The organism is Nocardia sp. NPDC058058, assembly GCF_042885355.1.
Lineage (GTDB): Bacteria > Actinomycetota > Actinomycetes > Mycobacteriales > Mycobacteriaceae > Nocardia.
This window is the reverse complement of record NZ_JBHVSA010000006.1, coordinates 1-113,728: the sequence shown is the minus strand read 5'-3', so window position 1 is coordinate 113,728 and position 113,728 is coordinate 1. Positions and strand designations below refer to the sequence as shown.

The 113,728-nt window shown below is 67.4% G+C and carries 99 protein-coding genes, 3 tRNA genes and 2 pseudogenes (1 of these 104 cut by a window edge); 45 read left to right on the top strand and 59 right to left on the bottom strand.

The features are described from left to right. Positions 1-8,863, top strand: the 3' portion of a protein-coding gene (locus tag ACFVUS_RS41405; RefSeq protein ID WP_387780196.1) for a fatty acid synthase subunit beta domain-containing protein. Its footprint begins 452 nt before the window's first position; 8,863 of the gene's 9,315 nt are visible here — the last part of the coding sequence; its start codon lies beyond the left edge, outside the window; the stop codon is at positions 8,861-8,863. 122 nt (positions 8,864-8,985) lie between these two features. Then, positions 8,986-9,408, top strand: a complete 423-nt coding sequence (locus tag ACFVUS_RS41400) for a holo-ACP synthase (RefSeq protein WP_309231616.1) — start codon at positions 8,986-8,988, stop codon at positions 9,406-9,408. Here ACFVUS_RS41400 and ACFVUS_RS41395 read toward each other — a convergent pair. Beyond that, positions 9,385-10,032, bottom strand: a complete 648-nt coding sequence (locus tag ACFVUS_RS41395) for a TetR family transcriptional regulator (protein WP_387780780.1) — start codon at positions 10,030-10,032, stop codon at positions 9,385-9,387. The genes ACFVUS_RS41400 and ACFVUS_RS41395 overlap by 24 nt on opposite strands. Positions 10,033-10,342: 310 nt before the next feature. Here ACFVUS_RS41395 and ACFVUS_RS41390 point away from each other — a divergent pair, with 310 nt between their 5' ends. Next, positions 10,343-11,668, top strand: a complete 1,326-nt coding sequence (locus ACFVUS_RS41390) for a hypothetical protein (protein WP_387780193.1) — start codon at positions 10,343-10,345, stop codon at positions 11,666-11,668. Between the two features lie 97 nt (positions 11,669-11,765). Here ACFVUS_RS41390 and bcp read toward each other — a convergent pair whose 3' ends face one another. Beyond that, complete coding sequence (gene bcp, locus ACFVUS_RS41385; protein ID WP_387780190.1) at positions 11,766-12,239, bottom strand: thioredoxin-dependent thiol peroxidase; 474 nt, start codon at positions 12,237-12,239, stop codon at positions 11,766-11,768. Between the two features lie 130 nt (positions 12,240-12,369). Here bcp and ACFVUS_RS41380 point away from each other — a divergent pair, with 130 nt between their 5' ends. Further along, entirely contained in the window at positions 12,370-12,591 is a 222-nt protein-coding gene (locus tag ACFVUS_RS41380) for a DUF3618 domain-containing protein (RefSeq protein ID WP_067574554.1), read from the top strand. Positions 12,592-12,664: 73 nt separating this feature from the next. Here ACFVUS_RS41380 and ACFVUS_RS41375 read toward each other — a convergent pair whose 3' ends face one another. Further along, entirely contained in the window at positions 12,665-12,967 is a 303-nt protein-coding gene (locus ACFVUS_RS41375; protein ID WP_387780187.1) for an excalibur calcium-binding domain-containing protein, read from the bottom strand. 387 nt (positions 12,968-13,354) lie between these two features. On the opposite strand from ACFVUS_RS41375, the gene ACFVUS_RS41370 reads away from it, so the two are divergent. Further along, the gene (locus tag ACFVUS_RS41370) at positions 13,355-13,819 is read left to right on the top strand and encodes a MarR family winged helix-turn-helix transcriptional regulator (RefSeq protein ID WP_387780184.1); all 465 of its coding nucleotides are present in this window, start codon (positions 13,355-13,357) and stop codon (positions 13,817-13,819) included. A 7-nt stretch (positions 13,820-13,826) separates the two neighbouring features. Here the strand turns inward: ACFVUS_RS41370 and ACFVUS_RS41365 are convergent, their stop codons facing one another. Both ACFVUS_RS41365 and ACFVUS_RS41360 read right to left on the bottom strand, forming a co-directional pair. After that, positions 13,827-14,885 (bottom strand): crotonase/enoyl-CoA hydratase family protein, encoded by a 1,059-nt coding sequence (locus tag ACFVUS_RS41365; RefSeq protein WP_387780181.1) that lies wholly within the window; start codon positions 14,883-14,885, stop codon positions 13,827-13,829. 67 nt (positions 14,886-14,952) lie between these two features. Further along, a complete protein-coding gene (locus ACFVUS_RS41360) occupies positions 14,953-15,270 on the bottom strand; it encodes a hypothetical protein (protein ID WP_387780778.1) in 318 nt (105 codons plus the stop codon). A gap of 124 nt (positions 15,271-15,394) precedes the next feature. Between ACFVUS_RS41360 and ACFVUS_RS41355 the strand changes: the two genes are divergently transcribed. Beyond that, positions 15,395-16,243: a GNAT family N-acetyltransferase gene (locus tag ACFVUS_RS41355; RefSeq protein ID WP_387780178.1), complete on the top strand. Its 849-nt coding sequence runs from the start codon at positions 15,395-15,397 to the stop codon at positions 16,241-16,243. On the opposite strand, the gene ACFVUS_RS41350 is transcribed toward ACFVUS_RS41355, so the two are convergent. Together ACFVUS_RS41350 and ACFVUS_RS41345 are read right to left on the bottom strand one after the other, a co-directional pair. Next, positions 16,244-16,945 (bottom strand): APA family fibronectin-binding glycoprotein, encoded by a 702-nt coding sequence (locus tag ACFVUS_RS41350; protein WP_387780175.1) that lies wholly within the window; start codon positions 16,943-16,945, stop codon positions 16,244-16,246. Between the two features lie 89 nt (positions 16,946-17,034). Next, on the bottom strand, positions 17,035-17,475 hold the full coding sequence (locus ACFVUS_RS41345; RefSeq protein ID WP_387780172.1) for a MarR family winged helix-turn-helix transcriptional regulator: 441 nt from the start codon (positions 17,473-17,475) through the stop codon (positions 17,035-17,037). Positions 17,476-17,555: 80 nt separating this feature from the next. Between ACFVUS_RS41345 and ACFVUS_RS41340 the strand changes: the two genes are divergently transcribed. After that, entirely contained in the window at positions 17,556-17,927 is a 372-nt protein-coding gene (locus ACFVUS_RS41340; protein ID WP_387780169.1) for a cupin domain-containing protein, read from the top strand. A 54-nt stretch (positions 17,928-17,981) separates the two neighbouring features. Here the strand turns inward: ACFVUS_RS41340 and ACFVUS_RS41335 are convergent, their stop codons facing one another. Together ACFVUS_RS41335 and ACFVUS_RS41330 are read right to left on the bottom strand one after the other, a co-directional pair. Beyond that, positions 17,982-19,202 carry an MFS transporter gene (locus ACFVUS_RS41335; RefSeq protein ID WP_387780166.1) on the bottom strand — a complete coding sequence of 407 codons (1,221 nt, stop codon included), beginning with the start codon at positions 19,200-19,202 and terminating at the stop codon, positions 17,982-17,984. A gap of 78 nt (positions 19,203-19,280) precedes the next feature. Beyond that, entirely contained in the window at positions 19,281-20,963 is a 1,683-nt protein-coding gene (locus tag ACFVUS_RS41330; protein ID WP_387780163.1) for an ABC-F family ATP-binding cassette domain-containing protein, read from the bottom strand. 94 nt (positions 20,964-21,057) lie between these two features. Between ACFVUS_RS41330 and ACFVUS_RS41325 the strand changes: the two genes are divergently transcribed. The 3 genes from ACFVUS_RS41325 (at position 21,058) to ACFVUS_RS41315 (ending at position 22,471) form a co-directional block, all read left to right on the top strand. Further along, on the top strand, positions 21,058-21,705 hold the full coding sequence (locus tag ACFVUS_RS41325; protein WP_387780160.1) for an NUDIX hydrolase: 648 nt from the start codon (positions 21,058-21,060) through the stop codon (positions 21,703-21,705). A gap of 81 nt (positions 21,706-21,786) precedes the next feature. Further along, complete coding sequence (locus ACFVUS_RS41320) at positions 21,787-22,155, top strand: hypothetical protein (protein ID WP_387780157.1); 369 nt, start codon at positions 21,787-21,789, stop codon at positions 22,153-22,155. Positions 22,156-22,279: 124 nt separating this feature from the next. Then, a complete protein-coding gene (locus ACFVUS_RS41315) occupies positions 22,280-22,471 on the top strand; it encodes an RGCVC family protein (RefSeq protein ID WP_387780776.1) in 192 nt (63 codons plus the stop codon). On the opposite strand, the pseudogene ACFVUS_RS41310 reads toward ACFVUS_RS41315, so the two are convergent. Then, positions 22,421-23,584, bottom strand: a pseudogene (locus tag ACFVUS_RS41310) (fatty acid desaturase family protein); the annotation flags it as partial. The gene ACFVUS_RS41315 and the pseudogene ACFVUS_RS41310 sit on opposite strands and share 51 nt — an antisense overlap. A gap of 57 nt (positions 23,585-23,641) precedes the next feature. After that, entirely contained in the window at positions 23,642-24,370 is a 729-nt protein-coding gene (locus ACFVUS_RS41305; protein ID WP_387780154.1) for a TetR/AcrR family transcriptional regulator C-terminal domain-containing protein, read from the bottom strand. A 270-nt stretch (positions 24,371-24,640) separates the two neighbouring features. Here ACFVUS_RS41305 and ACFVUS_RS41300 point away from each other — a divergent pair, with 270 nt between their 5' ends. From ACFVUS_RS41300 to ACFVUS_RS41285, 4 genes and pseudogenes are all read left to right on the top strand, one after another. Next, complete coding sequence (locus ACFVUS_RS41300) at positions 24,641-26,053, top strand: glycosyl transferase (protein ID WP_387780151.1); 1,413 nt, start codon at positions 24,641-24,643, stop codon at positions 26,051-26,053. Positions 26,054-26,222: 169 nt separating this feature from the next. Continuing rightward, positions 26,223-27,665 carry an aldehyde dehydrogenase gene (locus ACFVUS_RS41295; RefSeq protein WP_387780148.1) on the top strand — a complete coding sequence of 481 codons (1,443 nt, stop codon included), beginning with the start codon at positions 26,223-26,225 and terminating at the stop codon, positions 27,663-27,665. Between the two features lie 293 nt (positions 27,666-27,958). Then, positions 27,959-28,372, top strand: a pseudogene (locus ACFVUS_RS41290) (ATP-binding cassette domain-containing protein); the annotation flags it as partial. Between the two features lie 111 nt (positions 28,373-28,483). Continuing rightward, positions 28,484-29,458, top strand: coding sequence for an ATP-binding cassette domain-containing protein (locus ACFVUS_RS41285; protein ID WP_387780773.1), 975 nt, complete (start codon positions 28,484-28,486; stop codon positions 29,456-29,458). 52 nt (positions 29,459-29,510) lie between these two features. On the opposite strand, the gene ACFVUS_RS41280 is transcribed toward ACFVUS_RS41285, so the two are convergent. Continuing rightward, a complete protein-coding gene (locus ACFVUS_RS41280) occupies positions 29,511-30,545 on the bottom strand; it encodes an alpha/beta fold hydrolase (RefSeq protein WP_387780145.1) in 1,035 nt (344 codons plus the stop codon). A gap of 86 nt (positions 30,546-30,631) precedes the next feature. Then, entirely contained in the window at positions 30,632-33,346 is a 2,715-nt protein-coding gene (locus ACFVUS_RS41275) for an AAA family ATPase (RefSeq protein WP_387780142.1), read from the bottom strand. A 130-nt stretch (positions 33,347-33,476) separates the two neighbouring features. Here ACFVUS_RS41275 and ACFVUS_RS41270 point away from each other — a divergent pair, with 130 nt between their 5' ends. Continuing rightward, complete coding sequence (locus tag ACFVUS_RS41270) at positions 33,477-33,905, top strand: hypothetical protein (RefSeq protein WP_387780139.1); 429 nt, start codon at positions 33,477-33,479, stop codon at positions 33,903-33,905. A 126-nt stretch (positions 33,906-34,031) separates the two neighbouring features. On the opposite strand, the gene ACFVUS_RS41265 is transcribed toward ACFVUS_RS41270, so the two are convergent. The 4 genes from ACFVUS_RS41265 to ACFVUS_RS41250 all read right to left on the bottom strand — a co-directional run bounded on the left by ACFVUS_RS41265 (position 34,032) and on the right by ACFVUS_RS41250 (position 35,892). Continuing rightward, on the bottom strand, positions 34,032-34,373 hold the full coding sequence (locus ACFVUS_RS41265; protein ID WP_387780136.1) for a hypothetical protein: 342 nt from the start codon (positions 34,371-34,373) through the stop codon (positions 34,032-34,034). Between the two features lie 465 nt (positions 34,374-34,838). Continuing rightward, positions 34,839-35,213 carry a cupin domain-containing protein gene (locus ACFVUS_RS41260; protein WP_387780133.1) on the bottom strand — a complete coding sequence of 125 codons (375 nt, stop codon included), beginning with the start codon at positions 35,211-35,213 and terminating at the stop codon, positions 34,839-34,841. Positions 35,214-35,235: 22 nt separating this feature from the next. Next, positions 35,236-35,610, bottom strand: a complete 375-nt coding sequence (locus ACFVUS_RS41255; protein WP_387780130.1) for a cupin domain-containing protein — start codon at positions 35,608-35,610, stop codon at positions 35,236-35,238. A gap of 209 nt (positions 35,611-35,819) precedes the next feature. Next, positions 35,820-35,892, bottom strand: a tRNA-Lys gene (locus ACFVUS_RS41250). A gap of 341 nt (positions 35,893-36,233) precedes the next feature. On the opposite strand from ACFVUS_RS41250, the gene ACFVUS_RS41245 reads away from it, so the two are divergent. Then, on the top strand, positions 36,234-37,445 hold the full coding sequence (locus ACFVUS_RS41245; RefSeq protein ID WP_387780127.1) for an Ig-like domain-containing protein: 1,212 nt from the start codon (positions 36,234-36,236) through the stop codon (positions 37,443-37,445). A gap of 81 nt (positions 37,446-37,526) precedes the next feature. Here the strand turns inward: ACFVUS_RS41245 and ACFVUS_RS41240 are convergent, their stop codons facing one another. From ACFVUS_RS41240 to ACFVUS_RS41230, 3 genes are all read right to left on the bottom strand, one after another. Then, the gene (locus tag ACFVUS_RS41240; protein ID WP_387780124.1) at positions 37,527-37,892 is read right to left on the bottom strand and encodes a hypothetical protein; all 366 of its coding nucleotides are present in this window, start codon (positions 37,890-37,892) and stop codon (positions 37,527-37,529) included. A gap of 134 nt (positions 37,893-38,026) precedes the next feature. Next, the gene (locus ACFVUS_RS41235; protein WP_387780122.1) at positions 38,027-38,671 is read right to left on the bottom strand and encodes a cyclase family protein; all 645 of its coding nucleotides are present in this window, start codon (positions 38,669-38,671) and stop codon (positions 38,027-38,029) included. Positions 38,672-38,742: 71 nt separating this feature from the next. Beyond that, the gene (locus ACFVUS_RS41230) at positions 38,743-40,218 is read right to left on the bottom strand and encodes an FAD-dependent monooxygenase (RefSeq protein WP_387780119.1); all 1,476 of its coding nucleotides are present in this window, start codon (positions 40,216-40,218) and stop codon (positions 38,743-38,745) included. A 71-nt stretch (positions 40,219-40,289) separates the two neighbouring features. On the opposite strand from ACFVUS_RS41230, the gene ACFVUS_RS41225 reads away from it, so the two are divergent. Next, the gene (locus ACFVUS_RS41225) at positions 40,290-40,943 is read left to right on the top strand and encodes a TetR/AcrR family transcriptional regulator C-terminal domain-containing protein (protein ID WP_387780117.1); all 654 of its coding nucleotides are present in this window, start codon (positions 40,290-40,292) and stop codon (positions 40,941-40,943) included. Between the two features lie 68 nt (positions 40,944-41,011). Here the strand turns inward: ACFVUS_RS41225 and ACFVUS_RS41220 are convergent, their stop codons facing one another. From ACFVUS_RS41220 to ACFVUS_RS41195, 6 genes are all read right to left on the bottom strand, one after another. Then, positions 41,012-41,386 carry a YbjQ family protein gene (locus tag ACFVUS_RS41220; protein WP_387780114.1) on the bottom strand — a complete coding sequence of 125 codons (375 nt, stop codon included), beginning with the start codon at positions 41,384-41,386 and terminating at the stop codon, positions 41,012-41,014. Positions 41,387-41,553: 167 nt separating this feature from the next. After that, entirely contained in the window at positions 41,554-43,041 is a 1,488-nt protein-coding gene (locus ACFVUS_RS41215; RefSeq protein ID WP_387780111.1) for an amino acid permease, read from the bottom strand. Between the two features lie 34 nt (positions 43,042-43,075). Beyond that, positions 43,076-44,146 (bottom strand): Glu/Leu/Phe/Val dehydrogenase, encoded by a 1,071-nt coding sequence (locus ACFVUS_RS41210; RefSeq protein WP_387780108.1) that lies wholly within the window; start codon positions 44,144-44,146, stop codon positions 43,076-43,078. 191 nt (positions 44,147-44,337) lie between these two features. Further along, positions 44,338-47,808 carry an indolepyruvate ferredoxin oxidoreductase family protein gene (locus ACFVUS_RS41205; protein ID WP_387780106.1) on the bottom strand — a complete coding sequence of 1,157 codons (3,471 nt, stop codon included), beginning with the start codon at positions 47,806-47,808 and terminating at the stop codon, positions 44,338-44,340. A 199-nt stretch (positions 47,809-48,007) separates the two neighbouring features. After that, positions 48,008-48,493, bottom strand: a complete 486-nt coding sequence (locus ACFVUS_RS41200; RefSeq protein ID WP_387780103.1) for an Lrp/AsnC family transcriptional regulator — start codon at positions 48,491-48,493, stop codon at positions 48,008-48,010. A 102-nt stretch (positions 48,494-48,595) separates the two neighbouring features. Then, positions 48,596-49,138, bottom strand: a complete 543-nt coding sequence (locus tag ACFVUS_RS41195) for a hypothetical protein (RefSeq protein WP_387780100.1) — start codon at positions 49,136-49,138, stop codon at positions 48,596-48,598. 182 nt (positions 49,139-49,320) lie between these two features. Between ACFVUS_RS41195 and ACFVUS_RS41190 the strand changes: the two genes are divergently transcribed. Then, positions 49,321-50,037 (top strand): GNAT family N-acetyltransferase, encoded by a 717-nt coding sequence (locus ACFVUS_RS41190; RefSeq protein WP_387780097.1) that lies wholly within the window; start codon positions 49,321-49,323, stop codon positions 50,035-50,037. Between the two features lie 203 nt (positions 50,038-50,240). Then, on the top strand, positions 50,241-50,366 hold the full coding sequence (locus ACFVUS_RS41185; RefSeq protein ID WP_387780094.1) for a hypothetical protein: 126 nt from the start codon (positions 50,241-50,243) through the stop codon (positions 50,364-50,366). 44 nt (positions 50,367-50,410) lie between these two features. On the opposite strand, the gene ACFVUS_RS41180 is transcribed toward ACFVUS_RS41185, so the two are convergent. Further along, positions 50,411-50,483: transfer RNA gene (locus tag ACFVUS_RS41180), tRNA-His, on the bottom strand. 66 nt (positions 50,484-50,549) lie between these two features. After that, complete coding sequence (orn, locus tag ACFVUS_RS41175) at positions 50,550-51,167, bottom strand: oligoribonuclease (protein ID WP_387780091.1); 618 nt, start codon at positions 51,165-51,167, stop codon at positions 50,550-50,552. Positions 51,168-51,311: 144 nt separating this feature from the next. Between orn and ACFVUS_RS41170 the strand changes: the two genes are divergently transcribed. Both ACFVUS_RS41170 and ACFVUS_RS41165 read left to right on the top strand, forming a co-directional pair. Next, a complete protein-coding gene (locus tag ACFVUS_RS41170; RefSeq protein ID WP_387780088.1) occupies positions 51,312-53,063 on the top strand; it encodes a helicase HerA-like domain-containing protein in 1,752 nt (583 codons plus the stop codon). A 108-nt stretch (positions 53,064-53,171) separates the two neighbouring features. Next, a complete protein-coding gene (locus ACFVUS_RS41165; RefSeq protein WP_387780085.1) occupies positions 53,172-54,518 on the top strand; it encodes a lipase family protein in 1,347 nt (448 codons plus the stop codon). Positions 54,519-54,529: 11 nt separating this feature from the next. Here ACFVUS_RS41165 and lysA read toward each other — a convergent pair whose 3' ends face one another. From lysA to ACFVUS_RS41135, 6 genes are all read right to left on the bottom strand, one after another. Then, complete coding sequence (lysA, locus tag ACFVUS_RS41160; protein ID WP_387780082.1) at positions 54,530-55,876, bottom strand: diaminopimelate decarboxylase; 1,347 nt, start codon at positions 55,874-55,876, stop codon at positions 54,530-54,532. Positions 55,877-56,006: 130 nt separating this feature from the next. Continuing rightward, positions 56,007-56,801, bottom strand: a complete 795-nt coding sequence (gene cmrA, locus ACFVUS_RS41155) for a mycolate reductase (RefSeq protein ID WP_387780079.1) — start codon at positions 56,799-56,801, stop codon at positions 56,007-56,009. Between the two features lie 37 nt (positions 56,802-56,838). After that, positions 56,839-57,468 carry a hypothetical protein gene (locus ACFVUS_RS41150; protein ID WP_387780076.1) on the bottom strand — a complete coding sequence of 210 codons (630 nt, stop codon included), beginning with the start codon at positions 57,466-57,468 and terminating at the stop codon, positions 56,839-56,841. Then, positions 57,468-59,495 (bottom strand): FAD-dependent oxidoreductase, encoded by a 2,028-nt coding sequence (locus tag ACFVUS_RS41145; RefSeq protein ID WP_387780073.1) that lies wholly within the window; start codon positions 59,493-59,495, stop codon positions 57,468-57,470. The genes ACFVUS_RS41150 and ACFVUS_RS41145 overlap by 1 nt, the downstream gene beginning before the upstream one ends. Next, entirely contained in the window at positions 59,492-60,085 is a 594-nt protein-coding gene (locus ACFVUS_RS41140) for a PadR family transcriptional regulator (protein ID WP_387780070.1), read from the bottom strand. The genes ACFVUS_RS41145 and ACFVUS_RS41140 overlap by 4 nt, the downstream gene beginning before the upstream one ends. Before the next feature lie 63 nt (positions 60,086-60,148). After that, positions 60,149-61,576: an MFS transporter gene (locus tag ACFVUS_RS41135; protein WP_387780068.1), complete on the bottom strand. Its 1,428-nt coding sequence runs from the start codon at positions 61,574-61,576 to the stop codon at positions 60,149-60,151. A 192-nt stretch (positions 61,577-61,768) separates the two neighbouring features. Between ACFVUS_RS41135 and ACFVUS_RS41130 the strand changes: the two genes are divergently transcribed. Both ACFVUS_RS41130 and ACFVUS_RS41125 read left to right on the top strand, forming a co-directional pair. Continuing rightward, positions 61,769-62,704 (top strand): helix-turn-helix transcriptional regulator, encoded by a 936-nt coding sequence (locus ACFVUS_RS41130; RefSeq protein WP_387780065.1) that lies wholly within the window; start codon positions 61,769-61,771, stop codon positions 62,702-62,704. Between the two features lie 19 nt (positions 62,705-62,723). After that, positions 62,724-64,043 (top strand): MFS transporter, encoded by a 1,320-nt coding sequence (locus ACFVUS_RS41125; RefSeq protein ID WP_387780062.1) that lies wholly within the window; start codon positions 62,724-62,726, stop codon positions 64,041-64,043. Here ACFVUS_RS41125 and ACFVUS_RS41120 read toward each other — a convergent pair whose 3' ends face one another. Continuing rightward, on the bottom strand, positions 64,044-64,682 hold the full coding sequence (locus ACFVUS_RS41120) for a TetR family transcriptional regulator (protein WP_387780770.1): 639 nt from the start codon (positions 64,680-64,682) through the stop codon (positions 64,044-64,046). A 189-nt stretch (positions 64,683-64,871) separates the two neighbouring features. Between ACFVUS_RS41120 and ACFVUS_RS41115 the strand changes: the two genes are divergently transcribed. From ACFVUS_RS41115 to ACFVUS_RS41105, 3 genes are read left to right on the top strand one after another with little or no spacing between them, the layout of a single operon-like run. Further along, positions 64,872-65,933 carry a ferredoxin reductase gene (locus ACFVUS_RS41115; protein ID WP_387780059.1) on the top strand — a complete coding sequence of 354 codons (1,062 nt, stop codon included), beginning with the start codon at positions 64,872-64,874 and terminating at the stop codon, positions 65,931-65,933. A 13-nt stretch (positions 65,934-65,946) separates the two neighbouring features. Then, complete coding sequence (locus ACFVUS_RS41110) at positions 65,947-67,095, top strand: fatty acid desaturase family protein (protein ID WP_375955436.1); 1,149 nt, start codon at positions 65,947-65,949, stop codon at positions 67,093-67,095. 1 nt (position 67,096) lies between these two features. After that, a complete protein-coding gene (locus ACFVUS_RS41105) occupies positions 67,097-67,426 on the top strand; it encodes a hypothetical protein (protein WP_387780056.1) in 330 nt (109 codons plus the stop codon). On the opposite strand, the gene ACFVUS_RS41100 is transcribed toward ACFVUS_RS41105, so the two are convergent. Continuing rightward, the gene (locus tag ACFVUS_RS41100; protein WP_387780053.1) at positions 67,420-67,980 is read right to left on the bottom strand and encodes a DUF4254 domain-containing protein; all 561 of its coding nucleotides are present in this window, start codon (positions 67,978-67,980) and stop codon (positions 67,420-67,422) included. The two genes, ACFVUS_RS41105 and ACFVUS_RS41100, sit on opposite strands and share 7 nt — an antisense overlap. 515 nt (positions 67,981-68,495) lie before the next feature. Between ACFVUS_RS41100 and ACFVUS_RS41095 the strand changes: the two genes are divergently transcribed. Continuing rightward, positions 68,496-68,816 carry a hypothetical protein gene (locus ACFVUS_RS41095; RefSeq protein ID WP_387780051.1) on the top strand — a complete coding sequence of 107 codons (321 nt, stop codon included), beginning with the start codon at positions 68,496-68,498 and terminating at the stop codon, positions 68,814-68,816. Between the two features lie 318 nt (positions 68,817-69,134). On the opposite strand, the gene ACFVUS_RS41090 is transcribed toward ACFVUS_RS41095, so the two are convergent. The 7 genes from ACFVUS_RS41090 to ACFVUS_RS41060 form a co-directional block, all read right to left on the bottom strand. Further along, positions 69,135-69,734 carry an ATP/GTP-binding protein gene (locus ACFVUS_RS41090; RefSeq protein ID WP_387780767.1) on the bottom strand — a complete coding sequence of 200 codons (600 nt, stop codon included), beginning with the start codon at positions 69,732-69,734 and terminating at the stop codon, positions 69,135-69,137. After that, positions 69,715-70,143 (bottom strand): DUF742 domain-containing protein, encoded by a 429-nt coding sequence (locus ACFVUS_RS41085; RefSeq protein WP_387780048.1) that lies wholly within the window; start codon positions 70,141-70,143, stop codon positions 69,715-69,717. Before ACFVUS_RS41085 ends, ACFVUS_RS41090 begins: the two co-directional genes overlap by 20 nt. Next, complete coding sequence (locus ACFVUS_RS41080; protein WP_387780045.1) at positions 70,140-70,568, bottom strand: roadblock/LC7 domain-containing protein; 429 nt, start codon at positions 70,566-70,568, stop codon at positions 70,140-70,142. The genes ACFVUS_RS41085 and ACFVUS_RS41080 overlap by 4 nt, the downstream gene beginning before the upstream one ends. Further along, entirely contained in the window at positions 70,565-73,321 is a 2,757-nt protein-coding gene (locus tag ACFVUS_RS41075) for a nitrate- and nitrite sensing domain-containing protein (RefSeq protein WP_387780764.1), read from the bottom strand. Before ACFVUS_RS41075 ends, ACFVUS_RS41080 begins: the two co-directional genes overlap by 4 nt. 169 nt (positions 73,322-73,490) lie before the next feature. Further along, a complete protein-coding gene (locus tag ACFVUS_RS41070) occupies positions 73,491-74,474 on the bottom strand; it encodes an ATP-binding cassette domain-containing protein (RefSeq protein ID WP_387780042.1) in 984 nt (327 codons plus the stop codon). Continuing rightward, positions 74,471-75,289: an ABC transporter permease gene (locus ACFVUS_RS41065; RefSeq protein ID WP_387780040.1), complete on the bottom strand. Its 819-nt coding sequence runs from the start codon at positions 75,287-75,289 to the stop codon at positions 74,471-74,473. Before ACFVUS_RS41065 ends, ACFVUS_RS41070 begins: the two co-directional genes overlap by 4 nt. Beyond that, positions 75,282-76,085, bottom strand: coding sequence for an ABC transporter permease (locus tag ACFVUS_RS41060; RefSeq protein WP_387780037.1), 804 nt, complete (start codon positions 76,083-76,085; stop codon positions 75,282-75,284). Before ACFVUS_RS41060 ends, ACFVUS_RS41065 begins: the two co-directional genes overlap by 8 nt. 320 nt (positions 76,086-76,405) lie before the next feature. Between ACFVUS_RS41060 and ectB the strand changes: the two genes are divergently transcribed. Next, complete coding sequence (ectB, locus tag ACFVUS_RS41055; RefSeq protein ID WP_387780034.1) at positions 76,406-77,668, top strand: diaminobutyrate--2-oxoglutarate transaminase; 1,263 nt, start codon at positions 76,406-76,408, stop codon at positions 77,666-77,668. Positions 77,669-77,812: 144 nt separating this feature from the next. On the opposite strand, the gene ACFVUS_RS41050 is transcribed toward ectB, so the two are convergent. Next, complete coding sequence (locus tag ACFVUS_RS41050; protein ID WP_387780031.1) at positions 77,813-80,035, bottom strand: protein kinase; 2,223 nt, start codon at positions 80,033-80,035, stop codon at positions 77,813-77,815. 7 nt (positions 80,036-80,042) lie between these two features. Then, on the bottom strand, positions 80,043-82,046 hold the full coding sequence (locus ACFVUS_RS41045) for a serine/threonine-protein kinase (protein WP_387780028.1): 2,004 nt from the start codon (positions 82,044-82,046) through the stop codon (positions 80,043-80,045). Positions 82,047-82,219: 173 nt separating this feature from the next. Between ACFVUS_RS41045 and ACFVUS_RS41040 the strand changes: the two genes are divergently transcribed. Genes ACFVUS_RS41040 through ACFVUS_RS41025 form a run of 4 tightly spaced genes read left to right on the top strand, consistent with a single transcriptional unit; the run spans position 82,220 to position 85,908 of the window. Next, complete coding sequence (locus tag ACFVUS_RS41040) at positions 82,220-83,044, top strand: ABC transporter permease (RefSeq protein WP_387780025.1); 825 nt, start codon at positions 82,220-82,222, stop codon at positions 83,042-83,044. Continuing rightward, complete coding sequence (locus ACFVUS_RS41035) at positions 83,017-83,754, top strand: ABC transporter ATP-binding protein (RefSeq protein WP_387780022.1); 738 nt, start codon at positions 83,017-83,019, stop codon at positions 83,752-83,754. The genes ACFVUS_RS41040 and ACFVUS_RS41035 overlap by 28 nt, the downstream gene beginning before the upstream one ends. Continuing rightward, positions 83,751-84,752, top strand: a complete 1,002-nt coding sequence (locus tag ACFVUS_RS41030; protein ID WP_387780019.1) for an ABC transporter substrate-binding protein — start codon at positions 83,751-83,753, stop codon at positions 84,750-84,752. Before ACFVUS_RS41035 ends, ACFVUS_RS41030 begins: the two co-directional genes overlap by 4 nt. 10 nt (positions 84,753-84,762) lie before the next feature. Continuing rightward, positions 84,763-85,908: an LLM class flavin-dependent oxidoreductase gene (locus ACFVUS_RS41025; protein WP_387780016.1), complete on the top strand. Its 1,146-nt coding sequence runs from the start codon at positions 84,763-84,765 to the stop codon at positions 85,906-85,908. On the opposite strand, the gene ACFVUS_RS41020 is transcribed toward ACFVUS_RS41025, so the two are convergent. After that, positions 85,905-87,185, bottom strand: coding sequence for an oxygenase MpaB family protein (locus ACFVUS_RS41020; RefSeq protein WP_387780013.1), 1,281 nt, complete (start codon positions 87,183-87,185; stop codon positions 85,905-85,907). The two genes, ACFVUS_RS41025 and ACFVUS_RS41020, sit on opposite strands and share 4 nt — an antisense overlap. Positions 87,186-87,247: 62 nt before the next feature. On the opposite strand from ACFVUS_RS41020, the gene ACFVUS_RS41015 reads away from it, so the two are divergent. Next, positions 87,248-87,862, top strand: coding sequence for a TetR/AcrR family transcriptional regulator (locus ACFVUS_RS41015; RefSeq protein ID WP_387780010.1), 615 nt, complete (start codon positions 87,248-87,250; stop codon positions 87,860-87,862). A 27-nt stretch (positions 87,863-87,889) separates the two neighbouring features. On the opposite strand, the gene ACFVUS_RS41010 is transcribed toward ACFVUS_RS41015, so the two are convergent. Continuing rightward, positions 87,890-88,435: an HD domain-containing protein gene (locus ACFVUS_RS41010; RefSeq protein ID WP_387780007.1), complete on the bottom strand. Its 546-nt coding sequence runs from the start codon at positions 88,433-88,435 to the stop codon at positions 87,890-87,892. A gap of 201 nt (positions 88,436-88,636) precedes the next feature. On the opposite strand from ACFVUS_RS41010, the gene ACFVUS_RS41005 reads away from it, so the two are divergent. Both ACFVUS_RS41005 and ACFVUS_RS41000 read left to right on the top strand, forming a co-directional pair. Then, the gene (locus ACFVUS_RS41005) at positions 88,637-89,545 is read left to right on the top strand and encodes a LysR family transcriptional regulator (protein WP_387780004.1); all 909 of its coding nucleotides are present in this window, start codon (positions 88,637-88,639) and stop codon (positions 89,543-89,545) included. A 97-nt stretch (positions 89,546-89,642) separates the two neighbouring features. Next, positions 89,643-89,918: a hypothetical protein gene (locus ACFVUS_RS41000; RefSeq protein WP_387780001.1), complete on the top strand. Its 276-nt coding sequence runs from the start codon at positions 89,643-89,645 to the stop codon at positions 89,916-89,918. Between the two features lie 24 nt (positions 89,919-89,942). On the opposite strand, the gene ACFVUS_RS40995 is transcribed toward ACFVUS_RS41000, so the two are convergent. Next, entirely contained in the window at positions 89,943-90,533 is a 591-nt protein-coding gene (locus tag ACFVUS_RS40995; protein WP_387779998.1) for a hypothetical protein, read from the bottom strand. A 318-nt stretch (positions 90,534-90,851) separates the two neighbouring features. Between ACFVUS_RS40995 and ACFVUS_RS40990 the strand changes: the two genes are divergently transcribed. Continuing rightward, on the top strand, positions 90,852-91,364 hold the full coding sequence (locus ACFVUS_RS40990) for a hypothetical protein (RefSeq protein WP_387779995.1): 513 nt from the start codon (positions 90,852-90,854) through the stop codon (positions 91,362-91,364). A 129-nt stretch (positions 91,365-91,493) separates the two neighbouring features. After that, positions 91,494-92,219 (top strand): TetR/AcrR family transcriptional regulator, encoded by a 726-nt coding sequence (locus tag ACFVUS_RS40985; protein WP_387779992.1) that lies wholly within the window; start codon positions 91,494-91,496, stop codon positions 92,217-92,219. Here ACFVUS_RS40985 and ACFVUS_RS40980 read toward each other — a convergent pair. After that, positions 92,216-92,797 (bottom strand): TetR/AcrR family transcriptional regulator, encoded by a 582-nt coding sequence (locus ACFVUS_RS40980; protein WP_387779989.1) that lies wholly within the window; start codon positions 92,795-92,797, stop codon positions 92,216-92,218. The genes ACFVUS_RS40985 and ACFVUS_RS40980 overlap by 4 nt on opposite strands. An 86-nt stretch (positions 92,798-92,883) precedes the next feature. On the opposite strand from ACFVUS_RS40980, the gene ACFVUS_RS40975 reads away from it, so the two are divergent. Both ACFVUS_RS40975 and ACFVUS_RS40970 read left to right on the top strand, forming a co-directional pair. Further along, on the top strand, positions 92,884-93,924 hold the full coding sequence (locus ACFVUS_RS40975) for a beta-ketoacyl-ACP synthase III (protein ID WP_387779986.1): 1,041 nt from the start codon (positions 92,884-92,886) through the stop codon (positions 93,922-93,924). Positions 93,925-93,983: 59 nt separating this feature from the next. Then, positions 93,984-94,526 carry a YaeQ family protein gene (locus ACFVUS_RS40970; protein WP_387779983.1) on the top strand — a complete coding sequence of 181 codons (543 nt, stop codon included), beginning with the start codon at positions 93,984-93,986 and terminating at the stop codon, positions 94,524-94,526. Here the strand turns inward: ACFVUS_RS40970 and ACFVUS_RS40965 are convergent. After that, positions 94,477-95,829 (bottom strand): ammonium transporter, encoded by a 1,353-nt coding sequence (locus ACFVUS_RS40965; protein ID WP_387779980.1) that lies wholly within the window; start codon positions 95,827-95,829, stop codon positions 94,477-94,479. The two genes, ACFVUS_RS40970 and ACFVUS_RS40965, sit on opposite strands and share 50 nt — an antisense overlap. Positions 95,830-95,948: 119 nt before the next feature. After that, a complete protein-coding gene (locus ACFVUS_RS40960; protein WP_387779977.1) occupies positions 95,949-96,917 on the bottom strand; it encodes a helix-turn-helix transcriptional regulator in 969 nt (322 codons plus the stop codon). 210 nt (positions 96,918-97,127) lie between these two features. On the opposite strand from ACFVUS_RS40960, the gene ACFVUS_RS40955 reads away from it, so the two are divergent. Beyond that, a complete protein-coding gene (locus ACFVUS_RS40955) occupies positions 97,128-98,375 on the top strand; it encodes a glycosyltransferase (protein ID WP_387779974.1) in 1,248 nt (415 codons plus the stop codon). 8 nt (positions 98,376-98,383) lie between these two features. Here the strand turns inward: ACFVUS_RS40955 and ACFVUS_RS40950 are convergent, their stop codons facing one another. The 8 genes from ACFVUS_RS40950 to ACFVUS_RS40915 form a co-directional block, all read right to left on the bottom strand. Continuing rightward, the gene (locus tag ACFVUS_RS40950; RefSeq protein WP_387779971.1) at positions 98,384-99,433 is read right to left on the bottom strand and encodes an ABC transporter ATP-binding protein; all 1,050 of its coding nucleotides are present in this window, start codon (positions 99,431-99,433) and stop codon (positions 98,384-98,386) included. A 16-nt stretch (positions 99,434-99,449) separates the two neighbouring features. After that, on the bottom strand, positions 99,450-100,271 hold the full coding sequence (modB, locus tag ACFVUS_RS40945; protein ID WP_387779968.1) for a molybdate ABC transporter permease subunit: 822 nt from the start codon (positions 100,269-100,271) through the stop codon (positions 99,450-99,452). A gap of 13 nt (positions 100,272-100,284) precedes the next feature. Then, positions 100,285-101,085 carry a molybdate ABC transporter substrate-binding protein gene (gene modA / locus ACFVUS_RS40940; protein ID WP_387779965.1) on the bottom strand — a complete coding sequence of 267 codons (801 nt, stop codon included), beginning with the start codon at positions 101,083-101,085 and terminating at the stop codon, positions 100,285-100,287. 118 nt (positions 101,086-101,203) lie between these two features. Then, positions 101,204-102,421, bottom strand: coding sequence for a molybdopterin-binding protein (locus ACFVUS_RS40935; protein WP_387779962.1), 1,218 nt, complete (start codon positions 102,419-102,421; stop codon positions 101,204-101,206). A 144-nt stretch (positions 102,422-102,565) separates the two neighbouring features. Then, positions 102,566-102,964: a molybdopterin-binding protein gene (locus ACFVUS_RS40930; RefSeq protein ID WP_387779959.1), complete on the bottom strand. Its 399-nt coding sequence runs from the start codon at positions 102,962-102,964 to the stop codon at positions 102,566-102,568. A 98-nt stretch (positions 102,965-103,062) separates the two neighbouring features. Beyond that, on the bottom strand, positions 103,063-103,335 hold the full coding sequence (locus tag ACFVUS_RS40925) for a GlsB/YeaQ/YmgE family stress response membrane protein (protein WP_387779956.1): 273 nt from the start codon (positions 103,333-103,335) through the stop codon (positions 103,063-103,065). A gap of 201 nt (positions 103,336-103,536) precedes the next feature. After that, entirely contained in the window at positions 103,537-105,030 is a 1,494-nt protein-coding gene (locus ACFVUS_RS40920; RefSeq protein WP_387779953.1) for a carboxylesterase/lipase family protein, read from the bottom strand. Positions 105,031-105,222: 192 nt separating this feature from the next. Further along, positions 105,223-105,296 (bottom strand) — tRNA-Arg (locus ACFVUS_RS40915). Positions 105,297-105,500: 204 nt separating this feature from the next. On the opposite strand from ACFVUS_RS40915, the gene ACFVUS_RS40910 reads away from it, so the two are divergent. The 5 genes from ACFVUS_RS40910 to ACFVUS_RS40890 all read left to right on the top strand — a co-directional run. After that, positions 105,501-107,540 (top strand): cytochrome c oxidase assembly protein, encoded by a 2,040-nt coding sequence (locus tag ACFVUS_RS40910; RefSeq protein WP_387779950.1) that lies wholly within the window; start codon positions 105,501-105,503, stop codon positions 107,538-107,540. Beyond that, the gene (locus tag ACFVUS_RS40905) at positions 107,537-108,496 is read left to right on the top strand and encodes a threonine/serine dehydratase (RefSeq protein ID WP_387779947.1); all 960 of its coding nucleotides are present in this window, start codon (positions 107,537-107,539) and stop codon (positions 108,494-108,496) included. The genes ACFVUS_RS40910 and ACFVUS_RS40905 overlap by 4 nt, the downstream gene beginning before the upstream one ends. A 130-nt stretch (positions 108,497-108,626) precedes the next feature. Next, the gene (locus ACFVUS_RS40900; RefSeq protein WP_387779944.1) at positions 108,627-109,073 is read left to right on the top strand and encodes a single-stranded DNA-binding protein; all 447 of its coding nucleotides are present in this window, start codon (positions 108,627-108,629) and stop codon (positions 109,071-109,073) included. Positions 109,074-109,083: 10 nt separating this feature from the next. After that, positions 109,084-110,760 carry an energy-dependent translational throttle protein EttA gene (gene ettA, locus ACFVUS_RS40895; RefSeq protein ID WP_387779941.1) on the top strand — a complete coding sequence of 559 codons (1,677 nt, stop codon included), beginning with the start codon at positions 109,084-109,086 and terminating at the stop codon, positions 110,758-110,760. Positions 110,761-111,203: 443 nt separating this feature from the next. Then, the coding region (locus tag ACFVUS_RS40890; RefSeq protein WP_387779938.1) for an NAD-glutamate dehydrogenase domain-containing protein at positions 111,204-113,728 on the top strand (2,525 nt) is incomplete at its 3' end.

The window sequence follows — 113,728 nt, the reverse complement described above, 5'->3', positions numbered from 1 at the left end:
GGCTCCGGCCGCGGTCATCGGGCACTCACAGGGCCGGATCGCCGCAACCGCCGCCGAAGCGCACGGACAGCGCGATGCCGAACTGCTCGCCATCGCCCAGTTGATCGGCGCGGCAGCCGGACTGGTCGCCCGCCGTCGCGGTCTCATGCCGATCGGTGACCGCTCGCCCATGGTCGCGGTCTCCAATGTCGATCCCGAGCGTTTGCAGGCCGTCGTGGACGAGGTCTCGCGCGGTGTGGACGCCGAGAAGGCCGCCGTGCTCTCCATCCGCAACGGCCGCCGCCGCGCCGTACTGAGCGGTCCGGTCGCGCAGCTGGATCGAGTTCGCCGCCGCGCGGCCGAGATTCACGATGAGCAGTCCGCCGAGCGCGATGCCAAGAAGCGCGGCGGTTCGGTCTTCGCACCGGTCTTCGAGGACATACCGGTCGAGGTCGCCTTCCACCACCCCGCGCTCGCCGAGACCGTCGATCTGGTCACCGGCTGGGCCGGGCAGTGCGGGCTGGACGCCGAACTGGCCGCCACCCTCGCCCAGGAAGTGCTTGTCGATCCGATCGACTGGGTCGCCATCGTCGATGACACCGTCGCCCAGGGCGCGCAGTGGATTCTGGACCTCGGCCCGGGCGATCTGCTGACCCGCCTCACCGCCGGCTCGCTCAAGGGCACCGGCGTCGGCGTGCTCGCCGCCTCCACCCGCCCGGGCCAGCGCAGCCTGTTCACCCCCGGCGCGGCCCCCGAAATCGCCCCCGCCTGGGCCGAATTCGCGCCCAAGCCGGTGCGCCTGCCCAATGGCCGGGTGGTCGTGGAGACCGCGTTCACCAAGCTCACCGGTCGCTCGCCGATTCTGCTGGCGGGCATGACCCCCACCACCGTCGACGCGAAAATCGTTGCGGCCGCGGCCAATGCGGGCCACTGGGCCGAGCTGGCCGGTGGTGGTCAGGTCACCGAGCAGATCTTCGCCGACCGCGTGGCCGAGCTGAAGACGCTGCTGCACCCGGGCCGCTCGGTGCAGTTCAACTCGCTGTTCCTGGACCCGTACCTGTGGAAGCTCCAGCTCGGCGGAAAGCGCCTGGTGCAGAAGGCCCGTGGTGCGGGTGCGCCGTTCGACGGCGTCATCGTCACCGCCGGTATTCCGGAGCTGGACGAGGCCGTGGCCCTCATCGAGGAGCTGACCGAGGTCGGCATCACGCATGTCGCGTTCAAGCCGGGCACCGTGGCGCAGATTCGCGCCGTGCTCCGAATCGCCGACGCCGCACCGGATTACGCGGTCATCATGCATATCGAGGGCGGCCGCGCCGGTGGCCACCACTCCTGGGAGGACCTGGACGACCTCCTGCTCGAGACCTACGGCGAACTGCGCGGCCGCGCCAATGTGATCGTCTGCGTCGGCGGCGGCATCGGCACCCCCGAGCGCGCCACCCAGTACCTCACCGGCTCCTGGTCGCAGGGCTACGGCTACCCGGTCATGCCGCTGGACGGCGTACTGGTCGGCACCGCCGCCATGGCAACCCTGGAAGCCACCACCACCCCCGAGGTCAAGCAGCTCCTGGTCGACACCCCCGGCACCCCGGACTGGGTCGGCGCGGGCACCGCGATCGGCGGAATGGCTTCCGGCCGCAGCCAATTGGGCGCGGACATCCACGAGATCGACAACTCCGCCTCGCGCACCGGCCGCCTGCTGGACGAGGTCGCCGGCGACGCCGACGCCGTGGCCGCGCGCCGCGACGAGATCATCACCGCGCTCAACGGCACCGCCAAGCCGTACTTCGGCGATGTCGCCACCATGACCTACCTGGAATGGCTGGAGCGCTACGTCGAGCTCGCCGTCGGCCTGGACCGGCGTAAGGATTTCGACTGCGGCGGCGATTTCGCCTCCGCCATCGCCGACGCCACCGCCTCGGTGTGGCTGGACATCACCTGGCGCGACCGGTTCGCGGAAATGGTGCGCCGCACCGAATCCCGTCTGAACCCGGCCGATCGCGGACAGATCGACACCCTGTTCGCGGACGACGCGGACTTCGAGACCCCGGTCAAGGCCATCTGCACGCTGAAGGAGCAGTACCCGGCCATCGCCGAGGCCGTCCTGCACCCGGCGGACGTCCCGTTCTTCACCAGCCTGTGCAAGACCCCCGGCAAGCCGGTCAACTTCGTACCCGTCGTGGACGGCGATGTGCGCCGCTGGTGGCGCTCGGATTCGCTGTGGCAGGCCCATGATCCGCGCTACAGCGCCGATCAGGTGTGCGTCATCCCCGGCACCGTCGCCGTCGCGGGCATCACCCGGGTGGACGAGCCGGTGGGTGAACTGCTGGACCGCTTCGAACAGGACACCGCCTACTCGCTGGTGCGCGCGGGCGTCGTCCCGGCCGCCGTGGACGGCCGCCGCCGCGCCGCCGTCACCGCCGGGGCCATCGATATCGTGCTCGCCGCACCGGATGTGCAGTGGTCCGGCCGCACCACCGTCAACCCGGTGCACCGCCTGGGCGACCTGGGCGAGTGGATCCTCAACGGGCAGGGCGCTATTCACCCGCCCACCGGCGCCACCCTGGCCCCGATCGCCGGTCCCGAGGACGATCACGCGTACGTCGAGCTGGCCGTGCCGCTGCTGGGCCGCGATGCCGTGCGCATTCGCGTCACCGTGCCCGTTAGCGTGTACAACGGTGGCGCACCGGTCATCACCGAGGACGATGCCACCGCCGCCATGTCGGCGCTGCTGGCCGTGGCCGCCGGGCAGTCGCTGCCCGAGGTCAAGAACCTCGACGGCACGAAGGTCGCGCACTTCAACGTCGCGTGGAGCCCGGACCTGATCGCCGATCACGCCGGTGTCACCGGTTCCGGCCTGCCGGACAGCCTCAGCACCCTCGGCCGCACCGTGCCCGACGTGCTCGTGGGTGCTTGCTGGCCTGCGGTTTTCGCCGTGCTGGGCGCCACCCGCACCGCCGATGACCGCAGCGTCATCGAGGGCATGCTCGACCTGGTGCACCTGGATCACCAGATCCAGCTCATCGGCGAACTGCCTTCCGCCGCAAGCGTTCTCGCGGTCCGTGCGGAAGCCGGTGAGACCATCGACACCGATATGGGTCGCGTCGTCGAGGTGCGCGTGCGCATCTCGGGCATGCTCGACAAGCCGGAGACCGGCATGTCCATGCCGACCGTCGCCACCCTCACCGAGCGCTTCGCCATCCGCGGCCGCACCGGTGCGGGCGAACTCTCCGATCCGCCGCGCGCCGGTGGCTCGCTGTCGGACAAGACCTCCGACACCCCGCGCCGCCGCCGTCGCGACATCACCCTGACCGCACCGCGCGCCATGGCCGCGTTCGCTCAGGTCTCCGGCGACCACAACCCGATCCACACCTCCGACGCCGCCGCCAAGCTGGCCGGGCTCGGCAGCCCGATCGTGCACGGCATGTGGCTGTCCGCCGCCGCGCAGCATGCTGTTTCGGCGATCGACTCCGCTGACAAGGTGCCCCCGCGCACCCTCACCGCCTGGACCACCCGCTTCCTCGGCATGGTGCGCCCCGGCGCGCAGATCGACGTGCGCGTGGAGCGCGTCGCGGTGGATCAGGGCACCGAGATCATCGAGGTGTCCTGCCGCATCGAGGGCGATCTGGTGATGACCGGTACCGGCCGCGTCGCAGCGCCCAAGACCGTCTACGCCTTCCCGGGCCAGGGCATTCAGACCAAGGGGATGGGTCTGGACGCACGCACCCGCTCGAAGGCCGCCAAGGAGGTCTGGGACGAGGCGGACAAGCACACCCGCGAAGCCCTCGGCTTCTCGATTCTGGCTGTGGTGCGCGACAACCCGACCTACCTCAAGGCGCGGGGCGTGGAATACCGGCACCCGCAGGGCGTGCTGCACCTGACCCAGTTCACCCAGGTCGCCATGGCGACCCTCGGCGTGGCCCAGGTCGCGGAACTGCGCGAGGCCGGCGCCTTCATCGAAGGGGCCATGCTCGCCGGGCATTCCGTCGGTGAGTACAACGCGCTCTCGGCCGTGGCCGGGGTGCTGCCGCTGCACGCCGTGCTCGAGGTGGTGTTCCAGCGCGGCTCCGCCATGCACGAGCTGGTGCCGCGTAATGCCCAGGGCCTGAGCGACTATCGGATGGCCGCCATCCGCCCGTCGCAGATCGGCATCGCCGATCACGAGGTCATCCCGTTCGTGAACCGCATCGGCCAGGAGTCCGGTGAGTTCCTCGAGGTGGTGAACCTCAACCTGCGCGGTTCGCAGTACGCCATCGCGGGCACCGTCGCCGGACTCGAGGCCCTCGAGACCGAAATCGAAAGGCTGCGTGCCGAAACCGGCGGCAAGCGCGCCTTCGTGGTGATCCCGGGCATCGATGTGCCGTTCCACTCCACCGTGCTGCGCGCCGGTGTGCCGGAATTCCGCATCAAGCTGGAGGGCCTGCTGCCCGCCGACCTGCATCCGGAACTCCTTGTCGGACGCTACATTCCGAACCTGGTGCCGCGACTGTTCAACCTGGAGCGCGATTTCATCCAGGAGATCGCCGATCTGGTGCCGTCCGAGCCGCTCGCCGAAGTGCTTGCGAATTTCGATGATTGGGCCGCCCGGCCGACCGAGCTGTGCCGCGTGGTGCTGGTCGAGCTGCTGGCCTGGCAGTTCGCCAGCCCGGTGCGCTGGATCGAGACCCAGGATCTGCTGTTCACCGATGCCGAGCACGGTGGCCTGGGCGTCGAGCGGTTCGTCGAGGTCGGTTTGGCCGCGACGCCCACCGTCGCGAACCTGGCCTCGAACACGCTGAAGCTGCCCGCGTTCTCGGACACCACGGTGGAGGTGCTCAATATCGAGCGCGAAGCCGCCATCGTGTACTCCACCGACACCGATCCCGCACCGGTGGACGAGCCGGAGGACACCCCGGCCGAGACCGCTTCCGCCGCAACGGCTCCCGCCGCCGCGCCCGCCGCGGCCCCGGTCGCCACCGGCGGCCCGCGTCCGGACGACATCGGCTTCGCCGCCGCCGACGCCACCCGCGTGCTCATCGCGCTGTGGACCAAGCTGCGGATGGATCAGATCGGACCGGTCGACACCATCGAGGGCCTGTGCGACGGCGTCTCCTCGCGCCGCAATCAGCTGCTCGTCGACCTCGGCGCGGAACTCTCGCTGGGTGCGATCGACGGTGCGGCCGATGCGGATATGGGCGCGCTGGCCAATACGGTCGACCGCCTGGCCCGCACCTACAAGCCGTTCGGCTCGGTGCTCTCCGATTCCATCGGTGATCACCTGCGCAAGGTCTTCGGCCCGTCCGGTAAGCGGCCCGCCGCCATCGCCGAACGCGTCAAGAAGGTCTGGGAACTGGGCGACGGCTGGGCCAGCCACGTCACCGCCGAGGTCTCGCTCGGCACCCGTGAGGGCGCTTCCGTGCGCGGCGGCGATCTGGGCGGACTGGTCTCCGGTGGCCTGAATGACGGTGCGGCCGTTGACGCCGCCATCGATGCCGCCGTGCAGGCCGTGGCCGCGCGCCGCGGGGTCGCGGTGTCCATGCCGTCCGCCGGTGGCGGTGGCGGCGCGACCGTCGACGCCGCCGCACTGGGCGAGTTCACCGAGCAGATCACCGGCCCCAATGGCGTGCTCGCCACCGCCGCCCGCGTGGTGCTCGAACAGCTCGGCCTGAGCGAGCAGCTCTCCGCGCCGGAAGCCTCCGACGAATCGCTCGTCGATCTGGTCTCCGCCGAACTCGGCACCGATTGGCCGCGCCTGGTCGCACCCGCCTTCGACGCCCGCAAGGCCCTGCTCATCGACGACCGCTGGGCAAGTGCGCGTGAGGATCTCGCGCGCCTGTGGTTCGGCAGCGATGGCGAGCATGACATCGAGGGCTACCTCGGTGCGGGCGAAGCCGTTGCGGCACAGGCCACCTGGTGGCGCACCCGCGCCATGGGCGAGGCCCGCTCGGTGCTGGCCGGGCTCTACGGCAAGATCGCCGAGGCCGCGCTGACCAAGGCCGATCCGGGCATCTGGTCCGATGACATCGCCGTGATCACCGGCGCGAGTAAGGGTTCCATCGCGGCCGCCGCGACCGGACGCCTGCTCGCCGGTGGCGCGACCGTCGTCGTCACCACCTCTTCGCTGAACGATGATCGCGTCGCCTTCTACAAGAAGCTGTACCGCGAGAACGCCCGCAACGGCGCGGCGCTCTGGGTGGTGCCCGCGAATATGGCCTCCTACACCGATATCGACGCCCTCATCGACTGGGTCGGCAATGAACAGGTCGACAATGCCGGTGGTGCGAAGATCCTGGTCAAGGAGGCGATGACCCCGACGCTGCTGCTGCCGTTCGCCGCACCCCGGGTCGCCGGCGATCTGGCCGACGCCGGAGCCCGCGCCGAAATGGAGATGCGGGTCCTGCTGTGGTCGGTGGAACGCCTCATCGGCGGTCTGTCCAAGCTCGGCGCTGATCACAATGTGGACGCCAAACTGCATGTGGTGCTGCCGGGTTCGCCCAACCGCGGCATGTTCGGCGGCGACGGCGCGTACGGCGAATCCAAGGCCGCGCTCGACGCCGTTGTCGCCAAGTGGCGCGCGGAGAAGACCTGGGCCGAGCGGGTCACCCTGGTGCACGCGCTGATCGGCTGGGTGCGCGGCACCGGCCTCATGGGCGGTAACGATCCGCTGGTCGAGGCCGTCGAGGCGGCGGGCGTGCACACCTGGTCCACCCTGGAGATGGCCGATGAGCTGCTCAAGTGGTGCACCTCGCGGGCCCGCATCGTCACCGCGTCCGGACCGCAGCAGATCGATCTGACCGGCGGCCTGGCCCGCGCCAAGCTGGACCTGCCCGCGCTCGCCAAGCAGGCGCGCGAACAGGCCGAGGCGGCCGAGGACGCCGAAGCCGTTGCGGCCAAGACGATTTCGGCGCTGCCCGCACCGCCGACGCTGTCCTCCAAGCTGCCCGTCCCCGAATGGGGTTCGGTCACAGCCGATCTCGACGATATGGTCGTCATCGTCGGCGCGGGCGAACTGGGCCCCTACGGCTCGGCGCGCACCCGCTTCGAGATGGAGGTCTCCGATCAGCTCTCCGCCGCGGGCGTGCTGGAGCTGGCCTGGACCACCGGCCTGGTCACCTGGGAGAACGATCCCAAGCCGGGCTGGTACGACGCCGAATCCGGTGACTACGTAGACGAATCCGAGCTCGCCGAGCGCTACCACGACACCGTGGTGGAGCGCTGCGGTGTGCGTCGGTACGCCGACGACGGTCAGATGCTGGACAACACCGCTCCGCTGCTCACCTCGGTGTTCCTGGACAAGGACCTGTCCTTCGTGGTGAACAGCGAGTCCGAGGCGCGCTCGTTCTACGCCGCCAACCCGGAGCAGACGATTGTCACGCCCGTCGAGGGCACCGGCGACTGGCAGGTGACCCGCAAGGCGGGCACCGAGATTCGGGTGCCGCGCAAGGCCAAGCTGTCCCGCGTGGTCGGAGGCCAGATCCCCACCGGCTGGGATCCGACCCGCTTCGGCATCTCCGCCGATATGGCCAATTCGGTTGACCGCGTTGCGCTGTGGAACATCGTCTGCACCGTGGACGCGTTCCTGGGCTCGGGCTTCAGCCCGGCCGAGCTGATGCAGTGGGTGCACCCGTCGCTGGTGGCCAACACCCAGGGCACCGGTATGGGCGGCATGTCCTCCATGCGCTCGCTGTACATCGACAACCTGCTCGGTGAGCCGCACGCCAACGACATCCTGCAGGAGGCGCTGCCGAACGTCGCTCTGGCACATGTGGTGCAGAGCTACGTCGGCTCCTACGGCGGCATGATCCACCCGGTCGCCGCCTGCGCCACCGCGGCGGTCTCCGTCGAGGAGGGCGTGGACAAGATCAAGCTGGGCAAGGCCGATCTGGTCGTGGCCGGTGGTTACGACGATCTCGGCATCGAGGGCATCGTCGGCTTCGGTGATATGTCCGCCACCGCCGACTCGGCCGTCATGTCCGGTAAGGGCATCAGCGACCGCTACTTCTCCCGGGCCAACGATCGCCGCCGCGGCGGCTTCGTCGAATCCATGGGCGGCGGAACGGTATTGCTCGCTCGCGGCACCGTCGCGCTGGAGATGGGCCTGCCGGTGCTCGGTGTGGTCGCGTACGCCCAGTCCTTCGCGGACGGCGTGCACACCTCCATCCCGGCTCCCGGCCTGGGTGCGCTGGGCGCGGGTCGCGGCGGCGCGGAATCCAAGCTGGCCAAGGAACTTCGCAAGCTCGGCGTCGCACCGGACGAGATCGCGGTGATCTCCAAGCACGACACCTCCACCGCGGCAAACGATCCCAACGAGTCCGAGCTGCACGAGCGGCTCGCCGATGCCATCGGCCGCTCGGAAGGCGCTCCGCTGTTCGTGATTTCGCAGAAGACCCTCACCGGTCACGCGAAGGGCGGCGCGGCCTCCTTCCAGATGATCGGCCTGTGCCAGGTGCTGGAACAGGGCGTCATCCCGCCCAACCGCAGCCTGGACTGCGTGGACGAGAAGATGCGGGCGTACCCGCACCTGGTGTGGGTGCGCGAGGCCATGGAGATGGGAGATCGCTTCCCGCTCAAGGCCGGTCTGGTCACCTCGCTCGGCTTCGGCCACGTCTCGGGACTGGTCGCCATCGTGCATCCGCAGGCGTTCATCGCGGCGCTGGACCCGGATAAGCGCGAGGCGTACCAGCGTCAGGCCGAACAGCGTCAGCTCGCCGGACGCCAGCGCCTCACCGAGGCCATGTGCGGCGGCGCGCCGCTGTACGAGCGCCCGGCGGATCGCCGCCTCGGCGGTGACGGCACCCCGGCCAAGAAGTCGCGTCAGCTCGAAGCGGATCTGCTGCTCTCGCCGCAGGCCCGATTGGGTTCGGACGCAACCTATGTCGCGGTCCCGCCGGGACCGGCCTGCCGGTAATCCGGTAATACTCAGCCCGCATAGCTGAACATCCCAACCAGCGGAGCCTACGGAACCGTAGGCTCCGCTGTTATGTATGTTGCAGGAATCTGCACTCATCAGGAATCGAGGAGTCCCGCGCTGTGACAATCCTTGGCATCGGCCTGGATTTGGTTTGCATCTCCGAATTCGCCGAACAGCTGGAACGCACCGGCACCACCATGATCCGGGAGAGTTTCACCGCCGGCGAGCGGCGCTATTGCCAGAGCAAAGGCACCGACCCGGCCCGCAGCTACGCCGCCCGCTGGGCCGCGAAGGAAGCGGTCATCAAGGCGTGGGCGTCATCTCGCTTCGCGCGCAGTCCGCAGATCGGCGACAATCCCTACCCGTTGATCGAGGTGGTGAATGACGCCTGGGGCCGCCCCAGCATCAAATTGCACGGCCTCGCAGCGGAATTCCTGCCCCGGGTGCGAGTTCACCTCTCGCTCACGCACGATGGCGATACCGCCGCCGCCATGGTGGTGCTGGAGGATCCGGGCGAACTAGCCGACCTCATCCAGGGGTGAGGGTGTGCGCTGACCGCCGCTGCGGGATTCCTTCTCGGCGATCAGCAGATACGCGACCATGAGGCGCTTGAGCTCGGCGACGGCGTCCTCATGGCTGAGTCCGTCCTGCACCGAGAAATTCAGCATCGAATAGACCACGTGCACCAGCACCTGCGCCATCATCGAACGGCGGATGCGGGGGGTGCGCGGCATCAGCGAGCGCAGCATCTGCGCCACCGCCTCGGCGAATTCCTTCTCGTGGATCGCCCCCGTGGCCCGCGTCGACGGCGTCGACTGCATGGCCAGCCACACCTCGCGGCGGGACGGATCGGTCATCCACAACTCCGCCAGATGATCCACCAGCGAATTCATATGGCGTAGCCAGTCCATGGACGGGATCTCGCCGTGGAAGTCCTTGAGCTCCTGCGAAACCGCGACCAGATCCTGGCGATTCAGCTCGCAGACGATCACGTACTTGTTGGCGAAGAACTGGTAGAGGGTGCCGATGGGGACTTCCGCGCGGGCCGCGACTTCCTCACAGGTGAACGACTCGAAGCCGACCTCGACGAGTAATTCGCGAGAGGACTGCAGCAGCGCGTCGAACTTGCGTTTGCTCCGTTCCTGCGTCGGGCGGCGGCGGGGCATCAGCTCTTGTGGGTCGTCCTGCAACTCCAACGCGGGGTCGGGTCGTCGAGTCGACCTGGTTCCCGTGCGTGCTTCCACGTTCAACAGCCTAGAGGTAGCGACACTCCGATGACACGCTGCGGTAGTTCGTGTGTCCCTCTGTCGGTCCGGAAACTCACCAATCCGCAACCGGGAACGGCGACGAACATTCATCGCAGCTGCCTCCCGGCCGCGTGCTCACACACTCCTCGGGGGCTGAATCCGAACGCTGTTTTCGTCTCGAGAACCGTGTCCCGGCAAAGGGGACACGACGACGTTGGAAGGCTGATCTGTGGTTGCTTCTGCTGTTGTCCGATCCACGGTGACCATCGGTGTCGCCACCGAGCGCGGCACCGTGCGTGCGGTGGCCCTCGCCGACGACGGCGACAGGCTGCCGGAACGCGTGGTGATGGAACGCGTCGAGCGGATCACCGGCGACACGAAGGCCGATCTGGCCGCGGCGGTCGAGCTGGTGCTGGAGGAGATCGCGGGCAAGCTCAGCCCCGATCGCGATATCGTCGGCGCGGCCGTCGCCTACCGTGATGCCGCCGAGCGCCGGGCCATTGTCACCCGCCTGGCATCCGGGCCGTGGCATGAGGCCTCGCTGGTTTCCGCCAAGGCCGCGCACCTGTCCGTCGCCCGCGCCATGACCTGGGTCGATGAATTCGAGGATCTCGCCATCTGCGAGGTGGTGCCGGGTTCGCAGGCCTTCTCGCTCATCGATTCCGAGCGCAGCCGGGTGCTGGCCGCGGTCAGCCTGACCGGCGGCGCGACCAATGACGAGGCCATGAGCGCCGCCGTCACCGCCGCCTGGGATCAGTTCGACGCGGCCGGGGTGAAGCCGGACGCGGTGGTGCTGATCGGTTCCGCCGCAACCGAACCCGCCGTCGTCGCCGCGCTCGAAGCGGGCTTCGGCGCACCGGTGATCCCGTGCTCGGTGGCCGCGAACGCACCCGCCATCGGTGCGGCGCTGTCCGCCATGCCGGAGGCCGAATACGCGGGCGAGGCCGCCGAGCGGATTCGCCGGGCGCGCGGTACCGCCGCGCTGTTCGCGGCGGCCAGTGTGCTCGCCGGTGGTCTGGTCGCGGGTGGCGTGTACGCGGCGAGTAATAACTCCAAGTCGGTGCCCGAGCCCATGCTCACCGATGCCCGGGTGTCCGCCGACGCGCGCACCCAGGGCGTCGAGCATCCGATCGGTGAGCCGGGTATCGATACCGGTTCCGCCTCGCCGGTGGAGGGCGTGCCCGGCGATGCCCCGATGACGACCGAGGCCGCCGCGCCGCTGTCGGTCGAGCCCGCGCCGGAGCCGCCCGCGCCGGATGTGGTGACCATCGATCCGGCCACCCTGAATTGGGGCCCGAAGAATCCCGAAGCGAAGCAGATGCGGCCGTCCAAGCCGCTGCTGATGGCGCAGCCGGAGACCGAACCCGCTGCGCTGCAAGCGGATTCCATCATCCCCGCGCCGACGCATTCGGCCGCGCTCACCGATACCGGTCTCTTCGCCGGGGAGCAGGCGCCGCCCGCGCTGGATTCGCCGGAATTCGGGAAATGGTGGGATAACCACTTCCGCATGATGATGCAGTGGGCGGCAGCGCAATTGGTGCCGCGCGGGGTCTAGAGCTGGCCGCCGTCCCCCGCCGCCGCCTGCGCGGGGGACAGGTCCAGGTTCGAGTCCCGGCCCGTTGGGGGCCGGGGCTCTTCCTATTTTCCGGGCGCTATACCGACAGGTCGCGGCGCAGCTTCGCCACGTGTCCGGTGGCGCGCACGTTGTATTGCGCGACCTCGATCTTGCCGCTCTCGTCCACCAGGAAGGTGGAGCGAATAACGCCGGTGACGGTCTTGCCGTACATGGTCTTCTCGCCGAACGCCCCGTACGCCTGCAACGTGGCCTTATCCGGATCGGACAGCAGCGGGAAGGTGAGCCCCTCCGCATCGCGGAACTTCGCCAGCTTCGCGGGCTTATCGGGCGAAATCCCGATGACTTCCAATCCGGCCTCGTTCAATTCGGCCAGGCTGTCCCGGAAATCGCACGCCTGCTTGGTGCATCCGGGCGTACTCGCGGCCGGATAGAAATAGATGATCACCTTGCGTCCGCTGTAATCGCTCAGCGACACATCTTTGCCGTCGGCATCGGGAAGGGTGAAGGCGGGCGCGGCGTCGCCGGGACTGAGTCGATGGTTCTCGGTCATGCCGCAACCGTAGTAGAAGGGTCGGACGGCATGCGGGCGATACACTCCAGAGCAGGTCGGCAGCCCGGCGTGGCTTGCCGCCTCGAGACAACGGTGCCGCCGGTGCGCGGCTTTCAGACAGGAGTGTGACGTGGCGAGAGATACCGAGGCCATCGAGCGTGAGATCGAGGCCGCCCGGAGCAGGCTCGCGAACACCCTCGACGAACTCGCGGTGCGGGCCGATCCGCAGCGGTTGGCGGACAACACCAAGCAGGCGCTGGTCGCCAAGGTGAATGAGCCGAAGATCAAGTACAGCCTGATCGGCGCGGGCGTGGTCGTGGTCGGCCTGATCCTGATCAAGGTGTTCCGCTGACGCCGGCGAGTTGAGTTCGAACGAAAAAACACCCGGTGCGCTGGCACCGGGTGTTTCTCGTTATCGGGGCGAATCAGACCGTCGGGCAGGCCATTCCGTCGCCATCGGGGTCCAGGTGCGGGCCATAACCGGGCTCGCCGCGGAAGAGCGGAGCGTGCCCGGCGGCGCGGGCCTCATCGCAGTTCTTGTAAGCGCCACCGGCGGAACCGGTCTGCGCGAGATTGGCCGAGCCGGTCGCGCCGGAACCGGTGTCGATGGCGGAGGAGCCGGTACCGGAGGAACCGGTCGGCACGTCGGCGAGGGCAAGGGCGGAGGGGGCTGCAAGAATCGTCAGTCCCGCGGCGCTGGCGGTGACGAGAAGCCGGCGAACGTTCATGTATTCCTCAATGTCGGCGCAATAGGGTTGGCAGCGGCCCGATTCGGCGCGGATGCCACCGCCGCCGCGTGGGGTGCGACTCGGTGGCCGGTTCGGGTCCGGCGTCTACAGTTCCGGCGCAACGTTGCATTGTCAACCGGATGAGCTATTCATCCAGGTAAATGACTATGCGCCGGGTGTCTGCCGGGAGATGTTCTGCCAGAACATGTCCCATTCGTCCTACTCGGAAATCAACTACGCGCTCGTTGATCTCCGCCCTCGCATTACGACGAACGGACGGTACCGCACTCGGGTTCCCGAATCGCGCGGCACGTTCGGCAATAGCTGTTTCATAATGCGCGACGGCTGTTAGTGTCCATGTCAACCAAGAAGGGATACTATGTATTCATGACCCGCTGGTTGAGCGAAGAGGAACAGGCGACCTGGCAGTCCTATATCCGTATGCGACAGCGGCTGGACGCGGCCATCGCCGCCGGGCTTTCCCAGGACGGGCTGTCCACCTCGGATTATGAAGTGCTGGTCGCGCTGTCGGGGGCGGGCGGGCAACTGCGCGCCAAGGAATTGGGCGCGGAGATCTGCTGGGACAAGAGCAGACTGTCCAAGCATTTATCGCGGATGGCCGCGCGCGGCCTGGTCGATCGATGCCAGGCCGCCGATGACGCCCGCGGCCGCGAGGTCCGATTGACCGAACAGGGGCGGCGGGCGCTGGAAACCGCCGCACCCAATCACGTGGAATTGGTGCGGCAGTTGTTCATCGACGATATGGGTCCGGCCGAAGCCGCGGCGCTGCGCTCACTGTCCGAGCGGGTGGTGCTGCGCGCCGAGCGGACGGATGTGCCCGGAATCGGCTGACCCGGACCTATTTGGATTGGCCCTTCCAGTCACCGAAGGGTTCGTCGCGTTCGCGGACCGCTTCCCGGAAACCGGCGGTGGCGGCGCGCAATTGGAAGGCATAGCCCTCGCGGGTATGCCGGGAAACACCGTCGAATACGGTGCTGACCATGCCGGAATTCGCCACGCCCTGATTCAGCAGCGCGCTGTTGAGTGCCAGCTTGGCCATGATGAGCTGATTGATCGGCACCAGTGAAATGCGGTGCAGCAGTTCCTCGGTGCGCGCGTCGAGTTCGTCGGCGGGTGCGGATTCGACGGCCAGGCCCCATTCCTCGGCCTGTTTACCGGTGAGACTGTCACCGGTGAACAGCAGGCGTTTGGCGCGCTGATCGCCGATGCGATGCGCCCACATGCCCGCCGCCGGAATACCCCAGGTGCGGGTCGGCGGATAGCCGATGCGGGCATCGTCGGCGCAGATGATCTGATCGGCGTACAGCGCGATATCGGTGCCGCCCGCGATGGCGAAGCCGTGCACCTTGGCGACCGTCGGCTTATTGGCGTGCAGCAGGCTGGAGAAACCGCGGTTGAAGCGCGACATCATGGCGTAGTCGACCATGGGATCCCAAGTGCCCCAGGGATTGTGGTTGCTCGCCTGCACGACCGGATCGAGCACGGTGCCCTCGACGGGCTGTGCGCCCTCGGCGGGGGCGAAGCTGTTCTCGGCGAAGATCGACAGGTCGTAACCGCCGCAGAAGCCCTTACCGCGCCCGCTCACCACCATCACGTGCACGCGCGGATCCAGATCGGCGCGCTCCACGGCGGCCGCCAATTCGATCGGGGTGTCCGCGGTGATGGCATTGCCGTGCGCGGGGCGATTGAAGGTGATCCGCGCGATCCGCCCGGTGACCTCGTAAGTCAGTGTGTGGCCCGCGATTTCGCCTTCGGGCTGGGGACGGCCGGTGAACAGGGAGTCGTCACCGCCGGTCAGATCGTCGCGCCAGGCGGCGGGGCGGGTTCCGGCGTGCTCGGTGGTCGGCCCGGGGCGCTGCGCCGCGGGGCCGGGATGCTGCTCGTGATCGGGGGACACGCAAGCAGTGAACCCCCGTTCATTTCTTGCTGTCAAGAGTTGACAGGCGGCATTCGGTGCCGGGAGTTCAGGAGTGCCACGGGCGGACCGGGGGTTTCACCCACAGGATCTTCTCGTCGGTGTGGGCGCGCGCGGCGGCCGGATGATCCGGATGGCGCGCGGCCCAGGCGTCCTTGTCGGCCAGTAGCTGGGCCACGACCTGCCAGGTCTCGTCGGTGCTCGGGGGATTGGTGTCCGCGGCCCGGGCCAGCTTGCGCTGCTGGGCCTGGGGGAGTTCCAGCAACTCGGGTCCGGTGATACCGCGAGCCCAGATGTACGCCGCCAATCGCCGGGCCTTGTCCTCCCGGCTGCGGCTCGCATGATCAGAGTGCGCGTAGTCGGCCATATCGCAACTCCGCAGGTAGTCCACTATGTCGAGCCCGACCCTACCGCAGCGCGCCGACAGGCTTGCCCGGCGATCCGGCGCAACACCGGTGAGCCGCGGCCGGTGTGCGGTTACCGTGGATCGCATGCCGGATGCCGCCGATCTCGTCATCGACCGCGCCACCCTCGCCGAATGGGCGACCGTCACGGACTGGGCCGACGGGGAGGGCTGGAATCCGGGCCTACGCGACGGCGTGCCGTTCTTCGCGCAGGATCGCGACGGATTCTTCCTCGGGCGGCTGGACGGCGAACCCGTCAGCGCGGTCTCGGTTGTCAACTACGGCAATGAATTCGCGTTTCTGGGGTTCTACCTCGTCCGGCCGGATATGCGGGGCGCAGGGTTCGGTCTGGCCACCTGGAAGGCGGGGCTGGCGCACGCGGGGGAGCGGGTGATCGGACTGGACGGGGTGCCCGATCAGCAGGACAACTATCGGCGCAGCGGTTTCGAACTCGCCTATCGCACTGCGCGTTTCACCGGGAGCCCGGCATTGCCCGCACCGGATTCGAGTGTGCGGGTGCTCGCCGAGCGCGATGTGCCGGAACTGCGCGATTACGATTCCGCCTGTCTCCCAGCCGATCGCCCGGAATTTCTCACCGCCTGGCTGAGCAATCCCGGCCATCGCACGGTGGTGCGGATCGTCGACGGCGTCCTCACCGGATACGGAACCATCCGTCCCGCACGGGATTCGCACCGCGTGGGCCCGCTGTTCGCCGATACCGAGGCCGACGCCCGGCAGTTGCTGGCCGCGTTGGCGGTCGAGGCGCGGGGTGGGCCGGTGGCGATCGACGTCCCGCTGCACAACGCGGGCGCGGTTCGCCTGGCCGAGGAGGCGGGCCTGAAGCCGAGTTTCGAGACCGCCCGCATGTACACCGGCGCACCCCGAACTCATTCCGGCGACAAGGTTTTCGGCGCCACCACGCTCGAACTGGGCTGATTACAGGGGCCGCAGGGATGCGGCCAGCCGCTGCGCGGCGGTGCGATCGACGGGCGCTTTCGCACTGCCGAGCCAGCAGACCCACCACCGCCGGGTATCGGACTGCACCACCGCGGCGTACACCTCGGCGTTCGGGGTGCCCGGATCATTGAAGTCCACCCGGTAGAAGCACGACCTACCGGTCACCTCACGGCCTTTGACGTCCAGCACTTCCTTGTCGACGCGGGTGCCGCTGTCCGGGAAGAAGAACTCGCCCATCCCCGATCCCAGCGAGCAGGCGGCCTTGGTGTCATCGGGTTCGGCTGCGGCGAACAGGGATTCGTCGAGTTTGCCGAGCAGGATCATGCCGTCCCCGCCGCCCTGCTTCTCCAGCGCGGCCTGCCCGAAGATGAGATGATCATCGCCCTGCTGCGGCATCTGCTGCCAGCCGTCCGGCGCGACGAAACTCATGCCCGCCGCGCTGCTGCGGATCCGATCGGCCTCATCGTGCGTCCGGCGCACCTGATCGACCACCGAATAGCCGATCCCGGCCAGTGACGCCACCAATCCGAGCACGCACAGCGCGATCACCCACCGGGCGGTGCGTGCGGAAACCGGCGGTTCGGCTTCGTCGGGTTCCGGCATGGTCGCGGTTGGTGGCCCGGCGGCCGGTTGTTGCTCCCACGGGGTGGGTTCCGGCGGCCACGGTTGGTTCGGCTCCACCCCGCGACGCTAACAACAGCGCTGGTCAGGGCCTATGCGGCGGGTGACGCGGCGCGCCGGACGGGTTTATCACGATCGGGCCACCCGGGTCACCAGGCCGAGGGTCGCACCCGGCCCGGCGTCACCACGTGGGCGAGCATATTGCGCAATTCGACGGTCGCGCCCGGTCCGAGCGCCCGCGCCCAGCGCTCGGTGAACCGGGCGGCGGCGGCATCGGCCGCGCGCGTGCAGGCCCAGCCTCGTTCGGTCAGCGTGATCAGTTTCGCCCGCGCGTCGGAGGGATGCGGATTGCGTTCGGCGTAGCCCTTTTTCACCAGCTCCTCGACCAGCTGGCTGGCCGCCTGTTTGGTCACCCCGAGATGGTCGGCCAGCTCACCGACCGTCGCGCCGTGGGGCGCCATCCGCACGAACGCGAATCCGTGCGTGGGCCGGATATCGGTGAACCCGGCGGCGACGGTCCCGTCGTGAACGGCATCGGTGACCTCGGCCGCGGCCGCGAGCAACAGCATCGGCAAATCCTGAGCGGGCATGAGTGCATCTTGGCACTTGACAAGAAAGTCAACAAGCTTGACTATATAGACAAGTTGCTTGACCAAAAAGGAGTAGTCAGATGCCAGTCGTCCGCACCGCCGACATTCAGCCCCACCGGATGCACGGCTCCACCTTCACCCCGCTGATCCGCCCTGCCGCCGGCAGCGCCGAACTCTGCGTCTGGCGTCTGGAGGTGGGCCCCGCCACCACCGGCGTCAGCCACCGCATTCACCGCGAGGAGGCCTTCGTCCTGCTCTCCGGCTCCATCTCCCTCACCATCGAAGGCGAATCCCACACCCTCGCCCCCGGCGACGCCGCCGTGGCCCCCGCCGGCTCCACCATCAGCCTCACCACCACCGACCTCCCCGCCACCGTAATGGTCACCGCCCCGGTCGGTTTCACCGGCGAACTCCCCGACGGCACCATCGTCAACCCACCCTGGGTCAACTGATCGCGCCGTCGAGCGGGGAGTCGCCGGCCCGGCCGCGAGTGCGGCCGACCCGAACTACCGATCCGTGCTCGGATTCGCGATTCGCGGGGCAGGGAAGCCGTGTGCTCGCGCCGAGAAGACCACGGCGGCAACGGGTGCCAGCAGTACCAGCACCGCCCACGGGAGGGCGGCGGCGGAGCGGTCGAGCAGCAGTCCGCCGATGACACCGCCCAGGGCCATGGCCACATTCCAGAGGGTGACCAGCATGGCCTGGGCCGAATCGGCGGCGGGGCCGCCGGCGTCGGCGGCAGCGGTTTGCAACAGGGTGGGGAGACCGCCCCAGCCCAGGCCCCAGAGCGCGGCGGCCGCGTAGACGAGGGCGGGGTAATCGGCCAGTGCGGCAAGGGTTCCCGCCGCGAGGGCGACCAGCAGCACGCTCGCGATGGTCAGGATGCGCAGGCGGCGATCGATGTGTGCGCCGACGAACCAGATGCTCGCCAGCGAGGCCGCGCCGAACACCAGCAGCACCGTGCCGGTGGCGTTCGCCATGCCCGCGTGATCCAGGAACGCCGCGATGTACGTGTACAGAATCGTGTGCGCCAGTACGAAAGTCAGGGTCACGAACAGTACGGGGACAACGCCGGGGACGGTCAGGGCGCGGGTCATCGGCGGACGCTCGCCGGACGGCTGGCCGGGCTGATCGGGCACGCCGAAGCCGATCCACGCGAGCAGTATGAGGGTGAGGCCGGTCATGATCAGGAACGCCACCCGCCAGCCGACCGCCTGCCCGATGAACGTGCCCGCGGGCACGCCCAGCGAGAGCGCGACCGGGATTCCCGCCATCGCGATGGCAACCGCTTTGCCCTGCAGGTGATCCGGAGCCAGTCGGCGCGCGTATCCGGCCAGCAGCGCCCAGGCCAGTCCGGCCGCCACCCCGGCCAGGAAGCGGGCGGTCATGGTCACGCTGTAGTTCGAGGACAGTGCCGTGACAGTGTTGGCGGCCGCGAAGCCCGTCATCGCGGTCAGCAGCAGCCGTTTACGGCTCCAGCCCGCCGTCGCGGCGGTCAGCGGAATCGCGGTGAGCGCGGTGCCCAGGGCGTAGATGGTCACCGACTGCCCCGCCGCGGACTCGCTGACCCCGAGATCCGTACTCAGCGCGGGCAATACGCCTGCCGGTAGCGTTTCGGTGAGGCTGGTGATGAAGACCGCCTGCGCCAAGGCCAGCAGTGCGACCGTATTCAGTGTTGTGGCCCGTGCGCCGGATGTGCTGAGCGGGACCGTTTTCGGTGTCGTCATGAACCGAATGCTCGAACCCTCACACGTATGTGAGGGTCAACCCGGAACGCTGTGAGCTACACCATATTCGCGTTGCGCCTACCGTGCGCGCTGTACGCGAGTCTCGTTCCAGACCGGTTCGGTGGACTCGTAAACGACTCCGTCGGAACCGAATACGAGGAACCGGTCGAATTCGCGGGCGAACCAGCGGTCGTGGGTGACCGTGATGACGGTGCCCGCGAATTCGTCGATGGCCTGTTCCAGGGCGTCGGCGGAGGCCAGGTCCAGGTTGTCGGTCGGCTCGTCCAGCAAAAGCATGGTGACGCCGGACAATTCGAGCAGCAGGATCTGCACGCGGGCCTGCTGGCCGCCGGACAGATTGTCGAAGAGGTTCTCGGCGGCGCGGGCCAGCCCGTAGCGATCGAGCACCCGGCTGGCGGCCTCGCGACCCATACCGTCGCGATGTTCGTCGCCGCTGTGCAGGATTTCGAGCAGGGTGCGGCCGGAAAGGTCGGGGCGGGAATGGGTTTGCGCGAAATATCCGGGACGCACCCGAGCGCCGAGCGCGGCGGAACCGGTGTGCGGCACCGGTGCGATCTCCCGATCGCTGACCGGGCGATGCTCGATATCGGGATCGGAGCCACCGGCGGCCAGCAGCCGCAGGAAATGTGATTTGCCGGATCCATTGGCGCCCAGCACCGCAACGCGGTCACCGAACCAGATCTCGGTGTCGAACGGCCGCATCAGCCCGGTCAGCTCCAGTTGTTCGCACACCAGCGCGCGCTTACCGGTCTGCCCACCGCGCAATCGCACCGAAATGCGCTGCCGGGTCGGGGTGGCTTCGGGCGGCCCGGCGGCCTCGAATTTGGCCAGCCGGGTCTGGGCGGCGTGATAGCGCGCCGCGATGCCGTCATTGAATTTCGCCTTTTCGCGCAGGCGCAACACCAGCGCGCGCAGTTTGGCGTTGTCCTCCTCCCAGCGGCGGCGCAGTTCCTCCAGGCGTGCCGTGCGGTCCTCGCGGGCCTGCTGGTAACCGGAGAAGCCGCCGCCGTGGATCCAGGCGGTCGCGCCGTTCACGCCGGGTTCCAGGGTGACGATGCGGGTGGCCGCGTTCGCGATCAGTTCCCGGTCGTGGCTGATGAACAGGACCGATTTGCTCGATTCGGCGATGGTGCGCTCGAGCCACTGCTTACCCGGGACGTCCAGATAGTTGTCGGGCTCGTCCAGCAGCAGCACCTCATCGGGACCGGCGAACAATGCCTCGAGGACCAGCCGCTTCTGTTCACCGCCGCTCAGGGTGCGCACCGAGCGCCATTTGGCGCGATCGAAATCGACGCCGAGAGCCGCCATGGTGACCTTGTCCCAGAACCCCTCGATCTCGTATCCGCCGACATCGCCCCACCCGGTGAGAGCGTGCGCGTACGCCAGTTGGGTTGCCTCGTCATCGGTTTCGATGAGCGCGTTCTCGGCGGCGTCGAGGGTGCGAGCGGCCGCGCCGACCGCGGGTTCGGCGACCGACAGCAGCAGATCGCGCACCGTCGATTCGTCATCGATCTGACCGATGAACTGCCGCATGATGCCCAGCGATCCGGACCGCGTCACCGCGCCCTCATCGGCGGTGAGATCCCCGGCGATGATCTTCATCAGGGTCGTCTTACCGGTGCCGTTGGGTCCGATGAGCGCGGCCTTCATACCGTCGCCGATGCGGAAGCTCACTCCGCTGAGCAGCTGCCGTCCGTCGGCGAGGAAGTACTCGATATCGGAAACGTTCACGTGGGCCACGAGGCATCAGGCAACACCGAACGCGCGGGTAAAGCAACCTGATTCCCGGACCGGCGCGTTGACGGCGGTCGGCGTGGCGAATTAGGTTCGGCGCATGCGGGTCGACGAGGACGGTAACCGATATCGCTGGCGTGAGGAGCCCGCCGACCGGCTGCGCGACGTGGTGGCCGCGGCATTGGGCGGATTTGCCCGCCGTACCGTGGAACTCGACGGCCGCAAGGCCGCGGCGGTGCTCATCGCGATTGCCGATCACGCTGGGGAACAAGGCATCTGGCTGACCGAACGATCGGCGGGACTGCGCGCCCACGCCGGGCAACTGGCATTGCCCGGCGGCAAACTCGATCCCGGCGAAGACGCGGAAACCGCGGCACTGCGCGAGCTGCACGAGGAACTCGGAATCGAGCTGCCCCGCTCCTCGGTACTGGGCCTGCTCGATGATTACCCGACCCGCTCCGGCTACGTGATGACCCCGGTCGTGGCATGGCTGGGCGACGGCCCCCACCCCATCCCCAACCCCGCCGAAGTGGCTGCGGTGCACTGGATTCCACTTCCGGATTTGGATGTCGAGCCGCGCTTCGCCCCCGTGCCGGGCTCCGACCGTCTCGCCATTCGGCTCCCGCTGCTCGGCGGCCACCTGCACGCGCCGACCGCCGCCATCCTGCATCAGTTCCGCGAGGTGGCCCTGCACCACCGTTCCACCCGTGTCGACCATATGGACCAGCCCCGCTTCGCCTGGGAGTGACCTGCGGCCGGTAACGGCCACGTCCGGGGTCACGACAGTCACAGGACCGCGTTTGAACGATCTCGACCGAGAGGGATTCGAATGAGGAAGTCGCTAGTCGTCACCACCCGAGTCATGACCACCGCGTTGATCGGTGTGGGTTTCGCGACCGCGATCGGCTCCGGTACCGCCCAGGCCGCACCGGAAGACTGCCAGATCACCAGGGATCTGACCGGCGCCACCGCGACCTGCCACGATGTGGATGCCCCCGCGGGTCGCGAATACGCCCTGATCGTCGATTGTTTCGGCCTGCACGGCATCCCGAACGCCTTTCCCCTGATGGCCGTCGGTCCCTACACCGGGTCGTGGAGCGGCTCATTCAGCCCGTCCGGTCAGGGCACGTCCTCCTGCCTGGGGCCGTGGAGCGTGGGCACCGCCACCGGTGCGCACGTCGCGATATACCGCGACTGACCGAGTCAGGTCGCACACCCGCGCTCATCGTGGCGGATCAACGCGCCCGGGGTTCCGTACCCGGGCGTGTAGCCTGGATGTCAGCGACGTATATCTACAGTGTAGATCTACGGAAGGGAGCGAAATGTCCTCGAACGAGAGCGCCACTTCCGCCGGCCCCGATTCGGCCGAATTCTCTTGTGCGGTATGCCCGCACGATCGGGAAACACACGGGCGGATCGGACTTCGGTTCTGCTCCGCGACGCAGGCCAGTGGGCTCGAGCGCGCGTGCGCCTGTGCTCGCCCGGCCGATCACCGGGATACCTATTACCGATAGCAAGCGCGACCAAGGCGAGGGCGATGCGGGCGCGTCGCCCGCCGGGGCCCGGTCGGGCAGCGCGAGCGCGTTGATGAGACGCCAGGTCTGAAAGTATTGGCGCGGTAGGGAACCCGTGGTGTACGGGATGGCGTACTTGTCGCACAGCGCCCGCACCCGCACCGCGATTTCGGCATAGCGATTGCTGGGCAGATCCGGGAACAGGTGATGCTCGATCTGGTAGCAGAGGTTGCCGCTGAGGAACGCCAGTATCGGCCCCGCGTCGAAGTTCGCGCTCCCCAGCATCTGCCGGAGATACCAGTCCGCCGCGGTCTCGTGTTCCAGCGCCTCGGGGGTGAACTTCTCCGCGCCGTCGGGGAAGTGGCCGCAGAAGATCACCAGGTAGGCCCATAGATTGCGGGCGAGATTGGCGGTCAGGTTCGCCGCCAGCGTGCGGCGCCAGCGGCGTCCGCTCACGCTCGGCAGCAGGACGTAGTCCTTACCGGTCTGCCGGGCGACCTTGCGGATCAGCGCCCCGGTCTCGGCGCGTCGCGCGGCGGGGGTCTCGGCGCGGTCCTGTTCGGAGTAGAGATCGTGCAGGGCGATGCCCCACTCGAAAGTGGCTGCCAGGAAAAGGTTTTGCAGGGGTTGCAGCAGAAAGCGTGGCCGCCACGCCTGGTCGGGGCTCACCCGGATGACGCCGAAACCGATGTCATCGTCCATGCCGAGCACGTTGGTGTAGAAGTGATGGCGGAAGTTGTGCGAGTACCGCCACTGCGACGACAGTCCGGCCATATCCCATTCCCAAGTGCTGGAACGGATTTCGGGATCGTTCATCCAATCCCATTGGCCGTGGCCGACATTGTGGCCGATCTCCATGTTCTCGATGCTCTTGGCCGCCGCCAGCCCCGCGGTCCCGAGTATCCAGCCCAGTCTGCCCCGGCTACCGGCGATGGTCAGCCGGGAGGCGGCGTCGAGGGTGCGCTGAAAGGCGATGGTGCGCCGGATGTATCGCGCATCGCGGGTGCCGCGCCGCTGCTCGATATCACGCCGGATCTCATCGAGTTCGCGCCCGAGCGCCGCGATATCGGCCGGTCTCAAATGCGCGTAGGCGGCGACGTCGGTGATTGCCATTCTTCAGCGTAGGCCGTGAGACAGCGTACGTCTACAGCGTAGAGTTACGTCGTAGAATCAGTTCGGATTCGCACCGTGATCACGCGGAATGTGCGCGGCGAGGCCGGTCAGCAGGATGTCGAGACCGCGCTCGAGCTCGGCCGCGCCGTCGTACTCCGCCAGCGCCGGTGCGAGCCCGCGCAGCAGCGGGAACTCCGCGATGGGTAGCCGATACAGACCCAGCCGCAGTAGATCGTCGGTCTCGTCCGGGTTCTCGACGATCTCCTGGAGTTCGTTGAGCACATGCCCGTACAGGAAACCGAACACCGCTCGATAGATGTGCAGCGCGTCCGGGCCGGAGAATCCCGCATGTGTCAGCAGCGCCAGGATGTCCTCGAGCGGCCGCAGCACCGCCTGCGGCCGCAACCCCAGCGGCGTCGCCAGCGGCCGGGTAACCAGCAATGGCACCACGCGCGGATGATCCAGTGCGATCTTGCGGAAATCCCTTGCCACCGAACGTAATTGCCCCATCCAATCGGAATCCTTCGGATCCACCGACAGCTCCGCGAACACCACCTCGGCCACCCCGTCCAGCACCGCGGCCTTATTCGGCACATGCCGGTAGATCACCATCGGATCCCGGCGCACCGCCTCCGCGAGCCTGCGCATCGACAGCCCGTCCACCCCGTCCCGATCGACGATCCGCAGCGCCGCCGCCAATACCGCCGCCCGGGTGACCGGACCCTCTCCGGTGGGGCTGTCGCCGGTGGCGCCGGATCGGCCGCGGTTGGTCGACTTGCCTGCCATATCAGTGCCTCCTGCGTCGAATGTACTGAAAATCGTAGACCTACAGCGTTGACGTCAATGCCGGGCGCGCGGGACTCGACAGCGCGATAACGGCCCCGCCCGGATACCGTGAACGGCTGTTCGAATTTCGAAGGTTAGGGGAGTTTGCGCGTGGCACTGGGGTGGGTAACCGAACGGACCGATAGGGGCCGATCGGCGGGAGCGGTCAGGGAAGGGGATGCGCGGGGGGAGATTCCCGAGGGTGGTCGGCGTCGCGTATTCGCGCGGGGAATGCGTTCGGCACGAACCGATCTCATCGTTGCCGGGGGCTATCTGACGTTGGCGGTGCTGGTGCTCTCCGGGCTGTGGGCGCATCCGCGCAGCGGCTATCTGATCGAGAGCGAACAGGATCAAACCCTGTACGAGTGGTTCTTCGCGCTCACCGCGCACCAGGTCACGCATTTCGAGAGTCCGTTCAGCACCTCGCTGCAGAATTTCCCGGACGGCGTGAATCTGATGGCCAATACCCTGATGTACGGGTTCGGCGTGCCCTTCACCCCCGTCACCCTGCTGTTCGGGCCGACCGTCACCTTCGCGCTGGCACTCACGCTGGGGTTGTCCGGTACCGCGTTCGCCTGGTATCTGGTGTTCTCGCGTGAGCTGGTGACCTCCGAAATCGCTGCGGCCATTGCCGGTTTGTTCTGCGGGTTCGCGCCCGCCATGATCTCGCACACCAATGGTCACCCGAATTACGTTGTGCTGGTTTTGCTTCCGTTCATCGCACGGCGGGTCATCAAGATGGTCCGGCACGCCGAGGCCGGGCCGGAGGCGGGCACGGCGCGTGATTCCATCGCGCTGGGTCTGCTGGTCGCCATGCAGATCGCGCTGGGTGAAGAGCCGCTGCTGCTGTTCGCATTGGGCTTCGCGGTGTTCGGCCTGGCCTATCTGCGCACCCGGCGCGCCATCGTGCGCACACTGCGCGCCATCGCCCGGCCGGTGCTGCTCGCGGCGCTGATTACGTTGGCGCTCACCGGCCTGCCGCTGCCGTGGTTCGTATTCGGCTGGATCCCACCGCTTAACGGCATGATCGAATCCCGCTTGGCCATGGCGGCCATCCCCGCCATCGCGATCATCCTGGCTCTGGGCGCCCAGCGGGCGATCGACCACTGGCGCGCCACGACCGCGAAGTGGCGGCCCGTGGCCTGGTTCACCGCCCTGGCCTGCGCACTGCTACCCCTCACCCCGACCACACTGCCCGTCGTGGAACGCACCCCGACCCCCGCCTTCTTCGCCGATGGCACTGTGCGGCAGTACATCTCGGACGGCTCGGTGGTCATCGTCCCGCCCGCCGCCCCGAAGGACGCCATCGCCCTGCGCTGGCAACTCGACTCCGACTTCACCTTCCCCCTCGTAGGCGGTTACTACGTCGGCCCCGGTGCGGACGGATCCGCCCACTACGGCCCCATGACCCGTCCCACCGGCAACATGCTCACCCTCATCCGCATGTTCGGCGCCATCCCGGTAATCGACCAGCCTGCCCGCGACCAAGCCCTGGCGGATTTGCGCTTCTGGCATGCCGACGTGGTGGTCCTACCGCCCACCAGGCACGCCGATGCCCTGCGCCGAGCCGTGGACGAACTCCTGGGCGTGCCCGCCCGAGAGGTCGACGGCGTCTGGCTCTGGGACGTCCGCACCCTCGTCTAGCCACGATTCCGCGTCCCGGGCCGCTACCCCGTTCCCGATGTCCCCGCGCACTGCGTGCGCCTGCGTCGGGGATTACGTCATCTGACGCTCGCGGCCCGCGCGCGGGGGTACCTAGCGTCGGAGCCATGACGACGACCACATTCGAGATCGAGACGGCGGGAGAACGCGGGTGATCAGTTACGACCGGCTGTACATCGGCGGTGCTTGGACCGAACCCACGGAACCGGCGCTCGTCGAGATCCTTTCGCCGCACGATCGATCGCTCATCGGGGTGGCGGCGCAGGCGCAACCCGCGGATATCGACCGGGCGGTGGCGGCGGCGCATGCGAGCTTCGAAAGCCGGGTATGGCGCGATACCGCGCCCGCCGCGCGAATCGCGTTGCTGCGCGGGTTCAATGCGTTGCGCGCGGAGCAGGCCGATCGGATCGCCGAGCTCATCACCGCCGAAAACGGTTCTGCCGCATGGTTCACCAGGGCCGGGCAGGCCGGATTGACCCGGCAGGCGAACGCCTACCTCGTCGCCGCCGAGAATTTCGACTGGGAGCGCACACTGACGCCCTCGGACCCGGATGCCAAGGTGCGCAGCGTGGTTCGACGCGAACCGGTCGGCGTTGTGGCCGCGGTGATCCCGTGGAACTCGCCGTTCTCCGCCGCGACCGCGAAGATCCTGCCCGCCCTGCTCACCGGGAATTCGGTGGTGCTCAAGGCATCTCCGGAGAATTCGCTGAGCATGGGCCTGCTGGCCGAGCTCATCGACCGTATCGGCCTGCCGGACGGAGTGATCAGTATTGTGCCCGCGGAACGTGAGACGAGTGAATATCTGATCTCGCATCCGCTGGTGGACAAGATCGCGTTCACCGGTTCGACCGGGGCCGGCCGCCGCATCGCGGCCATCGCGGGGGAGCAGCTCAAACGGGTCAGCCTCGAACTGGGCGGCAAATCCGCGGCGGTGATCCTGCCCGACGCCGATCTGACCGCGGTGCTGCACGGCCTGAAGTTCGGTGCGCTGCTGAACAACGGCGAATCCTGCATCGCTCAGACCCGGATCCTGGCACCGCGCTCGCGCTACGCGGAGGTGGTCGCGGCGCTGGCCGCGCTGGTCGAGTCGCTGCCGGTCGGTGATCCGCGCGATCCGCACACCTTCATCGGGCCGATGGTGCGCGGGGATCAGCAGCAGCGCGTCCGCGACTATATCGAGCTGGGCATCGCCGAAGGCGCGCGCCTGGTCTGCGGCGGCTCACACCTGCCACCCGGCCTGCGGGACGGTTTCTACGTCACGCCAACGGTTTTCGCCGATGTGACACCGGATATGCGGATCGCGCGGGAGGAGATCTTCGGCCCGGTCCTGGTGGTCCTCGGCTACGACGATATCGACGACGCGGTCCGCATCGCGAACGATTCCGACTACGGCCTCTCCGGTGGCGTGTGGTCGGCGGACGAGGCCGCTGCCATCGCCGTCGCCCGGCGCATTCGCACCGGCACCGTCACCATCAACGGCGCGCCGGTCGGATTCGACGGCCCCTTCGGCGGTTTCAAGGCCAGCGGAATCGGCCGCGAATACGGTGTCGTCGGCCTGGGTCAATACACCGAATATCAGACGATCACCGTCTGATCCCGCTGCTAGGGTGGTCGCGTGCTCATCGAGGAAGTCGACAGAATCCAGCCGCCGGTCGAAGGCGGCGCTTGCCTCACGCATTCCGCTCGGCGCCCGTAATCGGTTACGGCTCCGAGACTTTCGCCTTCGTCCGGCTCTGCCACGCCCAAATCACCTGTGGCCGCTCACCATGAGCAGAAAAGAGTCGACGAATCATGTCCACATCCATATCCGCTGCCGTCACCCTGCGGAATCTGTCCTTCGAATGGCCCGACGGCACCCTCGCGCTGTCCGGGCTCAACGGCACGCTCGGCACCGGCCGCACCGGTCTGGTCGGCCGCAACGGCGCCGGTAAATCGACGTTGCTGCGGCTGATCGCCGGACTGCTGACCCCGACGTCCGGGCGCGTCGACACCGTCGGCGCGGTGGGTTATCTGCCGCAGACGCTCACCCTCGGCCACACCGCCACCGTCGCCCGATTACTCGGTATCGCGGACACCCTCGAAGCCCTGCGCGCGATCGAATCGGGCGATGCCGCGGACGAGCACTTCGAGACGATCGGCGACGACTGGGATATCGAGGCGCGCACCGATCAGGCGCTGCACGAAATAGGTTTCGGCGCTGCCGATCTGGACCGCCGGGTGGGGGAGCTCTCCGGCGGCGAAGCCGTACTGCTCGCGATCACCGGCCTGTGGATCCGGCGCACGCCGATCACCCTGCTCGATGAGCCGACCAACAATCTGGACCGTGAAACCCGTTCCAGGCTGGCCGGATTCGTCGATTCGTGGCCGGGCGCCCTCGTCGTGGTCAGTCACGATCTCGAATTGCTGGAACGCATGGACGCCACCGTGGAATTGCACGGTGCGGCGCTGGAGTCGTTCGGCGGCCCGTACAGCGCCTGGAAGCAACACCTCGAACAGCGGCAGGCGGCGGCCGTGCAGGCGGCTCGCACCGCCGAACAGGCGTTGAAGGCCGAGAAGCGGCAGCGGATCGAGGCCGAGACCACACTCGCCAGGCGTGAGCGCACCGCCCGCGCGACGCAGCGGGACGGCGGCATTCCGCGGATTCTGGCGGGCAATCGGGCCAGCCGGGCGCAGGGTTCGGCGGGGGCGATGCGCACCACGCTGGATTCGAAAGTCGCTGCCGCCCAGGATAATCTGGCCGCCGCTTCGTCGCGGGTCAGGCGCGAGGAACATATCCATCTCGAATTGCCCGATCCGGAGGTGCCGCGCGGCCGCCGCATCGCGGAACTGGGCGATGGTGATCGGCGCATCGTCATCCAGGGGCCGGAACGCGTCGCCCTCATCGGTCCCAACGGTGCGGGCAAGTCGACGCTGATCGAGAACCTGCTCGCGGGGCGGCATCCGGAGCGTGGCGCCCTGCTCACCGACCGGGTGGGATATCTGCCGCAGCGTTTGGACAACCTGGACGAGGAGGCCAGCGCACTGGACAACGTCCATGCCGCGGCCACCGCCGCCACACCGGGCGCGATTCGAAATCAGTTGGCCCGGCTACTGCTTCGCGGCGACAGCGTGGATCGGCCGGTCTCGACGCTGTCGGGTGGTGAGCGATTCCGGGTGTCGCTGGCGCGCTCGCTGTTCGCCGATCCGCCGCCGCAGCTGCTGATGCTGGACGAGCCGACGAACAATCTCGATATCGCCAGCGTGGATCAGCTCGTCGAGGCGCTGGCCGACTATCGCGGGGCGATAGTCGTTGTCAGCCATGACTATTCGTTCCTGCGCCGCATCGGCATCGATACGGTCATCGAGCTCGATGCCGGCGGCGGTATGCGGCGTCGCGACGCGCTGTAGACGGCGCGGCGCCGGGACCGGCGGTGTTGCCGGGCCCGGCGCTCGTACTCGATCAGAGGTGGTCGGCGTCGATGATCGCCTGGGCGAACGGATGCGGGGCTTCCTGCGGCACGTTGTGCCCGATGCCGTCGAGGACGCGATGTTGGTACGGCCCGGTGAATTTGCCGCGATAGCCCTTCCCGTCCTTGGCCGCACCGTCGAAGTCGCTGCCGATCGTGATGGCGGGCACGGAGATCGCCGGTCCGGTGGCGAGTCGCTGTTCGTAGGCGTCGTACCGCGGTTCGCCCGGTGCCAGGCTCAGCCGCCACCGGTAATTGGAGATGACGATGTCCACCTGATCGGGATTGTCGAAGGCGGCGGCGGTCCGGTCGTACGTGGCGTCGTCGAAATTCCAGGCCGGAGAGGCACGATGCCAGATCAGCCTGTTGAAGTCGTGCCGGTTGCGCTCGTAGCCCAGGCGGCCGCGCTCGGTGGCGAAGTAATACTGGTACCACCAGCCCAATTCGGCCTCGGGCGGCAGCGGCTGCTGCTGGGCGGCCTGCTGGGTGATGATGTAGCCGCTCACCGCGACCATGGCCTTGACCCGCTCCGGCCACAGCGCCGCGATGATGTCGACGGTGCGTGCGCCCCAGTCGAATCCGCCGAACACGGCCCGGTCGATGTGCAGGGCGTCCATGAAATCGACGATGTCGCGGGCAATGGCCGACTGCTGACCGTTGCGCACGGTCTGCGCGGACAGGAAGGTGGTCTGGCCGTAGCCGCGCAGGAACGGGACCAGCACCCGGTAGCCGGACGCGGCCAGCAGCGGCGCGACATCGGCGTAGCTGTACGCGTCGTACGGCCAGCCGTGCAGCAGGATCACGGGTTGACCGGTGGCGGGACCGAATTCGGCGTAGGCCACATTGAGGACACCGGCGTCGATCTTCTTGATGGGGCCCAGGCCGGTATTGGCTCCCGACCCCGCTCGCAGGGCCGCGCCCGGAACGGCGGGCGCGCTGCCGGAATCGGTGGAGCAGGCGGTCAGCGAAGCCGCGGCCAGGCCCGCCGCCATAACGCCGGTGAAGAGTCCGCGTCGGTTGATGTTCATGCCGTTGACGCTAGGCAGTGCACCGACGCCGCCGCGTGCGTCGGATGACGTAATCGATGTCGTTCGGCGCGTCCGCGGCCGAGCGGTCAACCTGCGGTTTCCGCCAGGGTGGGCAGCAGCGCCGCGAGGTCCCCGCGTGCGCTGATACCGAGTTTCGGGAAGATCCGATGCAGGTGCGTGCTGACGGTTCGATGCGACAGATACAGCCGCTGCCCGATCTCCCTGTTGGTCAGCCCCTGCGCCGCCAGTTGCGCGATGCTCAGCTCATGCGGGGTGAGTCGTTCCCGGGCGTCCGGATCGCGATTCGGGCTGGATTCGCCCGCGCTGCGCAATTCCAGTCGGGCGCGTTCACTCCACGCGGTGATACCGAGGGCGTCGAAAATCTCTCGGGCCGTGCGCAAATGGGTGCGGGATTCCACGACTCGGCGCTGTCGCCGCAACCATTCGCCGTAGGCCAGATGCAGGCGGCCGCGTTCGGCGGGCCAGCCGGTGAGATCGGCCCGCAATGCCGCGGCGAACAGCTCCGCCGCCGTATCGGTGGCGAGAACCGCTCGGGCATAACGCATTCCGATGTGCAGGGCGGGTGACGAGGTGGCTGCCGCCACCGGTTCCAGGTCCCGCAGCAGTTCCGTCATGGTGTCGCCGCGCCCGCTGCGGACCGCCGCTTCGGCGAGTTCGGTGAGGAAACAGACGCGCAGCGCCGGTGAATACGCCGGGTCACTCGGATTGTGAATGCGGGCCAGATCGGCGTAGGCGTCGTCGAATCGGCCCTCGCCGAGTGCGGTCAGCGCCCGGGTGAGCTGCACCGTGGCCAGCATCGGCCGTGCCCCGGCGGCCAGGCCGATCCGCTCGGCCTGCACCGTGAGCGCCGCGGCCTGCGCGTAATCGCCACGCAGCGCGGCGATTTCGGCCTGCACCGCGATGACCGTCGCATGCATGAACGGCTGCCCGGTGTCCAGGGCGAAGGTCGCCGCCTCGGCCGCGATGGGCGCGGCGGCGGCGAGGTCACCGATTCGAGCCAGACTCCACGCCTGGATCGCGAGCGCCCTGGTCAGCAGTCCCAGCTGCCCGGCGGACCGGAATCCGGGTGCGGCCGCACCGGCGAAATGCGCTGCCAGATCGAATGCGCCGACCTGGTAGGCCGCGCTGCTGAGGAAGTGATCGGTTTCGGTATCGCGTCCGGTGCTCGCGGCCAGCACCCGCAGGTGCCCGAGGACCTCGTCGCCGCGTTCGAAGGGGGCGACGATCGAATCGATCGCGAGCTTGCGCGGATCACCGTCGGGAATGCCGAAGGTGTCGGCGACCGCGAGCACGGCGCCGCGGATCTCGGGTCCGGGTTCGGACCAGAAGCACCGCGAAGCCGCCGCCCACAGAATCCGCAGCGCCGCGTCCGGGAATCCGTCGGATGCGACGGATGCCGCCAGCGCGGCCAATTCGCCGATGTGCGCGGGATTGTCGCGCATACCGTCCTCGAATCCGCTGAGCACCCATTTCGCGGTGGCCTCCTGCTCGGGCGTGAGCGGGAGTGTGCGCGCGGCGTCGACCAGCCGTTCCACGGTGTCGCGGTGACCGGAGTCGACCGCGAGTTCGGCCGCGCGCAGCAGGCGATCCGCGCGCCGGACGGGGGTGGAGCTCAGGGCCGCGGCACGTTCGAGCGCCGCGATCGCGCCGCCGCGATGGCGGGATCGTTCGGCCGCGTCCTCCAGTGCCGCCGCCACATCCTCATCGGCGCCCGATGTACCCGCCGCCCGATGCCACACCTGGCGATCCGGTGCCGCGCCCAGTGTTTCGGCCAGGGCCTGGTGCGCACGGCGGCGCTCCTCGGCGGTGGCCGCCGCCACCAGCGCGGACCGCACCAGCGGATGGCGGAAAATCACCGTGCCGGAACCGATTCCGATGAGCCGGGCGGTCACCGCGGGCGCGAGCACTTCGGAGGTCACCGGAGCGTGCAGGAGAATTCCGGTGGCGGTGAGTGTTTCGTTCGCCGAGTCGCCGTCGTTGAGGGCCGCGACGAGCAGGGCCGACCGGGTCGGCTCAGGCAGTGCCGAACCGCGCGCGGAGAACGCCCGCTCCAGCCGCTCGGTCAGCGGCAGCGCGGGCGCGTCGTCGATGAGATCGGCTGCGGCGGTGGGTAATTCCGATAGCGCCAGCGGATTGCCGTGGGCCTCGGTGAGCACCCGGTGCCGGAGTGCGGCGGGCAGGTCCGGTGCGATGGTGTCGAGCAGCGTGTTCGCCTCGTCCGCGGGCAGCGGGCCGAGCCGCATCACCGTCAGTCCGGCCTCGCGCAGCGGGGAGACGCCGGCATCGCGTGAAGTGGCCAGCACCGCAACGGGTTCGGAGTCGATGCGGCGCGCGACGAAGGCGAGCGCTTCGGCGCTGGCCATATCCAGCCAGTGCGCGTCCTCGGCGATCACCAGTACCGCGCGATCGGCCGCCGCATCCGCCAGCAGGGTCAGGGCCGCGAGCCCGACCAGGTGCACGTTCGGTTCGTCGGTGCTGTCGGACATGCCCAAAGCGGTTGTCAGCGCGTCCAACTGACGCGCGGGCAGGGCATCGAACTCGCGCCGCAGCGGGTAGAGGAGTTGGTGCAGTCCGGCGAAGACGAGATTGCGCTCGGCCTCCACCCCCGCGGTGCGCAGCACGCGCATCCCCGCGGCGATCGCGGCCGCGGCCGTGTGCTCGACGAGGGTCGACTTCCCGATGCCGGGCTCGCCCTCGATGAGAATGCCGCTCCGGTCGCCGGGGCCGTCCACGAGCGCGGCCAGGTCCTTCAGTTCGGTATCGCGTCCGAACAACGGCATGGTGCGGATCCTCCTCCGGGCCGTGAAAAGGTATCCGGGCCCGGTCGAGACCCTACCGACAACTGGATTACGTCAAGACAACGTCATCTGACAGATTCGCCGGCCCATCCTCGGCGGCGAAGGTATTTCCATGCCTACCGTTCGATTCCACCTGATGTCCACCCTCTCTCCCGCCGAGGTCATGCACGTACTCACCGACTTCGGACCCACCCGCCCGCAAACATGGCCCAGCATCGACGCCGAACACTTCGCCGTCCACGACCGCGGCGAAAACTGGGCCGAGGTCACCGAGGGCACCGCCGCCGCCTGGGAACGCGCCCGCTACAACTGGGACCCGGCCGGAAACACGGTCACCATCACCACACTCGATTCCAAACTCTTCGGCGCGGGCGGCGGCTGGGTCTTCACAATCACCCCCAACCTCCCCGGCAGCCGCGTAGACGTCGAACTGACCCGCACCCCGACAACTTTCAAGGCCAAACTGCTCGCCGCATTGCTCCCGCTGGTCGGCCCGTCCTCACTGCGCAAGTCCTTCGCCGCACCGCTGCGGGCCGCGTGATGACCACAGCCGCCACGATCCCCGAATGCCCACCGATCGCAGCACTTTTCGTCTGCGGCCCGATCGCCATGCTGATCTGGTCCGACACCGCCGTCCTACACGGCCGCGGCCCCACCCTTCGAGACCTCACGTGCTAGCCCCGCTCGGCCCGTCACCTGTGTTATCGATGGCGATGGTCGACGTGGGGTCCGACTCGGGTGGGAGCCGCTCGTTGTCGGGAGGATAGATAGGCTCCGGGCGATCGCCGAACAGGTAGTCGTGGAAGGCCCGCAGATAGTCGTCCAATTCCTGTTGATCGAAAAACCATGTGAAGGTCGGGTGGAACCATTCCTTCGGTGTCGGTCGTCGCGCGATCACGAAGTCGAGGGCTTCGCGCATCCTCTCCCGCTCCGCCGGGTTGGCAGCGAGTTCGGCGCGCAGTATCGGGGCGAAGCGCCACATCTCGTCACCGAACTCGGCGGAGTGCATGTAGACGATCGGCCAAAGCAGCCGGTCGATGTGCGGGATTTCGTCCCACCACCTGGTCACGGTTTCAGACCTCGGTTCAGTGCTCGGTCGCCGAGTTCAGCACGCCGCCAACGCAGTTCACGCTCCATTTGGGGCATGGGCGATCCTGAGAACGGCAGGGCGGCGTAGTCGACTGCGGCGGCGGCTCGACGACCTGCCTTGTACACATCAGCCCGGGCAACCCGCCGAAGCTTCTCGAGATCTTTCATCCGACGACACCCAGGGTGAGTCCGACCACGGCGGCGTGCCGCGCGAATGTCATCCCCGATGCTCGATGCCGCGGTCATCGCATCACCTCCATAACGGCAGTATTCTGCCGATTCTGGAGGTGCGGTCGACGCTCAGCGCTTCAGGGAAGGAAATTGGCAGGATATCGCCGAATGGTTCGAAAGCGCCCTGTGCACCGCTTCCGGATCGATAGCGGCGCTATTGCGCCCAGGGTGGGGCGAAGGTGTTGCCGGCGATGGTGCCGAGCATGCCGACCGAGGTGACGGCGGTGAAGGTGGCGATGGTGTCGGGTGATGGGTTGGTGATGACGAGTCTGGTGTTGGGCGGGACGGTCAGGGCGTCGCCGGGGGTCAGGCGATGTTCTTCGCCGGACATGGTGACGTGCAGGCCGATGGTGTGCGAGATGAACACTTCCTCGCGGGACATGCTGTGCTCGACGCTGATTGCCGCGGGGGCGGCGTCCACCCGCCAGATCGCCAGATCTGTGGAACCGCGGGAGGGGACGGCCAGGGGGCGGAAGGTGAATCCGTCACTGGTGAAAACGGAGGCCTGGTCGAGGTTTACGACGGTCATGGGGATGTCCTTTGTCTCGGGTTCAGGCGGTCCAGGGCGGGGTGACGGTGAGCGCGTCCAGGGTTGCGGTGATACCCGCGGGCGCGCAGCCGATCAAGGTGGCGGGCTCGGTGTCCGAGCCGTTGGACGCGCAGAACGGGGTGTGGGGCGGCACGATGACGGCGCCGCCGGCGTCCACCAGGAAGCCGCTACCGTTCAGAGTGACTGCGAGCCTGCCGGTTTCGACGATGAACACTTCTTCCCTGTCCAGGGTGTGCTCCTTGCCGACCGACCCCGGCGGCATATCGACGCGCCAGACGGCGAGGTCGACGGTCCCCAGCGAGGGGGTGGCCAGCGCACGGCAGCGTGAGTCGCCGTTTCGGAACTCGGGGGCGTCGGCGAGTGTTGTTGTGCTCAAGGGTTCTCTCCAGGTGATGAACAACGGGATCAGCCCTATTACCGTCGCGTGAGCGCCTTCTCGGAACAACGGCGTTGTGCGTATCGGCGCATAAGCACAACTGATCGGAAGTCGTCACAGGCGCGATTGCTGTCCGATACGGGGCCCTGACCGAGCCACCAAAAGAAAGAAGCCCTTGACCAGATTGTCTGGTCAAGGGCTTGTTGTTGTGCGCCATCAGGGACTCGAACCCCGAACCCGCTGATTAAGAGTCAGCTGCTCTGCCAATTGAGCTAATGGCGCGTGCTTGCTCTGCTTCGAAGCTTCCCTGTCCGGTTGGCCTCTCTGCGGTGCGGAAGAAACATTAACAGGAGGTGTGGCAGAAAGTGAAATCGGTACGTTGAGCTGGGTTTTTGGGGGAGGGGGCGATCTTGCGGGTGGGTGTTAACGAATTGGGGGTTGGTACGGATGAACCGGTCGAGCCCTAGCGGGGTGTCGGTATCGGCGTGTGGTGAGGGCGTGCGGGCTGGCAGAATGGTCGAGGCGTGGTCTCGGCCGAACCCCGTGGGCGTGGTGGTCGAGCAGGCGTGGTCGGGGCGAATCCTCCGGGCCGACTACGCACCGAGACATGGAGTGGGGTTGTAATGAGCAATGGTCAGGGCCGTTCGACGCGGTGGCGGGGATCCGTAGCCGTGCTGTCCGTGCTGGCGCTTGCGCTGGTGGGGTGCTCTTCGGGGAACTCGTCGAAGGATTCCTCCTCTGTCGCAATCGATTCCAATCCGGTCAGCGAATTGGTGAAGCCGAAGCTGGTCTCGCCCATCAAGGATGGGCAGAAGGGCGTCTCGCCCGGCGATCCGCTGGTGCTGCAGGTACAGGACGGCAAGCTCACCAATGTGACGCTCACCAATCCCGAGGGCAAGGCGGTCGGCGGTGAGCTCGCCAAGGACGGCCTGTCCTGGAAGCTGACCGAGCAGTTGGGTTTCGCGCGCACCTACAAGCTGGCGGTGGAGGCCATCGGCCTGGGCGGTGCGAGCACCTCGACCATGAGTTTCAGCACCATCTCGCCGAATAACCGCACCCACCCCTACCTGCTGCCCGCCGAGAACGAAGTGGTCGGCATCGGCCAGCCGGTCGCGGTGCAGTTCGACGAGAACATCCCGGACCGCAAGGCCGCCCAGAATGCGATCAAAATCACCACGACCCCCGCGGTGGAGGGCGCCTTCTACTGGGTGAACAACCGCGAAGTGCGGTGGCGGCCCGAGCATTACTGGGCGCCGGGCACCAAGGTCGATATCGCGGTGAACGTGTACGGCAAGGACCTAGGCAACGGCCTGGTCGGCGATACCGACATCACCTCGAACTTCACCATCGGCGAGGCGACGATCTTCTCCGCCGACGACAACACCAAGATGGTGACCGTCGAGAAGAACGGTCAGGTGGTCAAGACCATGCCGACCTCGATGGGTAAGGACTCCACCCCCACCGATAACGGCGTCTACATCGTCGGCGATCGCTTCGACAAGATCATCATGGATTCCTCCACCTACGGTGTGGCGGTGAATTCACCCGCGGGGTACAAGACGCCGGTGGACTGGGCGACCCGAATCTCCTACTCCGGCATCTTCTTCCACTCCGCACCCTGGTCGGTCGGTCAGCAGGGCTACAGCAATACCAGCCACGGCTGCCTGAACCTGAGCCCCGCCGATGCCCGCTGGGTGTACGAGAACTCCAAGCGCGGTGACATCACCATCGTGAAGAACACCGTCGGTGGCACCCTGTCCGGGGTGGACGGCCTGGGCGACTGGAATATCCCGTGGTCGCAGTGGAAGGCCGGCAACGCCGACGACAACCGCTGATCCGCAGGCATGAAGAAGGGGCTCCGGCATAAGCCGGAGCCCCTTCTTACTGCTCGATCGTGCCGCCCCCCGAAAGTTTTCCTACAGGGTCGGCAGTCCGAGACTGCCCTTGCCGTTCAAGCTGTCACAGCCGAATCCGGTCTGGCCCAGCACGGTGGCCGCGCTACCGGTGACCGCGCACAGCGACTTGTAATCGCCCAGCAGCATCTTGTCCAGATTCGGCAGGCCGAACGATCCGGTGCCGGTGGAGCCGGTGGTCGCGAGTCCGCCCGAGCTGCCGGTCTTCGCCGATCCGGAGGCCGAGCCGGTGACCTCTGCCTGCATGGGATCGTCGCTCTGAGTCTTGCTGGAGGCGTCCGTGAGAGTGATCTCCGCGGAGGCAACCGCGGGGGCGGCGCTGAGAATGGCCGCCGTGGCCAGCAGAGTTGTTACGGTACAACGCTTCACGTAATGGTCTTCCTTGATCGAGCCTGGGTCGGGGGCCCCGACCTCCCCCATGTGAGAAGCAGTCTACGAAGATCAAGTGGTATGCGCCACAAAATCAGGTCCAGTGCTGTTTCAGTCACAATCGAATGGGTAGGTCACCCGATGCGAGCGATCGCTCGCACGGGCGCTCCATCCGCGCCGGGCAGGTGCAGGGGCAGTAGGGACGCCTCCACGCGATGACCCAGCTGCTGTTCGCTCAGCACCCGGTCCAGCGCGGTGAGGTTCTCGGCGATCACAGCGTGCGCGCCGCACAGGATTCTATGCGACGGAATGTCTTGCGCCGGAGTCGGATCCACGCTCAGCGTATCGATACCGACGGTCCGTATCCCGGCCTCGACCAGGTACGCGGCCGCCGCCGGATCCAGATACGGATGGGCCAGGTAATCGGGGGTTCCCCAGTGCTCCGACCAGCCGGTCGCGATCAGCACGATCTGCCCCGCGGCGACCTTGCCCTGGAAATACTCCGGGCCGATCGCCGTGCGCGGCCCGAGCCCCCGCGCGTCCACCACCGTCGCCGGTCCGATGAACCGCTCCAGCGGCAGCGCGTCCAGCGCGGGCAGCGCGTCATCGATATGGAAGGGGGCGTCCACGTGCGTCCCGGTCTGCGATCCCATATCCACGTGCAGCACGTTCACCCCGTCGACGGCGACGGTCAGCGCCGGGCGAATGCTCACCTCGGGATCGCCGGGATATACGGGCATTGCGGTCCGCAACGGGACCGACAGGTCGATGATGCGCACGCGCTCAGCCTAGAACCCGAAGCGTGGGCAGCCTAGAACCTCGGGTTCCGGACGGCTCGGAACCGGGCGGTTCAGGCAGCGCCGAACCAGTCCTCGAGGGCTTCGTCGAGTCCCGGCAGCCCGGGCTCATCGGTTGCCCAGGCCGCGTAGCCGTCCGGACGGATCAGGATCGCGGCGGGGACCGGGATTGGGCCGACCCCGGGAACACGCCACGACGTTCCCGGGGTGTGGGCGGTGACGATGTCCACTCGAGCACTCCATTCCGGGCCGACGGGGGACTCGGTCTCGTTGAGCAGCAGCAGGATTGGACGGGCCCGGCGCAGCAGCTCGTAGACGCGGGCGGTGCCGGTGGCGGTGCGCAGGATGGCGTCGGGGACGCGGCGGCCCGCCAGGGGATGCTCGCCTTTGGTGTCGTAGTGGATATCCAGAGCGGTGATCTCCAGGCCGAGGCGGTGCCGGACCGGATCGGTGGCGATGAGGTCGCTCATGACATCGCGCAGGGCATCGGAATGTGCGCCCGGACGCATGAGGGCGGTCTGCGCGCGGGTGTTGTGCAGCACGCGGGCGGCGATGGGGTGGCGCTCGGATTCATAGGTGTCCAAAAGGGATTCGGGGGCGGTGCCGTGTACGGCGGCCGCGAGTTTCCAGCCGAGGTTGACCGCGTCCTGGATCCCGAGGTTCTGGCCCTGCCCGCCCGCCGGATAGTGGATGTGCGCGGCATCGCCCGCGAGGAAGATCCGGCCGACGCGGTAGCGCTCGGCCTGGCGGGCCGAATCGCCGTAGTGGGTGACCCAGCGCGGGCTGTGCATGCCGAAGTCGGTGCCAGCGAGTTCGGTGAAATGGGCGCGGAAATCCTCGAAGGTCAGTTCGGTGCCGCGCGGCAGCACCAGGTCGTGGCGTTGCACGATGAGCCGGTACCAGCCGGGCTCGAATTGGATGGCGGAGTAATCGCCCGCGGCGGCGCGGCGGCCGAAGAACGGTGCGGCGGGCGGCTCGGCGAGTTCGACATCGGCGAGCATGCCGGTGGCGGTGGCATCGGTGCCCGGAAAGTCGATACCGGCGAGCTTGCGCACCGCACTGCGGCCGCCGTCGCAGCCGACCAGATAGGCGGCGCGGATGGTGCGCGGATGCGCGCCACCGAGGTGCACGTCCACGCCCGTATCGTCCTGCGTGAATCCGGTGACGGGTGCGTCCCACACCGTCTCGACGCCCAATTCGGTTGCGCGGCCTTCGAGTTCGCGTTCCATCACCGATTGCAGGATGGCCAGCATGTGCGGGTGTTCGGTGTCGAAGTCGCTGAAGTCGAGCGGTAGTCCGCCGAAGTGCCCGGCCTGCATCCGGCGGCCCTGCGGGAGCAGCCGGTCGAGCATGCCGCGCTGATCGAGGATCTCCATGCTGCGGGCGTGAATGCCCCCGGCGCGGGATTCGCCGGTGCGGGCCGGGAGACCGTCGACCAGGGTCACCCGGACTCCGGTCAGGCGCAGTTCGCTCGCGAGCATGAGTCCGGTGGGTCCGCTACCTGCGATAACGACGTCGGTGGTTGCCATGACCTTCTCCTTAACAACGTTAAGTCTTTAACGCTGTTAAGGAGAGCATGACGCCTGTTAAGGTGTCAAGGGTGAGCGAGAAACCGGCTGGGAAGCTCGATACCAAGGCCATCGCCCGGGCCGCCCTCGAACTGCTGGATGAGGCCGGTCTCGACGGACTGACCATGCGCAAGGTCGCCGCGGCGCTGAATGTGCAAGCGCCCGCGCTGTATTGGCATGTCAAGAACAAGCGCGAACTGCTCGACGCCATGGCGCAGCACATCTTCGTGGCGGCCGTCGACGGCCTGGAAGCGCCCCGGCAGGGCGTGGACTGGCGGGAGTGGCTCATCGAACTCGCGCAGCGGCTGCGGCAGTCCATGCTGCGCTATCCCGATGGCGCGCGCGTCTCGGCCGGAACCTTCATCAGCGACGAAGCCATGTGGCGCACAGTGGAATTGACCCTGCGCACGCTGGAGGACGCCGGGCTCGCACGCGATTCCGCCGAGCGCGTCTTCCCCATCCTGCTGCACTACACCACCGGTTTCGTCATCGAGGAACAGGCGCGAACCGGCGTCGAATACGCCGAGAACCCCTACGCGACAGGGCAGCTGGAGCAGGCCGTCGATTCCGGCCGCTATCCCCGCACCGCCCGCATGATCACCGGATTCGCGGCGATGGACCCGGATGTGGAGTACCTGAACGGACTTCGCGTCATTCTCGCCGGAATCGACGCCGCACCGAAGTAGGGCCGGAACAGGCTTCAGCCGCGGCCCGTTCGGACCGCGGCTGAGGTATTCGCTGCTGTGCGAGCCGGTTACAGCTTGTTGCCGCGGATGCGGACCGCGGTGCCGTAGGCGCAGATCTCCTGGCCGATATCGGCGAAATCGTTGGCGTCGAAGCGCATTGCCAGCACGGCGTCCGCGCCCAATTCCAGGGCGTGCTCGATGAGGCGCTGGCGAGCCTCCTCGCGGCTGTCGGACAGCATCTTGGTCATACCCTTGAGCTCACCGCCGAACATGGACTTCAGACCCGCGCCCAGCTGCGAACCGAGGTGCCGGCTGCGCACGGTGAGGCCGAAGACATCGCCGAGCACCTCGGTCACCTCGTAGCCGGGCAGATCGTTCATGGTGCTGACGATGACGTGGTCCGTGCCGATGCGGGTGGAGGTGTGGTCCTCGTTGACGCTCATGTCGTTTCCTCTCGTCGATGCGTACCCCTCGATCCTCGGTAATCGGGGGTGCGCTCGACATCGCCCACAGGTCCCGAGCAGATCGGTCTCAGGTCCCGAATCGGGTCATCCCCGAGTAGCGCGAAAGTGCGAATCATCCCCCTCATCGGGATGATTCGCACCCCGAGTCAGCTGACGGGCGAGGTTTCCGGCTCCTCGTGCGCCTGCCGCCGCAGCACCGAATGCTTGCGGCTGTAGGCGAAGTAGACGATCACGCCCAGCGCCATCCAGACCACGAAGCGCAGCCAGGTCTCGATGGAGAGGTTGAGCATCAGCCACAGGCATGCCAGCGCACCCAGGATCGGGACGACCGGTACGAACGGGACGCGGAAGCCGCGCTGCAGATCCGGGCGGGTGCGGCGCAGGATGGGAACGCCGATCGACACCAGCACGAACGCGACCAGCGTGCCGATATTCACCATCTCCTCGAGCGTGCCGAAGTCCACGAAACCGGCGAGCAGCGCACAGACGACGCCGACGATGACGGTCAGGCGCACCGGCGTGCCGTGCTTACCGGTGCGCGCCAGTCCGCGCGGCAGCAGCCCGTCCCGGGCCATGGCGAACAGCACCCGGGTCTGGCCCAGGAACATCACCATCACCACCGTGGACAGGCCCGCGAGCGCGCCGATGGAGATGATGTTCTTCACCCACATATCCCCGTGCAGTGCGAAAGCCGTTGCCAGGGTGGCGTTTCCATTGGCCAGCGCGGTGTAGGGGACCATGCCGGTGAGCACCAGCGAGACCGCGACGTACAGCACGGTGACGATCGCGAGCGAGCCGAAGATGCCGCGCGGCACATTGCGCTGCGGATCGCGCACCTCCTCGGCGGTGGTGGCCACGACATCGAATCCGATGAAGGCGAAGAACACCAGGCTGGCCGCGGCCAGCAGGCCGTACCAGCCGAAACTCGTTCCGCCGGAACCGGTCAGGAAGCTGAACAGCGACTGATGCACCCCGCCCGCCCTCTCCGAAGGCTGTGACGGCGGAATGTACGGGGTGAGATTGGAGGCCTTGAAATAGGTCGCGCCGACCACCAGCACCAGGGCGATCACCGCCAGCTTGATACCCACCGCGATGGCCGACACCCGCGAGGAGAGTTTGGTGCCGGTCGCCAGCAGTACACCGACCGCGGCGATGATAAGCACTGCGCCCCAGTCGAAATGGATCGAGCCGAGTTCGAGGATGGGCGGGCGGGACCCCAGTACCTCACCGAGATACTGGGACCAGCCCTTGGCCACCACGGAGACCGCGAGCGCGAATTCCAGAATCAGATCCCAGCCGATGATCCACGCGATGATCTCGCCGAAAGTCGCGTACGCGAACGTGTACGCGCTGCCCGCCACCGGCACGGTCGAGGCGAATTCGGCGTAGCAGAGCGCGGTCAGCCCGCACGCGATCGCCGCGAAGACGAACGCCAGCGAGACCGACGGCCCGGCCACCGTGCCCGCCGTGCGCGCGGTGAGGGTGAAGATGCCCGCGCCGATGACGACCGCGACGCCGAAGACCGTGAGGTCCTTGGCCGTTAGATCCTTGCGTAGCTTGGCATCCGGGTCATCGGTGTCCCGGATCGACTGTTCCACTGATTTGGTGCGGAATAACCCGCTGGTGATCGCCACTTCTGGTCTCCTCCTTGAAACTCCGGCGTCGCGGTCAGATGGCCCGCGGGATGGCGTCGAGCCGGCGCTCGGCGAAACGATTCGCCGCCGCGCCGGTGCCGATGCCGGAAGCCTTTGCCGCCGTGATGATGTCGCGGCAGCGGTCGTAGATGGCCGTCACATCGGATTCGATGGCGGCGGGGTCGGCGGTGCGCAATTCGCCCGCCACCTGCATGAGGCCGCCCGCATTGGCGACGAAATCGGGGACCCAGGTGATACCGCGCTCGGTCAGCGCGTGCTCCACCTCCGGGGTCGCGAGCTGGTTGTTGGCCGCGCCGCACACCAGCTTCGCCTCGATGGTCTCGGCGGTGGTCGCGGTGAGAATGCCGCCGAGGGCGCACGGGGCGTAGATGTCCACGGGTGCGGTGGCGACGGTGCTCAGCAGGCGCACCGAGGGGTGCTGCCGCGAAATACGCTGTAGGGCTGCGTCATTCACATCGGTGGCGCATACCTCCGCGCCGTCGGCGAGCAGCATGGCGATGAGCTCGCCGCCCACCTTGCCGACGCCCTCCACGCCGACCGTGCGACCCGCCATCGACGGTGCGCCCCAAACGGATTCGGCTCCGGCGCGCATGGCGTGGAAGACGCCGAGCGCGGTCAGCCGGGCACTGTCACCGGACCCGCCCGCGGCGGTGCTGCGGCCGGTCACGAAGGCGGTGTGCTTGCCGATGACATCCAGGTCATCGGTATTGGTGCCGACATCGCCCGCCGTGATGTACCGGCCGCCAAGGGTATTGACGAAGCGCGCGTACGCGGCCAGCAACTCCTCGGTCTTCATGGTCGCCGGATCGCCGATGATGACGGCCTTGCCGCCACCCAGATTCACCCCGGCCGCAGCGGCCTTGTAGGTCATACCCCAGGACAGTCGCAGCACATCCTCCAGCGCCGCCGATTCGCTCGCGTACGGATAGAAACGGGTACCGCCGAGCGCGGGCCCCAGCGCGGTCGAATGAATCGCGATGATCGCCTTCAACCCGCTCTTATCGTCCTCGCAGAACACGACCTGTTCATGGCGTCGCGAGCTCAGTTCCTGCGAACGGCCGAAAACGCCTGTCTCGGTGTGCATTGCGGTCACAATCGATTCCTCTCTGGATGCCGCATGGTGGCGGCGGGGTGGGGTGCCGCTTGTGGCGGCATGCCGGTTCACGCCGGGTGTGGCGCTACCGGTGTGGATCCCGGCCGAACGCACGCCGGGATGACGAGGGAGTGTCTGCGTGGAGGTTGATGGGGCGGTGCGGAAACCTCACGCAGTGGATGTCAGTCGAGGCCCAGGTCGCGCAGGCCGGACCAGTACAGGTCGACGTTGGCGAGTTTGACGTCCTCGTAGCCGCGGACCAGGTCGGGGAGGGTGGCGGCCCGGGTGGCGGTGTCGTAGTTTTCCGGGGTCAGGGTGGTGGCGAGGCGCTGGACCAGGGCGGTGTAGTGGGTGAGCAACTCGCGCTCCACCTTTCGGACGTGAGCGTATCCGAAGGGGTCCAGGCGGGTCCCGCGCAGCGACTTCCCCTTGGCGAGAAGCTTCAGCGCCACATGGGATTTGGGTCCGAGGCCGATCTTCTTCTTGCGGCCCATCGCCCGCAGGATCGGCGGGTGCAGCTTGTAGGTGAGGTTCTCGCCCTCGGGCACCTGTTCGCGCACCTGGGCCAGGAAGGCGGGGTCCACCAGCAGGCGGGCCACCTCGTACTCGTCCTTGTAGGCGGTGAACTTGTGCAGGCCACGGGCGACGGCCGCGCTGAACTCGGTGCGCTCGGTGACGGAACGTTCTGCCGCCCAAACGGACTGGACCGTGTCCACGTATCGACGGGCTACCTTGACGTTCTGATACCGCACCAATTCGGCGGCGCGCAGTTCCACCAGTCGGCGCACCTCGCCCTCGAAGCCGGTTCCGGCCAGCAGTTCCGGTGCGAGCGTCGCCGGAGCGCGCTGCGGCACAATCGGTTCGACTGCGGCGGCGAAGGCGGCGGGATCCGCGATGGCGACCCGGCCCCAGCGGAAGGCGGCGATATTGGCCGCCACCGCGACCCCGTTGATGCCGATGGCCTCCTCGATCGCCGCGGCGGGCAACCGCAGTCCGCCGGTTTGGAATGCCGCTCCGACCATCAGGAAATTGGCGGCCGCGGTATTACCGAACAGCTTCTCGGCGGCAGCCAGCGCGTCGAAATGACTCAGCGAATCCGATACCGCGGCAAGGCGATCCAGCAATTGCGGCGTCTCCGGATAGCTGACCGACTTGTCGTACACCATGTCACCGGTGGGCGTGCGGCTGGTGGAGGCGATTGCCACTGTGCCGGAGGGGCTTCCGTACTGGAGGTTCTTCGGATCGGCGGCCGTGAGCAGATCGATCGCGATCACGCAGTCCGCGCTGCCCGGGGTGAGCCGGTTGGACGGCTCCAGCGTTCCGGTGGAGAACCGCAGATGCGAGACGACCGGTCCGGCCTTCTGGCTCAACCCGATCTGATCCAGGCTCTCGACCTCGTACCCGGCCCGCAGCGCGGCCGTGGCCAGCACCTGATTGACCGTGACGATCCCGGTTCCGCCGATTCCGGCGAGCAGCACATTCTGGGTGCCGACCGGTGCGTCCAGCCCGGGATCGGCCACCACCGGTGGCTCCGTCCGCTTGCGGGATTTCTTGCGCCCCTTGGTATCCGGCACCACTTCGACGGTCACGAACGACGGGCAGTCACCGTCCAGGCAGCTGTAATCGGTATTGCAGGAGGTCTGATCGATGCGCGTCTTGCGCCCGAACTCGGTCTCGACCGGTTGCACCGACAGACAATTGGACTTCACACCGCAATCCCCGCAGCCCTCGCAGACGGCTTCGTTGATCACCACGCGGGTATTGCGCACCGGCAGCGTGCCGCGCTTGCGCTGGCGGCGTGCGTCGGCGGCGCAGTGCTGGTCGTAGATCAGCACGGTGACGCCCTCGATCTCGCGCAGCACCCGCTGTGCCTCGTCCAGCCGATCGCGATGCCACAGCAGCGTGCCCTTGGCCAGCGCGCGCCGATTGTGCCGCTTGGGTTCATCGGCGCAGATGATGATCCGCTTGACGCCCTCGGTGGTGAGCTTGTGGGTCAGCTGCGCCACCGACAGGATGCCGATGGCGTCCTGTGCGCCGGTCATGGCGACGACCTCGTTGTAGAGCAGCTTGTAGGTGATGTTCACCCCGGCCGCCACGCACGCCTGCACCGCCAGCTGTCCGGAGTGGAAGAACGTTCCGTCCCCGATGTTCTGGAACAGATGCGGCACATCGGTGAACGGCGCCTGCCCGATCCACTGACTGCCCTCACCGCCCATCTGGGTGAGCCCGGTGACCGCGCTGTCGCTGCGCCCGGACATGGTCACCAGGGTGTGGCAGCCGATACCGCCGCCGCCGATCGAGCCCTCCGGAATCGCGGTGGAGCGGTTGTGCGGGCAGCCGGAGCAGAAGTACGCGGTGCGCTTGGTGGAGAGCACCTCCAGCGAAAGGGCAGGCGGTGCGGCCCTTTTCAGCTCGACATGGGCGCGCAATACCCGGCGCAACGGGGCCAGGAGGCGTCCCGGGGTCAGCTCGCCGTCGGCGGGCATGAGCAGCGCGCCGCGCTCGTCCTGCTTACCCAGGATGCGCGGGGCATCGGCGGTGCCGTAGAGGATTTCGCGAATCTGCGTCTCGATGAAGGCGGTCTTGTCCTCCACCACGATCACCTGTTCAAGTCCGTGTGCGAACGCGGTGACCTGCTGCGCCCCAACGGGATACGGCATCCCGATGCGCAATAGTCGGATACCCGCGCGATGCATGACCGCCTCGTCGACACCCAGATCCAGCAGCGCCTGCCGCACCGCGTCGAAGGTGGTGCCGGTGGCCGCGATGCCGATCCTGGCGTCCACCGGATTCACCTCGATGACGTCGAGATCGTTCAGCGCCCCGAATTCCCGCACCGTGGCCCAGCGCGGACCGTACAGATCCGCCTCGGCGAGTACGCTGTCCGCCGGAGCCGCCATCGGCCGCTGCCGGTAGACGAAAGGCTTTCCCTCCCAATGCACTTCGGGAATCGTCAGCGGCAGATCGGCGACCGAGGCATCCACCGTCCAGGCCCCGTCCGCCACATCGGCGACGATCTTCATGGCCACCACGCAGCCCGAAGCCCGCGACAGCGCGACCCCGGCCATCCCCATGGTGATGATCTCTTCCGCATTGCGCGGGAACAGCACCGGCACGCCCATGGCGGCGAGCGAACGCTCACTCACGGCGGGCACGGTGGAGGATTTCGAGGCCGGATCATCGCCGACCAGCAGCAGTACCCCGCCGCGGGCATTGACCCCGTACATATTCGCGTGCCGGATGGCATCGGTGGCGCGATCCACGCCCGGGCCCTTGCCGTACCAGACCCCGATGACCCCGTCATGGGTGGCGCGGCCGGCGGGCAGATCGGCCTGACTGCCCCATACCGAGGTGGCGGCGAGTTCCTCATTGAGCCCGGGCACGAAGGTGATGTCGTGCTCGGACAGCACATTCGGCATACCGAGCAGCATTTTGTCGACCCCGCCCAGCGGGCTGCCCTGATATCCGGAGACGAAGGTGGCGACTCGGCGGCCGACGCGGATATCGCGCACATGCTGTTCCACCAGTAACCGGGCGATGGCCTGCACCCCGGTCAACAGGACCGGTCCGGCGCCGGAGCGATAGCGGTCGGCGAGGTCGTACGGGGCGGCCGGGTCGGCCTGCTGCGATGAGGGGCAGGCAACGCTGGTCATGAACGGTCACCACTCTTTCCACAGCCCAGATCGTGAGCTGCAAACGACAGGGACTAAGCACTCGGTGCTGCGAAATCTGCCGTCAGTGGGTGATCTGTGTCAACAGAAGGCCGAAAAGTTGATCAGACTGCTCAAAAGTGATCTGTGGCACTTCTGGCGGTGCAACATTCTGCTCGAGGAATGAGAGACCCGGGTCACATCATGTCGGGTTCGCCGTTTTTGTCAGATGCTCGACGAGCGGCAGCGAGCGGTACTCGATCGGCGTGGCAAGCGCCAGCATGGTTTCGGTATGCCGCACCCCGTGGATGGCGTGCACGCGCTGGATGATCCCGAGCAGATCCTGCTGCGACTGCGCCGCGATCCGCACCAGCAGATCCGAGCGGCCCGTGGTGGCGTGCACCTCGAGCACATTCGGGAACTCGCGCAGCGCCTCGACAATGCCGTCGATCTTGTTCTGATCCAGTTCCACGCCGAGGAACGCGTGCACCGCGAACCCGATGGCCTGCAAGTCCACCGAGGGCGGATAGCCGCGCACCGCACCCGATGCCTCCAGCCGTTTCATGCGGGCCTGCACCGTATTTCGCGCGATCTTCAACCGCTGCGCCAACTCCAGGATCGGCGCTCGCGGATCGGCCGCCAACTCCGCCAGCAGTGCGGCATCGAGTGCGTCGATCTTGATGGTCATGCCGCATTTTCGCATGGCGGCGGTGGGTGACTCGGGTGTGCCGGGAATGTGGCCGCGTAGGGGAACGGATACGCGGCCCCCGTACCTTTCGCGGGCGGCCGGTTACGACACCGCGCCGATGAAGCCGCCGATAGCGGCACCGATGGCACAACCGAATATGGCTCCGATCAGGAAGAACCAAATGCCGATGACGATGCCGACCAGACAACCGACCGCTGCCCCGGCCAGTATCGCGCCGCCATTGGCATCAACGGTGTGCACGAAGGGCAGTCCCTGACTACTGGTGGCTGCGGCCGTCGGCCCGCCCACCGGGGTGAGGGTCAACTCGGTGGCACTGGCCAGAGTCGGTGTGACGGACAGGGATTGGCCCACATCCGTTTGCAGGGTCGTCGGGATGGCACCGACGATCGTGCCGTCGTCCGCGACCACCTGTACCGCGTCCGGGGTCAGCACGAAGTGGCCGGAGGCGAGGGTGACGAGGGCGTTCGAATGATCGGCGGCGAGGGTGGTGGTGTAGCCGACCTGGCCGTCCACGCCGCTGAGAGTGATATCGGCGAGACCGGCTTCCCCGTGTGCCGTCGCCATGGTGGTTACGGTGGCTGCGATCGCGAGAATCGCCGTGGCCACCAGTTTCTTGATGAACATTGTCTTTCCATCCGTCCGGGTTTTCCTTTGCTGTTCCCCCGACGAACGGCACCGGATGTCTGTCGATTATGCGCTTGCGGAGGGTTAGCTGTCGATGGTTTCTCGATCTTGTGAGCGTCAAGGATTGCAATCAGCTCGAGCGGTTGGAAATACGTTGCGGGCGAACCGGATTGAATGGCGTTGTGCAGATCAGCAACGGGACAGCCATCGATGTAGACACCTCGCTGCATCCACTCGACGATCCGGTGCGGGCGTCGCTGCGCGGCGTACACGCCCCATTCGCCACCTGGGTGGGGCGAATCGGCCGCTACGACCCGGAGGTCGCGCGCTTCATCGGCCATCCGCCCGAGTTGGACGAGCAGGATTGGGCCGATCTGGCCACGGTGCTCGGTCCCGGCGGCGGCACCGCCCTGCGCGGCCTCGGCCATGAACTGCCGCCCGGCTGGACGGTGCATCAGGTGCTGGATTCGGTGCAGATGGACGGTTCGGGCCTGCGCGTCGCACACGATCCCGAACTCGACATCCTCACCCCCGCCGATGTACCCGAGATGCTGGCCCTGATCGCCCGCACCGAACCCGGCCCGTTCGCGCCCCGAACCATCGAAATGGGCACGTATCTCGGCCTGCGAGTGGACGGCCGCCTGGTAGCCATGGCGGGCGAGCGCATGCACCCGCCGGGCTGGACCGAGATCAGCGCCGTCTGCACCGACGCCGAATTCCGCGGCCGCGGCCTCGCCTCGCGCCTGGTGCGCGCCGTCGGCGCGGGCATCCGCGAACGCGGCGAGATCCCGTTCCTACACGCGGTAGCCCACAACACCACCGCCATCAGCCTCTACGAAACCCTCGGCTTCACCCTCCGCAAACGCGGTCAGCTGACCCTGGTCCAGGCCCCGGACTAGCGCACATCAGTTGCGGCGCAGTTCGGTCACTCCACCCGAAACGTCCCCTAAAGTCGCAATCGATGGTCACCCGAGACGGATTCGACCGGCCCTCCGCCGCATCCCACCTACCCGCGCGGCACCAGACCGAGCTCCACCGCATCCAACTCGCTCACGATTTCGGTATTGCCGTGCGTAGAGCCCGTGCGTCCCGAGGGTGGTCGGTGTCGTCCCTGGCTCGACGGAGCACGCTGTCGTGCGTCGAGGTCGGTGCCATCGAATCCGGGCTGCCGATGCCCGGGGCGGTGCTGGCCCGTATCGCGACCACTCTCGGCATTGCCGTGCCGTGAATACAGATCAGGCCCGAGGTGTAAACCTCGGGCCTGATCTTTTGGGTGACCGACGGGACTCGAACCCGCGACAGCCAGGATCACAACCTGGTGCTCTACCAACTGAACTACGGTCACCATTGCCGGTTGTTTCCGGCGCGGTAGATCGTATCGCGATCCGCCGCTGAGTACCTAATCGGCTGGTTAAGCGGTATTTCCGGTCGGTTTCCGGCTGAGTTCGGCCGCTACGGCGGCAATTTCGGCGGTGGAGGGGCCGGGGGGAGCCACGAAGGCGGTGCGGCGGTAGTACTGCAGTTCGCGGATGGATTCCTGGATATCGGCCAGGGCGCGGTGGGCCAGGCCCTTCTCCGGCTGGCCGAAGTAGATGCGCGGGTACCAGCGGCGGGCCAGTTCCTTGATGGAGCTGACGTCGATCATGCGGTAGTGCAGGTGCGCGTCCAGGATCGGCATATCGCGTGCCAGGAAGCCGCGATCGGTGGCGATGGAGTTACCGGCCAGCGGCACCGTGCGCGGGGCGGGCACGTACTGCTTGATGTACTCCATGATCTGCTGCTCGGCCTCGGCCACGGTCACGGTGGAGCGGCGGACCTCCTCGGTGAGCCCGGAGCGCGCGTGCATCTCGGTGACCACCGGCGGCATGGCCGCCAGGGCCGCGTCATCGGCGTGAATGACGATGTCCACGCCCTCGCCGAGAATATTGAGATCACTGTCCGTCACGAGCGCGGCCACCTCGATCAGCTTGTCGCTGTCCAGGCGTAGGCCCGTCATCTCGCAATCAATCCACACCACTTTGTCTGACACTCGGGACACGTTAGTCGTTTCCCGGTCGGCGGCACCCGCGCCCGGCCGCGTCGGGTCCGGTTTGCCACCCGACCGGGCAGTATCCTTTCGGCAAGTTCCGCGATCGTTTGTCAGTTTGGGCTAGAGCAGACGGAGGACAGCGCGATGACCACCCCGCAGGAGAAGGCAGCGGCGGCCCGTAAGGCCGCGGAGGAGGCCGCGCGGATCGCGGCAGAGGCGGTGGCGGCGGCCGATGCCGCTGAAAAGGAAGCAGCCGAACAGGAAGCCGCGGATAAGGCCGCCGCCGAGGCGAACGCCGACGCCCCCGCAACGGCCGCGAAAGCCGCCGATAGCAAGGCGGATTCGGGCTCCTCGGATGCGAGCGCACCCGATGAGGTTGCCGCCCAGGGGATCGCGGCCGGATACGCGTTCGAGGGGCTCGCGCTGGAATTGGGCACCGTCATGGTGGACGGGAAGGTGCATCCCGATGCGCGGGTGCGGATTCCGATGAAGACCATGAACCGGCACGGGCTCATCGCCGGTGCGACCGGTACCGGTAAGACCAAGACGGTGCAGGGCATCGCCGAGCAATTGTCGGCGGCGGGGGTGCCGGTCGTGGTCGCCGATATCAAGGGCGACCTGTCGGGGCTGGCCCAGCCCGGACAGTCCAATGACAAGATCCTCACGCGCGCACAGGAAACCGGTGATCCGGACTGGAAGCCGAGCGGGTTCCCGTGCGAGTTCGTCTCGCTCGGCACCGAGGGCATCGGGGTGCCGATTCGCGCCACCATCACCTCGTTCGGGCCGATTCTGCTGTCGAAGGTGCTGGGGCTCAACGAAACTCAGGAATCCACGCTCGGACTGATCTTCCATTGGTCCGATCAGAACGGGTTCCCGCTGCTGGACCTGAAGGATCTGCGCGCGGTCATCCAATTCCTCACCAGCCCGGAGGGCAAGGAGGAGTTGAAGGGCATCGGCGGCGTCTCGGCGACCACGGCGGGCGTCATCCTGCGCGCGCTGGTGAATCTCGAGGCCGACGGCGGCGACACCTTCTTCGGTGAGCCGGAACTGGATCCGGCGGATCTGCTGCGGGTGGCGGGCGGGCAGGGCGTCATCACGCTGTTCGAGCTGGGTGCGCAGGCGTCCCGGCCGCAGATGTTCTCCACCTTCCTGATGTGGGTGCTGGCGGACCTGTTCCAGACGCTGCCGGAAATCGGCGATATGGATAAGCCCAAGCTGGTCTTCATCTTCGACGAGGCGCACCTGCTCTTCACGGGCGCGTCGAAGGCGTTCCTGCAGCAGGTCGAGCAGACCGTGAAGCTCATTCGCTCCAAGGGCGTCGGCGTGTTCTTCTGCACCCAGCTGCCCACCGATATTCCCAACGCGGTGCTCTCCCAGCTGGGTGCGCGCGTGCAGCACGCGCTGCGCGCCTTCACCCCGGAAGATCAAGCGGCACTGTCGAAGACGGTGCGGACCTACCCCAAGACCGCCACCTACGATCTCGAAAAGGCCTTGACCTCACTGGGTATCGGTGAAGCCGTGGTCACGGTGCTCTCGGAGAAGGGTGCGCCCACACCGGTGGCGTGGGCGCGCATGCAGCCGCCGCGCTCGCTCATGGACACCATCGGTGACGACGGAATCCGTGCCAAGGCACAGCAATCCACGCTGTACGGCAAGTACGGGCAGACCATCGACCGCGATTCGGCCTACGAGATCCTGACCGAGAAGCTGGCCAAGGCCGCCGAGGACGCCCCGGAACCGGCACCCTCGCGTGGTCGCGCCAAGGCGCAGCCGATCGATGAATCCATGGCCGAGAAGATCGTCAACAACACCGCCTTCAAGAACTTCCTGCGCTCGGCCGCCACCGTGGCCGGTCGCGAGATCGGCCGCAGCATCTTCGGCACCCGGAAACGATAAGACGGCCCCCCGCCGGACTGGAACTTGTTACAGTTCCGGTTCGGAAGGGGAGGTCCGATGTTCGGTATTTCCGAATACAATTATCCAGCAACAATTTTCACGCGATTTATGCGTGCGTTACTCGCGGTCGCGGCGCTGCTGGCCGCGACAGATGTGATGATCGCCCCGGCAATGGCGACCCCGAACACATCCGATTCCTTCTATATCCCGCCCGCGGATTACGAAGCGGCCGAACCGGGTTCGATCCTTCGTACCCGGCCGATACAGGCGAGTTACAACCAGTCGATACCCATGCGGGTCGATGCCTGGCAATTGCTCTATCGCACCACCGCCGCCGACGGACGTCCCTATGCCGCGGTCACGACCGTGCTGAAATCGGCGACCACGGCGCGACCGTCGGCGGTGCTGTCGTTCCAGAACATGATCGATGCGGTGGCGCCGCACTGCATGCCCTCGCAGGCCCTGCAACAGGGGCAGGTGCCCTGGTTCGATGCGTCGAAATCGGGGCCGATTCAGCTCACCACCATGGCCAATGACACCCCGATGGTCGCCGCCGCCCTTAGTCGCGGCTGGGCGGTGTCGGTGCCCGATTTCGGGGGGATCGACAACAACGCCTGGACGCCGAAAGAGCCCGGATATGTTGTGCTGGACGGTATTCGAGCCACCGAGAACTTCGACCCCGCCGGGCTGTCCGGCCCCGATACCCGCGCGGTCATGTGGGGATACTCCGGTGGCGCGATGGCCACCGCCTGGGCCGCGCAGGAACAGTCGCGGTACGCGCCCGAACTGAACATCGTCGGTTCGGCGCTGGGCGCGCCCGTGGGGGATGAGCGCGGGGGCTTCGACACGCTCGCCGCCACGACCCTCGGCGGTGCGTTCATCCCGATCACCCTGGCCGCGATGATGCAGGACTCCGGCGAGTTCGCGACGGCGCTGAACCGGTATCTCACCCCGTACGGTCAGCAGCGGATCGCCGATGCGAGGGAGAACTGCGCCCCGCAGAACATGGTGTCGGGCCTCGATTTCGACATCGGCCGGTCCTTCACGGTGCCGCTGAGGCAGGTACTGGCGGATCCGGTGATCGGTGCGGAGGTGGATGCGCGCAGCCTGGGTTCCTCCGCTCCGGCCACACCCGTGTACGTGTACAACGCGGTCAATGACGAAGGCAGCACGATCGGCGCGATCGATGCGCTCGTCTCCGGTTACTGCGACCGGGGCACGCCGGTCACCTACCGCAGGGAAGCGGTGCCGCTACCGCTGTCCGGGCACGCCCTGGAATGGTTCCTCGGTGCGCCGGGTGCGCTGGCGTGGTTGCAGCGAGCGGTGGATGGTTCGATCACGCGGTCCGGCTGCGATATCCAGACCGTGCCCGCCACGGTTCTCGAGCCCGAGGCACTGCAAGCCCTCGCCTCGGGCATCGTCGTCGGCTCGGCGCGGCAGCTGCTGGGTTACTGACCCCGGGCAGCTCAGTGGCCGATATCGCGGCGCATCAGATCCTCGATGGTTTCGCGGCGGACCAGCTCCCGGGTGCTGCCGTCGCGGACCGCGATGATGGGCGGGCGGCCGACGCCGTTGTAGGACGAGGACAGGCTGTGGTGGTAGGCGCCGGTGCAGGGCATGGCCAGTACTTCGCCGGGGCGCAGGTCGGCGGGCAGGCGGACGTCGGTGGCGAGGATGTCACCGGCTTCGCAGTAGCGGCCCGCGATATTGGCGGTCATATGCGGGCCGGTGGGGTGCCGGTTCGCGACCACGGCCTCATAGCGTGCCCCGTAGAGGGTGACGCGGGGGTTGTCGCTCATCCCGCCGTCGACGGTGACGAAGGTGTGCCCGCCCTCGACATGTTTGATCGACAGCACGCGGTACAGGGTGATGCCCGCGCGGGCGACGATGGCGCGGCCCGGTTCCATGGCGATCCTGGGGCGCGGGAAGGCGTAGCGGGCGCAGGCCGCGTCCAGCGAATCCTCGATGATGTCGGCCAGTTCGGCCAGATTCATCTCGGCATCGCCGGGCCGATAGGCGACCGCGTGACCGCCGCCGATATCGAGGGTTTCCAGCGTGACGCCGTAATCGTCACGGATCCTTGCCATTTCGCCGATCATGCGGCGGATGGCCTCACCGTAGGGGAAGGTGTCGTAGATCTGCGAGCCGATATGGCAGTGCAGTCCGGCGAATTCCAGATTCGGTTGCCGCACAATGCGTTCCACGGCCTCGCTGAGCGCGTGGCTGCCGATGGTGAAACCGAACTTCTGATCCGCGACGCCGGTGCGTACGGCCGGATGCCCGTGTACGTCGACATCGGGGCATACGCGCAGCAGCACCCGCTGCGGTGTGCCGGCCAGCGCCGAGAGCAGGGTGATCTCGGTCAGCGAGTCGATGACCACCCGGCCGATACCGCAATTGATCGCGGTCTCCAGTTCGGCGAAGGGTTTTCCGTTGCCGTGCAGCATGATTCGCCGCGGGTCGACCCAGGAGGACAGGGCAACGGCCAGTTCCCCGGCCGAGCACACATCGAGCGAGAGGCCCTCCTCGGTGACCCATTCCGCGACCGCGCGGGTGAGCAGCGCCTTGCCCGCGTAGAGCACCTCGGCGTCCGGGAACTGCCGCCGGTACGCCTGGCAGCGCGAGCGCACCTCGGTCTCGTCCAGGATGTAGGTGGGGGTGCCGTATTGATCGGCGATATCCGCGAGCGCGACCCCGCCGACGGTAATGCGACCGTCGGCGTCGTAGTGCGTTTCCTGCGGCCAGACCGAGGGGTCGAGGCGAGGAAGCATGCCCCCCGACCGCAGCGACGGGAAAATGTCGAGCAGCGTCACGATGTCTCCTGGATGCGTCCCCGCTATTCCGTAGGCGGGGCCGAATCCAGGACTACGCCCGATCGTGCGGCCGGGGTACATCCGGCTACGCGCCCTTTACGACCGGACGCGTGATCTTGACGCTTTGCGGTCAGCTGCCGAGCTTCTTGTAGGCCGCGCCCGCGACCAGCGAGGTGATCGAGCGCGGGCCGAACTGCCCGGCCAGGCTCATACCCTTGCTGATCAGGCCCGGAACCACGCGCATCTTATTGCGGGCCAGGGCGTCGATGGTGATCTTGGCGGTGTGCGCGGCGGTGACCCAGATGAACTCCGGGATCTTGTTCCCGACCTCGTCCTGATCCGGATTGTCGGTGCGCACCGGGCCGGGGGCGAGCAGCGTGACGTGCACGCCGTGCTCCTTCATCTCCCCGCGCAGCGATTCGGCCCAGGTATTGGTGAACGCCTTGGACGCGGCGTAGGTGGCATTGTTCGGGATCGGCATATTGCCCGCGGCCGATCCGGTGACCAGGATGCCGCCGCTGCCGCGCTTGACCATATTCGGCAGCACCGCGAGCGAAAGATCATGCACGGCGACCGCATTGAGTTCCATGATGTCGCGCTCGTAGTCCAGATCCAGCTTGGCCAGCGAGCCGAAGGTGGCGACGCCCGCGTTATTGCACAGGATCGCGATATCGCGTTCGGCCAGTTCCTTGGCCAGCGGCGCGCGCTGCTCGCGGTTGGACAGGTCGACCGCGCGCACCTCGGCGGTGATGCCGTACCGCGCGCTGAGCCGGGTCGCCAGCTCCCGCAGCAGGTCCTCCCGGCGCGCGACCAGGATCAGCGAATACCCGCGCGAAGCGAGCTCCTCAGCGAGCGCGACCCCGATCCCCGAAGAGGACCCGGTCACAACGGCACGATTATCAGCGGTAGGCGCAGGCAAGCTCACGACCGAAACCCTACCCACTCTCACCCGGCCCGCACCCTCAGGTGCGGGGCTTGGGCTCCATGAAGGCGATGCCCCAGTCCAGGTGGCCGCGCCAGACCGGCGCGATGCGCCCGCCCTGGACAGCGGGACGCGGATCGCCGATGGGGCCGCCCGCGGCGCGAATGGCCGCCACGGCGGCGTCCAGGTCGGGGGTGAGGAAGGCGACGCCCGCGAGGTCGGCGGGCAGGCCGGAGCCGACCGCTTCGATGAAGGGTTCGCCGACGCGGTAGAAGGCCATCTCCGGGCCTTCGGGGCCGCGCGGGAAGAATCGGCGGCGCGGCGCAATGCCAAGCACCGCGGTGAGATTGGCCGCGCCCTCGTCCAGATTCGGCATCCAGTAGACGACGTGATCGACGATCGTCACGCCGTTCGGATGCACGGTATCGGACGCCGAGCCATTGGAGGTCCGGTCCGGCCGCGCGACAGCCGGGTGCGGCGCGGTATCGGCGGCCAGGTAGGGAACGCCGAGAACCTCGGGGGCGGACTGGGTTTCGTCGAAGCCCCAGGCGGGTTCGCCGATGGTGCAGGCGACCTGGCCGATCCGGAATTCGCCGTCGACGACGGTGAAACCCAGGGCCGCCCAGGCCTGCTCGGTTCCGGGCAGGCCCAGGCGGGTCAGGATCGGCATCAGAGGGCTGCCGCCAGCCGCGTGCCCTGGTTGATGGCGCGCTTGGCATCGAGTTCGGAAGCGAGGTCCGCACCACCGATGAGGTGGTACTGCACACCGGCGGTTTTCAAGGGCTCCTCCAGGTCGCGGACGGATTCCTGTCCGGCGCAGAGGATTACGTTATCGCACTCGATGACCGTGGGGCGCTGCCGCTTCTCACCGAAGCTGATGTGCAGGCCCTTGTCGTCGATGCGCTCGTAGTTGACGCCGCCGATCTGCTCCACACCCTTGGCCTTGACCGCGGCGCGGTGCACCCAGCCCGAGGTCTTGCCCAGATCCTTACCGAAGGAAGAAGCCTTGCGCTGCAACAGCACAACCTCGCGGGCGGCGGGGGAGGGCTTGGGCGCGGTGAGGAAGCCGCGGGCGTCCGGATCGTCGGAGACGCCCCACTCTTCCTTCCACTCGTCCAGCTTGAGGCTGGGATGCCCTTCCACGGTGAGGAATTCGCTGACATCGAAGCCGATGCCGCCCGCGCCGATGACCGCGACCTTCTTGCCGACCGGCTTACCCTCGCGCACCAGTTCGGCGTAGGTGAGCACCTTCGGGTGGTCGACGCCCGGGATATTCGGGATGCGCGGTTTCACGCCGGTGGCCAGGATGACCTCGTCGTAGCGGCCCTCGATGAGCTGTTGCGCGGTGGCGCGGGTATTGAGATGGACGTTGACGCCGGTGATTTCGAGCTGGCGGGTGAAGTAGCGAACGGTCTCGCTGAACTCCTCCTTGCCCGGGATGCGGCGGGCGATATCGAACTGGCCGCCGATCTTGTCATCGGCCTCGAACAGATCCACGTGGTGGCCGCGCTGGGCCAGGCTGACCGCGGCCGAGAGTCCGGCCGGTCCCGCGCCGACGACCGCGAACCTGCGGGTGCGGCGGGTGGGCAGCAGTTTGAGTTCGGTTTCGTGTCCGGCGCGCGGATTCAGCAGGCAGGACACGGTTTTCATCTGGAAGGCGTGATCCAGGCAGGCCTGGTTGCAGGCGATGCAGGTATTGATCTCGTCCGTGCGCGCCTGCTGCGCCTTGCGCGCCCATTCCGGATCGGCCAGCAGCGGCCGGGCCAGCGACACCAGATGCGAGTCGCCGCGGGTGAGGATCTCCTCGGCGGTCTCGGGCATATTGATGCGGTTCGACGCGCAGACCGGAATGCCGACAATGTCTTTGACCTTGGCGGTCCACTCCACGAACGCCGCGCGCGGCACCGAGGTCACGATGGTGGGGACGCGGGCCTCATGCCAGCCGATATCGGTATTGATGATGGTGGCGCCGGCGGCCTCCACATCCCTTGCCACATCCGCGATCTCGTCCCAGGTCTGGCCGTTCTCCACGAAATCGGCCATGGACAACCGGAATACGATGATGAAGTCCGGTCCGACGGCCTTGCGTACCTTGCGCACGATCTCCGAGGCGATGCGGCGGCGGTTCTCCGCCGAGCCGCCCCACTTGTCCTTGCGCTTATTGGTGCGCGGCGCCAGGAACTGGTTGATGAAATAGCCTTCACCGCCCATGATCTCGACACCGTCGTATCCGGCGAACTTGGCCAGCGCGGCGCAGCGCGCGTAATCGTCGATGGTCTGCTCGACGCCCTTGCTCGAAAGGGCGCGCGGGCGCAGTGGATTGATCGGGGCCTTGATGGAGGAGGCCGAAACACTGCCGGGCATATAGGAATAGCGGCCCGCGTGCAGGATCTGCAGCGCGATCTTGCCGCCTTCGGCGTGCACCGCCTTGGTGATGACGCGGTGCCGGTACGCCTCGGTCTTATTGGTCAGCTTCGCGCCCAGCGGCATCAGCCAGCCGGTGCGGTTGGGTGCGTAACCACCGGTGATGATAAGGCCCACACCGCCTTTGGCGCGTTCGGCGAAGTACGCCGCGAGCCGGTTGGTATGCCAGGCCCGATCCTCGAGACCGGTGTGCATGGAACCCATCACCACGCGATTGCGCAGGGTGGTGAATCCCAGGTCCAGGGGTTCGAACAGATGCGGATAAGCGCTCATTGCCGAGTGCCTTTCGGGTCGGACGCCTGCGACGGGGCTGTGTCGCGCGGCGGGTTGTCTTTGTGCAGAGCGGCAAGAATCTCGTCGCACCAGTCGACGAACCCCTCCTCGACGCGGATGCCACCGCGCAGGACCAGGTACTGGTGCAGGGTGCGGCCGGTGAGCTGATCCGGCGCGGGGTAGTCCTTCTTCTCGAAGGTGCGGTACAGGTCGAGCCGGTGCGCGTGCTCATCGCGGTGGCGCTTGATCTCGGCGGCCAGGGCGGGGACGTCGCCGAGCGAGGCGGCGCGCAGTTTCACGCCGAGCTCATTGCGCATCGGCGCGGTATCCATGGGTTCGGCGATCCAGCGGGTCAGTTCCGCGCGGCCGGCGTCGCTGACGGTGTAGACCTTCTTATCGGGGCGGCCCGCCTGGGCGACGGCCTCGGCGGTGACCCAGCCCTGCTCTTCCATGCGCTTGAGCACCCGGTAGATCTGCTGGTGGGTGGCGTTCCAGAAGAAGCCGATGGATTTGTCGAAGCGGCCCGCCAGGTCGTACCCGGAACTGGCGCGTTCGGTCAGCGATACCAGTAGCGCGTGTTCGAGGGCCATGCGGCCAGGGTAACTGAGACGGGACGTACTATGCAATTCAGTGCATAGGGAATGTCGCGCGGATCAGCGTGCCGCGCGGGCCGCGAGCCCGGCCGCGATGAGTACCGTGACTCCCTCCACGATGGCCGTGATGCCGACCGCGTGCGCGGCGGACAGCGTGCCGGTTCCCGCCAGGCTCAGGAAGACCGAGCCGAAACTGGCGATGCCGACCACCACGCCGAGCTGCACATTGGTGACCAGGATGCCGCTGGCGTCGGCGGCCAGGGCGAGTGGGATCTTGGCGGTGGTGCGGGCCATCAGCGGGCTGAAGGACAGGCCGAAGCCGATGCCCATGAATCCGAAGACGGTCAGCTCGACCGGACCCAGATCCGCGCCGTTCCGCATGAGCAGGCCCATGATCACCATGGTCGCCGCGGCCAGTACCAGTCCGGCCGGAATCATGGTGGCGTGCAATCGTTCCGGGATGCGCTGCCAGTTCAGGCTGGCGAGTGCGAAGGTGGTGCCCATGGGCAGGAACAGCAGTCCGGCGTGCAGCGCGGAGTAGCCGAGCGTGCTCTGCAGATGGATGGCCATGACGAACAGCCAGCCGCCGAAGGTGCACATCACCACGAAAAGCGTTGCGGCGGTGAGTACCAGCCCGGGAGCGCGCAGCACCCGATCCGCGAACAGCGGTTCACCGCCGCGCCGGTGCACCCAGCGTTCCACCACGACGAAGCCCGCGAATCCCGCTGCGGCGGCGACCAATGCGATCCAGGTCCACACCGGCCAGTCCTGCTCGTGGCCGAGTACGAGCGGCACCACCAGCAGTAACACCGCCGGGGTGAGCACCGCCAGGCCGGGCAGATCCAGTTTGCGATCGGTGCGCACGGTGCTCGGCAGGATGCGCGGTGCGACGGCCAGCAGCGCCAGGCCGATCGGGACGTTCACCAGAAATACTCCGCGCCAGGTGGTTCCGGCCAGATCGGAGCTCACGATGAGCCCGCCGAGGATCTGCCCGACCACCATGCCGCCGGAGATGACGGCCGCGTACGCCGAAAGCGCCCGCGCCCGAGTGGTTCCGGTGAATGTCCGCTGGATCAGGGTCATCACCTGCGGCACCATCGCCGCCGAACCGATGCCTTGAAGGAACCGGAATACGATGAGTGGCCCGGCACTCCAGGCCAGCCCGCACGCCAGCGACGCGACGGTGAAGATCGCCAGCCCGGCGACGAACATGGTCCGCTGCCCGAACCGATCGCCCAGCCGGGCACCGGTGACCAGCAGCACCGCATAGGCGATCACATATCCGGAGACGATCAATTGCAGCCCGGAACCGCTGGCGTGCAACGAGGTTCGCATGGCGGGAATGGCGACATTGACAATGGAGGCGTCCAGCACCGCCATGAACTGCCCGAGCAGAATCACGGTGAGAACGGCCAGTGAGCGGCGACCGGTTCCGGCGACAGCCGGAGCCGCCACCACCGGCGGGGATTGGGTCAGGCTCTGAGTCATGGGAATGACCATCCGCCGCCCCGGAACCTGGTACCAGGAGCCTGCTTATGCTGGTACCACCACCACCTGGATACGGGTGCCGTTTGCGACCACTATGGAGAAGTGAATCCCGTAACCGGAAATATTGCAGCCGCAGCCGACCGGCGTGAGCACGGGGTCGGCCCCTTCGATGGGGACGGGAGGGTATTGCGGATGGAGCTGGTTCCCCGGGATCAGGCCGAGGTCGCGGCGGTACCGCCGGATACCCGGGCGGTGCGCAAGACGCGGCGGGATGAGTTGTCGGCGTTCCTGAAATCTCGGCGGGCGCGGATTACACCGGGGGATGTGGGGTTGCCGGTGGGGTCGCGGCGGCGCACGCCCGGGTTGCGGCGGGAGGAGGTGGCGCAGCTGGCCGGGGTGGGGATCACCTGGTACACGTGGCTGGAGCAGGGGCGCGATATCAATGTGAGTATTCAGGTGCTGGAAGCGATTTCGCGGACATTGTGCCTCGATGGTGCGGAGCGGGCGCATCTGTACCGGCTGGCGGATGTGCCGACGATTCCGGCGCCGCAGTTCGATGAACCGGTGCCGGAGGAAATACAGGTCATTCTCGATCATCTGACACCGCTGCCCGCGGTGTTGCTGTCGGGCAAGTACGACGTGCTGGCGTACAACTCCGCGTATGCCGCGCTGTGCCCGGGATTCCTGCTGGGGGAGCGGAACATTCTGCGCAAGGTGTTCCTGGCTCCCGAATGCTGCAATCCCTATGCGGCGCAACATGAGTACCTGGCTCGCATGGTCGGCTATCTGCGCGCCGCCTATGTGAAGAACCTGCACGATCCGGTGTGGACGGTTTTCATCGATGATCTGGTCGCCGCCAGTCCGCTGTTCGCGGAGATGTGGGCGCGCAATGACGTCGCCTTCCCGGTCGGCCGGATCAAGGTGATCCGCAATGTGGTGACCGGCGATATCGAAATGACCATGACCAGCATGTCGCTGCCCTCCATCGCGGGTGCGTGGATTCAGATTCTGACCCCGGTCGACGAGAACGGCTGGACGCGACTGCGGGCACTGCTGGCCATGACGGCCGAGCAGCGGCGCCAGCCCTGGCTGCGACATTTCGCGGACGCGCACCCTGAGGTCGGCTGAGTTCGCCTAAGCTGCGCGCATGGCTGAGGTTTCCGGGCAGGAGACGGTCGGGTCGGCTGCCGGGCGGGGTCCGGTGGTGTCGTGGGGACTGTGGGATTGGGGTGGGGCGGCGTTCAATGCCGTGATCCTCACCTTCGTGTTCTCGGTGTATCTCACCGACAAGGTGGGCAAGGATCTGCCCGGGGGCGTGTCGTCGAGTGCCTGGCTGGGGTGGGCGCTGGGTTTGGCGGGGCTGGTGGTGGCGGTGACCGCGCCGGTGAGCGGGCAGTTCTTCGATGCCACGGCGAAACGCAAACTGTCGCTGGGCGTGTTGACCTCGTTCACGGTATTGCTCATGGCGGCAATGTTTTTCGTGCATCAGAACTACCACTACCTGTGGGTGGGGCTGGTGCTGCTGGGTATCGGCTCGGCCACCTTCGAGCTGTCGCATGTGCCGTACAACTCGATGCTGCGGCAGGTGTCCACGCCCGCCAATGTGGGCCGGGTCTCCGGGTTCGGCTGGGCCATGGGCTATTTCGGCGGCATCATCCTGCTGCTCATCGTGTACTTCGGCTTCATCTCCGGTAAGGGCGACTATCGCGGCCTGCTCGGTGTGCCCACCGATGACGGCCTGAATATCCGGCTGGTGGCGCTGGTGGCCGCGGTCTGGTTCGCCGCGTTCGCGCTGCCGCTGTTCCTGTTCGTGCCTGAATTGCCGCGCACCACAGCCGATCCCGGTGCGGATACCCGCAAGCTCACCGACGCGTATCGCATTCTGTGGCGCGATGTGCGCGAACTCTGGCACGCGGACCGCCGCGCCGTCGGATTCCTGTTCGCCAGCGCCATCTTCCGCGATGGGCTGGCGGGGGTGTTCACCTTCGGTGCGGTGCTGGCCGTGCGCGTCTACGATATCGCCGACTCCGATGTGCTGCTGTTCGGCATCGCCGCCAATGTCGTTGCCGCCCTGGGCGCGATCACCGCCGGCCGGGTCGACGACCGCATCGGCCCGAAACCGGTGATCGTGGTCTCACTGACCGCCATGATCGTCTGCGGATTGGCGTTGCTGGTGGTTTCCGGACCGCTCATGTTCTGGATCTTCGGCCTGCTGCTGACCGTATTCGTCGGTCCCGCGCAGTCTTCCGCGCGCACCTTCCTGATCCGGGTGACGCCGCCGGGCCGGGAGGGGCAGATGTTCGGTCTCTACGCCACCACCGGCCGCGCCGTATCCTTCCTGGCCCCGGTGCTTTTCGGTTTCTTCGTGTGGGCGACGGGTTCGGAGCGGTTCGGCATCATCGGTTTGTTGCTGGTGCTGACGCTCGGTCTGGCCGCGCTGCTACCGGTTCGGCAGCCCGCGCTCTGATCACGGATGGGAGACGGCGTCCGGATCCCATGCGCCCATACCCAATGCGATGAGCCGCACGTGCAGCACGGTGCGGTCGATGATGCGGGCGCGGTCGCGCGGGGTGGCGACGACGTAGTCGGCGATGCGGTCGGCGACCGTGGCGACGATCAGATCGGCGGCGAGTTCGAGATCCTCGGGCGACCAGTGGTCCAGGTTGCGCACCCGGGACAGGTCCACCACGAGTTCGCGCACGATGAGCTGCATTTCGACGGCGATGGCGCCGCGCAGTGCGGCCGAACCGCCGTGGCGTTCGCGAATCAGGAAGCCCCACAGATCGGTTTTGGCGTCGACCTGTTCGAAGACGAAGCGCACGGTCGCGGCCAGGCGCGCGTCCGGGGTGCGGCGCATCTGCCGTAGCGCCAGCCGGAGTTGGCGCACGCCCTCCTCGACCAGGGTGGTGCCGAGTTCGTCGAGCGAGGTGAAGTGCCGGTAGAACGCGGTCGGCACGATGCCCGCCGAGCGGGCGATCTCACGCAGGCTCAGGGCGGCGAAGCCGCGCTCGGCGGCCAGGGCGAGGGTGCCGTCCAGTAGTGCGGCGCGGGTCCGTTCCTTGCGCTCACCTCTGGTTGCTGCCTGCTCGCTCACATCGATGAGCATACATTCGTTCACATTCGTTCCATTCGTGAGATGTCGTGTGGGTCACACGAACTGCCGGTTGAACTCGATGGCCTCCAAGCGGCACACTAGTTGAGTGTACAGATGTGCACCGAAATCAGCGCCCGTTGAGATCGTGCTCATCGAAACGTGACAGCGTCGCCCAGCCCGGTGACGCGACAGGAGGCCAGAATGGTTGGACTCATCGACCTCGTGGAGAAACTGACCACTCCGCATCAGCTGGACCGCTATCTCGAGCTGGTCCGCCCCAACTTCACCCTGCGCGATATGCGCGCCGAGATCACGCACGTGCGCCGCAGCGCCGTCGGCTCGGTGACGCTCACGCTGCGCCCGACCCGGCAGTGGCGCGGCCACCTCGCCGGGCAATACGTGCAGATCGGCGTGGTCATCGACGGTGTGAAGCACACCCGCTGCTATTCGCCGGTGAACAATGATCGCCGCCGCGACAAGCACATCGAACTCACCATCAAGGCGCATCCGCACGGCCTGGTGTCGAACTACCTGCACGAGAACGCGATTCCCGGCATGGTGCTCGACCTCGCCCCGGCGTCCGGCGTCTTCCACCTGCCCGCCGAGCGGCCCGATCGCATCGTGCTGATCACCGGCGGCAGCGGCATCACCCCGGCGCTGTCCATGCTGCGCACGCTCGCCAGCGAGCGGTATCAGGGGCGGGTGCTGTTCCTGCACTACAACCGTTCACCGGAATTCGTGCCGCACCGCACCGAGCTGGAAGCTCTGGCGTTGCAGCACAACAACTTCCGCGTCGAAATGCTGTACCCGGAACTGGGCGGCGATCCGAACTTCAGCTATGACGAGCTGGAGCGGCTGGCGCCGTGGTTCCCGTTCGCGCAGACCTACCTGTGTGGCCCGCCCGGACTCATGAAGGCCGTGCGCACCGTCTACGAGGCCGAACAGCTCGAGGAGCGGCTGCACTCGGAGGAGTTCACGCTCGCCGTCGCGCCGTCGGATCCGGCCACCGCCGAAGGTGAGATCACCTTCTCGGGCACCGGCAAGACCGTCGAGAACACTGGCGCGAGCCTGCTCGAACAGGCCGAATCCGCCGGTCTCACCCCGGAATACGGCTGCCGCATGGGCATCTGCTTCACCTGCACCGCGGTCAAGCGCAGCGGCTGCACCCGAAATCTACGCACCGGCGAGGTCGACGCGGACCCCGACCAGCCCATCCAACTCTGCATCAACGCCCCCGTCGGGGACGTCGACATCGCTATTTGAGGGGACAGAAATCATGGCGATACTCACCGAGACACCCGCGGGACCCGTCGTACTGAGCCAGGAGCAGGTCGAGGAGATCGGCCGCGCGCTGGACGAGATCCGCGCCCGCGTCACCGACGATCTGGGCGAGCGGGATCGCGAATACATCTACTCGATCATCAAGGCGCAGCGCGGTTTCGAGATCGCGGGCCGCGGCCTGATGTACCTGGGCTTCCTGCCGCCGTTCTGGCTGGCGGGTGTGGCCGCGCTGTCGGTGTCGAAGATTCTCGACAATATGGAGATCGGCCACAATGTCATGCACGGCCAGTACGACTGGATGCGTGAGCCGGGCCTGAACTCGCGGGTCTTCGAATGGGACACCGTCTGCCCGGCCGATCAGTGGCGGCACTCGCACAACTACATGCACCACACGTACACCAATATCCACGGCATGGACCGGGATATCGGCTACGGCATTCTGCGCGTGGACGAGCAGCAGCCCTGGAATCCGCTGCGGCTGGGCAACCCGCTGTACGCGTTCTTCCTCATGGTCGCGTTCGAGTGGGGCGTGATGGGCCATGACCTGGAGGTGGAGAACATCATCCAGGGCAAGCGCAAGTGGTCCGATATCAAGGCGCTGGTCAAGGGTCAGGTGCGCAAGGCCGGACGGCAGGTGCTCAAGGATTACGTGGTGTTCCCGGCGCTGACCGGACCGCTGTTCCTGTCCACCCTGGCCGGGAACTTCACCGCCAATATCGTGCGCAACCTGTGGACGTTCTCCATCATCTTCTGCGGGCATTTCCCGTCGGGCGTACAGACGTTCACCGAGGAAGAGTGCACCGAGGAGACCCAGGGCGAGTGGTACGTGCGCCAGATGCTGGGCTCGGCCAATATCGACGGCAGCCGCCTGTTCCACATCATGAGCGGCAATCTCTCGCATCAGATCGAGCACCACCTGTTCCCGGACCTGCCCGCGAACCGGTACCCGGAGATCGCGCCCGAGGTGAAGGCGCTGTGCGAGAAGCACGGTCTGCCCTATAACACCGGTAGCTTCAGCCAGCAGATCGGTTCGGTCTGGGCCAAGCTGTTCAAGCTCGCGCTGCCGCCGGTGCTCGCGGGGAAACCGCAACCCAACGGTGTTATCGTGATGCGCCGGGGGCAGGCTAGCGAAGTGGGCGTGTGAATTGATCGGAAAATTCGAAAGCAATAAGGATCTGATCCAGGAACTGACGTCGTCCGGAGCACGGCACGTCGGCAATATCGCATCGATCATCACCGGAACGGTCGCCGAGGTGACCAAGGAGATCGGCGACTGGATCACCGACGCCATCGAAATGCGCGAGGCGGCGGCAGCCGCCGCCCAGGACGCCGCCACCCAGCGTGCGGCCGTCGCGGACCTCGATGACGACGATTTCGACGATGACGTGGAACCCGTTGCGGCCCAGCCCGATTCACCCAAGGGCAAGCCGGAGCCGGAGTTCATCGACGCCGAGATCGTGGAACCGCGTCAGTAGACGGGCAACCGCCTACGGTGCTGTGCCACTTCGGTAATCAGATCCTTGTAGCCATCGGCGAGTTCAGCGAGGCGATACCACTGTAGGTGCGCCTCGCTGTCCGCGTGCCGGGGCGGCTCGCCCAGGTGCGGGCTGCTGCGCCGGCGCGGGCGGCCGTCCGGATTCTGTTTGCGCACTGCACCCTCCGACCGAGCAGTGTTCAAAGCCTGTTGCGCCGCAACCCATTTCGCCGCCATGCGGTCTATCACCGCGCCGAGCGTCTCGGTGTGCAGTGAGGCCCCGCCGCGATGCGGGATATGGATCGCCACCCATTCGTCGATGCGCGCCACCAGTTCGGTCCGCCGGGCGTCGATATCTTCCACCAGCCCGATATGGTCGGCCACGCGCTGCGGTGTGGCCCCGGCGGCATGTGCCGCCTCCTGTGCCCGGTGCCTGCGCTCATGGCATTGCACCAGGTCGTGGGCCGCGGCCAGCACCTCGCGATCGGGGTGGGCGGCGTCGGAAGGATCGGGGAAGAGCGCGGTGACCGGTTCCTGGAAGGCGCGCAACAGCATTCTGGGCGATGGTAGCTCGGCTCCGTACCCCGTACCGGTGTAGTCCGTTGCCATATTTCCCACCCTTAGCCAGTGCAGTTTTGGATGCGCCAGAGCCGAGGAGGTTTCGGGGAGGGGCTCCCCTCGGCTCCGGCGCAGGCCCGCATGCCGGGACGCACAGCCCACCACAAACGGCACGGTGAAGAAACCGGGAAATTCGCGACGGTGCGATGGGGAGACTGTCCGAAATACGGGACTATTTCAGGAAAGCGCGATAGTCGGACGGGCGCAACCACCTGGCGCTGGATCTGCGAAGCTGCCGGAGAATCGTTATACAGCATTACAACTGGGTCACGTGGGGGTTGTGAAAGGTGGCTGATCGACACCTCCGCGGGGTGCATCGATGCAGGCTGGTCGGTCGGTTCCATGGCGCTGCCGTGGCCGCCTCGATCGAGTCCGTTACTCAGGCTTATGAATAGCTATCGGCGCGGCGCGCCGGGAGCGCTGCGCGCCGCGCTCGATTAGCCTGGGTATTCGTGCCCGCCTATGCGTCCTCACCCGAGCTGCGCTTCGGATTCATGTTCGCGCTGGAAGACCCGGAGCGAATCGCCGAAGTCGTGCGCACCCTGATTGTTCGCCGGCGGGTGTCGGTGTTCCGGCTCGCGCACCTATCCAATGACGATGGGCCGCCCGAACGCTATGTCGTGAACTGGGCTGCGGTACCGCAGATCTCGGTCACCACCGCCGCACCGACCCCGGATGAGCTGCGTTCCTCGGGAACGATGCTGGTCAACGCTTTTCTGGGGGAAGACGGTGAAGTAAGCCTGTACGCGGCGGACGGACACGCGCCGCACTAGTGTGTCGGGCGACACACACCAACTTAGTTACCTCTCAGCAAGCGGTCAGGGCGCTGTAAGACGGCCCCTGCATGGTGGGTCACGTCGCCGGTCGGAAATCCCGGACGGAGGCGAACCAACAGAGAGGTTGAAAATAATGATCCCGGTCATCATCGATACTGGTAGCGCCGCCCTGAACGGGCTCTTCAACACCGGTAGCGCTGCACTCAGCGGTATCCTCAACACCCTCTTCACCGGCTCCTTCGGCCGCTAAATCTCATCCCTGCGAAGGGTTTTCGGGACGTCCGCCCCGGGTGCACAAGCACCCGGGGCGGTTTTTCACAGTGCCAGGGCGGGGGAGCGGCGGGCCTGCAGGATTTGTTCCAATAGGGCAACGAGGATGGTCTTGACCGATTCCCGGTCGCGCGCATCGCAATCCAGCAATTGAATGGACGGGTCGATATCGAGGGCCTCGCGGACCTCGTCGAGTTCGAAGGCCGGTGCGGCCTCGAATCGGTTGACCGCCACCACGAATGGGGTGCGGCGCTGTTCGAAGTAGTCCAGGACCGGATAGCAGTCCTGCACGCGATCGGTGTCGACCAGGATCACCCCGCCGAGCGCTCCGTCCAGCAGATCGTCCCAGAGGAATTCGAAGCGTTCCTGCCCGGGCGTACCGAAGAGGTAGAGCACCAGGGAGTGGTCGAGGGTGATGCGGCCGAAGTCCAATGCCACCGTGGTGGTGGTCTTTCCGGTATCGCGACCGGGGGTGTCGACGCCGACCGATACCTCGGTCATGGCGGCTTCGGTGGCGAGCGGCTCGATTTCGGAGATGGCGCCGATCAGCGTGGTCTTGCCGACGCCGAAACCGCCGCTGACCACGATCTTCACCGAGGAGGCGAGTGGGGCGGGGGCGGGAATGTCAGAGTGCCCGTACAAGATCCCGGATCCTTTCGATCGCGGAGATGGACAGTTCACTACCCTGGCTCACCGCGACATGGCCGGACGTGACCAGATCGCTGACCAGAACGCGCGCCACCCCGACCGGCACCCGCAGCGCGGCGCCGATCTCGGCGATGGAATGCGGGCGCTGGCACAGCCGCACCACCCGTTCCAATTCGAAACGCAGTGGGGCGGACAGCGCGGCGGGCGCGGCGCGCACCAGGGTTTCGATGCGCAGGCCGTCGACCAGGGGTGTGGTGCGTCCGGCGGTCATCATGAAGGGGCGCACCACCTGCAGGTCGGCCTCGGCCGCTCCGGCCGAGGTATCGATCTCATCGGCCGCGGGGCCCTGTCGCATGGGGAATCCGGTCATCATCCGGGCGTCCGGTAACCGGTGCGAATCATTCATCGGCCCAGCGATTCTCGCAGTTCGGTGATGAGCGCCGGGGTGAGCAGCGCGCCCGCGCGCTCGGCGAGCACTGCCATCTGATATCCGACCAGGCCGACATCGGCCTGATGTTCGGCGATGACACCGATGCAGCTGCCGTTGGTCATCGCCGAGACCAGCAGGAACCCGCGTCCCATCTCGATCATGATGAGCCGCAGGCCGTCGAAATCGTAACTGCGCGAAGCGCTTCGGCCGAGGCTGGTGAGCCCGGACACCATGGCCGCGAGGCGGTCGGCCCCATTGCGGTCCAGTCCCTGCGACATCGCCATGAGTAGCCCGTCCGAGGACACCGCCACCGCGTCGCGCACGCCGTCGGTACCGCGCACGAAATCGGCCAGCAGCCAATTGAACGCGTGCGGATCGGTTTCGGTGTAGTGGGTCGTCACCTGCGGTCCTCCTGAATCTTCGAGCCGGGTCGAGCCGATGCGCCCGTATCATCCTGCGGCGCAACGCGTTCGCCGCGCTGATGGCCGGCCCGGAACCCGGCCAGCATGCCGCGCACCGCTTCCGGGGTGCGATCGGCCTGCGGAACGGCGGGCGGGGACGGCGGTGCGGGTTGGGCGCCACCCGGCGTGACACCCGAATTCTCACGAGTCTTCCGGCTGCGCTTGACGAGACCGTTTCGTGTGCGTTGCACCTGCGGGACGGATCCCGGAACATCAGCCGCGTCCGCCGGTGAGGGCGGCGTCGATCCCGGCGCGGACGCCGCACCCGCGATGACGGTCCGCGCGGGCTCGGCCGTCGCCCGAGGGCCGGCCGAACCGTCCGGGAATCCGGTGGCGGGCATCTCGCCGGTCTCGCTCGGGCCGAGGATCGAACCACTCTGTCCCGCAGGGGGATCGGCCGGATCCGCGAGCGGGATGAGTTTGACGCCGCTGCCCCCGGTGGGGACCGAGCGCGCGCCGTTGGCGTATCTGTCGCGCGGATCCGCCGGTTCGATGGTGCCGCCGGTCGTCAGGCCGCCGGCGGTGAAGGCGATGTGCGCGTTGCGGCCGGTGTCGCCCGAGGGGGCGAACACCGTTGTGCCGAACGGGAAATCGCCGGTGGTCGTGGCGGGGTGGGGTGCGGCGGGCGGTTGCGCCGGCTGTCCGGGTAGTGCCCGGGCGGGGCTGTGGCGGCCGTAGCTGGGCTCAGGCATATCGTCCACGGCGGGAAGTGCCGCTGCCGCAGCGTGTTTCGACTCGAGGCCCGGGGTCTCGGCGATCGGCGGCGGGGCCTGATCACCGAGCAGGGATTCGGGGATCAGCAGGCGCGCCACCACGCCGCTCACGGGGGAGACGGTGAGTTCGACTTCGATGCCGAGGCGTTTGGCGAGGCGGCCGACGACGAAGTGGCCGAGGTAGCGGGTGGGGGCCACCAGGAAGTCGGCCTCGCCGCGCAGGCGGGCATTGGCCACCGCGAGTTGATCGGCGGGCATACCCACGCCGTGGTCGACGACCGCGAGCAGATAGCGCGGGCCGATCCGGCGGCCGTAGATCTCCACTTCGAGATCCGGTGGGCTGAAGGACAATCCGTTCTCGATGAGTTCGGCGAGCATATGCGCGAGCTCGCTGACCGCGGATCCGGCGATGGCGGCATCGTCGATGCGGCGCAGGATGACGCGGCGGTAGTCGTCCACCTCGGACAGGCCCGCGCGAATGACATCGGTGAGTGGAATGGATTGCGACCAGCGGCGCGGGCTGGATTCGCCGACCAGCACCAGCAGGCTTTCGGCATTGCGGCGCATGCGCGTTGCCAGGTGATCGAGTTCGAAGAGGTTGGACAGCGCGCTGGGGTCCAGTTCCTCGCGTTCGAAATCGCTGATCAGGCCGAGCTGGCGGCGCACCAGATTCTGGTTGCGGCGCGCCAGGTTCGCCAGTGATTCGGTGGTGTTGCGCCGCAGCCGGGCCTGGGCGGAGGCGAGTTCGAAGGCGGTGGCCTGCACGCGGTCCAGTGCTGTTGCCACCGAGGCGATTTCCGCGCCGGCGGCCGCGTTGGCGCGCACCGGTTCGGGTGGTTCCGGATCGTCGACCGAGCTGTCGTGCCAGTCCGCCACCAGCCGGGGCAGCCGGTCGTCGGCGACCGCGTCCGCCTCCCGGGCCAGCTCGGCGAGCGGTTGCACGATGGCGCGCACGGTCGTCACCACCAGTACCACCATGGCCGCGATGGCAAGCAGCGCGGCCAGCGCGTACAGCGCCAGCACCGTCGCCGCGTCGCGCCGCAATTCGGCGGCGCGGGCGTGGATCTCATCGCCGATACCGCGCTGTACCCCGCGTTCGGCATCGATGACCGAGGTCATCTGCCGCCACCAGTCGGCCGGATTCACCGGTTCGGTCAGCGGTCCGCGCACCGATCCGATGGCGATCGATTCGGCCTCGGCCGCGCGCACCGATTCATCGGTGCGCATGGCGGTGTAGAGCCGGGACCGCTGTTCGGGGGTGGCCTCGCGTTCGAAAGCCGCGACTGCGCCCTGCTTTCCGGCGCGAATATCGAGGAACTGCACGTATTCGCCGGGCCCGAACCCGCCCGCGGCGAAGACGCCGTTGAGGAAACCGCGCTGCTGCGCCGTGTACTCCTTGACATCGCCCAGCGCGTACAGCGTTTGCAGCCCGCGCCAGAGCTGGGTGTCGCGGGCATTGTCCAGTCCGGGCCGCGCCTGATCCAGGGCCAGGATCGCACCGGTGTAGAAGGTGAACGAGGCCGCCCGATCGATATGGCGGGCGTCCACATCACCGCGATTGGCGCTCAGCCCGGACAGCCGCCCCAGCGCGTCGCGCACCTGCGCCGAGCCGGGCGCATCGGTGCTCAGCACCCGATTGAGTTGCTGTAGCGCGGTATCCACCGCCGCGCGCTGTGCGGTGACCGCGCCGCGTGCGGAATCGTCGCCGCCGAGCAGACCGTTGGTGAGCCCGCGTTCGCGCTGCGCCTCGTGCACCAGATCCTGCACCGCGAGTGCGAGATCCACCGCGTGCGTGGTGGATCCGGTATCGCGGTAGCGCGTCACCTCACCGGTGATGATGACCGTGAGCAGTGCCAGCACCAGTGCCACCGACAGCAGCAGAATGCGCCGCAGTCGTGCGCGAATGGTGCGCGGCCGGATGAATTCCAATGCGGGCGTGAGTTTTACGTTACCGCGCGGCAACAATTGCGCCGGACGCATATTCACACGCACTCCTGAGAATCGGCAACCACGCAATCCCGAATAGTGTGCGCGGAGAATTACCAGCAAGATGGCACACCCGGGCGGACACCGCAATTCGAACCGAGGTCCGACGGAAGACAAAGGGGTGAACAAATGCCGGCCGTTTATATTTGCCGCTTTTGTCGGATCAAGAAAGCGGGTGTGCCGCGGCTTCGTAGATGCGCCGCACCACATCCTCGATATCGGGTTCCTCGATGGACAGATCGCGCACCTCGGCGCGCGCGGAGACCGCCGCGAGCAACTGTGCGGCGGTGGTGATCTCGGTGTCGAAGGCCAGGCGCTGCCGCATGCCGTCGCCCTCGCTGCCGAGCAGTTTCGCGCCCGGCAGATCGGTGAGATCGGCGGTGGGCTCGGCCAGGTCGACGGTCAGCACCCGATGCGCGCCGACCGTGGCGGCCAGCCCGGTCAGCGAACCGTCGTAGACCAGACTGCCCTGATCCACCACCAGCACCCGTTCGCACAGTCGCTCGATATCCCCCATATCGTGCGTGGTGAGCAGCAGTGTGGTGCCGCGGCTGCTGCGCTCGTATCGCAGGAATTCGCGTAATCGCTGTTTGGACAGCACATCCAGGCCGATGGTCGGCTCGTCCAGGATCACCAGCTCCGGCGAATGCAGCAGTGCCGCAGCCACTTCGGCGCGCATCCGCTGGCCGAGTGAGAGCTGGCGCACGGGAGTGTCCAGGGTGCTGCGCATTTCCAGCTGTTCGATCAGCTCTTCCGTGCGCCGCCGCGCCGCGCCCGGCTCCAGCCGGTGAATGGCGGCCAGGATCGAAAACGATTCGCGCAGTGGCAGATCCCACCACAGTTGGGAGCGTTGCCCGAACACCACTCCGATTCGGGCCGCCAATTCGCGGCGCTGCCGCACCGGATCGAGTCCGCAGGTGCGCAATCGTCCGGCGCTGGGCACCAGGATTCCGGTGATCATCTTGATGGTGGTGGATTTGCCCGCGCCGTTCGCGCCGATATATCCGACGGCCGCGCCCGGTTCGATCCGGAAGCTCATATCGTCGACGGCGGTGAGCACCTCGCGCCGTCGTCGCCAGCGCCCCTGTTTCCGGCTGAGCACGAAAGTCCTTGTCAGTCCGGCAATGTCGATAATGGGTTCGCTCATCCGCCGCCTCCCTGATAGTGCCTGGTGCCCAGCCGCCACGAGGTCAGCGCGATCACCCACACCCACGCCGCCGCCAGCGGGGACACCCAGGCCAGCCAGGTGGTCAGCGGCGGCGATCCGGGTAGGTCCAGCAGGGCGATGGTGGGTAGATAGGAGCTGAAGGCGACCGGAATGAGAAATCCGAAAATGAGTTTCATCGGTGTCGGGAACACCGAGGCCGGTTGCATGGACGCGTACGAGCCGCCGTAGGTGAAGGCATTGGTGAGCTCGGCCCCGTCGATGAGGAAGAACTGCACCCCGGCGGCGGTGATGAAGAGTCCGGCGAAGATCGTGATACCGGATATCAGGGTCAGCGCGAAGAGCGCGAGATGCGCCGCGCTCCAGTCGATGTCATTGCGGGCGATGCCGAATCCGAGCACGGTGCCGGCCACCGCGATGCGCGCCACCCGGCGCAGCGCGATATCGCTGGTCATGAGTTGCAGCAGCAGCGGCTGCGGGCGCAGGTAGAAGGCGTCCAGTTTGCCCATGCGGATATAGGTGGGCAGCGTATCGGCGTGGCCGACCAGCATATCGGCGATGGCGAAGCAGGTATTGCTCATGCCGAACAGCAGCAGCATCGAGTTCAGGTGCAGTCCACCCAATTGCGGCACATTGTGGAAGATCACCCACATTTCGCCGAATTCGACGAGCCCGATCAGGAACGCGCTGAACACATCCGTGGCGAAGGACAGCGGATAGGCCCGCTGCGCGCGTAATCGGGAGGCGAGCACGGCGCGGTAGGGCGCGAACCGGGAGGGGCGGGGTCCGTCAACCACCCTGCACCTCCAGTTTCCGGCGGCCCGCGCGCAGCAGCAGTTGTCCCAGGCCCGCCAGTACGGCGAGCCAGCAGGCCTGTGCCAGTACGATTCCCAGCGCCGGCATGCCCGTGGTGCGCCCGGACAGCACATCGATGGGCCACTGCAGCATGGAAGGGAAGGGCGTGCAGTAGGCGATGGTGCGCAGCCAGTCCGGGAACAGGTGCACCGGTGCGAACAGTCCGGCCAGGAAGGTCCCGCAGATCATGTGCAGTGATCGCAGTCCGCGCGTTTCCACCAGCCAGAATCCGGCCAGGCTCACCGCGAACATGGACAGGAACGACAGCGCGATGGCCATCGCCACGCTGATGAATCCCAGGAGGTACGGTCCCGCCGTGGTGGGCAGCGCCAGGCCGAAGGTGAGCGCGCCGACCAGCATGCTGGGCAGTCCGCGCGGCAGCAGCGAATAGGTTGCCCGGCCGATGTATTCGGCCAGGTGCGCGCCCTGGATATCGATGGGCCGCAGAAAGTCGATGGCCACATCGCCGGTGCGAATGCGTTCCACGATATCGGGCAGCGTCCAGAACGCGATGGCCCCGAGCAATCCCTGGGACAGCCAGATGAACGCGCCGATGGTGCCTCGGTCGTAGCCGCCGAAGCCGTTATTGGCGTGCACAGCCGCCATCAGCACGGCCGCGCGGACGAAGCCGAACACCACGTTCGTGATGAGTCCGGCCAGCATTGCCAGGCGATAGTGCGACTGCCTGCGAAATCCGGCCTTGACCAGTTGCCAGTAAACCCCCACGTCGGCACGCACAAGAAGTCCACACTACCCGACCCCCGGTTACCGGCAATGCCGGTGCCCCACAGCGGTTTTCCAGCGAACGGTGCTTCGGGGCGCGGTGTGCACCGGGTGTTCGCGAGGTCTTCATCCTGAGGGGTTTGCTGCGCCCGGTTCGCTGGGGGTTATGCTCGTGCTGTCCCAGGCGAGACGATCGTCACTTCTGTCCGGTTCGGTGTGTGGCCCGCGCGGTGGATTGCGCGAGATTGCCCGGATTCACCGAAAACCCTCCGCGGCGCGAGCGATCGATGGTAGAAACGTCACTGTTTCACTTTGCTCCGACGCTAGGACGATCGATGACCGTGGCCGAGACGACTGTTTTCGAGACGCTCGAATCCAACGTGCGCGGTTACTGTCGTGCCTGGCCGACGGTGTTCGACACCGCGCGCGGCTGCTGGCTCACCGACGAGAATGGCAAGGAGTACCTGGACTTCTTCGCCGGTGCGGGCTCGCTCAACTACGGGCATAACAACCCGGTGCTCAAGAAGGCCCTGATCGACTATCTCCTCGGGGACGGCATCACGCACGGGCTGGATATGTCCACCGTCGCCAAACGCCGTCTGCTCGAGACCATTCGGGATGTGCTGCTGGTTCCGCGCGGGATGGAATACAAGGTGCAGTTCCCCGGCCCCACCGGGGCGAACGCCGTCGAGGCCGCACTCAAGCTGGCGCGCAAGATCACCGGGCGCACCGCCGTGCTGAACTTCACCAACGCCTTCCATGGGATGACCCTCGGCGCGCTGTCGGTCACCGGCAATGCCGCCAAGCGCGCGGGCGCGGGCGTACCGCTCATCCACGCCACCCCGATGCCCTACGACGGGTATCTCGAAGGCGTGGACGACTTCTCGTGGATGCGCCGCACCCTGGACGACAGCTCCTCGGGCATCGACAAGCCCGCCGCGGTGATCGTGGAAACCGTGCAGGGCGAGGGCGGGGTGAATGTCGCCCGTGCCGAATGGCTGCGCGCACTGGCCGATATGTGCTCCGCGCGCGGCATTCTGCTCATCGTCGACGATGTGCAGATGGGTTGCGGGCGCACCGGGCCGTTCTTCTCCTTCGAGGTCGCCGGCATCCAGCCCGATATCATCACGCTATCGAAATCCATTGGCGGCTATGGCCTGCCGATGGCGCTGGTGCTGATGAAGCCCGAACTCGACCAGTGGACACCGGGCGAGCACAACGGTACGTTCCGTGGGAACAATGCCGCCTTCATCACCGGTGAGGTCGCGCTGCGCGAGTACTGGACCGGTGCGGGCATGGAGGCCGCCACCCTCGCCAAGGGTGAGCACATTCGCAAGCACCTCACCGCCATGACCGAAACCTTCAGCGGCACCTCCACCCGGGGCCGCGGCATGGTGCACGGCCTGGTGTTCGACGATGCCTCGCAGGCCGCCAAGGTCAGCAGCATCGCCTTCGAACTGGGGCTGCTGGTGGAAACCTCCGGCTCCAATGACGAAGTGGTGAAACTGCTGCCGCCGCTGGTCGCCACCGAGGACGAACTCACCCACGGGCTCGGGCTGCTGACCCGGGCGGTCGAGATAGTGCGCGACGCGCACTGAATACCCGGTGCGCTACGCCGATCGAGCGGCGCACCCCCCGAACGTCGTCACCGCCCACACCGGTGCCGACCCTGATGCCGGGCTCCCAGCTGCGGAGGGAGCCCGGCATCTCCTATTTCCGGATGCCTTCGCGACCGCCGCGCCCTAGCCGAGTTTGCGCAGGAACCATTCCAGCAGTTGCTGTTCGGACTTGGGGCCCAGATGCGGATCCGCCTGCGGCAGTGCGCAGAAGATGGCGGCGGTATCGAATTCGTCCGGTAGCGCGAGCAGGCACGGGCGGCCGTTCTGGGTCTGATCCGGATCCGGATAGCAGTAGTACCGGCCGACCAATTTGCCTTCCTGCCGCCAGACCGTATCGCCGCGATCGGGTCCGCCGCCGCAGGCGTGGCCTTTGAGCAGATCCAGATCCTGTTGATACAGCTGGGTCGCCGAGGCCCGATCGGCGAAACCGAGGAAGCCGGTGATCGGGAAGCCATTGGCGTTCACGCAATCCACCGTGGCGTTGGCGGCCGAACCCTGCGGCACCTCGCCGTGCCGGCAATTACCGGTGGTCCAATCCTGGCCCAGATCGGTCAGCAGTTTGCGGTCGGCGGGGGAGAAGACATCCGGATCGCGGGTGCGATCGGCGGAGCGGAACTGCCAATAGTCCTGCCGGGCTTCCCAATCGCGCAGCGGCTGATCCGAGACATCGTCCCAGAGGTACATGGCCATGGCCGGGATCTCCTCGTTCGTCACGATGAACGAGGGTTTGGGCGCCGGGCCGATCTTGGTATTGGTGTAGCAGCCCCGCCGCCCCACCTCCTTGCCATCCCGCGTGGACGGCGCGTCCCGGCCGGGTGGATCACCCGGGCACGCGGTGAGTCCGGTGACGTCCAGGACCGAGGTGTAGTACTCGTGCAGCTTGTCGGCATCGCGGAAACGCCAGAACCGGACACCGGGATTGCCCGCGTGATAGTTCATGGCGCAGGACAGGATCGCCAGACTGAACTCGTCGGGCTCCTCGTGCACACAGTTCGCGCGATTGAACGCCGGACGTTCGGTGAACGCCAGCAGATCGATATCGGCCCGCGTCAGCGCGGTGGCGTTCGGCACCGCGTGCCCGGTCCGAAGTGGCTGCGCCGCGGCCCATCCCGCGAATCCCAGCGCCGCCGCGAGCAGCGCGGTGACCACGCCCAGCAGCACCGGCCGAGTCGGACGGCCGAACCGGCCCGCCACCCGCCGCACCACGGCGATTCCGGCTCGTATGGACCGCGAGCTGTCCACCGCGTCCGATTCCGATTCGGGCGCGCCCCGGGTTGGCGGCCGGCGGCCCGGCCCCGAAGCGTTTTCGGGCTTCGGCCGCTGTCCCGGCGCGGCCGCATCATGTCTCGGTGACAGCTGTGCGGCTTCGGCCGTGGACGCCGCGGGTTCGTGCCGCGGCCCGGAGTCGGAATCGCGGTCGTCCGTGTCCTGCGGCGCGGCAGCGGATTTCGTTTCGTCGTCGTGGTCGGTGTCCGCGCCCGTGAGGGTTGGCTCGCCCGATTCCGGGGGTGCGGTGAGCGCCGCGCGCGCGGCTTGGGCGAGGTCGCCCGCGGTGCGGTACCGCTCGCCCGGGTTCTTGGCCATACCGCGCGCGACCACCGGATCGAAGGCCGCGGAGACCGCGGGACGGACCAGGCTGGGGCGGGGGACCGGGTCGAAGAGGTGGGCGCGCATGATCTGGGCGTCCGTATCGCCGATGAAAGGTCTTGTGCCGGTCAGGCATTCGAACAGGACGCAGGCCAGGGCGTAGACGTCGGCGGCGGGGGTCAGATCCCGGGAGGAGAAGCGTTCGGGGGCCATATAGCCGAAGGAGCCGACCGCCGAGCCGTCGGCGGTGAGCGTGGCATCGGTGGCGGACTGGGCGATGCCGAAATCCACCAGGTAGGCGAAGCCCTCGTGGGTGAGCAGAATGTTGTCCGGCTTGATATCCCGGTGCAGCAGGCCGTCCGCGTGCGCGGCGTCCAATGCCGCCGCCACCTGTTCGATGACCGCGACGGCGCGCTCGGGTGCGTCATGTCCGGTGCGGCGCAGTCGATCCCGCAGGCTCTCCCCGTCCACCAGGCGCATATCGATGTACAGGTAGCCGTCGATCTCGCCGTAATCGTGGATCGGAATGACGTGCGCCTCGCGCAACCGCGCCGCCGCATGCGATTCGCGCTGAAAACGCCTGCGGTACACCGGATCCTCGGCCAGGCGCGCGGGCAGCACCTTGATCGCCACGGTGCGGTCCTTGACCGTGTCGTACGCCTGATACACCTCGCCCATACCACCGCGGCCGATCAGCCGATCCAACCGGTAGGGTCCGAATCGGGCCCCGACGACCGGTGCGCGCTCCGGATTCGTCATCTCCGCCTCATCCGAAATCCCGCTGGAACCAGGACTGAAGCGCCGCTTCGTCTTTCGGGCCGTTCTCCGGATTGTCCGGTGTCATCGCGCAGGTGTAGATGAACAGGCTCAGCGTCCCGTGCATGGCCAGCAGACAGGTCCGCGCCGGTGTGTACGAGGAGTCGCTGAAGCAGAAGAACCGCCCGACCGGACCGCTCGCATGCCGCCACACCTCATCGGCCCCGCCGCCGCCACCGCAGGCGTGACCCGGGAACTGGCTCAGATCAGCCTGATACAGAACACCGGTCGACTGCTGATTCGGGAAGCCGAAGAAACTCACCCCGGGTACGCCGATCCTGCTGCCGCAGATCAGGTACGCATTCGCCACCGACCCCGGCGGATCGGAATGTCGGCAATTGCTCGCGCGGTAGTCCGTGCCCGTATGCGAGAGCAGCGCGCGGTCGGCGGCGGTGAAGGAGTCCGGATCCTGCGGTGGCAGATCGGCGCGGAACTGCCCGCCGCCGTCCTTCGCGCGAAAGTCGCGCAGGGCCGTATCGGTCGGGCCGTCGTAGACATAGATGGCCATGGCCAGCAGCGCGGTATTGGTCAGCACCAGGGTGGGCTTGGGAGCGTTCGGGGTCTCGGTCTTGTTGACCACGCAGGCTTTTCGGCCCACCTCCTTCCCATTGACCAGGGAGGGGCCGTCGACTCCGGCGGGATCATCGGGGCAGTTGGTGGCGTGCAGGGTGGTGAGTATCAGTGTCCGGTAATAGTCCTGGAGCGCGTCGGCGCTGCGAAACCGCCAGAAGCGGGCCGCCGGGCTGGAGGCGGCCGGAACCGCGCCACACAGGAAGACCGCGGTGGTATTGGAGTCGGGGCGTTCGTGTCCGCAGTTCTGCCGTTTGTACGCGACACCGTCCACCTGGGCGAGCAGATCGATATCGGCCTGTGTCAAAGCGGTGTCATCGGCCATCGGGATACCGGAATTGTGCTTGGACGCCACCGCCCACCCCGCGAAACCCAGTGCGGCGGCGACCAATACGAGCACCCCGAGCACCGCCGCGATGCGCCGCGTCCGTCCCGTCCGGGAACCCGGGCCCGCCGTCGCCGCACCGGATGAGCTCGCGCTGGTGACGGTCCGCTGCTGCGCGGCCGTATCCACCGGCTCGGTCACCGCCGACGGACCCGGATCGGCGGCAGCCAGGGCCGTCCGCGCGGCGGCGGCCAGTGCGCCCGCACTGGGGTAGCGCTCCTGCGGACTCTTGGCCAGCCCGCGCGCGATGACCGCGTCGAAGGCCGCGGGCACCGATGCGCGCACCCGGCTGGGCCGGGGTGGTGTCTCGAACAGGTGCGCCCGCATGATCTGGGCGTCGTTCGCGCCGGTGAACGGCCGCACGCCGGTGAGGCATTCGTAGAGCACACACGTCAGCCCGTACACATCGGCGGCGGGCGTGAGTTCGGTGGCGGCGAACCGCTCGGGGGCCATGTAGTGGTAGGACCCGACCGCCGAACCATCCTTGGTCAGGGACGGATCGGTCGCCGACTGCGCGATGCCGAAATCCACCAGATAGGCGAAGCCGTCCCCGGTCAGCAGAATATTGTCGGGCTTGATATCGCGGTGCAGCAGACCGTCGTGATGCGCGGCGTCCAGGGCCGCGGCGATCTGCTCGATGAGCCCGACGGTGCGCTCGGGTGCTCCGGGCCCGGCATCGCGCAGCAGCGCGCGCAGGCTGTCACCGTCCACCAGACGCATATCGATGAACAGTCGCCCGTCGATCTCGCCGTAATCGTGAATCGGAATCACATGCGCCTCGCGCAGCCGCGCCGCGGCATGGGATTCGCGTTGGAAGCGCTGCCGGTACATCGGATCCTGGGCCAGCCGCTCCGGCAGCACCTTGATGGCCACGGTCCGGTCCTTGACCGTGTCGTAGGCCTGATACACCTCGCCCATGCCCCCGCGCCCGATCAACCGGTCCAGCCGGTAGGGGCCGAACCTCGATCCGACGGTGAGCGGATGATGCGGACTCGTCATGGCGTTTTCGGCTCCTCGTCGCGGATCCATTGTGGCAGTCCGTGAATCCGGCTGATCAAGAATCACATGGATTACAACCGGTGACGAGCCGGGCGCGGGGCGGCAACCTCGAACGAGGCGGCCGTGGGTTGCGGTCGCCCGGTCCCCGTCCCCCATTCGCCCGAGGTGCTGTCGTGTCCTCAGTTGCCGTGCAGGCCCGGCCCATTGCCGTCCGGCCTCGTTTGGCGCGCCTGCCGCGCCCGCCCGCTTCCTGGGTTCGGTTGATCAGTCCGATCCTGTTGGTGGCGCTATGGCAGGTCGCCAGCGCCACCGGGGTGCTGTCCGAGCGGCTGCTGGCCTCGCCGGTCACCGTGGTGCACACCGCCGGTGACCTGCTGTCCGACGGCACCCTCGTGGACGCGCTCACGGTCTCGCTACAGCGGGCCGCGGTCGGCTTCGCCATCGGCGCGGTCGCCGGTATCGCGCTGGCGCTGGCCGCCGGGCTGAGCCGGGTGGGTGAGAATCTGGTCGACCCGATTCTGCAAATGCTGCGCACGCTGCCGTTCTACGGGCTGATTCCGCTGTTCATCCTGTGGTTCGGGATCGGCGAACTGCCCAAGATCGTGCTGGTGGCGTTCGGTGTGGCGATTCCGCTGTACCTCAATACCTTTGCCGGAATCCGCAGTGTGGATGGCAAACTCGCCGAGCTCGCGCAGGTGCAGCAATTGGGGCGGGCCGCGCTCATCCGGCACATCGTGTTGCCGGGCGCGCTGCCGCAGGCGCTGGTCGGCCTGCGGCAATCGCTCGGGGTGGCGTGGCTGGCACTCATCGTGGCCGAACAGGTCAATGCCGATGCGGGACTGGGCTATCTGATCAATAACGCGCGCGAATTCCTGCGCACCGACGTGATCGTGGTCGGACTGCTGGTCTACAGCGTGCTCGGACTGCTCACCGACGCCATTGTTCGGCTCATCGAGAGAAGGGCGCTGTCATGGCGACGCGGCTTCCTGGCAACGTAGCGACCGCGGACGCGGTCCGAGTTCGCGGTCTGGTCAAGGACTTCGGCGAACGACGTGTCCTGCACGGCATCGATCTCGATATCCGGCGCGGGGAATTCGTGGCGCTGCTCGGGCGCAGCGGCTCCGGCAAATCCACGCTGCTGCGGGCGCTGGCCGGACTCGACAGTGCCACCGAGGGAGAGCTTTCGGTCCCCGGTGAAGTGGCCGTCGCCTTCCAGGAACCGCGGCTGGTGCCGTGGAAGAAGGTGCTCGCCAATATCACTCTCGGTCTGCGGCAACCGAATCCGAAGCAGGCGGCCCGCGCCGCGCTCGCCGAGGTGGGATTGACCGAGCGGGCCGACGCCTGGCCGCTCACCCTCTCCGGCGGTGAGGCGCAGCGCGCTTCGCTGGCGCGCGCCCTGGTGCGCGATCCGGATCTGCTGCTGCTGGACGAACCCTTCAGCGCGCTGGACGCGTTGACCCGCATCACCATTCACAATCTGGTGCTCGAACTGTGGGGCGCGCATCAGCCCGGCGTACTGCTGGTCACCCACGATGTGGACGAGGCGCTGCTGCTCGCCGATCGCGCCCTGGTGCTGGCCGACGGCCGCATCGCCCGGGAACTGCGCATCGATCTGCCGCGCCCGCGCCGCCGTGACCACCCCGAATTTCTCGCCCTGCGATCGAACCTGCTCGCGGAACTCGGCGTGACCCCGGAAGGAACCGTATGAAACCCGTCAGCAGACGCCTGTTCGCCGCCCTGGCGGTCACCGCCGCGCTCGTCACCGCGGCCTGCGGGTCCGGGGACGACAACAGCAAGGGCGTCAATGCCGATGGCTCGGTGGATCTTTCGCAGGTGACGCTGCATATCGGCGATCAGAAGGGGCTGGGGCTGCAAGCCCTGCTCGAGGTGTCCGGCCAGGCCAAGGATCTGCCGTACAAGCTGGAGTACTCCACCTTCACCGCCGGACCGCCGATCCTCGAGGCCATCAATGCCGGATCGGTGGATCTGGGCGGCGTCGGCAACGCGCCGCCGGTGTTCGCGGCGGCCGCCAAATCGCAGATCAAGATTGTCGGCAGCTACTCCAGCGGTTTGGCGGGCCAGGCCATCCTGGTGCCCAAGGATTCGACCCTGAAGGACCCGAAGGACCTGCGCGGCAAGAAGATCGCCGTCACCAAGGGCAGCTCCTCGCACTACCATCTGCTGACGGTACTGGCCAAGAACGGCCTCACCTTCGGTGATATCGAACCGCAGTACCTCCAGCCCGCCGACGCGCTGGCGGCGCTGTCCACCGGCCGGGTCGATGCCTGGGCGGTCTGGGATCCCTATGTGGCGCAGGCGGAGAAGGACGGCAACCGGGTTCTGGTGACCGGTGAGGGCTTCGTGCGCGGTGACAGCTTCTTCGTCGCGGGCACCAAAGCCCTTGCCAACAAGGCCAGTTCGGCCGCGCTGCGCGATCTGCTGACCCGGTTGCAGCGGGCGCACGCCTGGGTCAAGGAGAATCCGGACGCCTGGGCCAAACAATCGGCCGAGCTCACCGGCGTGCCCTACGACGTCACCCTGGTCGCCGTGAAACGCGCTCTCTACCAGCACCATCCGCTCGATCAGGCGACCATCGCCGAAGAGCAGACGGTCGCCGACGCGTTCTCCGACGCCAAGCTGATCCCGAACAAGGTGAATATCGCCGACTTCATCGACACCCGCTTCAATGACCGCTTCACCTCCTGAAGGAGATCGAATGAGCCTGTCGTTCCACTGGTTTCTGCCCACCTCCGGTGACTCGCGCGGCCTCGTGGTCGGCGGGCACGGCACCCCGATGTCCGGTGACCGCCCGGCCTCGCTGCACTATCTGAATCAGATCGCGGCGGCCTCGGAGACCAACGGATTCGAAGCGGTGCTCACCCCGACCGGCTCCTGGTGCGAGGACGCCTGGCTCACCACCGCCATGCTGGCCGGAACCACCGAATCGCTGAAATTTCTTGTCGCACTGCGACCCGGACTGGTCAGCCCCACCCTGGCCGCGCAGATGGCGGGCACCTTCCAACGGCATTCCAACGGGCGGCTGCTGCTCAATGTGGTGACCGGCGGCGAACCCGCCGAACAGGCGGCCTTCGGCGACTTCGCCGATAAGGAGACCCGGTACGCGCGCACCGGGGAATTCCTGCACGTGGTGAAGTCGCTGTGGAACTCGCACCGGCCGTTCTCCTTTGCAGGAGAGCACATTCGGGTCGAGAACGCGCTGCTGTCGAACCATCCCGACCCGGTGCCGCCGGTGTTCTTCGGCGGCTCCTCCGCACCCGCCGGGCCGGTCGCGGCCAAGTACGCCGACACCTACCTCACCTGGGGTGAACCGGTGCTCGCGGTGAGCCGCAAACTGGAGTGGATTCGCGGGCTCGCGGTGGATCACGGGCGAAAGCTGGACTACGGCTTGCGCATTCACGTGATCACCCGCGACACCTCCGAGGAGGCGTGGGCGGTCGCGGACAAGCTGCTCGCGGGCATCGATCCGGCCGATATCGAACGCGTGCAGGCCGCCCTCGGCAAGAGCGAATCCGAAGGTCAGCGCCGCATGAGCGAGCTGCACAACGGCAGCGTCGACCGCCTCGAGATCGCACCCAACCTGTGGGCGGGCGTCGGCCTGGTCCGCGGCGGCGCGGGCACGGCCCTGGTCGGTTCGCACGCCGAGGTCGCCGAACGCCTGCTCGAATACGCCAAGGCGGGCATCAGCCAATTCGTGCTGTCCGGCTACCCGCACCTGGAAGAGGCCTACTGGTTCGGCGAGGGCGTACTGCCCATCCTGGAACGAAAAGGCGTGTGGCAGCACCCGAACCGCCGCCCCGCGCCCCCGGCCGCCATCCCCTTCGCCGGGGCGTCCAGCAGCTAACGGCGGAACTCCTCCACCGGATGGAACTCCGCCGCCCGGTCGCCGACTTCGTTGCGGTACCACTGTTCTCGGCGGTGGCGTTGCACGCGGTCGGCGATCGCGTCCAGGCCGGGGATGACGCGGCGCAGGGTTTCCGCGCCGAAGAGTACGGGGGCCTGGGCGATCGGGTGCAGGATCCAGGGGAAGCGGTGTGGCATGCGGTGCCGGGCGTAGGTGCCCGGCGGAAGCCAGAATCCGGTGTAGCCGATCTGCACGCGGTAGTTGAACTCGTCCCGAATTCGTTTGGGCCACGGGGTGTTCGGCTTCGGCTCGAAGGCGGGCAGGTACGACTCCACCAGTTCCTCGCCGTCCGCGCCCGCGGTGAACGCGCGCTTGACGAAGGCGGCGAACATGAGCTGCACCGATTCCCGGAAATCGCGCGGATACCAGGCGGGCTGCACGCCGAGCAGATGGCCGACGTAGCGCCAGAAATGCAGCGTCGCTTCGATTTCGGTGATCGTGGTCTGATGCCCGACACTCCACAGCGCCAGACCCGGGACCACACTGCCGCCCATCAGGGTGAGCGTCGCGTCGCCCACGCTGATCGGCACTCCCCACGCGGCGTAATCCCATTCGGGGCGCTGCATGAGCTTGCGGCGGATGAATACGTGCATGATGCGCACTCGCATGGCGGTCTGCCTGCCGCGCGCGCCGGGATCCAGGCCACCCGGATCCGAGACGTCGATCCAGAAACGCACGGTCTCGAGCTGCCGCTTATGCGCCTTGTCCCCGGCGTAGCCGCCCGCGTAGGACAGCGGTTTGGCTATCGAACTTTCCGAATACATTTCCAGCGTGCTGGTGGTGGCGAAGCTGAAAACCGAGGTGCCCCAGCGCCGGAACACCTTCGCGCCCGCCGCGACCAGCTCGGGGTCGAACCACTCCGGCGGCGTCTCGAATTCCTCGAACAGCCGGACCAGGGTGGGTGGCGCGTCCGGGACCGATTCGATGCCGTGCGTCAGCGCCTGATCCAGCATGGCCCGGCCCGCCGCCGGGCCGAGTTCGCCGAGATACACCTCGTCCACGAAGGCCTCGGCGACCGGATCGGCCCGGTAGTAGGCCTCGGCGAACTCACGCACCAGCGCGTCGGAGGGTTGTGGATCGAATCGGAAGAAAGTGCGCCACATGCGCCGGGCACGCTGGACACTGGGATCATCGCGCCGCTCCCAGTAGCGGAACTCCGTCGGAATGCGGCCCGCCGCCGCGACTTCCATGGCGGCCGGAACCTTCTCGCGAGTCATGATTCGAGGATAAAGTGAGTAGATGCTCACCTTCTACTCACTTTTGTGCACCGGGCTGACGAATGCCTGACAACCCCGCTGTCCAGCGCCGCAAGCCGAGTCAGGACCGTGCACGGGAGACCCGCGAGCGCATCCTGGACTCGGCAGCTCAACTTTTCGCCGAGCACGGCATGGCCGAGATCTCCACCAATCGGATCGCCGCGCACGCGCACATCAGCATCGGCTCGCTCTACCGCTACTTCGATGACAAGGCCGCCATCATCGAGGTGCTCCGCACCCGCCTGCTCACCGATCTGGAAGAGCGGTTCACCGAGGCGGTGCTCGGCAGCATCGGCCTGCCACTGCGCGAATCGGTCGGTTCCAGTCTGCGCGTCATCATGCACGCCGTCGCGGACCGCCGAGATCTGGTGCGCGCCTTGGCCGCCGACGCCACGGTCGCGGGCATCGGCTTCGGCGGCCTCGAACGCCGCCTGCTCCTGCTCACCCGCGCCTACCTGCTCCAGCAGTTGGGGCCCCGCCCCGACGCCGAACTCGACACCCGCGCCTTCGTCATGGTCAACGCGGGCCTGGCCGCCAGCCTGCGCATGGCCCTGCAACCCCCACCCGGCCTCGACCCGGACCGCATCATCGAGGAAACCGCCACCATGCTCGGCGACTGGCTATCCGCCGCAACCTGATTCGCGGTCCGGCGGCCGGGGTACCGGTCAGGCGGCCGCGACGCGGGCGATGACCGGCCGCCACCAATCGAGGGGGTGCACGGTGAGGCCGATGACCTTGCCCGCGTCATCGGCACGGCGCAGGGTGAGCGCGGCGTCGAAATCCGGGTCGGCTTCGAAGGCGGTGATCTCGGCCGGAGTCATCGGGCCGCCCTGTGCGATCAGGGTGCGCTGACTCGACGGCGAGAGCGCCGAGGTGTGCGCCGCATCGGTTGCGGCGAGGTAGCGCTTGGCGGTGACGTGCAATTCGACCAGCCGGGCCACCCGGTCACCGAGCAGTTCGCGCACCGCGTTCGCGCCGTGCACACCGTGGCCGGCGTCGTCGCCGGGGAACAGTACGTGGCCGATATCGTGCACGAGCCCCGCCACCTGGAGTTCCTCGTCGCCGGGGTGCTGCTGCCGCAGGATCTCCGCGCACTGCCGGTCATGATCGAGGATGTCCACCGGATCGCCGCTGCGATCGGGCATATCCCAGGCGTCCTCGCAGTCGGCCAGCAGCGTCATCAGGTCATCCACCGTCGCGATACTCGTCACCCTCGCCACTCTGGCGCAGCATCGTGAACGCCGGGTGAAGGCGTCGTATCGGCCCTGATCGGTACGACGGCGACGATGGCGGTGGCCACCCCGCACCGACGACCGCTGTGAGCGGGCGTGGTGGCCCGTGGAATTCGCCGTCGGCGGGCCCGGGTGCGGTTCGGGTCGCTGCGGGGTTGCGGATGGGCATAGGGTGGTCCTATGACGCTGTCACCTCGGGTGCCCGATCTCGCCGCGCTGGATCTGCTGCTGTCGGTGATCGAGCTGGGGAGTCTGGGGCGGGCGGCGAAGGCGCACGGGATCAGTCAGCCGTCGGCGAGTTCGCGGATTCGGTATCTGGAGCAGCTGGTGGGGGTGCCGGTGCTGGAGCGAACGACGCTCGGATCGCGGGCGACGGCGGCGGGGGCGTTGATCGCGGAATGGGCGCGCGATGTGGTGGACGCGGCGCAGCGGCTCGACGCCGGAATCGATTCGCTGCGGGAGCAACGGGATTCGCGATTGCGGGTGGCGGCGAGCCAGACCATCGCCGAGTACCTGTTCCCGAAGTGGTTGACGGCCTTGCGAACTCGTATGCCCGACATGTCGCTGGCGCTGGAGTCCGGGAATTCGGCCGAGGTGGCGCGGGCGGTGCTGGATGGGCGCGCCGGCATCGGCTTCGTGGAGAGCCCGGCGGTACCCGGGGAACTGGAGACACATCTGGTGGCGCGGGATCGGCTGGTGGTGGTGGTCGCGCCCGATCATCGCTGGGCGCGCGGCCGGGCCATCACCGCGCGAGAACTCGCCGATACCGCGCTCATCTACCGGGAATCGGGCTCGGGCACCCGAAACTCCTTCGAGCGAGCCATGACTCGCGTTATCCCGGACTGGCGGCCCGAGGTCGCCCTGGAACTGTCTTCGACCACCGCCATCAAAACCGCGGTCGCCGACGGCATCGGCCCGGCGGTACTCAGTTCGCTCGCGGTGGCATCCGAACTCGCCGAGGGATTGCTGGTGTCCCCCGAAGTGACCGGTCTGGATCTGAATCGGGAACTGCGCGCGGTATGGCCCCGGGGGCAGCGGCTCACCGGACCGGCCCGAGACCTCTACAGCATCGCTGGTCGCCCCGCGTAACACCGCTCACTTACCGCGCGCCCGTACGGTTTGCATCGCGAAGGCTCAAGTGCGCCAACGCCTCACGCGCCGGTCGCCGACGGGTTATGGTCACGACATGGTGCGATCAGCCGTCGCCGCCGACCCGGATGAGCCAGAGACTCCGGGGTCCGCGCAGCGTCCTCATCTCGAGGTGGTTCCCACCGATCCGGAGGGGGAACCACCACCGCAACCGCCGCTGGGCGCCAATCCGCTGGCGGCGGCCGATATCGCCCGACTACCGGCGGCGGCCCGGCATCGGATCGCCGCCTTCATTCACCTGCAGATCGCCGCGCTGGAGGAGATGCCGGATCCGCTGCCCGACAGCGATCCGAATCCCGAACCCGCGGAGTGATTTCGCGGTAGTGGATCTCGCGCGCTACGCGCAGAAGTAACAGACGCCGTTCGCGGGCAACTGGATGAAACACTCCTGGCACAGCGCCTCGCGCACCGGCTCCGGCTTGACCTCGGCCTGGGGTGTGCCGATGGTCATGCTGCGCTTGGCGGCCACCTTCGGGGTGAGCGGGGGCACACCGCCGTCGGCCGGAATCGCCGCGCCGTAGAACTGGTAGCACTGCCAGCGGGCATAGGCGGCGTGCAGTTCCAGATCGACCGGAATCGGCAGCCCCGCCAATTCGAGCACGTACTTGTAGGCATCGCCCACGGTGTGGTTCTGCCGCACGCACAGCGCCGGGAGCGGCGGTTCGCCCGCGCTGTGGCAGCGCCGGGCCACCTTGCGCAGGATGGCGTCCATCCAGGTGCGCGTCGGGGCCTTGGTGTGCACGCCGGACACTTCCTGCACGCGCTCGGCGAGTTCGTTCACTGTGACGAAATGTCCGTACCCGGTTGCGGTTTCGGCCAATTCGGCGTGCGCTGCCAGCGCCCAGGCCACTGTTGCCTCACGGAACGGCACCGCGGTGCCGTCACCTGCCCGCCATGCTCCTGCCGTGGTGGCTACGGAATCCTTCATCACCTGTCCAAGTTATCGCGTCGACTGCCGAACAATCCAATAGCCTCCCGCTGTCCGCGATGAGCGGCGCGTGAGATAACGATCGGTATCCAAGTGCGCGAATGCGGCGTGCACAATGCACATCGAATACCGACCGGTGTGCCATGAGTTTACTTGCGCGGCAACGAGTTTTACGTTGCACGACATACTACCGCGATAATATTGGATTGGTTCGGTCCCGTTCCGACCCGTGGATTTCCGTGGCTGGTGCGGGTCGGCAATTGCACCATTCCGGACTCCGGCGGTTCGACCGATGCGCGAATCCGCCCAGGGGGCGTGATGAACAGCACCGAAAACGCCGGTGGCGGTATGCGATCCGGCGATCATGCACTACCCGATCCCGGGTGCGTCGCATCACAACCACCCGAGCGAAGTACCGCCCGCACCGCCGTCGGATTCGCAGCTCACGGCCCGCTCGCCGATGATCCGGGCGATGCCTTCCGGGAATGGACCGTGGTCGCGGTGCACCTCGACGCCGGACAGGTCGGCCTGCTGCCCATCGGCGTGGTCATCGCCGCCGACCTGGATCTGGCCGCCGGTCAGGTCTGCGACCGGGTTCCCGCGCCTGGGCCGGTCACCGGCGCGCACTATCTCGTCGCGTCCTCCTGCGCGCTGGAGGTGGACCAGCTGCTCGGCCGGATCGTCACCGTTCCGCAGGCCAGTTGGGTCAACCGCATGCACTGGGCGGGTGAGGCCTGGGTGCCCGGCGAATGGCTGCCCGCCGTCGGCGGCCTCGGAATGCTCGATCCGCGACGCTGGCGGGCCACCCCGCGCCGCGGTACCGCGCCGTGACGCGACTCTCGATCGCGGTGGATTGCTTCGCGTGATCGTCGACGACGACCCGACCCGCCATTCCGACGATCCGACCCTCTATACATATGGAGGAAATGCGGCTCGGTGATACGGCGGAGGGATATGCGAATGGCGCGACCCGACAGCCCGGTCGATCCGGTGCCGAGTGCGCAGCGGTCCCCGGATCGCTCGGCCCGGCGCTCGGCCATCTGTGCCGCCGCCCTCGAACTCGCCGCCGCGGGTGGGAATCGGGCCGTTACCCATCACGCGATCGATGATCGGCTCGGGATCGCGCGTGGATCGACGTCGTATTACTACCGGACGCGTCTGGAATTGTTGCGGGCGTCGGTAATTCATCTCGCGACGACCTCGCGGCAGGCCTTCCGGGTGGCCGCCGATGCGCAGGATTCGGGCGCGCCCACGGTGCGGACGGCCGCGGATCTCATGGCGGGACAACTCGATCTGCTGCTGGGGCCGCGACGTTCGGACGCGCTCGCCCGCTACGCCCTCGCCGCCGACGCGGCGGGCGATGAGGCACTGCGAGAGGCGCTCGCGAACTGTCTGTTCTCGGTGCCCGCCGCCACCGCGCTGTTCGAGGCGCTCGGCGCGGCCGAGTCGAACCGGGCGGTCTCGGGCACGAATCAACCCGTCTCGGGCGCGAATCAGCCTGTCGCGGAACTCGATCCGGAGCGGGCCGCGCGAGACCTGATCAGCCTGCTCGAGGGATTGCTTTTCGATCGGCTGTATGGCGCGCGTTCGCTGCTCGGTTTGGCGGCCGGGACGCCCGCGAGCCTGGCGGATCTGCGCGCGCCGGTGCTGCGCTGGCTCACCGTGCTGGGCAACGGGATTCGCTAGGTCGTCGGCAGATGATGGCGCAGCAGTACCGCGAGTTGGTCGCGGGCGTCATCGAAGGGGTGGCTGGATTTGAGCGCGCGACTCTGCACGATCGCGCCCTCGATGACCGAGAGCAGCAGTCCCGATAGGGAATTCGCGGCCGCGCGGTCCAGTCCCGCGGCGACCAGTCCGTCGGCCAGCCGAGCGGTCCACTCGGTGAACGCCTGTCCGGCGGTGGCCTGTACCGAGAGATCGAGCTCGTCCAATGCCGCGGCCATCATGAACGAGCCCGCGCGATAGTCACTGTTCTCCAGCCCGGTCCGCCAGAAGGCGAGCAGATCGTCCAGCCAGCGCTCGGGGGAGGGCGCGCCGGGCAGGGCGTCGGCCATCCGGCTCACATGCTGGTACACCACCCGGGACACGATTCGGGCCGCCGCCTCCACCAGTTCGCCCTTGCCGGACGGGAAGTGCTGATACAGCGAATTGCGCGAGGCGTTACTGCGCTTGAGCAGCTCACTCAGCCCCGCCGCGTGCACTCCGTGCTCCTGCACCGTGGCGATGGTGCTCGCGATCAACCGTGCGCGCGGTCCCGCCGTCATGGAAAGTCCTCCAAACCTTGCTTGAACCGATCGGTCCATGTTAAACCTATCCCTGTGAACCGATCGGTTCACTTCGAGAGGATGACATGCCCGCGCACATCGCCACCGCACCGCCGGTAACCCACGCCACCACCCTGGGCCTCGGCGTATACCGTCCCCGCCGCATCGTCCCGAACGCGGAGATCGTCGACCGCATCGACTCCTCGGACGAATGGATCCGCACCCGTTCCGGGATCGAGGCCCGCCGCTGGGCGCAGGACGACGAGACCATCGTGTCCATGAGCACCGCCGCCGCCCGCGACGCGCTCGCCGCCGCGAACATCCCGGCCGAGCAGATCGACGCCGTCATCCTGGCGACCTCGTCGCAGATGGTGCTCGGCCCGTCCGCGGGCGCGGTCGTCGCCACCGAACTCGGCATGCACGACACCGCCGCCTTCGACGTCTCGGCGGGCTGCGCGGGCTTCTGCTACGCGCTGGCCAATGCCGCCAACCTGGTGCGCGCGGGTCAGGCCCGGCACGTGCTGGTGATCGGCGTCGAACGCCTCTCGGACCTGCTCGATCCGACCGACCGCACCTGCGCGTTCATCTTCGCCGACGGTGCCGGCGCGGTCGTGGTGGGACCGTCCGAGGTCGAGGGCATCGGCCCGGTGGCCTGGGGCTCGGACGGCAGCCAGACCGCGGCCATCAAGCAGGACAAGGACTTCGCGCAGTACTTCGCCGAGGTCGCCGCCGCCGAGGCCAGCGGTGGTACCACCGAACGCCCCTACATCCGTATGAACGGCACCGCCGTATTCCGCTGGGCCGTCACGTTTTTGGAGAAGGCCTGCCGCGACGCGCTGGACCGCTCCGGGGTCACGGTCGACGATCTCGACGCGTTCATCCCGCACCAGGCCAACAGCCGCATCACCGACGCCCTCACCCGGGCGCTGCATATGCCGGATTCGGTGGCCATCGCCCGCGATATCGCCGAAACCGGCAACACCAGTGCGGCGTCCATTCCGATGGCGATGGAACAGCTGCTGCGCACCGGCGCCGCCAAGGCCGGTGACACCGCACTGCTGCTCGGCTTCGGCGCGGGCCTGGCCTACGCCGGTCAGGTGATCACGCTTCCGGCCATCGCCTCCTAGTCGCCGCCCCGGACGCGGCTGCGAAAGCGCTGTTCGGCAGCCGATAGGCTGCTGGAACTATGGCCCTGAGCGCAACGATGCACACCTTCACGATTCAGCTCGCCGATATCGATCGCGGGGTGTACGAGGACCTGGAATTGCGGGTGGCCCGGCACCCCTCGGAATCGGCCGAATTCATGGTGACGCGCCTGCTGGCGTACCTGCTCGAATACGAGGAGGGCATCGCGTTCAGCGAGGGCGGGGTGTCCGCCACCGATGAGCCCGCGGTGCTGGTGCGCGATCTCACCGGGCAGATCACCGCCTGGATCGAGATCGGCGCACCGGACGCCGAGCGGGTGCATCGCGGCAGCAAGCTGGCCGGGCGCGCGGCCATCTACACCCATCGCGATCCGGTGAAGGTGCAGGCCCTGTTGGCGGGCAAGCGGATTCACCGGGTCGAGGCCATTCCGCTCTACAGTTTCGACCGCGATTTCATCGACGCCGTGGTGGCGGTGCTGGATCGGCGCAATACCGCGTCGCTGTCGGTCACCGAGCGGGTGCTGTACCTGGATATCAATGGCGCCAGTCTGCGCGGATCGGTGGCGGAGCAGCCGATCGGATAGCCGATCCGGCCGGGGAGACCGCGGAAACCCCGAGATCGTAAGCGGATTCGGCGTGCTCGGCCTCATCGATGCCGGTGATCTCGGCCTCGTGATCGACCCGGAAACCGATGGTCTTGTGAATGAGCCAGCCGACGATATACGTGGCGACGAACGAATAGAGCAGCACCGCGCCCGCCGCGATCAACTGCCGGTTCAACTGGGTCCAGCCGCCGCCGTACAGCAGCCCGTTACCGCCCGCCGGATTCACCGTGGCATCGGCGAACACGCCTACCAGCAGGGTGCCGACCAGGCCGCCCACCAGGTGCACGCCGACCACATCGAGCGAATCGTCGTAGCCGAAGGTGAATTTCAGCCCGACCGCCAGCGCGCAGATCACGCCCGCCGCCACGCCGATCGCCAAAGCGCCTGTCGGGCCGACGAATCCGCAGGCCGGGGTGACCGCGACCAGACCCGCCACCGCGCCAGAGGCCGCGCCCAGGGTGGTCGGCTTACCATCGCGCAATTGCTCGACGATGATCCACGCCAGAGACGCCACCCCGGTCGCGATGGTGGTGTTGGTGAATGCCAGCGCCGCGAGATCACCTGCCGCCAAAGCGGATCCGGCGTTGAAGCCGTACCAGCCGAACCACAGCAGCGCCGCGCCCAGCAGGGTGAACGGCACATTGTGCGGGCGCGGAATACTGCGCGGCCAGCCGTGCCGATCCCCGATCACCAATACCAGCGCCAGCGCAGCCGCACCCGCGTTGATATGCACCGCGGTGCCGCCCGCGAAGTCGAATGCCTTGAGCCGGTTGGCAATCCAGCCGCCCACATCGGAGGAATTCCCGGCGGAATCGGTGCCGGTGAACCCGTTCACGCTGAAAACCCAATGCGCCACCGGGAAATACACCACGCTCGCCCAGCCCACGATGAACACCACCCAGGCCCAGAACTTCGCCCGCCCAGCGATCGCGCCCGATATGAGCGCGGTGGTGATTATCGCGAACATGAGCTGGAACATCACGAACGCCATGGTCGGAATCTGATGGCCGGCCGGACCGGACAGGGTGCCGTGCGTATCACGCAGCAGCACATGGGACATGCCGCCGATCAACCCTTGATAGGCGTCGGAGCCGAATGATTCGCTGTATCCGTACAGCAGCCACAGTGTCGTCACCACGCCCAGGGCGACGAAATTCATCATGAGCATGTTCAGCACGCTCTTGCCGCCGACCATGCCGCCGTAGAAGAAAGCCAAGCCCGGCGTCATCAACATGACCAGTGCCGCACTCGCCAGCACCCACGCGGTATCTCCCGAATTCACGCTATTACCTCATATTCCACGGGATTCGCGTGAAGCATCGAGAGTGACTGTTTCGCCGGTGTGGCTCAGCGTGTTTCGGATCGATGAATTCGAGTGCGGTGGTTACTCATGGATTTCTGCTATGAAGGCGTTCGGGCTGCCGCGGAGGCGTAGCGCTGAGCCAGCGCGGTGAACGCCGCGGTGAGTTCGGGCGGGCCGACGATTTCGATATCGGCGTCGAATACCCCCAGGGCGCAAGCCAATGCGTTCCAGGACCACGAACCCAGAATGACGCGGCAGCGGTGCGGGCCGAGTTCTTCGACTATGCCGTCGCGGGCGAACTCGGTGACGGTCGCGGCGGGGGTGTCGAGGATCACCTCGCCGCGGCAGGGCCAGCCGCCGGTGCCGTCGGAGCCCTGGAATCGGCTGATGACGAAGTCCGCGACCGAGCCGCCGGGTACCTCGCGCGGGGCGAAGCGGGGGCCGTTCGGAATGCGCGGGGTGATGCGGTCGGCGCGGAAGACGCGCCAGTCCGCGCGATCCAGATCCCAGGCCACCAAATACCAGCGGCCGTATCTGGTCACCAGGTGGTGCGGTTCGGCGCGGCGCGGGGGAGCCTCGGAATCGGTTTTCGGACCGGAGTAATCGAATCGCAGCACCTCTCCGGCGTGGATCGCGGCGCTCAGGGCCAGCAGGGTCGTCCCGTCCGCCGAGTCTGTCGGAGCGCCGACGGTGGTGACCTGGAACGCGTCGATGCGCCCGCGCAGCCGGGCGGGCATGACCTGACGAACCGTATGCAGCGCGCGCAGCGCGGCTTCCTCGATACCCGCGCCCGCGGTGGCGGCGATCCGCAGGGCCACGGCCAGCGCCACCGCCTGCTCATCGTCGAACAGCAGGGGCGGCAACTCCGATCCGGCTTCCAGGCGATAGCCGCCGTCCGGCCCCTTGATCGCCGCGATCGGATACCCGAGTTCGCGCAGCCGATCGACATCGCGGCGCACCGTGCGGGCGCTGATATCCAGGCGTTCGGCCAGCAGCGATCCGGGCCAGTCCCGGCGGGCCTGGAGCAGCGAGAGCAGCGCCAGCAGTCGCGCGGAAGTCTTCGGCATGGGGTCGATGGTGCCAGAAGAAGCGGTCAGAAACTGGCCTCTTCTACCGCGCGCCGGTATCGGTTCGTCGGCGACCGTCATGCCCATCGGGGACGCGGGCAGCGTAGAGCACGGGGTTCCCGAAAGGCATTGGCGCTCATCGGAAACCGTGCCGATCATGATCGATGCCGATAGGATCCGTTGCGGCTCTTGATGATCGGATGAGGTGCGATGGCCAGAATAGTGATCGTCGGAATCGGCAGTCGGGGCGATGTCGCCCCGCTGACCGGGCTCGGCGTGCGTTTGCGGGCGGCCGGGCATGAGGTCGTGATGGCCGCGCACGAGACATTCGCGGACATGATCACCGGCTGCGGACTGCGATTTCGACTGCTGGAGTTGGATTTCGGCTTCGAGGGCGACTACGCGGAGATTCAGCGCAAAACCGTCGCGGCCTTCAATACGCCCGACGGGTTTCGCACCATCGGCGCGGGTCTGATCAAGGCATTGCGGGATGAGCCCGCGGATCTGCTGCTGCTCACCCCGTACGCCGAATTCGCCGGATTGCCGTTCGCCGAGGCCGCCGGAATTCCCACCATCGCCCTGCGGCTGCAACCCACCTGTGCCACAGCCGATTACCCGCCCGCGGTCGCGGGCGTCTGGTCGCTCGGACCGGTCGGGAATCGGTGGGCCTCCGATATCGGGGCCCGGCTGGTCGATCTGCGCTACGGCGGGGTCATCGGTGAATTCCGGCGCGAACTCGGCCTGCCCAAGATGTCGGCACCGGCATTGCGTCGCCGCCGGACCGCGGCGCAATGGCCCATCCTGCACGGATATTCGCCGACCGTCGCCCCGCGACCGGCGGATTGGCGCACCGGCCTGGAGGTCGGCGGATTCTGGTGGCCCGCCCGGCCCCTGGACTGGGAACCCGCGGCCGAACTCCTGGAATTCCTGGACGCCGGGCACCCACCGGTATTCGTCAGCTTCGGAAGCAATATCAACAATCCCGCGCGCACAGCCGAATTGGGCGAGATCGTCGGGACCGCGCTGCGCCGGGCCGGGGTGCGCGCGATCGTGCAATCCGGGTGGACCGGGCTCGCGGTGGCGGACGAGCAGGTGCTCGCCATCGGCGATATCCCGTACGACTGGCTGTTCCCGCACCTCGCGGCGGCCGTGCACCACTGCGGCGCGGGCACCTGCGCCGCCGCCCTGCGCGCGGGCGTGCCCACCGTCGGCGTACCGGAGATCCCCGAACAGCAATTCTGGGCGCACCGCCTGGACCTGCTGGGCGTGACCGCCGGAATCACCCGCCAGCCCGAACTCACCGCGGACTGGCTCGCGGGTGCGATCACCACCGCGACAACCGATTCCGGGTTGCGTGCCAGAGCGGGCGAGGTCGCCGAGCGGCTCGCGGACGAAGATGGCGCGGGCGCGGTGCTACGGGTCATCGACGGCGTACTCGAGAAAGCGGTGACCGGCTGAGGCCGGCCTCAGGCCGGGTAGATGTGGATCTCGGTGGCTTTCACGGCCGCCCAGAGTCGCATGCCGGGTTCGAGGCGTAGCTCCGCGACCGCGGCCGGGGTGATATCGGCCAGCACCGGCGGCGCGCCGTCCAGTCGGACCCGGGTGGTGTTGGCGTGCTGTTCCAATCCCACGACGGTGACCGGCCAGGTATTGCGCGGGCTGCCGGTAGGCCGGGTGAGATGCAGTCCGACGGCGGTGGGGGAGAAGGCCGCGAACACCCGCCCGGCGGCGGGTTCGGATCCGGTGAGCGTGCCGCCCCCGTCGACGGTGATCTCGGTGCCGGTGGCGGTGCCCCGGAACAGGTTGAGCCCCACCAGATTCGCGACATAGTCGGATCTGGGCCGCCGCGCGATCTCGGTCGGCGCGCCCTCCTGCACGATCGCGCCGTCCTCCAGGATGATGAGCCGGTCCGCCAGCACCATGGCATCGAGCGGATCGTGGGTGACCAGCACCGTATGTCCGGTGTAGCCGCGCAGATGACGCGCGAGATCCGCGCGCACCTGGAGCCGGGTGCTGGCATCGAGCGCGGCCAGCGGCTCATCGAGCAGCAGCAGTTGCGGGTCGGTGGCAAGTGCGCGAGCCAGCGCCACCCGCTGCGCCTGTCCGCCGGACAGCGAGCGCGGCCGCACCTGCGCGAACTCGCTCAGCCCCACCCGATCCAGCCACGCGGTGGCGCGTTCTCGCGCGGGTGCGCGGCGCATACCTCGTGCGCGCAAGCCGAACGCCACATTGTCCAGTGCCGAAAGATGCTGGAACAGCAGATAGTCCTGGAATACCACGCCGACCTGTCGACGTTCGGCCGGGACGAAGACCGAAGGCGGTGCGTCCCAACTGTTCTCGCCCAGACCGAGCGCGCCACCGGTGAGCGGGGTGAGTCCCGCCAAGGCGCGCAGCGCGGTGGTCTTGCCCGCTCCGTTGGGACCGAGCAGGGCGATCACTTCGCCCGGGGCGGAGGTGAATTCGATATCGAGCCGGAATTTCGCGCGCTCGACGACGAGCGCGGCGTGCAGCGTCACGAAGAACCCCGAACCGTCACACCGCACCTCGAATCCAGCGCTCCCGCAGCGAGATAAGCACGCCGACCGAGACCACCAGCAGCACCATGCTCAGCACGATCGCGGCATCGGGATCGGTTTCCAGCGCGAGATACACCGCCAGCGGCATAGTTGTCGTCTTACCGGGGAAATTACCCGCGAAGGTGATGGTCGCGCCGAACTCACCCAGTGCCCGCGCCCAGCACAGCACCGTGCCCGCCACCACCCCGGGCAGCACCGAAGGCAGCGTCACCCGGCGGAAGGTGTACCACGCGGATGCCCCCAAAGTCGCTGCGGCTTCCTCGAATCGGGTGTCGGCCGCGCGCAGCGCACCCTCCACCGAGATCACCAGGAACGGCATGGCGACGAACGCCTCCGCCACCACCACACCGGCCGTGGTGAACGGCAGCGAGTATCCGAACCAGTCGTAGATATAGCGTCCGATCAAGCCGCGGCGGCCCAGTACCAGCAGCAGCGCCACACCGCCCACCACCGGTGGCAGCACCAGCGGCACCGTCACCAGCGCGCGAATCAGCCCGCGCCCGGGCAATTGGGCGCGCGCCAGCAGCCAGGCCAGTGGAATGCCGAGCACCAGGCAGATACCCGTCGCCAGCGTCGCGCAGATCAGCGAAAGCCGCAGTGCCTGACCGACTTCGGCGCTGAACAGTCGTTCTGGCAGCGTGCGCCACGGCGCGCGCACCAGCAGACCGATCAGCGGAATCAGCAGAAAGGCCAGCGCGCAGACGGCGGGCAGCATGAGGGCGATCGGTCGCCGCCCCCGTACTGCCCGCCGTCGCGCCGAGGCTCCGGTCACCGGCATGCTCGAAAAACCGTCACGGGGTGTCGAATCCGGCGTCGGCGAACACCTTCTTGGCCTTGTCCGAGGAAATGAAGGTGACGAACGAGGCGGCCGCCGCGGCATTGGGCGCCTTGTTCAGCGCCGCGATCGGATAGGTGTTGATGGCCTTGCTGGACTCCGGGAAGTCGATGCCCTCGACCTTGTCACCGGCGGCCTTCACATCGGTGCGGTACACCAGCGCGGCATCCACCTCGCCGAGCGTCACCTTGGTGAGCGCGGCCTTCACATCCTGCTCCCGGGTATCGGGCTGCGGGGTGATCGCGGCGATCTCGAATACCTTCTTGGCCGCCGCGCCACACGGCACCTGCTCCGCGCACAGCGCCAGCCGCGGCTCGGTCTTGCCGAAATCCGCGATACCGGTGATATGACCCGGATTGCCCTTGGGCACAGCGATTTCCAGTCGATTGCTGACGAAGGTCGCCGGGGTGCCCTTCACATCGCCCGCGTCCACCACCTGCTGCATATTCGCCGGGGCCGCCGAGGCGAACACATCGGCGGGCGCGCCCTGCGTGATCTGCTGCGCCAGCGCCGAACTGCCGCCGAAGCTGAACACCACCTTCACCCCGGGATGATCGGTTTCGAACTGCTTGCCGAGCGTGGTGAAGGTTTCCGTCAGCGAGGCCGCGGCCAGCACCGTCACCGTGCCCGAGAGCTTGTCGGAGTCCGCGGGGGCACTCGAATCCTTGGAATCATTCGAGCTACAACCCACCAGCGCGCCGGTGAGGGCGAGGGCGGCCACGGCCGCGGTCAGGGTGCGCATCTTCTTCATTGTCATCAACTTTCTGATAGCTCGCTCACGACTCACCGGCGATCAGCCGGACTTACCGTACCGATCCGCAAATTCGTCACGCCGTAGAGCATATTGCCGTATGCGCGGCGCGCAAGGCCTGATTTCACCAGGGCAGCGGTAAGAGTTCAACCAGTGCTCCACGTCCGGTTCCCGGCGGCAGCAGGGCCAGCGCCTGGGCCTCGATCAGATTCGCCAGGTGCGGGGTGTGCACCGCACCGCCCGCACGCCAGACCCCACCCTCGACCTGGCGCACCGGCACCACCCGGGTGAAATCCGCGCCGGGCGCGGCGGCGTCCGCGAGACGGCCCCACCTCGGCGCGCGCGGTCGCCGCGCGGCCAGCCGATCCGCGAGCAGGCGTCCGGTGAGCAGCAGCGCGCTCACCGCCGCCAGCGGATTCCCGGGCAGTGCGAGCAGGGTCCGGCCATCGGGCAGGCGCGCGACCAACTGGGAGCCGCCGGGGCGCATCCGCACCCCGTCGACGATGATGCTCGCCCCGATCTCCGCGAGCACCGGGCGCAGCAGATCCGCCGCACCGTACCCGGTGCCGCCGACCGTGACGACCAGCTCCGCATCGGTCTCGAGCGCGAACCAGGCCCGCAGCAGCGCCCGATCATCGGCCAGCCGCCACACCTCGCGGCAGCGAATATCGCAGGCGCGCAGGTACTCCGGCAGCACCGGGCCCAGGGCGTCGCGGGCCTGACCCGCGCCCAGCGCACCGGCGGAACGAATCTCATCGCCGGTGATGAGCACATCGGCGTGCAGCGGTCCGCGCACCGAGGCGACGGGCGCTTCCGCGCTCAATGCCGCCGACACCAGCGCGGCATCGACTCGCGTTCCCGCGCAGGCCAATTCGGCGCCACCGGACCAGTACTCGCCGCGCCCGCGAATATCGTTGCGGTACGGCGCATCCGGGGCGTGCGTGATCATCCAGCGCGCGCCGACGCGTTCGGTGACCACGTATTCGTTCCGCAGCACCGCGGTCGCGCCGCGCGGGGTCTGCGCGCCCGTCGCGATCCGGACCGCATCGCCACCGGCCAACGCGGTACGCGGACGTCGGCCCGCCACGCACGCGCCCATGCGCAGCGTCCACTGCGGGCCGGGACCGCTCACCGCGAAACCGTCCATGGCGGCGGTATCGGCGACCGGCAGCGCCGTGGTCGTGATCAGCGGTTCGGCCAGGGTCGCGCCGAACGATTCGGCCAGCGGGGCCAGCCGGACCGGCAGCGGCGGCAACGCCTCGCCCAGCACCCGCTCGAGCCCGTCGACGGCTACGCGCAGCCCATTTCCCTGCTCAACGCATTCGATCTGTGCCGCGTCCACGCATCGGACCTTCCCTCGACGGTCGCGAACCGCCATCGGGTTCGTATCGTCAGGAATCCTCGCGATCGGAGATTACGACCCCAGTCCTCCGCAGTTGCGTATTCGTTGCCCGCTTCTCACCCGCAACCGAGGAGATCTGTGCGTTCAGCTCTCCGGCACCTCGACCACCACGTGCGTCGACTTCACCGAGGCCACCGCGACACTGCCGACCTCGAGCCCCAGCTCATCCACCGACTCCCGGCTCACCAGCGACACCAGCCGGAACGGCCCGGCCTGCAATTCCACCTGCGCCATCACCGTGTCCTTGACGATCCGCGTCACGATCCCGCGCATCCGATTGCGCGCCGATACCGCCACCGTGATCCCGGCCTCCGGTTTCTCGGCATTGGCCTGCAGAAACTCCGCGAGCTCGCGCCCGCTCACACCCATCCGCCCGTTCTCCAGCTGGATGGCGCTGAGCCGTCCCTGATCGATATACCGGCGCACGGTGTCATCACTGACACCCATCAGGGCGGCAACCTCGCTGATCCGCAGATTCGACACAACCTGCAGCATATTGACGTATCCGAGGAACGCAAACGACAGTGATCCGCCCGGCGACCGAATTCGGCCACCGGGCGGATCACTCACCTGTGCGGGGGTCAGCGCAGTGCGCGACGACCGGTGACGAGGTTGACCAGGAACAGCAGAATCACCGCACCACCCAGGCAGGTGAAGAAGCTGAACCACAGCCCACCGCCTTCGACGTCCACCCCGAGCAGCTTCAACAGGAAGCCACCGAGCAGACCGCCGACGACGCCGACGACGATATTGAGCAGGATGCCCTGCTGCGCATCGGTTTTCATGAACTTGCTGGCGATCCATCCGGCCAAACCGCCGATGATGATCCACCCGAGAATGCCGAGGCCGAGCATGATGCGTCTCCTTAACAGAGGTCGGCGCCGTCGAACCGGCGCTCTACTCAGCGCATACCCGCAATATCGGCATCGAAGCGTCCCGCCCCGATGTTCGTCCCGCCACACTCGGGGTAAGCGAGGAATGTCCGATACGCACCGTCAACGGCGACGGCGTCTCAACGGCGAGACAGGCAACCCGGACACGCGATGAACAGCCGATCAACGCCCCAGGGCGGTGCGTAATGCGGTGAGTTCGGCCGCGCGCGGGATCGGCCCGACGGTCGAATCAGGGTTGTCGAAGACCATGACCTGCTGGGAATCCGCGGTGAGCGGAGACCAGCCGGGGTTGCCGGTTGTCGCGAATGCGAGCCAGGCCGAGCGCATGGTGTCCGCGAGTCGCTGCGGCGGGTTCGGTCCGGTGAGTCCGTGTGCCGCCGCGAGGGTGTCGAAGACGAAGGGGAGTTCCAGGGCGTGGCAGGCATCGAGGTGCTGTACCGGTGTGCGCCACGCGAATTCGTAGACGAAGGTGGGGGCGTCCGCCTGTGCCCGCAACTCCGCTATGCGCAGGGAACTGTCGCGGAAGGCGAGATCGGTGATGATGGCGGCGTACAGGTCGGCCGATGAGGCGTCCGGTCGGTCGGCGGCATAGGCGTCGGCGAGGGAGTCGTCGAGGCCATTGCGGCGCAATAGGAACGGAAGAGTCTGTGCGGTGATGGCGGAGTCGACGCCCGCACCGACGGTGAAGAAACGGAATTCGTCGGTGGTCGTTCCGATCAGTAGCGGAATCTCGTGTCCGCGCCCGGCGGCGATTCCGTCGATGGGGGAGTCCGGGAGCACCGCGTCATCGATGATCGGGAAGAGGGTCATCAACCCCATGCCGTGGCGAATGATCGACGCGCCCCAGCGCTCGGGATTCGGATCCTGCACCATCTCGAGCCCGAGCCGATTCTGTGCCGCGAGCAGGGTTTCCGAGTCGATCGCCGCGAAAGCCGCTGCGGTTGGCTCGATTTCGAGAATCCCCGCCAATGCGGCCGTCACCTTCCGGGCATCCTCGGCCGTGGCCGCGGTGCTGCCATTGCCGCTCTGCATGACCGCTTTGCCGAACAGGCCGACGGCTGCGGGCGAGGCCAGCAGCGCCGCGATGCTCATGGCCCCGGCCGATTCACCGAACACCGTCACATTGCCCGGATCGCCGCCGAACCCGCGAATATTCTCCTGTACCCAGCGCAGCGCACCCAATTGATCGAGCAGCCCGCGATTGTCCGGCGCACCCTCGAGCACCGCGAACCCGGGAATCCCCACCCGATAATTGATCCCCACCACCACGACCCCGCCGCGAGCCAGCGAAGCCCCGTCATAGATCGGAATGCAGTTCGCTCCCCGGCTGAACGCGCCCCCGTGAATCCACACCATCACCGGCAGATCCGTCCCCGCGGGATCCGGCGTCCATACATTCACCGTCAGTGCTTCGTCCCCGGGCCGAATATGCGTCCCGAGCAGCGCCGCGATAGCCGGCGGATACGGAGTCTGCGCGCACGTCGCACTGTATTCGACCGCCGCCCGCACTCCATCCCAGGGCGTCACCGCCCCCGGCGCCTCGAACCGCGCCGCCCCCACCAGCGGTGCGGCATAGGGAATCCCGAGAAACGCCGCCACCCCCTCCAGCGCCCGCCCGCTGACCTTCCCGCCGGTCACCTCGACAATCGGTTCCATAACGGCACGCTCCTAGCCCCTCGAGATCACGTCGCCCCCGACACTAACCAGAACTCACCCGCCCAGTGCCGGTTTTGCCTCCGGACGAAAAGCCCACGCCCGGACAGCCGCCCATCTTCGGGCGTTTGGTTCCGGCGGTGGGTGGGTACCACTGAGCCTGGCGACGATGTCGCGAGGATCAGGGTGGAGAGGCGCCCCCGGCAGGAATCGAACCTGCGACCTAGGGATTAGAAGGCCCTTGCTCTATCCAACTGAGCTACGGAGGCAGTGCGGGGCATCTGGGCGATGCGGCCACCAAACACCTTGACCCATATTGATCTCGGTGTCCAGCGACTTGAGTATAGCGAGCGTCCAGGTGGGGTTTGGGGGGTCGGCTGGCAACTGTTCGGCGCGTCGCGTGGGGGTGCGCGTACCGGAGGTCGGGAAACCCCCGGGGAGTTCGGACCCCTACTCCGAACTACCCTGGGCGTATGTCGTCACCGCAGGACTCGCCCGCAGCTACTGGTGTTCAGGGGAATCGGGCGGGTTCGGGCGGGAAGGTTTCGGTGCTCGCGGCCATGGGCGGTGCGGTCGCGGCGGTGGTCGCGGCGCTGGTCGTCGGGCTTTCCTCGGCGCAGGCGCTGAGCCTGCTCGGGATTCCCGATCCGGGGCCGCTGACCACCTACGGGCTGCCCGCCATGCGCGCGGTCGCCGACCTCGCTGCCGCGCTGACCGTCGGATCGCTGCTGTTCGCGGCGTTCTTCGTGCCCCCGCAGGCCGATGGACTGCTCGATGTGGGTGGGTATCGGGCGCTGCGACGCGCCGGGAACGCGGCGCTGGTGTGGGCGGGTGCGTCGGCGTTGCTGGTGCCGTTGACACTTTCGGACACCACCGGGCAACCATTTCTGAGCTCATTGCGTCCGGAGTCGGTGTGGCGCGCCGCGAATCAGGTCGATGTGGCCGGGTCGTGGCGGTTCACCGTGTTCTTCGTCCTGGCCCTGGCGGTCGGGTGCCGGATCGCATTGCGCTGGGGCTGGACCCCGGTTTTGCTGTGGTTGTCCGTGATCTCGCTGCTGCCGGTCGCGCTGACCGGGCATTCGTCGGCGGGCGGGGCGCACGACATCGCCACCAATAGCCTTATTCTGCATCTGCTTTCGGCGTGTTTCTGGGTGGGCGGGTTGTTCGCGGTGCTGGCGTACGCGCTGCGCGACGGCAAATACACCGCGCTGGCCACCCGCCGATTCTCCAAGATCGCGACGATCTCCTACGTGGTGATCGCGATCAGCGGTGTCATCAATGCCTGGATTCGGGTGCCGTGGGCGGATCTGTTCAGTACTACCTATGGCCGGCTGATTCTGGCCAAGACGACGGCGCTGATTCTGCTCGGTGTCATCGGCTATCTACAGCGGCAACGCGCGATCCCGGATCTGGAGAAGGATCCGAGCGATCGCGGCGCGCTGATTCGATTCGCCGGGGTGGAATCGCTGATCTTCGCCGCCACCATCGGCCTCGCGGTCGGCCTGGGCCGCACCCCGCCGCCGGAATTGCGCAGTGTCCCGACCCCGGCCGAGGTCGAGATCGGCTACAACCTGACCGGTCCGCCGAACCTCGCGCGGCTGGCGTTCGACTGGCGCTTCGATCTGATCTTCGGCACCCTCGCGATCGTGCTGGCGGTGCTGTACCTGCGCGGTGTGGCGCGGCTCAAGAAGCGCGGTGACGCCTGGCCCGTCGGCCGCACCATCTCCTGGCTCACCGCCTGCGCGGTGCTGTTGATCGCGACCAGTTCCGGTGTCGGCCGCTACGCCCCGGCCATGTTCAGCGTGCATATGGCCCAGCACATGATGCTGTCCATGCTCGCGCCGATCCTGTTCGCACTGGGCGGTCCGGTGCTGCTGGCACTGCGCGCGCTGCCGCCCGCCGGGCGCGACGCCCCGCCCGGACCGCGCGAGTGGATTCTGGCCGCGGTGCACAATCCGGTGTCGCGCTTCATGACTCAGCCCGTGGTGGCGGCGGTGTTCTTCGTGGCCGGGTTCTACGTGCTGTATCTGGGCGGCATCTTCGACAAGTTCGTCGGCTCGCACGGTGCGCACCTGTTGATGAATGTGCACTTCCTGTTGAGCGGTTACCTCTTCTACTGGGTGGTCATCGGCATCGATCCCAAGCCGCGCCAGGTGGAGCCGCTGACCAAGCTGGGCATGGTGTTCGGTTCGCTGCCGTTCCACGCCTTCTTCGGTATCGCGCTGATGAGCATGAACACCGTGCTGGGTGGTTGGTTCTATCGCGCGCTCGGCCTGGGCTGGAACAACAATCTGCTCGACGATCAGCACACCGGCGGTAGCCTCGCCTGGGCCAGCGGTGAAATCCCGCTGGTGGTGGTGATGCTGGCACTGCTCATCCAGTGGTCGCGCAGCGATAAGAAACTGGCCACCAGGCTGGACCGCGCCGCCGATCGGGACGACGACGCGGAACTGGCCTCGTACAACGCCATGTACGCCGAGCTGGCCCGGCGTGATCGAGAGGTACGTAAGTGAACGACGTCGCCCAGGCGACCCGGAAGATCAAGCGGCTCTATCGATCCGATGTGCGGCGCGCCCGCCGCCTGCTGCACGGCCAGACCCGCAAGACCCCCGTGTTCCACACCGATGTCCAGGGTCCGCGCGGACCGGTGCCGGTGACCCTGAAGCTCGAACATCTCCAGCACGGCGGCACCTTCAAGGTGCGCGGCTGCCTGAACGCGCTGTTGCAGGCGGACCCCGCGATCACGCACGTGGTGATCGCCTCGGGCGGGAACGCGGGCATCGCCGCGGCGCTGGCCAGCTCGCTGCGCGGACTGTCCTGCACGGTGGTGGTGCCGGAGTCCGCACCGCACACCAAGGTGGCGGCCATGTGGTCGCACGGGGCCGAAGTGCTGTGGCACGGAACGACTTACGCGGAGGCGCACCGCTACGCCAGCCAGCTGGCGCGCGAACGCCGCGCCATGCAGCTGCACGCCTATGACCTGCCCGCCATCGTGGCCGGTGCGGGCGTGGTCGGGCTGGAGATCGAGGAGCAGGTGCGCGGACGGCCGCCGGTGCTGGTGGCGGTCGGCGGCGGCGGTCTGGTCGCCGGGATCTCGGTGGCGATCGGGCTGCGCGGCCGGGTGATCGGGGTGGAGCCGCAGGGCGCGCCGACCCTGCACAAGGCGCTCGCGGCGGGGCGGCCGGTGGATGTCGACGTATCGAGTGTGGCCTCGGATGCCCTGGGCGCCAATCGGATCGGCGATATCGCCATGGAGGTGGCGCAGCGCTATGCGGTGCGATCGCTGCTGGTCAGCGACGATGCCATCGTGATGGCGCGGGAGTACCTGTGGCGCGAGTTCCGGATCGTGGTGGAACCCGCCGGTGCGACGGCGCTGGCGGCGATCCAGAGCGGGGCGTACGTTCCGGCGGCGGGAGAGCGGCCGGTGGTCGTACTGTGCGGGGCGAATACCGATCTGGCGACGCTGTAGTCCGCTGAACTCGGGTTATCCACAGCGCCGAGTTATCCACAATCGCGGAAGTGGGGCTGTCGCGGGGGTTCTCGCCGGTTCACGCTGGAGTCACGACAGCGGACGAACCGAATCGGCAAGGGGGACAGCGATGTACGAGGCGAATACCGCGGTGATCGGCCGGGTGGTCACGCATCCGAGCCGGCGGGCACTGCCGAATGGGGAACAGGTGCTCAGCTTCCGGCTGGCCAGCACCACCCGACGGTTCGATGCCGCTAGCGGGGAGTGGGTCGATGGTGGCACCCTGTATTTGACGGTAACCTGCTGGCGGAAACTCGTGGAGGGTGTCGAGGCGTCCCTGCAGCGCGGTGACCCGGTCATCGCCTACGGTCAACTCCGCTCGAACGAGTACACCACCCGAGACGGTATGGAGCGCAACGATCTCGAGATGCGCGCCACTGCCCTCGGTCCCGACCTGGGCCGTTGCACCGCCCCGGTGCAGCGCAAACACTTCGGCCACAGCGACCGCCCCGAGGCGTCGCCAGCGCCGCCCGCAGATGCCGACCGCGCCGGAGAACCGGCAACCCAACACAGTTAGGCTTGCCCATATGGCTGAGTTCATTTACCAGATGATTAAGGTTCGAAAGGCGCATGGCGACAAGGTCGTGCTCGACAATGTGACCTTGAACTTCCTTCCGGGCGCGAAGATCGGTGTGGTCGGCCCGAACGGCGCCGGTAAGTCGAGCGTCCTGAAGATCATGGCGGGACTGGACCAGCCGAACAACGGTGAGGCCTGGCTGGCGCCGGGCGCGACCGTCGGCATCCTCATGCAGGAGCCGGAGCTCAACGAGGAAAAGACCGTTCGCGGCAATGTCGAGGAGGGCCTCGGCGAGGTCAAGGTCAAGCTCGACCGGTACAACGAGGTCGCCGAGCTCATGGGCGTCGAGTACACCGATGAGCTCATGGAAGAGATGGGCCAGCTCCAGGAGTACCTCGATCACGCCGACGCGTGGGATGTCGACTCCCAGCTCGAGCAGGCCATGGACGCGCTGCGCTGCCCGCCGCCGGACGAGCCGGTCACCAACCTCTCCGGTGGTGAGCGCCGTCGTGTCGCACTGTGCAAGCTGCTGCTGAGCAAGCCCGACCTGCTGCTGCTCGATGAGCCCACCAACCACCTCGACGCCGAATCGGTGCTGTGGTTGGAGCAGTTCCTGGCGAACTACCCGGGCGCCGTGCTGGCCGTCACCCACGACCGGTACTTCCTCGACAATGTCGCGGAGTGGATCCTCGAGCTCGACCGCGGCCGCACCTTCCCCTACGAGGGCAACTACTCCACCTACCTGGAGAAGAAGGCCGAGCGCCTCGAGGTGCAGGGCAAGAAGGATCAGAAGCTGCAGAAGCGCCTCAAGGAGGAGTTGGCCTGGGTCCGCTCCGGCGCCAAGGCTCGCCAGGCCAAGAACAAGGCGCGCCTGGGTCGCTACGAGGAAATGGCCGCCGAGGCCGACAAGATGCGCAAGTTGGACTTCGAGGAGATTCAGATCCCCGCGGGTCCGCGTCTGGGCTCGGTCGTGGTCGAGGTGCAGAACCTGGACAAGGGCTTCGGCGATCGTATTCTGATCAAGGATCTCTCGTTCACCTTGCCGCGCAACGGCATTGTCGGCGTCATCGGCCCCAACGGTGTCGGTAAGTCGACGCTCTTCAAGACCATTGTCGGACTGGAGAGCCCGGACAGCGGCACCGTGAAGGTCGGCGAGACGGTCAAGCTGAGCTATGTCGATCAGAACCGCTCCGGTATCGACCCGAACAAGAATGTCTGGCAGGTCGTTTCCGACGGGCTGGACTTCATTCAGGTCGGCAATCAGGAAATGCCTTCGCGCGCTTACGTTTCCGCGTTCGGGTTCAAGGGCCCGGATCAGCAGAAGCCGGCGGGGGTGCTCTCCGGTGGTGAGCGCAACCGCCTGAATCTGGCGCTGACCCTCAAGCAGGGCGGCAACCTGATCCTGCTCGATGAGCCCACCAACGACCTCGACGTCGAAACCCTGGGCTCGCTGGAGAACGCGCTGGAGAACTTCGCGGGCTGCTCGGTGGTCATCTCCCACGATCGCTGGTTCCTGGACCGCACCTGCACGCACATCCTGGCGTGGGAGGGCAACGACGACAACGAGGCCGCGTGGTTCTGGTTCGAGGGTAACTTCGAGGCGTACGAGGCGAACAAGATCGAGCGCATGGGTCCGGAAGCGGCTCGCCCGCACCGGGTCACGCACCGCAAGCTCACTCGCGGTTAGACCGGCTCGGTCGCCATACCGTGCCCGCGATTGCTCGCGGGCACGGTCACCGGATTGTCCCGCGGCCGATCGAGGTCGCGGGGACGAGTTACGGCATACGCGCGGATCGATCCGGTGATCCGCGCGCGTAAGCTGTCGGCCGTTAACTGACGGCTCGCTGTTCATCCTGATGAGCACGACCATGCCCATGAATGAACGGCTATCGAAGAGCGAACTCGACACTTTCGCGTACGCCCTATTGCGTGAAATGTCTTTTGGTGCAAGGTTTGTCGTGCGCGACCTGGTAGTTCCGGTCAAGTATGGCGAGTGCCGTACCGCCCGGTTTGCCCGAACCGTGCGACGCGTCGTGGTATTGGCAGGAATTCAGCCCGGCGTTAACGCCGCCCAGCTACTCTCGGACCGGCGTCACTTGGTTACGGAACCGAATCCCAGGAGTTGGCGAAATGACGGTCTCGTCCGAATTGTCCAGCGCGGCTTGGGCTGCGAGTTTGCCCGCGTCGTTGCGAGGCAACCTCGTATCCCTCGAGGAGGCGTATTTCCGCCACGTCGACGCGGGCGACGCCGACTGCGCCATCCCCGTGACTTCGACTCAAATCTTCCGCTGCCAGATCGATCTGGCCGCCCAGCGCACCCTCGGCACTGCGAGCCTGCGGGTCTACCACCCGGAGGACGACGCCGATCTCGGTGCGGCCGTGCAGCTGGTCACCGAGGATATGCCGCTGCTGGTCGAATCGGTCACCTCGTACCTGAGCCGCATGGGCGTCAGCGTCAGCGAGGTGGTGCACCCCATCTTCGAGGTCACCCGCGATGCCGCCGGACGGCTGGAAACCGCTGTCCCGCACGGGGTCGACGGCAATGGCGCCACCGGCCTGCGCGAATCCTGGATGCACGTCCAGCTGCATCCCTCCACCAGTCGTGAACAGCTGGAGCAGGTCGCCCTGGGCCTGCCCGATGTGCTCACCGATGTGCGCCAGGTGATCGGCGCGACCGGGGCCATGCGCGAGGCGCAGAGCCGGGTCGCCGATGAGCTCGACAATGCGGCCAAAGCGGGCGCATCCCCCTTCACCGCAACCGATCTCACCGATTGCGCCAATCTGCTGCGCTGGCTCGCCGACGGTCATTTCACCCTGCTCGGCTACGCGCGCTATGAGCGCGGCACCGTGAACGGCCTGGCGAAATCGGTCATGGCGCCGGGAACCGGTCTGGGCGTACTCGGTTCGCCGGACGGCACCGACTTCCGCGTTCCGGACAACAGCGGCGCCGCACCGCTGCTCATGCTCACCCAGGGCCTGGTCCCGGCCACCGTGCACCGCGCGGTGTACCCGTACTTCGTCGGTGTCGCCGAAATCGACGAATCCGGCAGTGTCACAGGCGAACACCTGTTCATCGGTGTCTTCACCGTGACCGCCCTGCACGAGAACGTGCTGGACATTCCCGTCATCGAACGCCGGGTGCGCACCCTCATCGAGGCCAGCGGTTTCGACCTGGACTCGTTCTCGGGTCAGCAGATGCTCGAGGTCATCCAGTCCTTCCCGCGCACCGAACTGTTCTCCTCGGACGGCGCGGCGCTGCGCCGCACCGCCAGCGCCGTGCTGAATGTCGGTATGCGCCGCCAGGTTCGGCTCTTCATGCGAATGGACGGCTACGGCCGCTTCGTGGCCTGCATGGTGTACCTGCCGCGGGACCGCTACACCACCCGGGTCCGGCTGGAAATGCAGGACATCCTGGTGCACGAACTCGGCGGCGATTCCATCGACTATTCGGCGCGCGTCTCCGAAAGCGATCTCGCCAGTGTGTATTTCACGGTGCGGCTGCCCGACGAGGGCGCCATCGCCGATACCGATGAGCCCAACCGGCTGCGCATCCAGCATCTGCTCGCCGAGGCCACCCGCACCTGGGAGGACCATCTGCGCGATGAGGTGGCGACCTCCACCGTGCTGGATCCGTCCGTGGTGCAACGCTATGTCGATGCCCTCCCGGAGAGCTACAAGGAGGATTTCGGCGCGGCCCGCGCGGTCGCCGATATCGTTCGGCTGCAACGTCTTCAGGACGGCGGCATCGACCAGTACCTGTACCGGAACGCCGATTCCGAGCCCGGCTCCTGGCGCTTCACCCTCTACATCGGCGGCAACGGCATCTCGCTGAGCCAGGTGCTGCCGGTGCTGCAGAGCCTGGGCGTCGAGGTCATCGACGAACGCCCGCATCAGCTGGAATTCGATTCCGGTCCCGAGCAGTGGGTCTACGATTTCGGCCTGCTGGCCCGGCCGGAACTGCTGCGCGCCGCCCTGGATCGCAATATGGACGCCGAACTGGTGGAATCCTCCGCCCGGCTCAGCGCCCTCGACGATCAGGTGCGCGGCCTGCGCGAGCGTTTCACCGCCGCCTTCGAAGCGCTCTGGTACGGCCGCGCCGAGGCCGACGGCCTCAATGAACTGGTGCTGCGCGCCGATCTGCACTGGCGCACGGTCTCCATCCTGCGCGCCTACGCGAAATACCTGCAGCAGGCCGGATTCCCGTACAGCCAGGCAAATATCACCCGCGTGCTGCTCGCCTATCCGGACGCCTCGCGCATGTTCGTCGACCTGTTCGCCGCGCTCTTCGATCCCGATTCCGCGGACGAGAGCCATGCCCGCGATCTGGAAGGCGCCATGCGCCACCGCATCGACGAGGTGGTGAGCCTGGACGCGGACCGCATCCTGCGCGCCATCCTCGGGCTCATCAAGGCCACGCTGCGCACCAACTACTACGTCACCGACGCCGAGGGTCGCTCCCGCGACTACCTCTCGTTCAAGGTGGAGCCGCGCGAGATCGCCGAATTGCCCAAGCCGCGACCGCAATTCGAGATCTTCGTGTACTCGCCCCGGGTCGAGGGTGTGCACCTGCGCTTCGGTCCGGTGGCGCGCGGCGGGTTGCGCTGGTCCGACCGCCTGGAGGATTTCCGCACCGAGATCCTGGGCCTGGTCAAGGC

What these genes read in the sequence shown, in the direction of transcription:
- ACFVUS_RS40920 (WP_387779953.1), bottom strand. Translation starts at nt 105,030, where the DNA reads ATGGAACCGATTGTCGAGGTGACCGGCGGGAAGGTCAGCGGGCGGGCG.
- ACFVUS_RS41045 (WP_387780028.1), bottom strand. Translation starts at nt 82,046, where the DNA reads ATGACGAGTCCGCATCATCCGCTCACCGTCGGATCGAGGTTCGGCCCC.
- ettA (WP_387779941.1), top strand. Translation starts at nt 109,084, where the DNA reads ATGGCTGAGTTCATTTACCAGATGATTAAGGTTCGAAAGGCGCATGGC.
- ACFVUS_RS41195 (WP_387780100.1), bottom strand. Translation starts at nt 49,138, where the DNA reads ATGTTCATCAAGAAACTGGTGGCCACGGCGATTCTCGCGATCGCAGCC.
- ACFVUS_RS41315 (WP_387780776.1), top strand. Translation starts at nt 22,280, where the DNA reads ATGTCCTCGAACGAGAGCGCCACTTCCGCCGGCCCCGATTCGGCCGAA.
- ACFVUS_RS41000 (WP_387780001.1), top strand. Translation starts at nt 89,643, where the DNA reads ATGGTGCGATCAGCCGTCGCCGCCGACCCGGATGAGCCAGAGACTCCG.
- ACFVUS_RS40910 (WP_387779950.1), top strand. Translation starts at nt 105,501, where the DNA reads ATGTCGTCACCGCAGGACTCGCCCGCAGCTACTGGTGTTCAGGGGAAT.
- ACFVUS_RS41135 (WP_387780068.1), bottom strand. Translation starts at nt 61,576, where the DNA reads ATGACTCAGAGCCTGACCCAATCCCCGCCGGTGGTGGCGGCTCCGGCT.
- ACFVUS_RS41360 (WP_387780778.1), bottom strand. Translation starts at nt 15,270, where the DNA reads ATGGCCGACTACGCGCACTCTGATCATGCGAGCCGCAGCCGGGAGGAC.
- ACFVUS_RS41170 (WP_387780088.1), top strand. Translation starts at nt 51,312, where the DNA reads ATGACCACCCCGCAGGAGAAGGCAGCGGCGGCCCGTAAGGCCGCGGAG.
- ACFVUS_RS41320 (WP_387780157.1), top strand. Translation starts at nt 21,787, where the DNA reads ATGAGGAAGTCGCTAGTCGTCACCACCCGAGTCATGACCACCGCGTTG.
- ACFVUS_RS41030 (WP_387780019.1), top strand. Translation starts at nt 83,751, where the DNA reads ATGAAACCCGTCAGCAGACGCCTGTTCGCCGCCCTGGCGGTCACCGCC.
- ACFVUS_RS41270 (WP_387780139.1), top strand. Translation starts at nt 33,477, where the DNA reads ATGCCTACCGTTCGATTCCACCTGATGTCCACCCTCTCTCCCGCCGAG.
- ACFVUS_RS41015 (WP_387780010.1), top strand. Translation starts at nt 87,248, where the DNA reads ATGCCTGACAACCCCGCTGTCCAGCGCCGCAAGCCGAGTCAGGACCGT.
- ACFVUS_RS41245 (WP_387780127.1), top strand. Translation starts at nt 36,234, where the DNA reads ATGAGCAATGGTCAGGGCCGTTCGACGCGGTGGCGGGGATCCGTAGCC.
- modA (WP_387779965.1), bottom strand. Translation starts at nt 101,085, where the DNA reads ATGACAATGAAGAAGATGCGCACCCTGACCGCGGCCGTGGCCGCCCTC.
- ACFVUS_RS40995 (WP_387779998.1), bottom strand. Translation starts at nt 90,533, where the DNA reads ATGAAGGATTCCGTAGCCACCACGGCAGGAGCATGGCGGGCAGGTGAC.
- ACFVUS_RS40970 (WP_387779983.1), top strand. Translation starts at nt 93,984, where the DNA reads ATGGCCCTGAGCGCAACGATGCACACCTTCACGATTCAGCTCGCCGAT.
- modB (WP_387779968.1), bottom strand. Translation starts at nt 100,271, where the DNA reads ATGCCGGTGACCGGAGCCTCGGCGCGACGGCGGGCAGTACGGGGGCGG.
- ACFVUS_RS40925 (WP_387779956.1), bottom strand. Translation starts at nt 103,335, where the DNA reads ATGCTCGGCCTCGGCATTCTCGGGTGGATCATCATCGGCGGTTTGGCC.
- bcp (WP_387780190.1), bottom strand. Translation starts at nt 12,239, where the DNA reads ATGACCGAGAACCATCGACTCAGTCCCGGCGACGCCGCGCCCGCCTTC.
- ACFVUS_RS41355 (WP_387780178.1), top strand. Translation starts at nt 15,395, where the DNA reads ATGCCGGATGCCGCCGATCTCGTCATCGACCGCGCCACCCTCGCCGAA.
- ACFVUS_RS41020 (WP_387780013.1), bottom strand. Translation starts at nt 87,185, where the DNA reads ATGACTCGCGAGAAGGTTCCGGCCGCCATGGAAGTCGCGGCGGCGGGC.
- ACFVUS_RS40900 (WP_387779944.1), top strand. Translation starts at nt 108,627, where the DNA reads ATGTACGAGGCGAATACCGCGGTGATCGGCCGGGTGGTCACGCATCCG.
- ACFVUS_RS41115 (WP_387780059.1), top strand. Translation starts at nt 64,872, where the DNA reads ATGGTTGGACTCATCGACCTCGTGGAGAAACTGACCACTCCGCATCAG.
- ACFVUS_RS41205 (WP_387780106.1), bottom strand. Translation starts at nt 47,808, where the DNA reads ATGACCAGCGTTGCCTGCCCCTCATCGCAGCAGGCCGACCCGGCCGCC.
- ACFVUS_RS41210 (WP_387780108.1), bottom strand. Translation starts at nt 44,146, where the DNA reads ATGCACACCGAGACAGGCGTTTTCGGCCGTTCGCAGGAACTGAGCTCG.
- ACFVUS_RS41305 (WP_387780154.1), bottom strand. Translation starts at nt 24,370, where the DNA reads ATGGCAGGCAAGTCGACCAACCGCGGCCGATCCGGCGCCACCGGCGAC.
- ACFVUS_RS41125 (WP_387780062.1), top strand. Translation starts at nt 62,724, where the DNA reads ATGGCTGAGGTTTCCGGGCAGGAGACGGTCGGGTCGGCTGCCGGGCGG.
- ACFVUS_RS41050 (WP_387780031.1), bottom strand. Translation starts at nt 80,035, where the DNA reads ATGACGAATCCGGAGCGCGCACCGGTCGTCGGGGCCCGATTCGGACCC.
- ACFVUS_RS41070 (WP_387780042.1), bottom strand. Translation starts at nt 74,474, where the DNA reads ATGAGCGAACCCATTATCGACATTGCCGGACTGACAAGGACTTTCGTG.
- ACFVUS_RS41260 (WP_387780133.1), bottom strand. Translation starts at nt 35,213, where the DNA reads ATGACCGTCGTAAACCTCGACCAGGCCTCCGTTTTCACCAGTGACGGA.
- ACFVUS_RS41120 (WP_387780770.1), bottom strand. Translation starts at nt 64,682, where the DNA reads ATGCTCATCGATGTGAGCGAGCAGGCAGCAACCAGAGGTGAGCGCAAG.
- ACFVUS_RS41345 (WP_387780172.1), bottom strand. Translation starts at nt 17,475, where the DNA reads ATGCCCGCTCAGGATTTGCCGATGCTGTTGCTCGCGGCCGCGGCCGAG.
- ectB (WP_387780034.1), top strand. Translation starts at nt 76,406, where the DNA reads ATGACCGTGGCCGAGACGACTGTTTTCGAGACGCTCGAATCCAACGTG.
- ACFVUS_RS41165 (WP_387780085.1), top strand. Translation starts at nt 53,172, where the DNA reads ATGCGTGCGTTACTCGCGGTCGCGGCGCTGCTGGCCGCGACAGATGTG.
- ACFVUS_RS41220 (WP_387780114.1), bottom strand. Translation starts at nt 41,386, where the DNA reads ATGAGCGTCAACGAGGACCACACCTCCACCCGCATCGGCACGGACCAC.
- ACFVUS_RS40990 (WP_387779995.1), top strand. Translation starts at nt 90,852, where the DNA reads ATGAACAGCACCGAAAACGCCGGTGGCGGTATGCGATCCGGCGATCAT.
- ACFVUS_RS41280 (WP_387780145.1), bottom strand. Translation starts at nt 30,545, where the DNA reads ATGAACATCAACCGACGCGGACTCTTCACCGGCGTTATGGCGGCGGGC.
- ACFVUS_RS41075 (WP_387780764.1), bottom strand. Translation starts at nt 73,321, where the DNA reads ATGCGTCCGGCGCAATTGTTGCCGCGCGGTAACGTAAAACTCACGCCC.
- ACFVUS_RS41110 (WP_375955436.1), top strand. Translation starts at nt 65,947, where the DNA reads ATGGCGATACTCACCGAGACACCCGCGGGACCCGTCGTACTGAGCCAG.
- ACFVUS_RS41340 (WP_387780169.1), top strand. Translation starts at nt 17,556, where the DNA reads ATGCCAGTCGTCCGCACCGCCGACATTCAGCCCCACCGGATGCACGGC.
- ACFVUS_RS41230 (WP_387780119.1), bottom strand. Translation starts at nt 40,218, where the DNA reads ATGGCAACCACCGACGTCGTTATCGCAGGTAGCGGACCCACCGGACTC.
- ACFVUS_RS41150 (WP_387780076.1), bottom strand. Translation starts at nt 57,468, where the DNA reads ATGCCGATCCTGACCCGCCTGGGCCTGCCCGGAACCGAGCAGGCCTGG.
- ACFVUS_RS40960 (WP_387779977.1), bottom strand. Translation starts at nt 96,917, where the DNA reads ATGCCGAAGACTTCCGCGCGACTGCTGGCGCTGCTCTCGCTGCTCCAG.
- ACFVUS_RS41140 (WP_387780070.1), bottom strand. Translation starts at nt 60,085, where the DNA reads ATGGCCCTCGAACACGCGCTACTGGTATCGCTGACCGAACGCGCCAGT.
- ACFVUS_RS41265 (WP_387780136.1), bottom strand. Translation starts at nt 34,373, where the DNA reads ATGCACTCCGCCGAGTTCGGTGACGAGATGTGGCGCTTCGCCCCGATA.
- ACFVUS_RS41005 (WP_387780004.1), top strand. Translation starts at nt 88,637, where the DNA reads ATGACGCTGTCACCTCGGGTGCCCGATCTCGCCGCGCTGGATCTGCTG.
- ACFVUS_RS41325 (WP_387780160.1), top strand. Translation starts at nt 21,058, where the DNA reads ATGCGGGTCGACGAGGACGGTAACCGATATCGCTGGCGTGAGGAGCCC.
- ACFVUS_RS41395 (WP_387780780.1), bottom strand. Translation starts at nt 10,032, where the DNA reads ATGCCCCGCCGCCGCCCGACGCAGGAACGGAGCAAACGCAAGTTCGAC.
- ACFVUS_RS41145 (WP_387780073.1), bottom strand. Translation starts at nt 59,495, where the DNA reads ATGAGCGCTTATCCGCATCTGTTCGAACCCCTGGACCTGGGATTCACC.
- ACFVUS_RS41275 (WP_387780142.1), bottom strand. Translation starts at nt 33,346, where the DNA reads ATGCCGTTGTTCGGACGCGATACCGAACTGAAGGACCTGGCCGCGCTC.
- ACFVUS_RS40955 (WP_387779974.1), top strand. Translation starts at nt 97,128, where the DNA reads ATGGCCAGAATAGTGATCGTCGGAATCGGCAGTCGGGGCGATGTCGCC.
- ACFVUS_RS41130 (WP_387780065.1), top strand. Translation starts at nt 61,769, where the DNA reads ATGGAGCTGGTTCCCCGGGATCAGGCCGAGGTCGCGGCGGTACCGCCG.
- ACFVUS_RS40985 (WP_387779992.1), top strand. Translation starts at nt 91,494, where the DNA reads ATGGCGCGACCCGACAGCCCGGTCGATCCGGTGCCGAGTGCGCAGCGG.
- ACFVUS_RS41335 (WP_387780166.1), bottom strand. Translation starts at nt 19,202, where the DNA reads ATGACGACACCGAAAACGGTCCCGCTCAGCACATCCGGCGCACGGGCC.
- ACFVUS_RS41300 (WP_387780151.1), top strand. Translation starts at nt 24,641, where the DNA reads ATGCGTTCGGCACGAACCGATCTCATCGTTGCCGGGGGCTATCTGACG.
- ACFVUS_RS41100 (WP_387780053.1), bottom strand. Translation starts at nt 67,980, where the DNA reads ATGCTGTTGCGCGCCTTCCAGGAACCGGTCACCGCGCTCTTCCCCGAT.
- ACFVUS_RS41035 (WP_387780022.1), top strand. Translation starts at nt 83,017, where the DNA reads ATGGCGACGCGGCTTCCTGGCAACGTAGCGACCGCGGACGCGGTCCGA.
- ACFVUS_RS41200 (WP_387780103.1), bottom strand. Translation starts at nt 48,493, where the DNA reads ATGACCATCAAGATCGACGCACTCGATGCCGCACTGCTGGCGGAGTTG.
- ACFVUS_RS41285 (WP_387780773.1), top strand. Translation starts at nt 28,484, where the DNA reads ATGGACGCCACCGTGGAATTGCACGGTGCGGCGCTGGAGTCGTTCGGC.
- ACFVUS_RS40980 (WP_387779989.1), bottom strand. Translation starts at nt 92,797, where the DNA reads ATGACGGCGGGACCGCGCGCACGGTTGATCGCGAGCACCATCGCCACG.
- ACFVUS_RS40975 (WP_387779986.1), top strand. Translation starts at nt 92,884, where the DNA reads ATGCCCGCGCACATCGCCACCGCACCGCCGGTAACCCACGCCACCACC.
- ACFVUS_RS41085 (WP_387780048.1), bottom strand. Translation starts at nt 70,143, where the DNA reads ATGAATGATTCGCACCGGTTACCGGACGCCCGGATGATGACCGGATTC.
- ACFVUS_RS41025 (WP_387780016.1), top strand. Translation starts at nt 84,763, where the DNA reads ATGAGCCTGTCGTTCCACTGGTTTCTGCCCACCTCCGGTGACTCGCGC.
- ACFVUS_RS41375 (WP_387780187.1), bottom strand. Translation starts at nt 12,967, where the DNA reads ATGAACGTTCGCCGGCTTCTCGTCACCGCCAGCGCCGCGGGACTGACG.
- ACFVUS_RS41370 (WP_387780184.1), top strand. Translation starts at nt 13,355, where the DNA reads ATGACCCGCTGGTTGAGCGAAGAGGAACAGGCGACCTGGCAGTCCTAT.